At 39.1% G+C, this 115,343-nt stretch carries 107 protein-coding genes and 1 pseudogene (1 of these 108 only partly in view); 66 read left to right on the forward strand and 42 right to left on the reverse strand.

Features of this window, described 5'->3' with window-relative positions; genetic code table 11:
- The 3 genes from LEP1GSC202_RS09435 to LEP1GSC202_RS09445 form a co-directional block, all read right to left on the reverse strand.
- A protein-coding gene (locus LEP1GSC202_RS09435) for an esterase/lipase family protein (RefSeq protein ID WP_015677512.1) crosses the window boundary here: on the reverse strand, positions 1–636 show its beginning. It extends 642 nt beyond the left edge of the window; only the first 636 of its 1,278 coding nucleotides appear in the window; its start codon is at positions 634–636; its stop codon lies off the left edge, out of view.
- 243 nt (positions 637–879) lie between these two features.
- Complete coding sequence (locus LEP1GSC202_RS09440; protein ID WP_015677461.1) at positions 880–2,184, reverse strand: DUF1554 domain-containing protein; 1,305 nt, start codon at positions 2,182–2,184, stop codon at positions 880–882.
- A gap of 70 nt (positions 2,185–2,254) precedes the next feature.
- Entirely contained in the window at positions 2,255–3,859 is a 1,605-nt protein-coding gene (locus LEP1GSC202_RS09445; protein ID WP_015677222.1) for an NADP-dependent glyceraldehyde-3-phosphate dehydrogenase, read from the reverse strand.
- Positions 3,860–3,943: 84 nt separating this feature from the next.
- Between LEP1GSC202_RS09445 and LEP1GSC202_RS09450 the strand changes: the two genes are divergently transcribed.
- The 3 genes from LEP1GSC202_RS09450 (at position 3,944) to LEP1GSC202_RS09460 (ending at position 6,408) form a co-directional block, all read left to right on the forward strand.
- On the forward strand, positions 3,944–4,126 hold the full coding sequence (locus LEP1GSC202_RS09450) for a hypothetical protein (protein WP_015677483.1): 183 nt from the start codon (positions 3,944–3,946) through the stop codon (positions 4,124–4,126).
- Between the two features lie 71 nt (positions 4,127–4,197).
- The gene (locus tag LEP1GSC202_RS09455; RefSeq protein WP_015676924.1) at positions 4,198–5,376 is read left to right on the forward strand and encodes a MaoC family dehydratase; all 1,179 of its coding nucleotides are present in this window, start codon (positions 4,198–4,200) and stop codon (positions 5,374–5,376) included.
- A gap of 9 nt (positions 5,377–5,385) precedes the next feature.
- Complete coding sequence (locus LEP1GSC202_RS09460) at positions 5,386–6,408, forward strand: MBL fold metallo-hydrolase (RefSeq protein WP_015677617.1); 1,023 nt, start codon at positions 5,386–5,388, stop codon at positions 6,406–6,408.
- A 176-nt stretch (positions 6,409–6,584) separates the two neighbouring features.
- On the opposite strand, the gene LEP1GSC202_RS09465 is transcribed toward LEP1GSC202_RS09460, so the two are convergent.
- Positions 6,585–8,366, reverse strand: a complete 1,782-nt coding sequence (locus LEP1GSC202_RS09465) for a DUF2079 domain-containing protein (RefSeq protein WP_015676875.1) — start codon at positions 8,364–8,366, stop codon at positions 6,585–6,587.
- Positions 8,367–9,158, reverse strand: coding sequence for an aldolase/citrate lyase (locus tag LEP1GSC202_RS09470; protein WP_015677116.1), 792 nt, complete (start codon positions 9,156–9,158; stop codon positions 8,367–8,369).
- A 111-nt stretch (positions 9,159–9,269) separates the two neighbouring features.
- On the opposite strand from LEP1GSC202_RS09470, the gene lepB reads away from it, so the two are divergent.
- From lepB to ilvB, 3 genes are all read left to right on the forward strand, one after another.
- Complete coding sequence (lepB, locus tag LEP1GSC202_RS09475) at positions 9,270–10,307, forward strand: signal peptidase I (RefSeq protein ID WP_015676632.1); 1,038 nt, start codon at positions 9,270–9,272, stop codon at positions 10,305–10,307.
- Entirely contained in the window at positions 10,304–10,531 is a 228-nt protein-coding gene (locus LEP1GSC202_RS09480; RefSeq protein ID WP_015677183.1) for an AtpZ/AtpI family protein, read from the forward strand. Before lepB ends, LEP1GSC202_RS09480 begins: the two co-directional genes overlap by 4 nt.
- A 258-nt stretch (positions 10,532–10,789) precedes the next feature.
- The gene (ilvB, locus tag LEP1GSC202_RS09485; RefSeq protein ID WP_015677421.1) at positions 10,790–12,508 is read left to right on the forward strand and encodes a biosynthetic-type acetolactate synthase large subunit; all 1,719 of its coding nucleotides are present in this window, start codon (positions 10,790–10,792) and stop codon (positions 12,506–12,508) included.
- Between the two features lie 49 nt (positions 12,509–12,557).
- Here the strand turns inward: ilvB and LEP1GSC202_RS09490 are convergent, their stop codons facing one another.
- Positions 12,558–12,905, reverse strand: coding sequence for a P-II family nitrogen regulator (locus tag LEP1GSC202_RS09490; RefSeq protein WP_002975072.1), 348 nt, complete (start codon positions 12,903–12,905; stop codon positions 12,558–12,560).
- 5 nt (positions 12,906–12,910) lie between these two features.
- On the reverse strand, positions 12,911–14,200 hold the full coding sequence (locus tag LEP1GSC202_RS09495; protein ID WP_015677277.1) for an ammonium transporter: 1,290 nt from the start codon (positions 14,198–14,200) through the stop codon (positions 12,911–12,913).
- A 330-nt stretch (positions 14,201–14,530) separates the two neighbouring features.
- Between LEP1GSC202_RS09495 and LEP1GSC202_RS09505 the strand changes: the two genes are divergently transcribed.
- The 16 genes from LEP1GSC202_RS09505 to LEP1GSC202_RS09580 all read left to right on the forward strand — a co-directional run bounded on the left by LEP1GSC202_RS09505 (position 14,531) and on the right by LEP1GSC202_RS09580 (position 30,129).
- The gene (locus LEP1GSC202_RS09505) at positions 14,531–15,016 is read left to right on the forward strand and encodes a glutathione peroxidase (protein ID WP_015677126.1); all 486 of its coding nucleotides are present in this window, start codon (positions 14,531–14,533) and stop codon (positions 15,014–15,016) included.
- A gap of 49 nt (positions 15,017–15,065) precedes the next feature.
- The gene (locus LEP1GSC202_RS09510) at positions 15,066–15,443 is read left to right on the forward strand and encodes a MarR family winged helix-turn-helix transcriptional regulator (RefSeq protein ID WP_425256020.1); all 378 of its coding nucleotides are present in this window, start codon (positions 15,066–15,068) and stop codon (positions 15,441–15,443) included.
- 229 nt (positions 15,444–15,672) lie between these two features.
- A complete protein-coding gene (locus LEP1GSC202_RS09515; RefSeq protein ID WP_015676907.1) occupies positions 15,673–16,053 on the forward strand; it encodes a hypothetical protein in 381 nt (126 codons plus the stop codon).
- Positions 16,022–17,101, forward strand: a complete 1,080-nt coding sequence (gene atpB / locus LEP1GSC202_RS09520) for a F0F1 ATP synthase subunit A (protein WP_425256021.1) — start codon at positions 16,022–16,024, stop codon at positions 17,099–17,101. The genes LEP1GSC202_RS09515 and atpB overlap by 32 nt, the downstream gene beginning before the upstream one ends.
- A 48-nt stretch (positions 17,102–17,149) precedes the next feature.
- On the forward strand, positions 17,150–17,434 hold the full coding sequence (atpE, locus tag LEP1GSC202_RS09525) for an ATP synthase F0 subunit C (RefSeq protein ID WP_002975055.1): 285 nt from the start codon (positions 17,150–17,152) through the stop codon (positions 17,432–17,434).
- A 2-nt stretch (positions 17,435–17,436) separates the two neighbouring features.
- Positions 17,437–17,961 carry a F0F1 ATP synthase subunit B gene (locus LEP1GSC202_RS09530; RefSeq protein ID WP_015677608.1) on the forward strand — a complete coding sequence of 175 codons (525 nt, stop codon included), beginning with the start codon at positions 17,437–17,439 and terminating at the stop codon, positions 17,959–17,961.
- Positions 17,958–18,521, forward strand: a complete 564-nt coding sequence (gene atpH / locus LEP1GSC202_RS09535; RefSeq protein WP_015676896.1) for an ATP synthase F1 subunit delta — start codon at positions 17,958–17,960, stop codon at positions 18,519–18,521. The genes LEP1GSC202_RS09530 and atpH overlap by 4 nt, the downstream gene beginning before the upstream one ends.
- On the forward strand, positions 18,518–20,032 hold the full coding sequence (gene atpA / locus LEP1GSC202_RS09540; RefSeq protein WP_015677260.1) for a F0F1 ATP synthase subunit alpha: 1,515 nt from the start codon (positions 18,518–18,520) through the stop codon (positions 20,030–20,032). The genes atpH and atpA overlap by 4 nt, the downstream gene beginning before the upstream one ends.
- A gap of 11 nt (positions 20,033–20,043) precedes the next feature.
- Entirely contained in the window at positions 20,044–20,913 is an 870-nt protein-coding gene (gene atpG, locus LEP1GSC202_RS09545; protein ID WP_039928501.1) for an ATP synthase F1 subunit gamma, read from the forward strand.
- Between the two features lie 21 nt (positions 20,914–20,934).
- Positions 20,935–22,341: a F0F1 ATP synthase subunit beta gene (gene atpD / locus LEP1GSC202_RS09550; protein ID WP_015676851.1), complete on the forward strand. Its 1,407-nt coding sequence runs from the start codon at positions 20,935–20,937 to the stop codon at positions 22,339–22,341.
- Between the two features lie 5 nt (positions 22,342–22,346).
- Entirely contained in the window at positions 22,347–22,727 is a 381-nt protein-coding gene (gene atpC / locus LEP1GSC202_RS09555; protein WP_015677061.1) for an ATP synthase F1 subunit epsilon, read from the forward strand.
- 47 nt (positions 22,728–22,774) lie between these two features.
- On the forward strand, positions 22,775–23,071 hold the full coding sequence (locus LEP1GSC202_RS09560) for a polysaccharide biosynthesis/export family protein (protein ID WP_039928502.1): 297 nt from the start codon (positions 22,775–22,777) through the stop codon (positions 23,069–23,071).
- A gap of 9 nt (positions 23,072–23,080) precedes the next feature.
- Positions 23,081–25,393, forward strand: coding sequence for a hypothetical protein (locus LEP1GSC202_RS09565; RefSeq protein WP_039928503.1), 2,313 nt, complete (start codon positions 23,081–23,083; stop codon positions 25,391–25,393).
- Between the two features lies 1 nt (position 25,394).
- Positions 25,395–27,662 (forward strand): GAF domain protein, encoded by a 2,268-nt coding sequence (locus LEP1GSC202_RS09570; protein ID WP_015676511.1) that lies wholly within the window; start codon positions 25,395–25,397, stop codon positions 27,660–27,662.
- 8 nt (positions 27,663–27,670) lie between these two features.
- A complete protein-coding gene (locus LEP1GSC202_RS09575) occupies positions 27,671–29,068 on the forward strand; it encodes an MBOAT family O-acyltransferase (RefSeq protein ID WP_015676769.1) in 1,398 nt (465 codons plus the stop codon).
- 17 nt (positions 29,069–29,085) lie between these two features.
- Positions 29,086–30,129, forward strand: a complete 1,044-nt coding sequence (locus LEP1GSC202_RS09580; RefSeq protein ID WP_015676418.1) for a hypothetical protein — start codon at positions 29,086–29,088, stop codon at positions 30,127–30,129.
- Here the strand turns inward: LEP1GSC202_RS09580 and LEP1GSC202_RS09585 are convergent.
- From LEP1GSC202_RS09585 to LEP1GSC202_RS09595, 3 genes are read right to left on the reverse strand one after another with little or no spacing between them, the layout of a single operon-like run.
- Positions 30,091–30,276: a DUF5808 domain-containing protein gene (locus LEP1GSC202_RS09585; RefSeq protein WP_015677365.1), complete on the reverse strand. Its 186-nt coding sequence runs from the start codon at positions 30,274–30,276 to the stop codon at positions 30,091–30,093. The genes LEP1GSC202_RS09580 and LEP1GSC202_RS09585 overlap by 39 nt on opposite strands.
- Before the next feature lie 25 nt (positions 30,277–30,301).
- Positions 30,302–31,387 (reverse strand): glutamine-hydrolyzing carbamoyl-phosphate synthase small subunit, encoded by a 1,086-nt coding sequence (gene carA, locus LEP1GSC202_RS09590; RefSeq protein ID WP_015677135.1) that lies wholly within the window; start codon positions 31,385–31,387, stop codon positions 30,302–30,304.
- Between the two features lie 46 nt (positions 31,388–31,433).
- Positions 31,434–31,907, reverse strand: a complete 474-nt coding sequence (locus LEP1GSC202_RS09595) for a hypothetical protein (protein WP_244147681.1) — start codon at positions 31,905–31,907, stop codon at positions 31,434–31,436.
- Between the two features lie 271 nt (positions 31,908–32,178).
- Between LEP1GSC202_RS09595 and LEP1GSC202_RS09600 the strand changes: the two genes are divergently transcribed.
- Complete coding sequence (locus LEP1GSC202_RS09600; RefSeq protein ID WP_039928504.1) at positions 32,179–33,111, forward strand: porin OmpL1; 933 nt, start codon at positions 32,179–32,181, stop codon at positions 33,109–33,111.
- Positions 33,112–33,262: 151 nt separating this feature from the next.
- Here LEP1GSC202_RS09600 and LEP1GSC202_RS09605 read toward each other — a convergent pair whose 3' ends face one another.
- Genes LEP1GSC202_RS09605 through LEP1GSC202_RS09620 form a run of 4 tightly spaced genes read right to left on the reverse strand, consistent with a single transcriptional unit; the run spans position 33,263 to position 36,296 of the window.
- Positions 33,263–33,568, reverse strand: a complete 306-nt coding sequence (locus LEP1GSC202_RS09605; protein ID WP_244147682.1) for a 4a-hydroxytetrahydrobiopterin dehydratase — start codon at positions 33,566–33,568, stop codon at positions 33,263–33,265.
- Complete coding sequence (locus LEP1GSC202_RS09610) at positions 33,565–34,449, reverse strand: DMT family transporter (protein WP_015677429.1); 885 nt, start codon at positions 34,447–34,449, stop codon at positions 33,565–33,567. The genes LEP1GSC202_RS09605 and LEP1GSC202_RS09610 overlap by 4 nt, the downstream gene beginning before the upstream one ends.
- Positions 34,439–35,161, reverse strand: a complete 723-nt coding sequence (ung, locus tag LEP1GSC202_RS09615) for a uracil-DNA glycosylase (RefSeq protein WP_244147683.1) — start codon at positions 35,159–35,161, stop codon at positions 34,439–34,441. Before ung ends, LEP1GSC202_RS09610 begins: the two co-directional genes overlap by 11 nt.
- Entirely contained in the window at positions 35,085–36,296 is a 1,212-nt protein-coding gene (locus LEP1GSC202_RS09620) for a hypothetical protein (RefSeq protein WP_015676603.1), read from the reverse strand. Before LEP1GSC202_RS09620 ends, ung begins: the two co-directional genes overlap by 77 nt.
- Before the next feature lie 43 nt (positions 36,297–36,339).
- On the opposite strand from LEP1GSC202_RS09620, the gene LEP1GSC202_RS09625 reads away from it, so the two are divergent.
- Entirely contained in the window at positions 36,340–37,254 is a 915-nt protein-coding gene (locus LEP1GSC202_RS09625) for a DMT family transporter (RefSeq protein WP_015677021.1), read from the forward strand.
- Positions 37,255–37,312: 58 nt separating this feature from the next.
- Here LEP1GSC202_RS09625 and LEP1GSC202_RS09630 read toward each other — a convergent pair whose 3' ends face one another.
- Positions 37,313–38,371, reverse strand: coding sequence for an AI-2E family transporter (locus LEP1GSC202_RS09630; protein WP_015676969.1), 1,059 nt, complete (start codon positions 38,369–38,371; stop codon positions 37,313–37,315).
- On the reverse strand, positions 38,368–38,889 hold the full coding sequence (locus LEP1GSC202_RS09635; protein WP_015676953.1) for a cyclic nucleotide-binding domain-containing protein: 522 nt from the start codon (positions 38,887–38,889) through the stop codon (positions 38,368–38,370). The genes LEP1GSC202_RS09630 and LEP1GSC202_RS09635 overlap by 4 nt, the downstream gene beginning before the upstream one ends.
- A gap of 1 nt (position 38,890) precedes the next feature.
- Between LEP1GSC202_RS09635 and LEP1GSC202_RS20390 the strand changes: the two genes are divergently transcribed.
- Genes LEP1GSC202_RS20390 through serB form a run of 8 tightly spaced genes read left to right on the forward strand, consistent with a single transcriptional unit; the run spans position 38,891 to position 45,548 of the window.
- Positions 38,891–39,127, forward strand: coding sequence for a dethiobiotin synthase (locus LEP1GSC202_RS20390; protein ID WP_279615300.1), 237 nt, complete (start codon positions 38,891–38,893; stop codon positions 39,125–39,127).
- The gene (gene bioD / locus LEP1GSC202_RS09640; protein ID WP_279615301.1) at positions 39,120–39,641 is read left to right on the forward strand and encodes a dethiobiotin synthase; all 522 of its coding nucleotides are present in this window, start codon (positions 39,120–39,122) and stop codon (positions 39,639–39,641) included. The genes LEP1GSC202_RS20390 and bioD overlap by 8 nt, the downstream gene beginning before the upstream one ends.
- On the forward strand, positions 39,631–40,959 hold the full coding sequence (bioA, locus tag LEP1GSC202_RS09645; protein WP_015677131.1) for an adenosylmethionine--8-amino-7-oxononanoate transaminase: 1,329 nt from the start codon (positions 39,631–39,633) through the stop codon (positions 40,957–40,959). The genes bioD and bioA overlap by 11 nt, the downstream gene beginning before the upstream one ends.
- Positions 40,960–41,016: 57 nt before the next feature.
- Positions 41,017–42,072 (forward strand): biotin synthase BioB, encoded by a 1,056-nt coding sequence (gene bioB / locus LEP1GSC202_RS09650; RefSeq protein ID WP_015676366.1) that lies wholly within the window; start codon positions 41,017–41,019, stop codon positions 42,070–42,072.
- A 59-nt stretch (positions 42,073–42,131) separates the two neighbouring features.
- On the forward strand, positions 42,132–43,679 hold the full coding sequence (locus tag LEP1GSC202_RS09655; RefSeq protein ID WP_015677236.1) for an MFS transporter: 1,548 nt from the start codon (positions 42,132–42,134) through the stop codon (positions 43,677–43,679).
- Positions 43,680–43,703: 24 nt separating this feature from the next.
- Entirely contained in the window at positions 43,704–43,883 is a 180-nt protein-coding gene (locus tag LEP1GSC202_RS09660; RefSeq protein WP_002975048.1) for a hypothetical protein, read from the forward strand.
- Positions 43,884–43,902: 19 nt separating this feature from the next.
- Positions 43,903–44,628, forward strand: a complete 726-nt coding sequence (locus LEP1GSC202_RS09665; RefSeq protein WP_039928735.1) for a GDSL-type esterase/lipase family protein — start codon at positions 43,903–43,905, stop codon at positions 44,626–44,628.
- A gap of 2 nt (positions 44,629–44,630) precedes the next feature.
- Positions 44,631–45,548, forward strand: coding sequence for a phosphoserine phosphatase SerB (serB, locus tag LEP1GSC202_RS09670; protein WP_015676857.1), 918 nt, complete (start codon positions 44,631–44,633; stop codon positions 45,546–45,548).
- Here serB and mutS read toward each other — a convergent pair.
- The 5 genes from mutS to LEP1GSC202_RS09695 all read right to left on the reverse strand — a co-directional run bounded on the left by mutS (position 45,519) and on the right by LEP1GSC202_RS09695 (position 51,496).
- Positions 45,519–48,041, reverse strand: coding sequence for a DNA mismatch repair protein MutS (mutS, locus tag LEP1GSC202_RS09675; RefSeq protein WP_015676428.1), 2,523 nt, complete (start codon positions 48,039–48,041; stop codon positions 45,519–45,521). The two genes, serB and mutS, sit on opposite strands and share 30 nt — an antisense overlap.
- Complete coding sequence (locus LEP1GSC202_RS09680; protein WP_015677115.1) at positions 48,025–48,657, reverse strand: phosphoribosylanthranilate isomerase; 633 nt, start codon at positions 48,655–48,657, stop codon at positions 48,025–48,027. Before LEP1GSC202_RS09680 ends, mutS begins: the two co-directional genes overlap by 17 nt.
- Positions 48,658–48,673: 16 nt before the next feature.
- Entirely contained in the window at positions 48,674–49,294 is a 621-nt protein-coding gene (locus LEP1GSC202_RS09685; protein ID WP_015677495.1) for a TetR/AcrR family transcriptional regulator, read from the reverse strand.
- A 62-nt stretch (positions 49,295–49,356) separates the two neighbouring features.
- The gene (locus LEP1GSC202_RS09690; RefSeq protein WP_015676934.1) at positions 49,357–50,571 is read right to left on the reverse strand and encodes a folylpolyglutamate synthase/dihydrofolate synthase family protein; all 1,215 of its coding nucleotides are present in this window, start codon (positions 50,569–50,571) and stop codon (positions 49,357–49,359) included.
- Positions 50,572–50,605: 34 nt separating this feature from the next.
- Positions 50,606–51,496, reverse strand: coding sequence for a shikimate dehydrogenase family protein (locus LEP1GSC202_RS09695; protein ID WP_039928507.1), 891 nt, complete (start codon positions 51,494–51,496; stop codon positions 50,606–50,608).
- A gap of 75 nt (positions 51,497–51,571) precedes the next feature.
- Here LEP1GSC202_RS09695 and LEP1GSC202_RS09700 point away from each other — a divergent pair, with 75 nt between their 5' ends.
- On the forward strand, positions 51,572–51,916 hold the full coding sequence (locus LEP1GSC202_RS09700) for a hypothetical protein (RefSeq protein ID WP_039928508.1): 345 nt from the start codon (positions 51,572–51,574) through the stop codon (positions 51,914–51,916).
- Here the strand turns inward: LEP1GSC202_RS09700 and LEP1GSC202_RS09705 are convergent.
- Positions 51,824–52,666, reverse strand: a complete 843-nt coding sequence (locus LEP1GSC202_RS09705; protein ID WP_015677266.1) for a glycosyltransferase family 2 protein — start codon at positions 52,664–52,666, stop codon at positions 51,824–51,826. The genes LEP1GSC202_RS09700 and LEP1GSC202_RS09705 overlap by 93 nt on opposite strands.
- 7 nt (positions 52,667–52,673) lie before the next feature.
- Positions 52,674–53,371, reverse strand: a pseudogene (locus LEP1GSC202_RS09710) (histidine kinase).
- A gap of 36 nt (positions 53,372–53,407) precedes the next feature.
- On the opposite strand from LEP1GSC202_RS09710, the gene LEP1GSC202_RS09715 reads away from it, so the two are divergent.
- From LEP1GSC202_RS09715 to LEP1GSC202_RS09745, 7 genes are read left to right on the forward strand one after another with little or no spacing between them, the layout of a single operon-like run.
- Positions 53,408–54,781 (forward strand): hypothetical protein, encoded by a 1,374-nt coding sequence (locus LEP1GSC202_RS09715; RefSeq protein WP_015676348.1) that lies wholly within the window; start codon positions 53,408–53,410, stop codon positions 54,779–54,781.
- Positions 54,778–55,932, forward strand: coding sequence for a S1 RNA-binding domain-containing protein (locus LEP1GSC202_RS09720; RefSeq protein WP_015677430.1), 1,155 nt, complete (start codon positions 54,778–54,780; stop codon positions 55,930–55,932). Before LEP1GSC202_RS09715 ends, LEP1GSC202_RS09720 begins: the two co-directional genes overlap by 4 nt.
- A 7-nt stretch (positions 55,933–55,939) precedes the next feature.
- Entirely contained in the window at positions 55,940–56,407 is a 468-nt protein-coding gene (locus tag LEP1GSC202_RS09725; RefSeq protein ID WP_039928509.1) for a tRNA (cytidine(34)-2'-O)-methyltransferase, read from the forward strand.
- Positions 56,408–56,455: 48 nt separating this feature from the next.
- Positions 56,456–57,124 (forward strand): ATP-binding protein, encoded by a 669-nt coding sequence (locus LEP1GSC202_RS09730; protein WP_015677315.1) that lies wholly within the window; start codon positions 56,456–56,458, stop codon positions 57,122–57,124.
- A 6-nt stretch (positions 57,125–57,130) separates the two neighbouring features.
- A complete protein-coding gene (gene uvrB / locus LEP1GSC202_RS09735) occupies positions 57,131–59,125 on the forward strand; it encodes an excinuclease ABC subunit UvrB (protein ID WP_039928510.1) in 1,995 nt (664 codons plus the stop codon).
- Positions 59,126–59,138: 13 nt separating this feature from the next.
- Complete coding sequence (gene lon / locus LEP1GSC202_RS09740) at positions 59,139–61,511, forward strand: endopeptidase La (protein ID WP_015677080.1); 2,373 nt, start codon at positions 59,139–59,141, stop codon at positions 61,509–61,511.
- On the forward strand, positions 61,508–63,991 hold the full coding sequence (locus LEP1GSC202_RS09745) for a transglycosylase domain-containing protein (protein ID WP_015677038.1): 2,484 nt from the start codon (positions 61,508–61,510) through the stop codon (positions 63,989–63,991). Before lon ends, LEP1GSC202_RS09745 begins: the two co-directional genes overlap by 4 nt.
- Here the strand turns inward: LEP1GSC202_RS09745 and LEP1GSC202_RS09750 are convergent.
- On the reverse strand, positions 63,948–65,459 hold the full coding sequence (locus LEP1GSC202_RS09750) for an ABC transporter substrate-binding protein (protein ID WP_015676552.1): 1,512 nt from the start codon (positions 65,457–65,459) through the stop codon (positions 63,948–63,950). The genes LEP1GSC202_RS09745 and LEP1GSC202_RS09750 overlap by 44 nt on opposite strands.
- Before the next feature lie 2 nt (positions 65,460–65,461).
- On the opposite strand from LEP1GSC202_RS09750, the gene LEP1GSC202_RS09755 reads away from it, so the two are divergent.
- A complete protein-coding gene (locus LEP1GSC202_RS09755; RefSeq protein ID WP_015676431.1) occupies positions 65,462–67,345 on the forward strand; it encodes an ABC transporter ATP-binding protein in 1,884 nt (627 codons plus the stop codon).
- Positions 67,346–67,411: 66 nt separating this feature from the next.
- Here the strand turns inward: LEP1GSC202_RS09755 and LEP1GSC202_RS09760 are convergent, their stop codons facing one another.
- The gene (locus tag LEP1GSC202_RS09760) at positions 67,412–67,822 is read right to left on the reverse strand and encodes a zinc ribbon domain-containing protein (RefSeq protein WP_015676862.1); all 411 of its coding nucleotides are present in this window, start codon (positions 67,820–67,822) and stop codon (positions 67,412–67,414) included.
- A gap of 71 nt (positions 67,823–67,893) precedes the next feature.
- On the opposite strand from LEP1GSC202_RS09760, the gene LEP1GSC202_RS09765 reads away from it, so the two are divergent.
- Together LEP1GSC202_RS09765 and LEP1GSC202_RS09770 are read left to right on the forward strand one after the other, a co-directional pair.
- Positions 67,894–69,396, forward strand: a complete 1,503-nt coding sequence (locus LEP1GSC202_RS09765; protein ID WP_015677572.1) for a succinate CoA transferase — start codon at positions 67,894–67,896, stop codon at positions 69,394–69,396.
- A complete protein-coding gene (locus tag LEP1GSC202_RS09770; RefSeq protein WP_039928512.1) occupies positions 69,393–70,652 on the forward strand; it encodes an NAD(P)-binding protein in 1,260 nt (419 codons plus the stop codon). The genes LEP1GSC202_RS09765 and LEP1GSC202_RS09770 overlap by 4 nt, the downstream gene beginning before the upstream one ends.
- 2 nt (positions 70,653–70,654) lie before the next feature.
- On the opposite strand, the gene LEP1GSC202_RS09775 is transcribed toward LEP1GSC202_RS09770, so the two are convergent.
- On the reverse strand, positions 70,655–71,416 hold the full coding sequence (locus LEP1GSC202_RS09775) for an SAM-dependent methyltransferase (RefSeq protein WP_015676456.1): 762 nt from the start codon (positions 71,414–71,416) through the stop codon (positions 70,655–70,657).
- Between the two features lie 44 nt (positions 71,417–71,460).
- Here LEP1GSC202_RS09775 and LEP1GSC202_RS09780 point away from each other — a divergent pair, with 44 nt between their 5' ends.
- From LEP1GSC202_RS09780 to LEP1GSC202_RS09795, 4 genes are all read left to right on the forward strand, one after another.
- Positions 71,461–71,727 carry a metal-sensitive transcriptional regulator gene (locus LEP1GSC202_RS09780; RefSeq protein WP_015677066.1) on the forward strand — a complete coding sequence of 89 codons (267 nt, stop codon included), beginning with the start codon at positions 71,461–71,463 and terminating at the stop codon, positions 71,725–71,727.
- A gap of 99 nt (positions 71,728–71,826) precedes the next feature.
- Complete coding sequence (locus LEP1GSC202_RS09785; protein WP_039928514.1) at positions 71,827–72,051, forward strand: YgaP-like transmembrane domain; 225 nt, start codon at positions 71,827–71,829, stop codon at positions 72,049–72,051.
- A 4-nt stretch (positions 72,052–72,055) separates the two neighbouring features.
- Complete coding sequence (locus LEP1GSC202_RS09790) at positions 72,056–73,468, forward strand: TolC family protein (protein ID WP_015677541.1); 1,413 nt, start codon at positions 72,056–72,058, stop codon at positions 73,466–73,468.
- Positions 73,446–76,622: an efflux RND transporter permease subunit gene (locus tag LEP1GSC202_RS09795; protein WP_015676797.1), complete on the forward strand. Its 3,177-nt coding sequence runs from the start codon at positions 73,446–73,448 to the stop codon at positions 76,620–76,622. The genes LEP1GSC202_RS09790 and LEP1GSC202_RS09795 overlap by 23 nt, the downstream gene beginning before the upstream one ends.
- Before the next feature lie 118 nt (positions 76,623–76,740).
- Here LEP1GSC202_RS09795 and LEP1GSC202_RS09800 read toward each other — a convergent pair whose 3' ends face one another.
- From LEP1GSC202_RS09800 to LEP1GSC202_RS09815, 4 genes are all read right to left on the reverse strand, one after another.
- Positions 76,741–77,523 (reverse strand): hypothetical protein, encoded by a 783-nt coding sequence (locus tag LEP1GSC202_RS09800; protein ID WP_039928737.1) that lies wholly within the window; start codon positions 77,521–77,523, stop codon positions 76,741–76,743.
- Positions 77,524–77,683: 160 nt separating this feature from the next.
- On the reverse strand, positions 77,684–78,490 hold the full coding sequence (locus LEP1GSC202_RS09805) for a hypothetical protein (RefSeq protein ID WP_015676638.1): 807 nt from the start codon (positions 78,488–78,490) through the stop codon (positions 77,684–77,686).
- A gap of 40 nt (positions 78,491–78,530) precedes the next feature.
- Positions 78,531–79,337, reverse strand: coding sequence for a hypothetical protein (locus LEP1GSC202_RS09810; RefSeq protein WP_015677239.1), 807 nt, complete (start codon positions 79,335–79,337; stop codon positions 78,531–78,533).
- 144 nt (positions 79,338–79,481) lie between these two features.
- Positions 79,482–81,863, reverse strand: a complete 2,382-nt coding sequence (locus LEP1GSC202_RS09815; protein WP_039928739.1) for a HAMP domain-containing sensor histidine kinase — start codon at positions 81,861–81,863, stop codon at positions 79,482–79,484.
- A 158-nt stretch (positions 81,864–82,021) separates the two neighbouring features.
- Between LEP1GSC202_RS09815 and LEP1GSC202_RS09820 the strand changes: the two genes are divergently transcribed.
- The 4 genes from LEP1GSC202_RS09820 to LEP1GSC202_RS09835 all read left to right on the forward strand — a co-directional run bounded on the left by LEP1GSC202_RS09820 (position 82,022) and on the right by LEP1GSC202_RS09835 (position 87,722).
- Positions 82,022–82,687 carry a lytic transglycosylase domain-containing protein gene (locus tag LEP1GSC202_RS09820; RefSeq protein ID WP_015677182.1) on the forward strand — a complete coding sequence of 222 codons (666 nt, stop codon included), beginning with the start codon at positions 82,022–82,024 and terminating at the stop codon, positions 82,685–82,687.
- A 70-nt stretch (positions 82,688–82,757) separates the two neighbouring features.
- Positions 82,758–83,960 (forward strand): hypothetical protein, encoded by a 1,203-nt coding sequence (locus tag LEP1GSC202_RS09825; protein ID WP_015676782.1) that lies wholly within the window; start codon positions 82,758–82,760, stop codon positions 83,958–83,960.
- Between the two features lie 3 nt (positions 83,961–83,963).
- Entirely contained in the window at positions 83,964–86,480 is a 2,517-nt protein-coding gene (locus tag LEP1GSC202_RS09830; protein ID WP_015677366.1) for a penicillin acylase family protein, read from the forward strand.
- Positions 86,481–86,558: 78 nt separating this feature from the next.
- The gene (locus LEP1GSC202_RS09835) at positions 86,559–87,722 is read left to right on the forward strand and encodes a tetratricopeptide repeat protein (protein WP_039928516.1); all 1,164 of its coding nucleotides are present in this window, start codon (positions 86,559–86,561) and stop codon (positions 87,720–87,722) included.
- Here the strand turns inward: LEP1GSC202_RS09835 and LEP1GSC202_RS09840 are convergent.
- Complete coding sequence (locus tag LEP1GSC202_RS09840) at positions 87,714–89,003, reverse strand: DUF1577 domain-containing protein (protein WP_039928517.1); 1,290 nt, start codon at positions 89,001–89,003, stop codon at positions 87,714–87,716. The two genes, LEP1GSC202_RS09835 and LEP1GSC202_RS09840, sit on opposite strands and share 9 nt — an antisense overlap.
- A 92-nt stretch (positions 89,004–89,095) precedes the next feature.
- Between LEP1GSC202_RS09840 and LEP1GSC202_RS09845 the strand changes: the two genes are divergently transcribed.
- The 9 genes from LEP1GSC202_RS09845 to LEP1GSC202_RS09885 all read left to right on the forward strand — a co-directional run bounded on the left by LEP1GSC202_RS09845 (position 89,096) and on the right by LEP1GSC202_RS09885 (position 96,280).
- On the forward strand, positions 89,096–89,623 hold the full coding sequence (locus LEP1GSC202_RS09845) for a hypothetical protein (RefSeq protein ID WP_015677488.1): 528 nt from the start codon (positions 89,096–89,098) through the stop codon (positions 89,621–89,623).
- Positions 89,607–90,425 carry an enoyl-CoA hydratase/isomerase family protein gene (locus LEP1GSC202_RS09850; protein ID WP_015677219.1) on the forward strand — a complete coding sequence of 273 codons (819 nt, stop codon included), beginning with the start codon at positions 89,607–89,609 and terminating at the stop codon, positions 90,423–90,425. Before LEP1GSC202_RS09845 ends, LEP1GSC202_RS09850 begins: the two co-directional genes overlap by 17 nt.
- Positions 90,426–90,490: 65 nt before the next feature.
- Positions 90,491–91,189 carry a Crp/Fnr family transcriptional regulator gene (locus LEP1GSC202_RS09855; RefSeq protein ID WP_015676458.1) on the forward strand — a complete coding sequence of 233 codons (699 nt, stop codon included), beginning with the start codon at positions 90,491–90,493 and terminating at the stop codon, positions 91,187–91,189.
- Positions 91,190–91,369: 180 nt separating this feature from the next.
- Complete coding sequence (locus LEP1GSC202_RS09860) at positions 91,370–92,323, forward strand: rhomboid family intramembrane serine protease (protein WP_015676464.1); 954 nt, start codon at positions 91,370–91,372, stop codon at positions 92,321–92,323.
- Between the two features lie 49 nt (positions 92,324–92,372).
- Positions 92,373–92,840 carry an LIC11177 family protein gene (locus tag LEP1GSC202_RS09865; RefSeq protein ID WP_015677532.1) on the forward strand — a complete coding sequence of 156 codons (468 nt, stop codon included), beginning with the start codon at positions 92,373–92,375 and terminating at the stop codon, positions 92,838–92,840.
- Between the two features lie 256 nt (positions 92,841–93,096).
- Positions 93,097–93,678 carry an imidazoleglycerol-phosphate dehydratase HisB gene (gene hisB / locus LEP1GSC202_RS09870; protein WP_051125309.1) on the forward strand — a complete coding sequence of 194 codons (582 nt, stop codon included), beginning with the start codon at positions 93,097–93,099 and terminating at the stop codon, positions 93,676–93,678.
- On the forward strand, positions 93,675–94,301 hold the full coding sequence (gene hisH, locus LEP1GSC202_RS09875; protein ID WP_015676637.1) for an imidazole glycerol phosphate synthase subunit HisH: 627 nt from the start codon (positions 93,675–93,677) through the stop codon (positions 94,299–94,301). Before hisB ends, hisH begins: the two co-directional genes overlap by 4 nt.
- The gene (gene hisA / locus LEP1GSC202_RS09880) at positions 94,301–95,044 is read left to right on the forward strand and encodes a 1-(5-phosphoribosyl)-5-[(5-phosphoribosylamino)methylideneamino]imidazole-4-carboxamide isomerase (RefSeq protein ID WP_015677214.1); all 744 of its coding nucleotides are present in this window, start codon (positions 94,301–94,303) and stop codon (positions 95,042–95,044) included. Before hisH ends, hisA begins: the two co-directional genes overlap by 1 nt.
- A 3-nt stretch (positions 95,045–95,047) precedes the next feature.
- Positions 95,048–96,280, forward strand: coding sequence for a vitamin K epoxide reductase/DsbA family protein (locus LEP1GSC202_RS09885; protein WP_015676526.1), 1,233 nt, complete (start codon positions 95,048–95,050; stop codon positions 96,278–96,280).
- A 13-nt stretch (positions 96,281–96,293) separates the two neighbouring features.
- On the opposite strand, the gene LEP1GSC202_RS09890 is transcribed toward LEP1GSC202_RS09885, so the two are convergent.
- The 4 genes from LEP1GSC202_RS09890 to LEP1GSC202_RS09905 are packed head-to-tail and all read right to left on the reverse strand — an operon-like array spanning position 96,294 to position 100,926.
- Positions 96,294–97,286 (reverse strand): N-acetylneuraminate synthase family protein, encoded by a 993-nt coding sequence (locus LEP1GSC202_RS09890; RefSeq protein ID WP_015677275.1) that lies wholly within the window; start codon positions 97,284–97,286, stop codon positions 96,294–96,296.
- A 30-nt stretch (positions 97,287–97,316) separates the two neighbouring features.
- Complete coding sequence (feoB, locus tag LEP1GSC202_RS09895; protein WP_015677137.1) at positions 97,317–99,389, reverse strand: ferrous iron transport protein B; 2,073 nt, start codon at positions 99,387–99,389, stop codon at positions 97,317–97,319.
- Between the two features lie 2 nt (positions 99,390–99,391).
- Complete coding sequence (locus LEP1GSC202_RS09900) at positions 99,392–99,625, reverse strand: FeoA family protein (RefSeq protein WP_015676531.1); 234 nt, start codon at positions 99,623–99,625, stop codon at positions 99,392–99,394.
- Positions 99,622–100,926, reverse strand: a complete 1,305-nt coding sequence (locus LEP1GSC202_RS09905) for an ABC1 kinase family protein (protein ID WP_039928520.1) — start codon at positions 100,924–100,926, stop codon at positions 99,622–99,624. Before LEP1GSC202_RS09905 ends, LEP1GSC202_RS09900 begins: the two co-directional genes overlap by 4 nt.
- Before the next feature lie 115 nt (positions 100,927–101,041).
- On the opposite strand from LEP1GSC202_RS09905, the gene LEP1GSC202_RS09910 reads away from it, so the two are divergent.
- Positions 101,042–103,042, forward strand: coding sequence for a helicase (locus LEP1GSC202_RS09910; RefSeq protein ID WP_015676482.1), 2,001 nt, complete (start codon positions 101,042–101,044; stop codon positions 103,040–103,042).
- Positions 103,043–103,165: 123 nt separating this feature from the next.
- Here the strand turns inward: LEP1GSC202_RS09910 and LEP1GSC202_RS09915 are convergent, their stop codons facing one another.
- The 4 genes from LEP1GSC202_RS09915 to LEP1GSC202_RS09930 all read right to left on the reverse strand — a co-directional run bounded on the left by LEP1GSC202_RS09915 (position 103,166) and on the right by LEP1GSC202_RS09930 (position 107,150).
- On the reverse strand, positions 103,166–103,462 hold the full coding sequence (locus tag LEP1GSC202_RS09915) for a hypothetical protein (RefSeq protein WP_015676730.1): 297 nt from the start codon (positions 103,460–103,462) through the stop codon (positions 103,166–103,168).
- 25 nt (positions 103,463–103,487) lie between these two features.
- Positions 103,488–105,107: an apolipoprotein N-acyltransferase gene (gene lnt / locus LEP1GSC202_RS09920; RefSeq protein ID WP_015677201.1), complete on the reverse strand. Its 1,620-nt coding sequence runs from the start codon at positions 105,105–105,107 to the stop codon at positions 103,488–103,490.
- Complete coding sequence (locus LEP1GSC202_RS09925) at positions 105,076–106,125, reverse strand: lipase chaperone family protein (RefSeq protein ID WP_039928741.1); 1,050 nt, start codon at positions 106,123–106,125, stop codon at positions 105,076–105,078. The genes lnt and LEP1GSC202_RS09925 overlap by 32 nt, the downstream gene beginning before the upstream one ends.
- Before the next feature lie 95 nt (positions 106,126–106,220).
- Positions 106,221–107,150, reverse strand: coding sequence for an esterase/lipase family protein (locus tag LEP1GSC202_RS09930; protein ID WP_015677046.1), 930 nt, complete (start codon positions 107,148–107,150; stop codon positions 106,221–106,223).
- 264 nt (positions 107,151–107,414) lie between these two features.
- On the opposite strand from LEP1GSC202_RS09930, the gene LEP1GSC202_RS09935 reads away from it, so the two are divergent.
- Together LEP1GSC202_RS09935 and LEP1GSC202_RS09940 are read left to right on the forward strand one after the other, a co-directional pair.
- Complete coding sequence (locus tag LEP1GSC202_RS09935) at positions 107,415–108,116, forward strand: TetR/AcrR family transcriptional regulator (RefSeq protein WP_015676350.1); 702 nt, start codon at positions 107,415–107,417, stop codon at positions 108,114–108,116.
- Positions 108,117–108,182: 66 nt separating this feature from the next.
- Positions 108,183–109,832 (forward strand): TPM domain-containing protein, encoded by a 1,650-nt coding sequence (locus LEP1GSC202_RS09940; protein WP_015676976.1) that lies wholly within the window; start codon positions 108,183–108,185, stop codon positions 109,830–109,832.
- A gap of 73 nt (positions 109,833–109,905) precedes the next feature.
- Here LEP1GSC202_RS09940 and LEP1GSC202_RS20030 read toward each other — a convergent pair whose 3' ends face one another.
- Both LEP1GSC202_RS20030 and LEP1GSC202_RS09950 read right to left on the reverse strand, forming a co-directional pair.
- On the reverse strand, positions 109,906–110,379 hold the full coding sequence (locus LEP1GSC202_RS20030; protein ID WP_015676892.1) for a GNAT family N-acetyltransferase: 474 nt from the start codon (positions 110,377–110,379) through the stop codon (positions 109,906–109,908).
- The gene (locus tag LEP1GSC202_RS09950; RefSeq protein ID WP_039928522.1) at positions 110,380–111,780 is read right to left on the reverse strand and encodes a glycine--tRNA ligase; all 1,401 of its coding nucleotides are present in this window, start codon (positions 111,778–111,780) and stop codon (positions 110,380–110,382) included.
- Positions 111,781–111,843: 63 nt separating this feature from the next.
- Between LEP1GSC202_RS09950 and LEP1GSC202_RS09955 the strand changes: the two genes are divergently transcribed.
- Genes LEP1GSC202_RS09955 through LEP1GSC202_RS09965 form a run of 3 tightly spaced genes read left to right on the forward strand, consistent with a single transcriptional unit; the run spans position 111,844 to position 114,838 of the window.
- Positions 111,844–113,652, forward strand: a complete 1,809-nt coding sequence (locus LEP1GSC202_RS09955) for an energy transducer TonB family protein (protein ID WP_015677051.1) — start codon at positions 111,844–111,846, stop codon at positions 113,650–113,652.
- Positions 113,649–114,413 (forward strand): PrsW family glutamic-type intramembrane protease, encoded by a 765-nt coding sequence (locus LEP1GSC202_RS09960; protein ID WP_015676497.1) that lies wholly within the window; start codon positions 113,649–113,651, stop codon positions 114,411–114,413. Before LEP1GSC202_RS09955 ends, LEP1GSC202_RS09960 begins: the two co-directional genes overlap by 4 nt.
- Before the next feature lie 2 nt (positions 114,414–114,415).
- On the forward strand, positions 114,416–114,838 hold the full coding sequence (locus LEP1GSC202_RS09965) for a hypothetical protein (RefSeq protein ID WP_015676441.1): 423 nt from the start codon (positions 114,416–114,418) through the stop codon (positions 114,836–114,838).
- Between the two features lie 3 nt (positions 114,839–114,841).
- Here the strand turns inward: LEP1GSC202_RS09965 and LEP1GSC202_RS09970 are convergent, their stop codons facing one another.
- Positions 114,842–115,306: a GyrI-like domain-containing protein gene (locus tag LEP1GSC202_RS09970; protein ID WP_015677193.1), complete on the reverse strand. Its 465-nt coding sequence runs from the start codon at positions 115,304–115,306 to the stop codon at positions 114,842–114,844.
- Positions 115,307–115,343: the final 37 nt, after the last annotated feature.

Below are 115,343 nucleotides of genomic sequence, written 5' to 3' on the forward strand. Positions count from 1 at the left end.
ATGAATGGGAAGACCGTGGTTGTATCTTAGGTAAAAGGAAAAGTATCCACAGGTCTCTAGTTCGGTAGCAAGGCCAGGGGAAGTGATTTGTCGATTTTTATATTCTACCGTTTGTTCTTGCCATACGGATTCGTCTGTAAATAGACCTGGTAAAAATAGGACAGATTTGGTTTTGCCAGAGTGATGGAATTCGGTAATGGTTTCTTTGGCTGTGATGTCTTTCCCAAAGGTGCGAAAACTCATGTCAATTTTTGTGAGTTTGAATTTTTGATTATGAGAACTTCCTAATATACTGGAAACCATACGGTTATCAAACACCATATCATCACTTTTTTTAGCAGTGAGTTCAACTTTGAAGAGGGCTTTGTCAAAGGCTTGGTTTGTAAGTTCGATGGTTTTTTGTAATTCTTCATTGGAACGTAACCCCGTGTCCCTGACTTGGACACCAAGTTTTTGAAGTGAATCCCTCCATTCTGGTTTATAAAAAAACGCGTTGGACAATAGATCCAATCCATCTCCCGTTTTTGTCAGACTGCCATGGACTAAAAATTGAACTCCTTTTAAGAGGGAATCCGTTGTTTTTTGGGTGAGGGAAACAGTTTTCCCAGCAAGGGAATTGATAAGGATTTGGATCACGGTGGATTAGTTTACTGAGTTTTGGAGAGAAAGCGAGAAGAAAATGAAGTGTAGGATCGGCTTTTTAGAAATTACAAAAAACGTTAGGTATGGGTTGAGAATTTGAAATGGATTGGATGTTTGCTTTTCCTTTTTTTAGAAGGAATCGATCGCGTTCGGTGATGGGTTGTTTGCAATTTTTTGCTAAGAGAGTCGGTTCTGTACAAATCAAATTGTAGGATAGCCAAGCTCGTTTCCTTTTGGTTACTGTTCGACGCAAACTAGGTGGTTAAGGGTATCACAAGAAACACCATTTGCACCATTTCGAAAGGCAATATAATTTGTTGCATTTGAATTTCCCACTCTCCCACCTTGGCTAGCTGTAGCAGTAACTGCTCCACTTGTCCAATTCGTACATGTATTCGTTGGCTGCGCGTTTGCAGTTTGCCAATTTGAGTTAGGAAATGCTAATCCAGTCCAAAATGTTTTGAGTGGGCCAGAATCAAACGCATGTGCCATTGTATAAGGGCTTGAAAATGTATTGGAACTTGCAGGTAATATTCCTGCTGAATTTGGAGAAAATAAAAATGCAGAATCATTGGCCCTAATATAATTCCTGCCTTCACGGAATACCCAATCAGAATTCTCTGTTATATTAGTGCAGTTTGGGGTTCCATTACATGCTCGTCTAAGGCCAGTGCCATCTGTCAACATAGCTTTAAATGTACCAGTTGCTGGTTTATTAGCATCCGCGTTACATTTTGCGTCTGCGCCTGCAGGACCATTTGCCGCCGCACCTTGCAAGTTTCCATTGTAAGTGGAAGCCGTAACAAAAACTTTGTAAACTGTAGTTTGGATTTGAATTGAAATGGTTTCCGTATCATTGTTCGTACCATCAGTTGCAGTAACAGTATAATTTGCACTCGGTTGTGAATCAGTAGGAGTGCCAGAGATTACACATGTAGTCGGATGTAGACTTAGTCCACTTGGTAAAGCTGGATTCACAGAGCAGGAGTTATATGGAAATGTACCGTAAGGTGTCAATGATGAAATGGCTTCATCTTCTCTGAACAAAAAAGAACTGCCTGTATAAAACATAACTCGATGCCTGATCGAAATTGAGCCAGATACACTATTAAAGTTTGTATCAAGACTAGAAGATGAAATATTTAAGTTTGAAGTAGTCGGTGTTGTTGCAAGAGAAGCCAGTGTTATGAGTTGAGGAGAATTATAGTTCCCTGGTGTAAACGTTAAATGAGCAGTGAGTGGTGTAGTCCCATTTCCATCCACTGTTAGTTTACTCGTATCAAAGGCTAAATTGATGGTAACATTTGATGTTGGCACAACTCCAAGTGAGATTCCGAATGTTTGTGAGGTTCCATAAGTTAAAACCACACTTGCACTGGTCACATTAATTTTAGAAGATGGACCAATCGTAAATACATTGTTCGTAGTCGTTGTGGTTAACCCATTGATCAGCGTAAATAAAAACGCATCATTGGATTTCACAGGATTACAGGAAAGCAGACTCATTGTGAACACAATAGAAAAGAATCGATTCCAACGCATCTTGCCCTCCCTGATCCTTATAACAAATTAGGGAAACCCCTTTCTCAAAGATCGGAGAAAACGAAAGGACTTACAAGTGAAATTCTTCGGAAAGGTACCGAGAACTCTTTGCCTTCAGTACTTGTCCGAGAAGATTACGTCCCTTTTCAGTGTCTTTCAAGCTGACTACTGTCCGTAAAGAAAACACACGAAGGGCATCGGATACCGATAGAGTTCCATCCGCAGAATCTTTTCGCCCCGAAAAGGGAAACACATCAGGCCCACGTTGGCACTGTGCATTCCAATTCACACGAGCCACTTGGTTCACAAGGGTATCAATCAGTTTACCAACGACATTCGGATCTTCACCAAAGACGCTGGCTTGTTGTCCCATGTTGGACTGGATGATGTATTCCAAAGGTTCTTCGATCTTAGAGTAGGGAACAATGGGAACCAGTGGTCCAAACTGTTCTTCGTGATACAAACGTGAGTTTGGTGAGACAGGAGAGAGGATGGCAGGAGTCATAAAGGATTCTGAAATTTCACCTCCACCTTGGTTTAAAACCTTTGCACCATTTTGTAAAGCATCGTCCAAAAGTTCTTTGAGCCATTTGGTTTTCCCTTCTTCAGGCAGAGGTGTGAATTGAACACCGGGTTCCCAAGGCATCCCCGCTTTCCATTTGGAAAATTCTTCTAAATACAATTTTGAGAATTCGTCCAAAATGTCTTTATGAACAAAAAGAATTTTAAGAGCGGTGCACCGCTGGCCATTATAAGACAAGGATCCAGAGACAATTTCTGGAACCATTGTTTTTAGGTCGGTGTCAGGAAGTACAATGGCTGGGTTTTTTGCATTCAATCCCAAAACAGACCTTAGGCGGTTGAGTTTGGGATGTTTTTTGGTGATGAGATTGGCTGTTTGGCTGGAACCAATAAAAGCAAACACATCAATTTTTCCTGATTCCATGATGGGAGAGATGACTTTCGCTCCATCACCATACACGGTATTGATCACACCTGGAGGGAAAGCTTCTTTAAAACATTCAAGAAGAGGTTCTAAGAGTAAAACTCCATATTTCGCAGGTTTGAATACAACTGTATTTCCCATAAGAATGGCTGGGATGAGAGTGCAAAATGTTTCGTTTAACGGATAGTTAAATGGACCCATACATAAAACAACTCCATAAGGAGAACGTTTGATTTGTGCAATGAGTCCACTTTCGGAAATGTACTTTGCAGAATTGGATTCGAGTTCGAGAAGGGATTCAACTGTATCTTCTAAGTAATCAATCGTACGATCGAATTCTTTTGTGGCATCTTTTTCAGTTTTCCCAATTTCCCACATTAAAAGTAAAATGATTTGGTTTCTTTTTTCCTTCATAAGATTTATGAAGTGGTTCACGGCCGATATCCTTTCCGCCGGTGTTGAGGAAGGCCAAACACCTGTTCCGTGGTTGTATGCCGTAACCGCTGCCTCTAAGGCTTTCAGGCTTTGTATTTCATCAAAACTAGGGTAGGAACCTAGAACCACCTGTTCCAATTTTCCATTCCGATTGAGAAAGATGGGGGATTTGACCGTTTGTGTTTCTCCTTTCCATTCCAAAATTTCGCCACCAAGTAGGTATTTTTTTTGGTGGATCGGAGTGATACTGTACTCTGGGGGAATGGAATCTTCAGTCGGAAAAACAAAGCTCATGATCCATGAATCGGACCTGCACAAGACTAAAAAAGCAACATTTTACGGAATCGATCGACCGATAGATAAATTATGGAGCCATGGATGGCAGAGAATCAGGAAGAATGGGAAGCTTTGACCTTACGACTCTTTCGTAGAGTGGAGGAACTGGAATCTCTTATGCTTGAGGTGCGAAGTGACTTGGTCAGATACCGCGCTGTCCGGGAAGAATGGTACCATTGGCATAGCGCTTGGAAGGAGGAATACGCCAAACGAGCCACCGGATGAGCTGGAAAAATCGTTTTCCGTAGGACCTCTCTTGGAAAATTAGTCCTATCCCATTCGAAAAAGGAATTCCCATGGTTCAAAAAGCAATGTCCCCCTTTGGTGAGTTAGCTCCCAATACTCCTGCCTCTCTCTCTGATATCAAAAAGAACATATACGGACGATACCTCGAAGAATTCAATGTTGGTGACATTTACGTTCACCCACGCCAATTCACAGTCGATAGAAGTTTTGCCCAAGAATTTGCCACAGTCTTTATGGATGCCAACCCTTTGTATCTTTCTAGTGAATATGCAAAAGCACATGGTTTTTCAGACCTACTGGTTCACCCACTCATGGTTTTCAACTTAGCACTTTCCATTGGTGTTCAGAATAACAGTGAAAAGGCGTTAGCAAACCTTGGTTATTACAACGCTCAATTTTTGATGCCAGTCTATCCTGGAGACACATTGTCTTCTCGAACCAAAATTTTGGCAGTTGATGATAAGGGACCTGAGAAACCAGGAATCGTAAGTGTAAGAACACTTTGTCTCAACCAGAAGAACGAAGTGGTTTTGCAATACGAACGTAAAATCATGATTTACCAATCCAATGGAAAACCTAAAGGGAATCCAAAACCTGGTGATGCATCTGCATTTTTCCCTGAATCAAAATCGCCCGAACTCAAACTTCCGAATTTAAAATTCCCAACTGAAATGAAAGATGTCACTTGGGGTCACACCTATTTTGAAAACTTCAAACCAGGTCAAATTTATGTTCACCAAAATGGACGAACTATCACAGATGAACACTACCAATGGACCTACCGAGTAGGGAACACACACCCTCTCCATTATGACAAATTGTATTCTGCAGGAATCTCTGGCCCAATGGGAGGAGAACCAGTAGTGTATGGTGGACTCGTATTTGGTTGGTTAGCTGGGATGGCATCTCGTGATATTTCGGAAAATGCAATTTGGGAATTAGGTTTCACGGAAGGTTACCACACACAACCTGCATTCTCTGGTGATACGGTAACTTGTATTTCTCGTATCCTCACAACGGAAGACAAAGGAACCGAATACGGAATCCCTGCAGGTGAAGTACAAATCCAGTTCATTGGACTCAAAAACATCAAAGCCAATGATGCATTGGACAAATTTGGTGCAGATCTTTTCCTTAAAGAGAACGACAAAAAGAAATTAGGAAAAGAAAAAATCCCTGAGAAAATCTTCGAAATTGAAAGAAGATTGATCATCAAAAAACAACCATAAGGTGAAACTTTGAAAGTTACCATCCCCAAAAGAATTCCTCCGATGGAAGACATCGGGGATGGTGTCTTTAAAATCGTTTTACCACAACCTTTCTACGCTCCAAATAACATCTATTTGTATGAAGGAAATGATGGTCTAACGCTCATCGATTCAGGTTATATTGAATCGATCCCAATGTTACAGGCATCGCTTAAAACAAAGGGATTTTCTTTGAATGACATTCGACATATCATTTACACACACAACCATCTCGACCATATTTCTTCAGCACTCGTTCTTAAATCTTATGCTAAAAATGTAACCTATTATGGTTACCGAGCCATGGCGGATGGCGTGGGTAATTACCTAGAGTCTATGTTGCTTTTTGAAGAAGCAACTGAGGACTTGTTTCACAAAGCCTTTGGCGATAAAGAAGAACTGGATCGTATCCTAACAGAATCTCGTAAAGGTTGGCGCCAATTTTTTAGTAAATTTGGGGAAACCAAAAAAGGAGATCCAGTTTTACGCATCGATGTAGCCATTGATCACAACGACAGCTTGGAGTTAGGTGGTAGACTGTTTCGATTTTTGTATACACCTGGTCATAATTTATACCACATTACACCTGTTGACCCTGCAACTGGGGTTTACTTTTCGGGAGATCTCATCATTGCCAATCTTACAGCCATTTATTCAGAGATGGATGGGAATTTGGGAGATTATTATTTTACCCTTTCTAAATTATTGGAAGAACCCATTAAACGGATGTTACCCGCCCATGGGAGTGAGATCGAAGACCCAAAAAAAACAATCACTCTCGTGAAAAAAACTCTGAGTATCTTGGAGAAAGGAGTGCTTCGAAGGCTTCGGGAAGGGGAATCCGACTTAAAAGTATTAATGGAAGCGGCGATTGGGAAAAAAGTCCATAATGGAGGACACCTTCCGACGGCTCTTGGACTTGTGTATAGTATCATCCAAAAACTTGTGTTAGAAGGCCAAATCCGCATTGAAAAAAGAGAAAACGGATATGAAGTCTTTCATATCGTAGAGTAAACGAAACATTTTGTCATCATTCGAATCTCTAATCCTACATCGTATTTCCGGTCATTCTTTTTCAGCATTCGGTTGATGGTTGAGATCAATATACTCTATTCTTCATATTGAATACTGAACTTACCCTAAAAAAATTAAAATTCTATTCCATCGAATCCAAATGATTTCAGTTCAAGTCAATTGGTTTCAATTCGTTTCCAAACCTCAACTTGTTTTCCTTGCCAAATTTTTTGTAGTGGCAAAAATTTTGATCCCTCAAACGTATCAAAAATTCTTTTTTTGGGCCAAAGTTTCTCATCCGTGAACTGAGGAGCAATGACTACATAACATACGTTTGTTTCTCTGCAAATTTCTTTTTGGTTTGGTAGATGTTCGAGTGGATACAGTTTTGTTTTCTCTGTGATAAAAAAGGCAAGGTTGTATTGTGAGAAAACGATTGGTTCATTGCTCGGAACTTTTGATTGGATTGGATGGGAATCGGAATTCAGGATTGTATTGGCCATGATTAAATCTTCTACGACTTCGGATTGTACCCTTTGGTCATACCATGTTTCTTTGGATTCTGTTTTGAGTGGAAAGTTTTGATCCATTGCATTTTTCCAAAACAAACAAGAGAGTATGAGAAACACTATGGGAAGTGAGATTTGTTTTTCTGACTTTAACCATAAAATCCCAGAATACAATAAAAAGGGCACAAGCGAATAACTGTAATACGAATACACTTCATGGTGCCAAGGCCTTGAAGAAAAAAAATGTGTGAGGTAAATAAAAGCAATTCCCAAACATTCTGGGACTAATTGTAAAATTCCAATGCCTCCACTCACAATGATTTCTAAATAGATTTGGATTGATTTGGAAACACTCGTTACTTGTTTAAAAGATGAGTGGTAATCTTGCGTTAGGATTTTCGACCAAATAAAATGGGAGTCGGATTGCGTTACATGTGGATACAGGAAAAATACATATACCAAATAAAGGAAAGTGATTCCGAAGATTAAGATTTGAAGGGCAAAAGAAAGGTGTTTTTGCAAGGAAAATAGGTCTTTCCACGATTTGATTTTTTTTCGAACAATGCCGTGATAACATTCGTAGAAAAGTTGTGGTAATAAAAATAGCACGAGGTAAATTCCAATGTCTTCCTTTTGTGAAAGAAAGAAAAGGAGGCTTAGACCGAAGGAACCAAATGTGAGATATTGAATTCTCAAATGTGATTTTGTTTTGTTCGCTACGACAGATCCGAATGATTTGATTTTATTCCATTGGAAAAAAAAGAAAAACCCACTCACCACCACTAGGATTTCAAAATGGTAACTGGAACCAATCCGATACAAGTACAATTGGTTGGTAAGGACTACCCATAACACCAAAAACTTGTATGAAATATTTGAATTGTTTTTTTGCTTGGATCGGTACGCCCAATACAACCACAAAATTGTTGCTAGCTGGTAATAAAAAAAGACTCCCACGGCAAGCCCGTACCTATTGGGAACAAGACCAACAAAAGGAGAAAGGAAAAACATCCCAGGCGCAAAGTGGTGGTGAAGATAACTTCCATTAACGGATTCGCTATAATAATGGCTTTCAAAACCTTTCCCTTCCCAAACAGAAAGTAAAATATCAGAAATTCCAATATAATCGGCATCATGGAATAAAAAGGAACTGGCGAAAAAATTTGTAAGTTGGTAAGCGTGGACTGTACTTGCCAATACAAAACAAAAACCACTGATTCCAACTAAGTATGGAAGGATCCTCTTTTGGTTTTGAATCGAAATTGGACTTAGATACTGAGTTAGATTTTCATCAGACCTATTGCTTTTATACTTTTGTTTCCAAAAGCTATAAATGCAAAGGAACAGGTATAAAAGAGATACCCCCTTTTGCAAGGGGGCATGAAAGTTTTTAGGAGAAACAAAAAGAAAGGAAGTAACTAAACTAGAAAGAAAAAATAAATAAATCACTTATCGTATGAAATACAATACCTTTCTTTCACCGATTCGTTCTCTGTTGATTTCCACTCGGTTACGGTAATAGTATCCTTTTTCTGGAAATGTTTTAGAGAAAAATTCGAATAAGTCCATTTCGAATACTAACATACATTCTGCGATATCAGCTGCCCCAATTTTCATAGCAAGATTTGTATCAACCATGATATGCCGAGAATTGATATAATCTGGTTGGATTTCATTTGCAATGAGTTCAAAATTTGTTTTGGTAATCGTTCCACCGACGGATGTTTTTTTCCCTCTGCTTTTCGCTTCGGAAATGATTTTTTTGGCAACTCTTGTTACTTCTTTATCATCCGGCTTTTTATCCATGGAAGCACTTAAATCTGACCTAGCGGCCGTTACTTGTTGTAACTCTTGGAATGACGGAGAATCAAAAATATCCATTAAATTTCGATACCCAGTAATGGTTTCCATATTGATGGACTTATTATAGGAATCAAAATCTGATGGTGTGAGAAGGTTTTTCATCGTTTGGATGAAGTTTTTTAAAGCATACTCTGATTCTACCATAGGGGCAGAAATCCCTGATACACCAATCCTTTGGCAAATGCGTATATCATTTCTCGCTTCAGGCCCACCTATTTTAACGTAGAGTGGTAAAATCCCTGAGGTGATGGTTTTTAGGAGAGCGATTTCTTCTTCGCCCATGTCTTCTGTTTCAGTTCCCGTTTTCACACAGACAAAGGAATAGTTCTCCTTCATCTCAAGTAGGGTTTTTCGTAATCCACGGATTGATGTTTCCATAAGCAGAAGATCTCCATGTATGGTATCGTCGATTCCCGAAAATAGTACAAGTCTTTTGCGCTTTTTTTCCCCCTTTCTTGACAGAAATTTCGAATTCCTTAGTTTCGAACTATGGGATTATTTTCCTCAATTTTCAAATCCACTCCAAAACCAGAATCCAAAGAACCAGAAAAAGAAGGTGCGACTGCCTCAGGTATCTCTTTCGGAATCATCGTCGTTATCGTATTTGCTTTCAAATCGTCCATATTAGATGCAAATAATATTCCTTCGGGTTCTATGATCCCAACCTTAAAAATTGGGGATTTTCTATTTGTGAATAAAATGCGTTATTCCTTCCGGATGCCATTCACAGAAAAAGAGCTCTTTCGGATTGATGACCCAAAACGTGGTGATATTGTTACGTTTATCCCTCCAACTTCCGCTCTTGGCCAAGAAGAGTCCAGGTCTGGAATTTTTGCCAAACGTTTTGTAAAGCGAGTCGTGGGTCTACCAGGAGATACAATTCGGATTACCAGAAAATTCATCGATACAAAAGACCGAGGTAGGGTACACTTTGCACTCGTAGAATACAAAGAAAAAGGAAGTGCCGATTTCAAATCGTATGAACCAAAAGAAGTCCCAATCGGAAAAGAGTTATCTGATTTAGATAATTTAGAAGCAACACAAAGGGCTTTGTTCAAAGAAGTAAAACCTGGATTTGAACATTTTATTTTGGAAGGATTTGAAGATGACCGTAGAGCTCATATCTTTGAATACTGTGATTTTTTACATGGTTGTGAAATCCCAGAAGGCCAATATATGGTGATGGGAGACAACCGCGATGACTCTCATGACTCCAGAGCTTGGGGATTTGTAAAACGGGAAGACATTCTCGGAAAAGCCTTAATCATATATTTTTCTATCGATTGGAAGGACTCCACTTGTGAATACAAAGATGGCCAAGAATTAGCTGAGAAGGGTCCAGAAGTGGCAGAACGATATGATGGAGAAGCTCTCGAAAGAAGGTGTCATTACTCAGAAGTTTTTTCTTCACATAATTCTCGTTACTATAGCGAAGAATCTCGATTTGGTTGGATTGAACGAACGTTGCGTTACCGCCTTTGGAGGTTGAGTGTTCGATTTGATCGTATTGGTCGTATTTTACAGTGACAAACGAACCCGAAAATCCTCCTCCGAAAAAGGGAGATAAATCACCGATGGCAATGGCGGGTGCTGGGTTTGAATTTGTCTCATCCATCACTCTTTTTGTTCTTGGTGGTTATTATTTGGATGGGTATTTAAAATCGGAACCACTCTGGTTGCTCGTAGGATTTTTTTTGGGTTTTATTTTTGCATTTTATTCTCTTATCAAACGAGCCAAAGAGAACGAATGAAGATAACTTTCCAAATAAATTCTTGACAAATCACTTACTTACAAAATAAAAGAATCTGACCATGCAGAAACAGAAGGCATCAATTTCGTTTGAAAACCAATCCAACCTTGTAGTTGGAATGCCTTCTTATACCCTCATGCTTGTCGTCCTCGTCGTCGTCTCCCCATACATACGTAGCTTTCTGTCATAATCCTCACTTCGTTTCCTCGGTCGACAGAAAGCATCAGTCGACGGGGAAACCACTAGAGGAGACAGGTTATGTCGAAAGAAATCACTGTAGTTCAATGTATCATTCAATTTTTAGAAACAAAAGGAATTCAAAGTATCGCGGGAGTTCCAGGGGGAACCATATTGCCGTTATACGAATGTTTGGCGGCATCAAAAATCAAACATGTCCTTGCAAGGCACGAACAAGGAGCTGGTTTCATTGCCCAAGGCATGGCTCGGAGTAGCGGAAATGTAGGTGTTGTTTTTGTTTCCTCTGGACCTGGAGTTGCCAATCTGATAACTGCGATTGCTGATGCAAAGAGAGATTCTGTACCAATACTTATTTTTTCAGGCCAAGTTCCAACTTCATTAAAAGGTACAGATGCCTTCCAGGAATTGGATACAGAATCGATGGTAACAACACTTGTAAAAAAAGTATATTCCATTGAAGATCCAAATCTTATCCCAATGGTATTAAATGAAGCTTACACTCTTGCTTGCGAAGGGAAAAAGGGGCCAGTTTGGATTGATTTGCCAAAGGACATCCAAACAAAGTTAATATCCTTTCCAACGTTTTCAAATGTTGAAAAAGAATTCCAAGGTTCTCAAATTTTAACGAGTCTTTTGAATCCCAATGGAAATCAAATCGGTGCCCAACCATTCAAAAAATTTTACGATGAATTTGCGAATCTATTGGAAAAGTCCAAATTTCCTTTGTTATACGTTGGCGGTGGGGCACGCAAAGAATACAAACAGTTACGCGAGTTTGTGAAACTTCATAAAATTCCAGCCGTGACAACACTTATGGGATTGGGAATATTTGAAAAAAATGATCCTATGAATTTGGGAATGATGGGAATGCATGGAACGATTGCAGCCAATGAAGCACTTGGTAAGTGTGATTTACTCATTGCGATTGGAGTTCGTTTTGATGATCGTGCGATAGGAAATAAAGATACGTTTTGTCCCAACGCAAAAATCATACACATTGATATTTCAGCAAATGAAATTGGGAAAATCAAACAACCTGATTTGAGTTTACAAAGAGATATTGCAGATGTGCTTCCATTTTTACTCGAAGACCGATATATCGATGTTATAGACAAAGGTGGATTCAATAATGAGGAATCTTTGTCCCAAATAGAAAAATGGAAACGAATCCCTGAGATCCATCCTGCTAAAGAATTAATCCTATCCTTGGCTTCAACGATTCCAAACCAAAATCACTTTATCCTTACAGATGTAGGGCAACACCAAATGTGGGTGGCTCAGTATTATCCATTTGCAAAACCATCGCAGTGGATCACATCAGGTGGGCAAGGTACGATGGGTTTTGGATTGCCAGCTTCCATTGGTGTATCATTGGCAAATCCAAAAACACCAGTGTATTGTTTTACTGGTGATGGTTCTTTTATGATGAACTTACAAGAGTTAGCCACTCTAAGAGAACAAAATTTAAATGTGAAAATCATTTTAATGAATAATAGGCATTTGGGTTTGGTCAAACAACAACAAGATTTGTTTTATGGGAATGTGTATTCCGGTTCAGAGTTTCATTTCCATCCCAATTTTTCAGTGTTATGTGAGGCATTTGGAATACCATATTTATTATGGGAGAAAGATCAAAATAATGAAATGTTAGAACATTTTTTCTTTTTAGAAGGTCCTTCTTTTGTAGAAGTGAACGTACCTTCTGATTGGGGAGTGTATCCATTTGTTCCCGGTGGGAAATCAAACCAAGAATATATTTTGGATTTGGTGAGGACTTAAAAAAGACCTCCCATAGATTCCATCAATCTATGGGAGGTTATTTATTGGACTAAATGGCTTTGTTTCCGCGTTCTCCACTTCGGATTCGGATCACTTCTTCCAAAGGCATAACGAAGATTTTTCCATCTCCGATTTTTCCTTCTGGCCCTGTTTTTGCTGCTTTCAATATGGCATCTACTGTAGGTTTCACAAACTCATCATTGACTGCTATCTCCAATCTTACTTTTCTGAGTAAGTTGACTTGGTATTCGTGACCACGAAAAACTTCCGTTTTCCCTTTTTGTTGGCCATAACCTTGAACATCACTCACTGTTAGGCGATAGATTTCGTTTTTTGTTAATTCGTTTTTTACTTCTTCTAGTTTGTGTGGTTGTATGATTGCAATTACTAATTTCATATTGTTTACCTAATATCATATCCTTTTTCACCGTGTATCTCTTGGTCAAGTCCAGTGATTTCTTTGTCTTCTTCAATTCTAAATCCAATCGTTTTTTCAATGACGAATGCGAGTATATAAGACACAACAAATGAATAAAAACCTGTTGCAACTACGCTTATGATTTGAGCCATCATTTGGCTTTCAAACGTCATTCCTTCTGCTAATTCCAATGCAAAAATTCCAGTCAAAATCGCGCCAAATGCACCACCGGCACCATGGATCCCAAAAGCATCTAAGGTATCATCATAATTCAATTTTCCTTTGAGAAGGATCGCCAAATAACAGATAGGTGAAACGAGTAAACCCATAATAAGAGCACCTTTGACACCCACAAATCCAGAAGCCGGTGTTATGACCACAAGACCTGCTACAATTCCAGAAGCAGCACCAAGTGCAGTTGCCTTTTTTGTATGATACCATTCTATGAGTAACCAACTCGCACCGGCAGCTGCTGGGGCAATGAGTGTAACTAAAAAAGCCCTTGCTGCAAGTCCATTGGCAGCTAATCCTGAGCCCGCATTAAAACCGAACCAGCCAAACCATAATAATCCAGAACCGAGTAACGTATAAGTCATGTTATTTGGATGGGTGAGTAACCCAGGATCACCTTTTCGTTTCCCTATGACAATCGCTGCTGACAATCCTGCAATACCTGAGATAAGATGTACAACTGTTCCTCCGGCAAAGTCTAAGGCATTCATTTTGAGTAACCAACCTGAATCGGCCCATACCCAATGTGCGACCGGGTCGTATACTAATGTTGACCAAAGTAAAATGAAGACAATGTATGCAGAAAGTTTGATACGCTCAGCAATGGCACCCGAAATCAAAGCTGGTGTTATGAGAGCAAACATACCTTGGAATAAAAAATGGACATAGGTTGGAATGGATCCTTTTGTTGAGTGAACATCGATTCCATCTAAAAAAGCTAAATCAAAATTTCCGATGTAAGGGTTGTCTCCTGAAAAGGCAAAACTGTATCCAAAAATCGTCCATTGTAAAGTCATCACGATGATAGCGACAAAACTATGCATCATTGTCGATAATACGTTTTTGGATCGAACAATCCCTCCATAAAAAAGAGAAAGGCCAGGTATCATAAAAAAAACCAAAGCCGATGAAACTAACATCCAGGTTGTATCGGACTTATCGATTAAATTTGTTGTCGCTGCTTCTCCCTCTGCCATTAGGAACGTCGGCAAAAACAAGAAAAAACAGAGTAATACAGGTCTCAAGACCATGTGTAAATTCATAAATGACTCCAAAGGTTTTAGATTCTATTTCCGAAATAAAATTCGTATTATTTAGAATGGGAGGAGTCTGAAAGCGAGTAAAAATCGTAAAAAGGTGAACTTTTTTTTAGAAAATTTTCCGAACTGAGATTGGGATTTGTCATTGGAAGCAAAACATGCGAAACGGTTCCCATTGGGTGGCGGGTTGTAGATCCCCTCCCAAGCCAGGGCGGGGATTGAATTCCTAAAAATCATCTTAAATGTTACCTTTTTTAATGTTCTCGTAGTAAAATGATTGCACAAAATAAGATTGTGCACAATCTAATTGTAAACGAAGGTTTGGAGTAGGAAATGGCAGAAGATTTTTACAAAATTAAAGTGAAACGTGGTTCGGAAGAGATTCCGATGGAACAATTCAAAGATAAGGTTTTATTGATTGTTAACACCGCCAGCCAATGTGGGTTCACTCCACAATACAAAGGATTACAGGAAACGTATGATCGTTGGAAGGGTAAGGGTTTGGAAATTTTGGCTTTCCCTTGCAATCAATTTGGTGAACAAGAGCCAGGTTCTGATGCTGACATAAAATTGTTTTGTGAAAAAACTTTTTCTACAACATTCCCGATTTTTTCAAAGCTTGAAGTGAATGGTCCGAATACAGATCCGCTTTATGCTCACTTGAAAAAAAGTGCACCAGGTATCTTTGGATCGCTAGATATCAAATGGAACTTCACAAAATTTCTAATTGATAAAAATGGAAACGTTGTGAAACGTTATGCCCCCATCACAAAACCAGAAGCAATCGAAAAGGATATAGAGAAACTTGTCCAAGGTTAAATCTTCGAAAGAAGAGGTTCTTTTGTTAAAGAACCAAATTTGTTTTTCGATGTATTCTTCTATGCATCGATTGATGAAACTCTATCGTCCGCTTCTCGCGGACATAGGTTTAACCTATCCACAGTACTTGGTAATGCTTGTTATGTGGGAGGAAGGGCAGGCTACGGTCAGTAGGCTTGGGGATCGTCTTCAGTTGGATTCGGGAACATTGACTCCGCTCTTAAAGAGATTGGAACAAATGGAGTTTCTTTCTAGAATACGAAGTAGCGTTGATGAAAGAATTGTGAACATCGTGCTTTCTAAAAAAGGCAAATCACTTCGTGAAAAAGCGAAATCCATTCCTGAGAAAATTTTTTGCCTTTCTGGAATTGAGGAAACACAAGCAACCCAATTGAAGTTAATTTTGGATCAATTGGGCAGCCATTAGATGTATTTTTTCGTTTTTGCGATAATGTGAACTTTTCTCTTTTTTAATTTTTGATTTTTGTAAATTGATTCCCTTTTCAACAAACATGTGATATATGGTAGCCATTGGGCGGCGGGTGGTTATCCCCACCCAGTTCGATTAGGGCGGGGATCTATACCATTCTATCCCCCCAAAAACCCACTCCCATTCCTTCTTGCCCGCAAATCCCGGGCAATCCACATTGGAACCTATGGATCTTAACTCAATCAATCTCAAACGATTCCATTTGCATTACTTCAGTTATTTATTCGTTTTATTGGTGTTGAGTTTCCCACTAACAATGGGTTTGGTGGAGGAAGGCTACCGAATTCTCTTTTATATTGGTGGAGCCATATCGTTTGCGATCCAAATGGCGATCTTACAACTCCGATTCCTGCCTCGTAAAATCCCTGCTTTAGCTGAGACTGGGTTCCCCTTTTTCACAGTATTCCTCTCCTTTTTTCTAAATTTAGGCATTTTGACTGCGTTTCAGGTATTAGAGTACCCTTTTGAGGCAACTTCTGGATTTTTAATTGCCTATTTCGTCCACCTTCTTTTCCTTGTATTTGCGAGCTATTTCAGTGGAAAATAAGTCTAAATATCGGTTTTTTTTATCATTTTTATTAGTTTTTTCCCTTAGTTTTACGAATGTTTTTGCAAACGATTCGGAAGGGCACAGCTCTGATGAGGGCTTTGATTTCAGCGAAGTGATGGCACACCACTTAGGTGATGCTCCGATCTTCCCTCTCAACTTTGGTGGCACCATTGTCACGGAAGGCCAACCTGGTTTTGATGCGGAAAACCATGATGTGTTTGTGAACCACGATGGAGTGAAGTACCACTACGTAGGTGGTCTTGACCTTCACATCACCAAACGAGTGACCATGATGTGGATTGCTTGTTTCTTTATGTTCCTTGTTTTCATCCCAGCTGCGAATCTCATTTCTAAGAATCCAAAAAAAGTTCATAACAAATTCACATCGGGTGTGGAAGCATTTGTGAGTTACCTAAAAGAAAACGTTGTGGATTCCTCACTTGACCACCACGGACATTCGTATTACCATTACATCTTCTCTTTGTTTTTCTTTATCCTTTTCTGTAACTTGTTTGGTCTCATCCCATCCGTGGGAGAACTCACTGTTGCTGCATCCGACGGACTTGTGGCACTGGGAGTATTTGACCACACACCACATTCTCTTCATACTTTCGGAGAAATTTGGTCAGGGATCACTCCTACTGGTGACATCAGTGTTACCCTTTCCCTCGCATCCATTACTTTACTCACAATTTACGGAACTGCATTTACCTACCAAGGGATATCCTTCGTAGCACATGCAGTTCCTAAAGGAGTTCCACTCCTTTTATGGCCACTGATGTGGGCATTGGAATTTATCGTAACTCATATTGCTCGCTCTTTTGCGTTAACGATGAGGTTACTTGCCAACATGACAGCAGGACACGTTATGATCCTTGCGTTACTTGGTTTTATCTTTATGAGCGAAAGTTGGCTCATTGCACCTGTATCTGTACTCAGTTCAGTGCTCATTTACTTTTTAGAACTTCTTGTAGCCTTTTTACAAGCGTTCATTTTCTCTTTGCTCACAACCGTGTTCATCGGAACTGTGATGCATAGACATTAACATTGGTTTTATTTATATTATAAAACACACAGGAGTGAAACGAAAACAATGGAATTCGGTTTAGGATACATCGCAGTAGGACTCGCAGCAGGACTTGCATTACTTGGTGCAGGAATCGGTATTGGTAGAATTGGTGGATCAGTGGCAGAAAGCATTAGCCGCCAACCAGAAGCAGCGGGAAAGATCCAACTCGTTCTTTACGTAGCAGCAGGTATGATTGAAGGTGCGGCACTTTTCGCAGTGGTAATCGCTCTTCTTATCGCGCTCAAACTCAATGGCTCAATTGACAAAACAATTGGTGCTGGTGCCACTAAAGTAGAACAAGGACAATAGTCTTGGTACTCCTCGCGGCTTCCGGCTTCAATTTGCTGAAAGTCAATCCGGGTCTGGTCATCTGGACCCTGGTCACTTTCTCAGTTGTTGTCTTCGTTCTTAAAAAATTTGCATGGGACAAGATCCTTCATGCTCTCGAAGAACGTGCTTCCGGCATCCAAGGTGATATCAACAAAGCGGAATCTCTTCGTGTTGAAGCAGAAAAGTCTTTAAAAGAATACAAAGACCAACTCTTCAAAGCAACAGAAGAAGCACACAGAATTGTCGATGAAGCTAAGAAAGATGCAGTTGCTCTCCGCACTAAATTGACGGAAGAAGCACACAATGAAGTAAAAGGTATCAAAGACAATGCTGTTCGAGAAATCGAACTTGCAAAAGGCAGAGCTTTGTCCGAGTTACAAAACCAAATTGTGGAAATGTCCGTTCTCATCGCGAGTGAGATCTTGGAGAAACAATTGAAGAAGGAAGACTATGCTTCCTTTGTTGAAAAAGAGATCGCAAAACTCGATAAACTTAAAATCAAATGAGTCTGAACCAAATTTCAAAGGTTTACGCAACGGCACTTTTAGAGTTAGCTCAAGAAACTAACTCACTTGAGTCAACGGAAGAGGAATTATCAGCGTTAGTTGATGTTTTCTTTTCCGATGACACAATTCGCCATTATTTTCTTTCTCCGTTAGTTGATCCTTCCGAGAAAGAACAAACTGCCGCAAAGTCAGTTCAAGGAAAGGCATCAGAAATTGTTGCCAACTTCATTACACTTGTGGTTCGTAAAAATCGTTTCCTTTACCTAAAGGACATTTTGGAAGATTACCGATCTGGCGTTGACCGACTTAAAAATCGTAGTTCCCTTCGCATCGTTTCCAAAGATTCATTAGGAAAAGAAGCAGTGGATCGAATCACGAAGTCCATCGCATCTAAGTTCGGACGTGAAATACGTGTGACCGAACAAATGGATCCAAACCTCATCGGTGGATTCAAAATCTATATAGACGACTTTTTAATCGATGCCTCAATCCGCGCAAAACTTGCCGGAACAAGAGAGGCTCTCCTCCAAAAGAAAATCCCAGTCGGAGCATTTGAATGAAAATTAAAACAGACGAAGTAACGTCGGTACTAAAACAAGAAATTAAAAACTTCAAGAAAGACCTTCAAGTTGAAGAGGTCGGAACAGTTCTCGAAGTCGGGGACGGGATTGCGAGAGTTTACGGACTCACAAACGTAATGTCAGGAGAGCTCGTTGAATTCCAAAACGGAGTTCGAGGCCAAGCCTTCAACTTAGAAGAAAATTCAGTTGGGGTTGTTATCTTTGGTGATTATATCAAAATCGAAGAAGGATTCACCGTAAAACGTGTTGGAAAAATCTTCGAAGTTCCAGTGGGACCAGAACTCCTTGGTCGCGTGCTCAACCCTCTTGGGGAAGTGATCGACGGAAAAGGACCCCTAAACGCAAAAAAAACAAGACCAGTTGAGTCTCCAGCTCCTGGGATTGCGATGAGAAAATCAGTTCATGAACCAATGCAAACAGGTATCAAAGCGATTGATGCGATGATCCCAATTGGACGTGGACAAAGAGAGCTCATCATTGGTGACCGTGGAACTGGAAAAACTTCCATCGCCATCGACACCATCATCAACCAAAAAGGAAAAGGTGTGATCTGCGTTTACGTAGCGATTGGACAAAAAGCATCTACTGTTGCTTCCACCATCGAAATGTTACGCGAAAAAGGTGCTCTTGAATATACGATCATCGTATCAGCGAACGCTTCAGAACCTGCTCCAATGTTATACATTGCACCTTACTCTGGTGCGACAATGGCTGAATACTTTATGTATGAAGAAGGAAAAGCAACTCTTGTTGTGTATGATGACCTTTCGAAACAAGCCGTTGCTTACCGACAAATGTCACTCCTGCTTCGTCGCCCACCAGGTCGTGAAGCATACCCTGGAGACGTATTCTACCTTCACTCTCGCCTTTTGGAAAGAGCAGCGAAACTTGATGATAAATTTGGTGGTGGGTCAATGACTGCACTTCCGATCATTGAGACACAAGAAGGGGAAGTATCTGCATACATTCCTACAAACGTAATTTCTATCACTGATGGTCAGATTTACCTTCAATCCAACCTTTTTGCATCGGGCCTTCGTCCTGCGGTGGATGTCGGGATTTCTGTATCACGGGTTGGATCTGCTGCACAAATCAAAGCGATGAAAAAAGTAGCGGGAACACTGAAGTCAGACCTCGCTCAGTTCCGTGACTTGGAAGCGTTTGCACAGTTGGGAACAGAACTTGATCCAGTGACACAAGCTCAGCTTGATCGTGGATACCGAGTCCTTGAAATTCTCAAACAACCAAACAACTCTCCAACTCCAGTGGAAGAACAAGTGATTTCGATCTTCGCTGTAACAAAAGGATTTATGGATACAATTCCTACTGCAAAAGTAAGAGAATTTGAAGCTTTCCTTTTGAAAACTATGAGAGAGCAACACCCAGAAGTTTTGGAAGAAATCAGAACTGCAAAAGAAGTAAAACAAGAAGCAGCTCTGCAAAAAACAATCAAATCGATTGTAGAACATTTTTTAGCAAAGAATAACTAAGGGGAAAGATCTTGGCGACACCGCGTGAGATAAAAAAGAGGATTAACTCGGTTAAAAACACGAGAAAAATCACTCGAACCATGGAGATGGTCTCCACGGCAAAGGCAAAAAAAGCCACTAACAAAGTGAATGCGGCGAAACCATACGCTGATTTAACTCGTGAGTTGGTTTCTTCTTTGTCTAGCCTTGCTGGGATCATCCACAGCCCTTACTTAAGGAAGCCGGACAAAATCCGTAAAGTTGCTATCCTTGCTATCGCCGCAAACCGTGGGTTATGCGGTGGTTTTAACTCCAACCTTCTTCGTATGGTCAAAAACCGTATCGAGGAGTTGAAGTCAAAAGGTGTGGAAGTAGAAGTCCATGCTGCAGGGAAAAAGGCGATCTCTTTCTTTAAATTTGCAAAAGTTGAATTGGTAACATCATACACCAACATCGATGACAAAGCAGGAAGTAAAGAGGCAAATGATCTTGCTTCTTATTTTATGGAACGTTTTGCAAATGAGTCGGTGGATTCTGTTGAAATCATTTCCACTCATTATTATTCAGCAGCCAATCAAAAACCTGAGATCACCTCTGTCCTTCCACTACAAATGGAAGATACAGTTTCCAAAGGTTCTTCGGGTCCAGAAGTATTGTACGAACCAGATCCAAAAACCATTTTGGAAAACTTGTTACCAATGGTGATCAAAACTACGTTTGTGAAAATCATTTTGGAATCGGTAGCTTCCGAACACATTGCACGAAGAGTGGCGATGAAAGCTGCAACTGATGCAGCTGGTGAGATGATCAAACTTCTGACTCGCGGTTACAACCGAGTTCGTCAGGCAAAAATTACGCAGGAAATTTCAGAAATCGTAGGGGGAGCGGAAGCCATCTCCTAACAAAGGTCTTTCGGAGTATATATGAATAAAGGTAAAATTAAACAAATCATCGGTTCGGTATTGGACATCAGTTTTGATTCCGGCAATATGCCTGAGATCTACAATGCGGTAGAGATTCAATCGAAAGTAAACGGCAAAGATGTCACTATCACAGCAGAAGTACAACAACACATTGGAGACAACACGGTTCGTGCGATTTCCCTTCAATCCACTGACGGTTTAAAACGAGGATTGGAAGTTGTTGATACAGGTGCTCCGATTTCTGTTCCAGTAGGAACCAAAACATTGGGTCGTATCTTCAACGTGCTTGGAGAAGTCATCGATGAAATGGGTGACCTTCCAAAAGACGTTCAAACTCGTCCGATCCACAGAAATGCTCCTTCTTACGAAGAAATTAAACCAAAAACAGAGATCTTTGAAACTGGGATCAAGGTCATCGACCTTCTTGCTCCTTACATCAAAGGGGGTAAAACTGGTCTATTCGGTGGTGCTGGGGTAGGGAAAACCGTTCTCATCCAAGAGCTTATCAACAACATCGCAAAGCAACACGGTGGTTACTCCGTGTTTGCTGGTGTTGGTGAAAGGACTCGTGAAGGAAACGACCTTTGGCACGAGATGAAAGATTCTGGAGTGATTGACAAAACAGTACTTTGTTTTGGTCAGATGAACGAACCACCAGGTGCACGTCTCCGTGTGGCTCTTTCTGCATTAACAATGGCAGAAAACTTCCGTGATGAATCTGGATCTGATATCCTTCTTTTCGTAGATAACATCTTCCGTTTTTCACAAGCAGGTTCCGAAGTATCGGCCCTTTTAGGTCGTATGCCATCTGCGGTAGGTTACCAACCAACTCTTTCCACTGAGATGGGGGGACTACAAGAACGAATCACTTCCACAACTCGAGGTTCCATTACTTCTGTGCAAGCGATCTACGTTCCTGCCGACGACTTAACAGACCCGGCTCCGGCAACTGCCTTCACTCACTTAGATGCAACAACAGTTCTTTCTCGTGCGATTTCTGAGAAAGGGATTTACCCTGCCGTGGATCCTCTTGATTCCACTTCACGGATCATGAACCCACAAATCGTGGGAGACGAACACTACAACACGGCTCGTGAAGTACAAAGGATCTTACAGCGTTACAAAGACCTCCAAGATATCATTGCGATCCTTGGTATGGACGAACTTTCTGAGGATGACAAAATCCTTGTGGCTCGCGCTCGTCGTTTGGAAAAATTCCTTTCACAACCGTTCCACGTGGCAGAACAGTTCACGGGTCGACCTGGTAAGTATGTGAAATTGGAAGACACGATCCGTTCCTTCAAAGGGATCATCGAAGGAAAGTATGATTCTCTTCCAGAACAAGCATTCTACATGGTCGGATCGATTGACGAAGTGATCGAAGCGGCAAAACAACTCAAAGGTTAATTCGGATGAGTAAAGAACTGACTTTAACAGTCATCTCTCCTGACAAAATCCTATACCAAGGAAAGGCAGAATCAGTGATTCTGCCTGGTTCTGTCGGTTATTTTGGAATTTTACCAGGCCATGCAACCCTTGTATCCCAACTTGATTTTGGGCTCATCAAATTGCATACATCTGGGAAAGAATTCCGAATCGCCATTGATGGTGGATTCTGTGAAGTGAGAAATGACCAAATCCGAGTCCTCACCGAAGGTGGGGATTCCGAAGATGATTTATCCCATGACCACGCCATCGAACTCTTACAGGAAGCGGAAGCGCTCCCTACGTCGAAAGAGAAAGAAAATCTCCTAAAGAAAGCAAAAGTTCGCATTTTACTGCACGAACGTTAATTTTTTTCCCCCCTTCTTGCCGAAAATATACCAGAGGGGGATTTCCTTTGAATCCAATCTGGCTCCGACGAATTGTATTGTTTGTGATACTATTTTTCGGGATGTATTACTTAAAGGAAAACCCTGATTTGCGAAAAAGAATCTATTCGGAAGCACCGATTCGTGTTAAAATTGAAGGGCCCGTTGTGAACCCTGGAGTTTATACATTAGATGCAGGTTCCAATGGAAACGATTTAATTGAGATCGCTGGTGGAAGATTACCAGGAGCGCAAATCAATACGGAGGACAGTATCTTGGAACAGCCGTTAGAGGATGGCCAGATACTAAAATTGGGAAAACGGTAATCGAGGCGAATGGCGGATCAAGAACAGAATAAAAACGAAGATCTAGAAAACATCGAACCTATACTCGATGAAGACTCGTTTTCGTTGGATTTGGATGATTTTGATATTGGTGATGATGATTTGGATGTCTCACCTGGGATTGAAGCTCCAAACTTAGATGATATTTCCGCTTTCGATGAGGAAGAAGATTCCATTTCTGATATGGTTGCGTCTTCCGACGACTATGATGACATTTTAGATATTGATTTAGATTCCGATTTAAATTTACTCGGAGAAGAAGATCCCATTTTACATGATGAGGACATTCATGCTGACTTTTCAGACTATGAAGAAGATCCCGACAAAGAAATTTCACAACCAACTAAAAGTTCCCAAACACCGAAACAATCAATCACTGATGATGATGAAGATCTCGAATTAGAATTTGATGATGACTTAATTGATCTCGATAAAGAAATAGAATCCATTCTCAATGGCGAAGATGGAATTCTAACATCCAAAAAACAACCAACGATTCAAGATGAGGAAGAAGACGGTCCAATTTCTCTTTCTCTTGAAGAATTGGAAAACATCACAGGATCACTTCCTGAAGAAGAACATTCAGGTTTACCGGAAAGAGAATTGTCTTTTGATGGCGATCAAAGCGAAGAACACGCGTTAATCGATGAACATTCTGACTTAGATTTAGATTTGGATGATTCCGAAATTGATACCACACTCGCGTTTGATGAAGAGGGAAAACCTCAATTTGATCTTACGGATTATGATAACGAAGAAACTTTTGTTCCTCAAGACGACTTAGGTCCTGGTGGAGAAGAAGAAACCAGTTTCCAATCCATTGTAGATCCTGAAGAAGAGGAACTTTTTGGGCATAATAAAGAAGATGAAAATCTGACTCTTTCTGATGAAGAATTAGGAAGTATCCTTGGAGCGGGTGGCGAAGCAAGCCTTGAAGAAACCCTTGCATCCGAAGAAGAATTTTTTACAACTGATGATCACGCTGATCTCCCTAGTTTTTCTGATGAAGACGGTGGATTTGATTTACTTGGTGGAGATTTATCTACCGAAGAAGAACCTTCCACTTCAGAAGAAGAGGAAGAAGGTCCACTCACACTATCACTTGAAGAATTAGAAAACATCTCTGGTGGCGCCATTCCTGAAGATATGGAAGAGCCAACTTCCGATCTTCTCTCCGAAGAAATTGAAGATGAATCCATTACACTGAGCGCAGATGAACTAGGAAGTATCATTGCAAACGATCCAATCGAAGAAGAGTCCGAAGAGGAACACCACGAATTGGATACTGACCTCGGAGATGATTTTGGATTTGATTTTGGAGAACCTGAATCTGAAGATTCGGAAACAACAGTTGAAGGATTGGAAGGTGAGATGGAAGGATTTGAATCCTCTTCAGAGGAAGAAGATGAAGGTCCGATTGCCCTGTCTCTCGAAGAATTGGATTCCATTGCGGCCGATGCCGAAGAAGTATCAGAAGAGGAATTGGTTGATAGTTTAGACCGAGCTCCCCTTCCGTATGAAGAAGACCTAACACCTAAATCGGACCTATTAGCGGAAGAGGAAGAAGACGAATCCATTGCGTTATCAATGGAAGAGTTAGAGAATATTGCAGGCCTTGAGGAAGAAGAAGGTGAATCTGCTACGGGTGGCGTTGGCCAATTGGAAGCAGAAATTGAAGAGGAAGATGTCACATTATCTCCTGAAAGTTTAGATGCAATCCTTGGAGACGAACTACCTGGTGAAGGATTAGAAGACATTGCCAATTTACCAAAAGAAGAAGAATTCACTCTTTCCGAGCAGATTGAAGAAGAACCAATTTCTGATTTCAAATTCGATACCAATGAAGAGGATTCAAGTTCCGAGTTCAATTTAGAACCGATGGAAGACATCGATTTAGTGGAACATGAAAATGATTCCGATTTCGGTGATATTACTTCAGATGCAACCGTAGACGATAGTTTTGATTTAACACATGACCTAACACAAGGAATTCGAACTCCAACACTTGCTTCAGATGATTCAGAAGAATTTGAAGTAGACCTTGATGAATATGCGATGGAGGGAAAACTTTCTCCACTAGAAGAACTTCGGAAATCGGATGTGTCAGCTCCTGAAACCAACAAGGAATCGGCAGATGCATTTGCCGAAGCAGGTGGAGACCAATTATCAGTTGGAGATCGCAAAAAAGTTCTTGGATACTTAGACAATTTACTTGGTAACTTACCGGATGAGGTCATTCGAGAATTCTCGAAATCTCAGTACTTCGAGTTATACAAAAAAATGATGAAAGAATTGGAGTTGTAAGGTGGGACTACTCGATAAGGCCGAAGAAATCAAAAAAACTTCGGAAGGAAAAGTATCCCAAGCTCCATCTGCAAAAAAAGAAACCCCATCCTTATTAAAAAAAGCAGAGCACTTTCGAGAAGTGGAACCTCCCATTCCTGCTACTCCTTCTACAAAGAAAGAATCTTTGTCTATCCCCGATTCCGACTCCGAATGGTTAGACGATGCGATCTCGGATTCTTTAGCCACTGAAATTGGTGACTTACCAAGTCCAGATGGAGAGGAAGAATTTGATTTAAGTGATATTCCAGAACTGACTGATTCAGACTTCGGTGATTTGTCAGAAGAACATGAAAGGTGGGATGAAGGTCCAGCTTCCAATTTAGAAGATGATTTGGATTCATTACACGAAGAATCAAATCCTTACGAACCAGTATCTTCCGACCTAGTATCTGATTTAACACCAGATCAGGAATCTGAAAACGAATCTATGTTTCCAGAGCCGGATGCAATTGAATCGGAGATAGAAGAAAATACAATTGTTGAGGATGAAAACCCAGAAGTAAAACCTGAACCAGTCCAAAACAAAGACAAAGAACCTGAGTTAGGTGATGATTTAATTGAACGTGATTATCACGATGATTTGGTTGAACCAGATGTTCCTTTGCCAGAAGTGAATTTGTTTGATGAATGGGAAAATGATGCTAAGAAAGAGGCCGCAAAACAACCTTTACGTCCTGTAAAAGAAGATCCGGCTCCAATCGGCGAAGAAGTGTTATTCGATGATGAATCGGATTTCGGTACAGCTCCAATGGCATACCATCTCGCTTCCAAAAAAAGAATCGAAAATTACCAAGCCATATTTGAAATCACGAAAGAAATTGCTTCTTCCAAAGAATTTTCTGATTTTTTTGATAATTTAGTCTATAGTTTGATCGGGCAGGTTGGTTGCCATTCTGTTGTGATCCTAACATCTACAAATTTAAAAAATTCTAAATGGGAAGCCGTTGCTGCTCAGGGAATCCAATCGAAAGACTCATGGTATTTATCACCTGGTGATGAAATTTACGCGCGCATTTCTGATTCAGAAACTGTTATTTATGCAGGTGAATTCAAATCATCGCGATTACCAAACAGAGAACTGGTTTTATTAAATGAGATGGGTTCTGAAATCCTTGTTCCCATTCGACATGGGGAAAGATGTTTTGGCATTCTTTCTCTTGGGAAACTTATCAATGGTGAAGAATATATTACTGATGATTTAGAATTTGCAAAAATCGTTGGAGATATCGCTGGTTCTGTTTTCGAAAGGGTATCTGAATTTGAAGCGATGGGCGATGATTTAGTCCATGCAAAAGAAGTGATCGAAATCAATGAATCCGTTTTGCAGTTTGCAAGAGATTTTGCAAAAGTGAGAAAAATGGATGAAGCATATGATCTACTCATTGATCATATAAAAGCCAAATTAGGTGTAAAACAATTTTCCTTTTTAGTTTTAGACTCGGAAACTAGATCCGACTATATCGTATTTGGTTCCAATTTTATTTTACCAGAAAGAACCAAAGACTTTCGACTTAGCAAAGATTCAGATATTGTCGGTATGGTTTCAAATGTATCAGGTGTTTATAAATTAGAAAATTTTAGAGAAGATTCTGAACTCAAATCTATATTCACCAATGATGAACTAGGAATCATGAATGAATTTACAATTCTTCCCATCATCAATCTCAATTGGTTAGTGGGTATGGTAATCATTCATTCTACAGGAACTGCTTGGACAGATACCATACGAGATGTAGCCGTATCCATGTTAGAAACCTCGGCACCTGTGTTTGCAAATTTATTGATTTTACAAGAGAAGGAAGCCCTATTCCGAAATCCATTTAATCCTTTAGAATCAAGAATCATTACCGAGATGGAAAAGGCATCCTCACTCAAAGCATCTTTCACAGTTTCCTTGTTTAAAATCCAAAATGTTTCCAGAATGATTCACTTAGTAGGAACTGGAACTTTTGCAAGATATGCAGATACATTGCGTAAAACAATGATGGATCACATTAGTGAATTGGACTTCTTTACTCGTGTGGGACAGGGCAAATTTGTTTTAGTGTTACATGGAAAAGATAAAGAAGAAACAGATGTTGTGATTAAAAAGATAAAGTCATCGTTTGCAAAAAAAGAAGACGCGATCATTGGTAATTTCCGAGCAAGTTACCGTGTATTAACTTTGTCTTATCCACATGATACAAAGGACAAAAATCAATTTTTGGAAATGGTTGAAGAAGCCTAAAACTCTTCGTGTTATTCAATTCTCTCTCCTTTTTACTTAGTTTTTTTGTTTTTTATCTCTTTTACTATTATTCCTCTTTTCGTATTCGGAAACTTTTACTTTTATTTTTTGGGATCTATTTTTATTCTCGTTGGGGAATCGGGGCAACGTTTTTATTATTTGGTTCTATCATCTTTAACTATACCATCGCGATTTGGATGGACAAATGTTCGTTTGGCAAAAGAAAACAAATATTTGTTTTGGGAATCATCACAAATGTTTTGTATTTAGGTGTCTTTAAATATTTTTTATTCCTTTGGGGGATGTTTTCTGATGTAAGTGTAGAACTTGGAGGCCAACCATTTACTTGGAAACTTAACTTACTTTTACCCATAGGGATTTCGTTCTACACATTTCATAACATCAGTTATTTGATTGAAGTGTATGATGAAAAAATAAAGGTATGCAAAAATTTTCTTACCTTTACTTTGTATGATTTGTTTTTTCCACTTTTGTTACTCGGTCCCATTGAGAGACCAGGGAACTTAATCCCTCAATTTGAATCAAATCGGACAATCACTAAGGAACAAATTTGGAATGGTTTTTTTCTTTTTTGTTTTGGGGTTTTTATCAAATCAAGTATAGCAGATCCTTTGTCTCGTTATGTGGAAATGAATGTAAACTCGTTTCAAACAATAGAACCAGGGATTTTATGGATCATTGCTCCAACAATTGCCTTCCAAGTGTATGCAGATTTTTTTGGTTACTCTCTCTGTGCCATGGGACTTGCCGAGTCAATGGGGTTTGAACTCATGAACAATTTCAAAAGACCATTTTTTTCATCTAATCCTTCTGAGTTTTGGTCGAAATGGCATATATCACTTTCAACCTGGTTGCGTGATTACGTCTATATAAAGTTAGGTGGGAACCGACACGGATTTATTCGTGAAAATATCAATTTAATGTTGGTTTGGTTTCTGACTGGGATTTGGCACGGGGCGGGTTACGGATTTATCATTTGGGGTGTTTACTTAGGAATTTGTCTCGTTGGTTATCGTTTCTTGAAGTATGTGGGATTTACTAAATTCCAACATTTGATTTTTTCAAGTTTAGGAATTTTTTTTACATTTATAACGTTTTCCCTTGGGTTGTTACTCTTTCGCATCACCTCTCCCACTGATGTTTACCTCATTGTAGAAAATTTAATGTCTTTTCCTAAGTTTGAACAAATTCCATATGGATTACTCCTTATTATTGCACCACTTTTGATTTTTGACCTTTGGCAGGAATGGAAAGATACAAATCGACCTAGTTTTTTCCATAACCAAAATCCTTTGCAAGTTACCTTCATTTTTGTATTAGGATATATTTGGTTCTCTCTTGTATCACCGTTTGCGAAGGAAGATTTTTTCTATTTCCAATTTTAAGGAAAACAATATACAAAATGAAACTTCGTTATCTTCTTTTATCTCTTCTTTTACTCTCAGTTTTTATGCATTGTACATGGAAGTATTTTGTTCCGCTTTGTGATACCACTTCGATGTATTGGTATCATGCAAATGAAAGAAAATGGAATTCATCTGGCAAAATATTGGTATTAGGTGATAGCCAAATTGTAAGTGGGATTTTACCAGAAACCATTGCCGAGTTGGAACATGTGTCTGTAGAAGAGGTCATTTATCTTCCAAAACCAAGCCAACAACCAGAAGGAATTTATTCCGATACCTTATATTTAATCCCAAAACTACCAAAGTTAAAAAAAATTTATGTGAATCTTTCTCCTCTCAATACAAGCAAAAACTCAATCACAGATGCCCACAAACAATTATACTATTCATTTTCTAAATTACAATCATCTGATTTAATAGACCCACTGCTTCGAAAGGTTTATTTCCCTAATCTAACAGATCTACTATGGAAGATCATCATACAAATTTTTCCTTATTTTGGTCTTAGTTCTAATTTGAATCGAATGTTTTATGACCAAACAGTGCAAACTGACTTAGCCAATCGTCGTTTAGAGTTTGTTCGCATTCAAAAAAGCATGGAAGAAGAGAGTGGAGCTTGGATTTGGAAATCAATAGACAAAGATCCATCGATCACAAAGGAAGAAACGTTCCAAAATTTAGATACGACGATCCTTGCAGGCAAACGCGATGGTTCCATCCAATTATGGAACAAAGTCATACAAACCTGGAAGGAAAAACAAATTGATGTAGTTGTGTTTAGAATTCCATTTTCACCACAAATGGAAATGGATTTGGATCAAAAACAAGGGAATGGGGTTGCCGATTCGCTATTAGAATCAATGCAATCAGAAGCAAACGGAAGTAAGGTGAAAGTTTATAATTTTAAATCAATTTTTTTAAATCAATATGAGTATTTTGCTGATTTAACACATCTCAACCAAAAGGGAAGAGACGTGTTTGCAAAGGTAATCAAGAAAGAGTTACTTAATCACTCCGACCCTACGGCCAAGGGCATGTAAGTTGATTCCCCAACCTAAACCTAAAAATTGTTTTGGTGTAAGTATTTCTTCCGTGGTTGGATCCCAAATATCTTTAACGAACGCTTCTGCTGAAATTTCAGTCCCGTAAGGGATCCCCCAAAAATTTTTATCTTCTTTGTATGACATATTGCCCCCTCAATTTTACCAAATCTTACGATTTTGAGGTTTCTACCATAGTATAAAATTCTTGGAAATGGTATGCCGAATCATGTGGTCCAGGACATGCTTCTGGGTGGTATTGCACTGCCATCACTGGTAAATTTTTGGTTTTCAGTCCAGCCACTGTATTGTCAAAAAGATTGATTCTTGTGATAGGCATATCCGTTGATGACTCACCTAACACGTGGAAGCCATGATTTTGGGAAGTGATTTCGATTTTTCCTGTTTCTTCATTACGAACAGGGTGGTTTCCACCACGGTGACCAAATTTGAGTTTGGATGTTTTTTTCCCCAAGGCAAGGCCAATGATTTGGTGGCCGAGACAAATCCCGAAGAGTGGTTTTTTTGCGTCCATAATGATTTTTGCCGATTGGATCGCATAATCAAGTGGAGCTGGATCCCCAGGACCATTTGATAAAAAGAAGGCATCAAATCCATCTTTCAAAAGATCTTCTGCTTTTGTTTTGGCTGGGAAAACATGGACATTAAAACCTGCGGAATCAAGTAGGCGTAAGATATTTCGTTTGATTCCAAAATCATAAACAGCCAGTTTAAACTTACTTGGAGAATGCGCGCCAAACACATATGGTTTTTCACAAGTCACAACTTGGGCCAAGTCTTGGCCTTCCATAGAAGGTGCATTTTTCACAGTTTCCAAAAAGGAATCTTCGTACGTTTCATTGACAAAGATTCCACAATTCATGGCACCTGAGGTTCGGAGAATGCGCGTTAGCTTGCGTGTGTCAATCCCTTCAATGGCAGGCACACCAAAACGAATCAAGAATTCACTTAGAGTTTCTTTGGATTGGAAGTTGGAGGGACGTTTGACGTATTCTTTGACAATGAGTCCAGAAGCTTGGATTCGATCGGATTCCATATCGTCTGGATTGATTCCATAATTCCCAATCATTGGGTAGGTAAGTGTGACAAGTTGACCTTTGTAGGAAGGGTCAGTGAGGATTTCCTGATACCCTGCCATAGAAGTATTAAATACTACTTCCCCGATCGAATTCTTATTTGCACCGAAGGATCGGCCCTTCATGACCGTTCCGTTTGCTAAAACCAAAAAAGCCTGCATCAAATCCATTCCAAAGAACTAGGCCAGGCTTGCGAACAAAAATTCATCAATCTTTTACATAATAACGTTTGATTCGGTCGTAACGGTATTCTCCATCAATGTTGACTGTTCCCAGCTCTGCGAGTGTGTCTGCCATCGATTTCGCTTCTACTGGGTCGATTGTCAGGTAAAATCGTCTCCCTCGCACAAGATACACGATTTGACCTGTTGTTGGATCTGCTTCTACAACTTGGCCTTGTACGGTTTTGGTTTGCGATGTTTTTACGGGTGAACTTACTTTGAACCTTTGGAAGACATGAGGTTTTCCTACGCAGAGCCATTCATCCGAAGTGGGGGTCAGTTGTGTTGCTTTTCCTTCCACATACAGATTTGATTTGGGTTTATTTCCAAAACTAAGACGCATGGTTTCGGAATCACAATGGATGGTTTTCTCGCGCAGATTGGTTGGATCCAAAAAACGAAAGTATGGGTCTTCACCTTCCACTTCCCAAGAGACAAGTTCACCGGAAATGCGAATCATCTTTCTTTCTTTCGCTTCGAGAGTGATCGAAAAAAGAACAAAAAGCCAAAGAAATCTGCAAATAAGGAAAAGTTGTTTAGACAGGGTTAGACTCATTCGAAATTCCACAATTAACACAATTTTCGTGAAGATTTAACAATTTTATTTGACAAAACCTATGAGAAGCACTAGTTTCATTGCAATTGTCGGTATAGACGGTTGTCGATAGGCATTCGTTTATCCGCAGGAACGAAAAAAATTCAGGAAACACTCACTAAGGAGTAATCATCAAATGCTGAAATCTCTACGCTTTGGAATGATGGGGTTCTTACTTATGTGCTTAGCTGGTAGCTTAAGCGCACAATCAGGTCCTCGTTCTTATTTTATGGTCGGTTTGGGTATGCAATTCGACCTCGCACAACTCGGTGGAACCATTACAAAAGATGGTCTCGATTCAAGAAACGCTACGGCTTCAAGAGACTCCGCCGGAAACATCACTGGATACCCTGTTCAAAAAGCAATTTATCCTGAAAACACACTTGTTAGTTTGAAGCGAACTACTGGTGGAGTTGTTGGTGCGAAAACAAGCGGAGCTATGGTTGGTGGTAACGTCAACGTAGGTTACGAAAAAGAAGGGATTTTTGGACTCAATAGCTTATTCTGGAGAATCAATGTTAACTACACGACTAAAATCGCTGGTGGTGAAACTTCTTCTACTGTAATGGGTTACAAATGGTTAGACCAAGAGTGGCATTACACTGCTTGGACAGTTCCTACTTACTTAGGGATCAAATTATACAATGCTGCAAATGATACTGCTGTTTACATCGGAGCAGGGGTAAACTACTTCCAAGGTTCTTGGGGAGTTTCTGGAACCATCAACGCGCCTGCACTGCAAGCGTTCACAGCTGGTTTAGGCCCTGGAGGTACAACTCTTGCTGGTTCCGGTGGTGCATTAATTTCTGATGCTCCAAACCCAGGAATCTACAAAGAGAACGTACGTTTCGGCGCAAGTGGATTCGGACTCAACTGGTTGGTTGGTGCACAAACAAAAGTAACTGACAAAGGACACCTTTTCTTCGAATTGGAAACCATCCTTTCTGCAGGAATGGGTGTTGGTGGAGTTAGCTCCGTTGGTGGTGCTTCTGCTCTTGCTCCTTGGGTTGCATACCCAGTGGTAATCGGTGGACAAACTTACCGCGTAGGTTACAAAATCGAAATCTAATCACAACACAACGTAGATTAGGAAGAAGCCGGAATTGGTCATCCAACTCCGGCTTTTTTTATGCCAAAAGGAAATCAATGAAAGGGAACTTTAACAGAAATCCAAGAAGGTGAAAATTGAAATCCAAATTGAATTTTGTAATGAACAAATTTTAATTTGGTTTCATAACCTGTTTGATGAATGCCTCATCTCTTTTTGTAAGGCCATTTTGGTCATGAGTGTATAGTTTTAATCGGACAAGATTGTATACATTCCAGATTTCTGCATGGTGATCCAAGGATTCCGATACTAACGCTAACTTTGTGATAAAAGAAAATGCAGTTTGGAAGGAAGAAAATTTTTTTTCAAAGTGAAAGGATTGAAGTCCATCATTCGATTCCAATTTCCATTCGGGGTATCTTTCCAAAATGGATTGGATTTCTGATTCTGTTAGTTTTTGCATTCGTTCCTTCATCATTTTACCTTCCGTTTGTGGAATACAATTAAATACAATCCAAGGAGGATGATCGCTCCACCTAATATCTTTTGCATATCAAAGGGTTCGTTCAAAAATAAAATCCCAACAAACAGTAAAAAAATTGGTTCAAAGAGAAGGGTTGCATTGAGTTTACTGATGGGTAAATAGTTGTGAGCCTCAAAATAAAATGCCCTTCCTAAAAAATAACCGAGTAAAGAAAAAAATCCAAGAGTGACTATGATATGCCAATGAGGTACTAAAAAAGATCCAATCCATAAGGAATATAATAAGAAAAATACACATAACAAAAACAAACGAAGGTATGCATATTCAAGTCCCAAAATTTCAGGGATATATTTTTTAATCATATAACTTTGGATGGCGAATAAAAATGCACTGAGTAAAATACAAAATGCTGATAATAGATGGATTTGACCTTGTAATGTGGAAATCAAATAAATCCCTACAATCGAAAGAAAGAATCCTAATATTTCACGGTCTTTGAATCGTTCTCCTAAAAAAATAACTCCTAGGATCACATTGTAAAGTACAGTAGTTTTGATGAGAATGGCTGCCGGACCTAAATCCGTTTGTTTTAGTGCATAATAATACAAAACAATTCCCATAGCATTGGAAAATGTTCCCAGAAGTAATATGAAACCATCTCGTCTAACAGTTGTAGTGAGTTTTTCCCTTCGGAGTTTGGAACCAAGTAAAAATGGGGTCACAACTAAAAAGGCAAATCCTACTCCATAAAAGGCCGCCATTTCTGGTGAAAGGTTGGTCCTTCGAAATACCTCTTTGAATCCAATTACCTCAAAGGCGAAAAATACACCTGTGAGGAAAACAAAGAAATAACCTTTTTTTTCATTACCAGTCAATGGGTTCTTTCTCAAGCTTTCGTAAATATTCATTGGTTTTGGAAAAATGTGAATTCCCAAAGAAACCTCGATAGGCAGAAAGGGGAGATGGATGAGCTGATTTTAACACCAAGTGTTTGTTTGCTGGAATTAAGATTTCTTTTTTACCTGCAAATGCCCCCCATAAAAGGAAAACTAAATTGGACCTTTGTTCAGCTAATATTTTGATCACAGCATCTGTGAAAATTTCCCATCCTTTGTTTTGGTGAGAACCTGCTTTGTCTTTTTCAACTGTCAGTGTTGCATTGAGTAAAAACACACCTTGTTTGGCTAAATAACTCAGGTCACCAGACTTCGGAAAAGGTTTATTTACATCATCTTCTATTTCTTTAAAGATGTTTTGCAGTGAAGGCGGAAACGGAACACCATCTAACACTGAAAAACAAAGTCCATGTGCTTGTCCAGGTCCATGGTAGGGGTCCTGCCCAAGTATGACTACCTTAACCTTCTCAAAAGGGCATAAATCAAAGGCATTAAATATTTGTTTAGCCGGGGGGTAAATAATTTTTGATTTGTATTCGTTTCTCACCCATTCCCGTAAGGCTGTGAAATAAGGTTTTTCAAATTCTTCTTTTAAAACCTCTTTCCAACCTGGTTCAATTTGTACGTCTTTCAGATTTCCCCTCCGAATGAAAGAATAACACGCGTAAATCGATACCTCCATGCGTAACATGAATGGTTTTTTTAGAAAAGTTGCGAAGTTCTTTCATACATTCACTCCATTTCTCTTCCGTAGGACAAAGGATCATCCCTATGATTGAAACATTATTTTTGAATTGTTTGGCCAAGGTTTCAATTCGATTTCCGATTTTAGAATACAAAACTTCGTCTGGACCAGTTCGTTCATTTTTACGATATCCATAAGGAGGATTTAATGGTAAAAAATAATGGGTTTTATTAGGCTCTGCCTCTGGAAATACAGGTAAGGTTCTTAAAAAATCAGAGATCGTATGGTCAATGGTCTCGACATGAACTAAGTTTCGCCAATGGGAAAATTCCTTTGTCCAATACGGTTCTAAAGCAGGATCCGTATCTTGTAAGACAACGGGAGTGAAAGATAATTGATTCTCCATTTGAGTTTGATTCTTTTTTAGAAAATGATCAAACGATTTTGAAGGGTATAAATTTAATTTTTTCCAAACGAATTCCCGTGGTAAGGTTAAAAAGGGAATTTTTTCTTCACTTAATTTCCATTCGGTGGCAAATGTCATTGTCCCTGCAAAAGGAATGTACACGGTTTTTACTTTGTGTTTGGGAACTGAGAAAATCTCAAAACATTCTTCTATTAAAATATGAGCTAAGTCTTCTGGAATGGGGGCACTTGTTGGGAAATTTGCTTTGATACCACGTTTGTATCCAGGTTCCCCTAATACCGAGATAGAAACGGTGATTTCATTTTCAAAAAAACTGATGTGTAGGTTATCTTTGACCTCATAAAATTTTGTATCGGGTGATAGAAACAGAGGTTTTGCAATGGATACTGCTTCCGTTAAAATTCTTTCCCATTCCGATTCGCGTTTATCTGACGATGGATTCCAGTCAGTAGTCCTTGCGATCACTAAACGTAAATCTCTGATAAAATAGCCATGAAACAAAAGATAGGTGATTTGGTGGGCATTTGCATTTTCGATTTTGATTTTTTCGGAAAATACACGTACATTCGTTTCAGGTTGGTTGGGGAGTGGGACAGTATTTAAAATTTCTTTGACTCTATCACCAACCCAAGTGGAGGTTCCCGGTGGAAAATACAATTCCCAAGTCAACGTTGTCCCATGTTGTGGTTTTCGGATTCTAAATTTCCAATTCATCTTTTCCTTGCTTTACCGATTTCTTTGGAAAGATTGTCCTAACATGACTAGGATCTTCACTCCAGAACTTTTTTTGGTGATTGCCGCCATTCTTTGGGGTGGAACCTTTGTGGTCATCAAACTTGCACTCGATTCCGTGCCTCCCTTTCTCTTTTTGGCCGTGAGGTTTTGGTTAGCAGGAATCATCACGTTATTCATCTACAGAAAAACCCTATTTTCCAAGACAAATCGAAGGTGGGATTACATTTTACCTGCTTTTTTTGTGGCTTGTTCGGCCCTTCTTGGATATGCTTTTCAGACCATTGGACTTGTATACACATCGGCTACACAGTCAGGCTTTATGACAGGAGCCTATGTAATCTTTGTTCCTTTATTAGAAATTGCCATCGAACGAAAACTGCCTTCATTACGCACTTGGACTGCGGTTGTGATTGTTGTGATCGGACTGTTTTGTATTTCTCAAAATGGAAAGTCCTATGAAGAATTTCAAAATGAATTTGGATTTAGTTTTGGTGATGGGATCACACTGATAGGAGCCTTCTTCTTTGCAGTTTACATCATTTTGATTGATATCTATAGCAAAAAAATACCAACACAAATCCTTGTCTCATTCGAAATCTTACTCATTGCCATCGTCTCTACATTTTTGTTTCCAGTGGAATCGGTTTTTCTTTCCCAACCGATTTCGATCCAATTTGATTCTAAGTTTTGGATTGGGATTTTTTATACCTCGGTTTTTGCTACTATCTTTACAACACAAATCCAAACTAGATACCAAAAGGCAGTATCTCCCGCTAGGGCTGGATTACTTTATAGTTTAGAACCCGTTTTTTCTTTTTTTCTAGCATATCTTGTATTAGGTGAAAGATTAGGGCTTGTTGGGGCCGTAGGATCTTTATTAACTTTATTTGGGATCCTATTTTCTGAAATGGGAAAATGGAACAAACGAGAAGAGTGATCCAGAGGAAGACTTTTCCTCTTCTACATTGTACCTTTTCAATTTTACGTCCTCTACACTAAATGATTTGGTGTTCCTTCAAAGCATGGTAAAGGATACCAATCGTCACTTTTAAAATAGATAACACTGGTATGGCGAGTAACATCCCAAAAATTCCAAAAAAATTCCCACCCACTGCAATCCCAATTAAAATCGCAAGTGGGTGTAAGGATACTGCGTTTGCGATTACGACTGGTTGGACTATGGCGTTATCAACTAATTGTGCAACAACTACGACTGATGCAATGGATCCAATGGACGGAGACATTTCAGGGAATAAAATAGCAAATAGGATGGGTGGAATGGCTCCAATCAATGGTCCTAAATAGGGAATGGAATTGGCGACTCCTAAAAAGATTCCAAAAAGGAAAAAAAACTTCACTCCAACAAAATAAAAACCAATGGATGCAACGATTGCCATAATCCCACATTGTACCACCAAACTTTTGAGGTAACTTGTGATTTGTTGGTTCATCCTGTAAAACACCATTAAAAACATTTCGAAAAAACGATTGGGTATAAAACTAATCATCGTTTTATAAATTAAATTGGCATCGAGTAACAAAAAGAAGCTGATGATCGGAATGATGATCATCCAACTGATAAAGGTTGGAATCATCACAACTATACCACGTAAAAATTCTTCTAAATTGGTAGTGGCAAGTTTAGCAATTTCTTCTGGGTTGATAATCTTTTTCCAAAGTTCGGGATTTTTGGAGACAACAGGAAGTTTTGTAAAATCCAAAAGTTGAAAATTGGGATCATCCATTTTTGAGGACCATTCTGATACGATGGGTTGTGCTTTTTCAAAAAGGTTCGGAAGGTAAAACGCTAAAAACCAATACGCACCTGCGATTAAAAATGTAAAGATGACGATGATGGTAATCGCGCGGTGGATGCCTCTAGATTCAAAATAATCGACGATCCCATGGAAAATATAAAAATGAATGCCAGAGATCAGAAGTGGAATTGCTAAAAATTTAACACCCACAATTCCAATGAGGATCGTTAAAGCGATCAATCCAAAAAAAGCAGATCGTAAAACCAAGGAAGAAACACTATTTTCTTTAAAGATCATTTGGATTTATTCTTTTTACTTTTAAAGTATGCGGCTTCAAGTGTATCATTTGTTTTGCGAAGCCTGTCGGCAATGATGGATGCAAAACTTAAGAGTAAATCATTTCCCACTCTTGGTTTCGTTTCCAATAAAGTTTTCAATTCTGGTTGGAAAAATCCTAGTAAAATAGAATCAACTAACGCTACAGCTGTTGCTGACCTTGGGAAATCTTGGAATAAAGCAAGTTCACCAAAAAAGGCACCTTTCTCTAGTTCGGCGAGTTTTAGGGTGACACCTTCTCGTTCCGAATATATTTCTACCTTCCCTTGTAAGATCAAATACACTCCCGTTCCGGCTTGTCCTTGGTAAAAAATTGTTTCACCCGCATAGTACTTACGTTTGTGGATGAGTCGTGCGACCTCACGAAGGGTCCTTCGTGACATACCGTGGAAGATTGCAGTTTCACGCAAAAAATGTGAAATCTCCGTAATCGGATTGTCATCGCGTTTGAGAATGGATTTCCAAAGGGGAAGTTGCATAGTGCCTCTCTATTATAAATCGGATAGACGAGGTCTGGAATTGATAAAACTTGCTCTTATGGGACAAGCTTTTTACGTAACTGGCACGGGCACGGACGTTGGTAAAACCTTCTTTTCCAGTCTCTTTATGGCAAAATATGCCGAAAAACATGGATTTCGGTATTGGAAACCCATCCAAACAGGGACGGTAAGTGCAGATGATACAAGTTTTGTAAAAAAAAACAACTCGTTTGCCTGATACTTACTTTTTGAACCCAAGTTTTGTTTTCAAAACACCTGCAAGTCCTCATTACGCTGCGAAGTTGGAAGGACAATCCATCGATCCAAAATCATTGCTTACAGCCATTTCCAAAGAAAGGAAAAACAATACACTCATAGAAGGTGCGGGGGGAGTCTTTGTTCCCATTACGGAAGATTACCTAACCATCCGAGGCATCCAAGAATCAAATTTGGGAGTGGTTGTGGTTGGTTCCACTGAACTCGGAACGATCAATCATACTTTATTAACATTAGAAGCATTGACATCCCGTTTTATTCCAGTGTTCGGATTTTATCTGGTGGGACCTGAAAACCCATTACAAGAAGACAACGCTACCATTATACAAAAATTAGGTGGTGTTAGTTTTTTGGGTTCTACAAATTTTCCAGAACAAAAGTTAAGTTCGGAAGAATTTAAAACATTTGCATTGGACCAGTTTGACAAAAATCGGAATGTCATTGATGTCGTTATAAATGTAGACGATGAATCTTAATCCAGTCCATATTCATACTTGGGTGCCTCTTACCATCCAAGACGAATCCGAACCACTCTTAAATATTGTATCTGCTGAAAAAGAATTTCTTACAGATGATGAAGGGAATGTTTGGATCGATGCCATTTCGAGTTGGTGGACAATGATTTTTGGACATCGTCATCCTAAACTTCTTTCTGCCTTACAAACTCAAATCCAGAGTTTAGACCATGTACTTCTTGCTGGCAATATCCATGAACCCGCAGAAAAATTATCAAAATCGATTTTAGAACTTACTAATTTTGATTTTACAAAAGTATTTTATTCAGATAACGGATCAAATGCGATTGAGATCTCATTAAAACTTGCGATCCAATTTTATGAAAATCATCCTGATTTCAAATCTCGTTCTGAATTTTTAGTATTTTCTAATTCCTATCATGGGGATAGCATTGGTGCGATGAATGTTTCTGGGAAAAATTACTTCAATCGAATATTTTCAGAACTTCGATTTCCCACAAAAGAATTCCCCGCTCCTAATTGTATGAATTGTCCTTGGGGGAAAAAACCAATTGATTGCAAAACTGAATGTTTGTCTGATTTGGAACTCGCCATCAAACAAAAAGAATATGCTGGGATTGTGATTGAACCTTTGGTTTTTGGTGCCAATGGGATGTTGTTTTATGATCAAAAGGTTTTGGTAAAACTACGTGAACTCGCAACCTATACAAATACATTACTTATTTTTGATGAAGTGTTTACAGGGATGGGAAAACTAGGGGAAGTGTTTGCTTACCAAAAAGCAGGAGTGAAACCAGACCTCTTAGTGTTTGCAAAAGGTCTGACAGGTGGTGTATTGCCCCTTGCTGCCACATTGGTTTCTAAATCGATTTATGAAACATTTGTCTCCAAAGATCCATACAAAGCTTTTTTCCATGCCCATACGATGACTGGGAATCCAATTTCATGTAGCGTCGGTTATGCGGCAATCAGTCTCTTACAAGAAACAGGCCTATCAATGGTGAAATTGTTAGAATCTAAGTTAAAACTACATGCCGAATCCTTTCAAAAAAAGATGGGAAACTCAGTGGAAAATGTACGAGTGATGGGTGCCATATTTGCCTTTGAATGGAAAGAACCTGTTGCTTCAGATGAATACTTAAATCCCATTGGAAAACAAATCAAAAACTCCCTTCGTAAATTTCATATCTTACTTAGGCCTCTCGGACGTACGATTTACATCACACCCCCCTACACGATTTCCGATGATTCCTTGGCAAAAATATTTTATGCTCTCGAGACAAGTCTCAGTGAATTTTTAAAATCAGAAAAAGACTAAAGAATCTCTTCCATTTTCTTCGTTTACAGAGTCACCCGTTGAAAAGAATTTGTTTTCATGATCGCAAGTGTCCAAGAAAAAACCACCTCTTCCTCACCCTCAGTCATTTCAGAGGAAGATGCCCTTCAGATTTTAAGGGGTGAAATTCCACTTTTGCCAATCGTAGCAAAAGCATCTGAAGAACGATTCCGTCATTTTGGGAACCGAGTCCGCATTCATATTCTTGATAACATTAAAAATGGCTATTGCCCTGAGGACTGTGGATACTGCGCACAAAGAAAAGGTGGGGAATCGGGGATCCAAGAGTATTCTTTAAAATCTCCAGAAGAAATCTGGGAAGATGCTAAAAAGGCGAAAGAAAACGGAGCTTACCGTTTTTGTATGGTAACCTCTGGCCGAGGGCCAACAGACAAAGCTGTCGATAAATTAGCCGAGACCATCTCCAAAATCAATGGAGAACTAGGAATGAAGGTTTGTCTTTCTGCTGGGATCTTGGATGCGAAAAAAGCAAAGGCATTAAAAGATGCTGGCCTTGATCGATACAACCACAACCTCAATACTTCTGAATCAAAATACAACGAAATTTGTTCCACACATACTTTCCAAGACCGACTAACGACACTTAAGGCGGCAAAAGAAGCAGAGATTGGACTATGTTCTGGGATCATTGTAGGAATGGGGGAAGAGTTAAAAGACATTGTTCAAGTGGCCTTTGAACTGAAGCGATTAGGAGTGATTTCCATTCCAGTGAATTTTTTCATTCCCATCAAAGGGCATGCGATCCAGAAATCCCCACTCACTCCTGAATTTTGCCTCCGTGTATTGTCTGTCTTTCGTTTGGTGAATCCCGATTCTGAAATCCGTGTGGGAGCAGGTCGTGAAGGACATCTGGGTTCCTTACAATCCATGGCATTGTATGTCGCTAACTCCTTATTTGCAGAAGGCTATTTAAATGTCAAAGGGAGCGAAATGGAACAGACCATGAATCTCATTCGTGATTGCAATATGGTGCCTGAGTTTACTGAAGGAATTCCTGAGGGTTGGGAAGACTACGAATCAAAGTTTTTATACGACGAGAAAAACTTTCCAGAACTCTATAAACATAAAAAGTAGTTTGCCTTTTTCACTTTTGGCGGTATCATGCTCCTACTTTACCGCCTCTAGTGAAACACATGCAAAAACCTTCTTTACCATTTGGAAAACAAATTAGTTATGCAGTAGGCCAACTTGGTTGGTCTACACTCATCAATATCATTGGCCTCCACCAAGTTTATTTTTACCTTCCCCCAGCACCCAAACCAGGTCAGGACTGTTTCCCCGATTTGATTGAAAAAATGGCGTTCTGGGGCCTTTCCACCATTGGTGTGGTGGCTGCGGTCGGACGTTTGTGGGATGCATTTACAGATCCGCTCATTGCGAATTCTTCGGATCGATTTTCTTCACGCTTTGGTAGAAGGATTCCTTTTTTATTTTTAGGTGGGATTCCATCTGCCGTCTTTTGTTGGTTAATCTTTGTGCCACCACATAACTTCATTTCTTCGACCAATTTGGTTTGGATGACGAGTTTTATGTTGCTCTTCTATTTATTTTTAACAGTGTATGTCACACCCTTTTTTGCACTCATCCCAGAGTTAGGCCATACTCCAGAAGAACGACTCAATCTTTCTACATACATTTCAGTTACGTATGCACTTGGAATCATTGTGGCCTCCACGGAACCAATGATTGCTAGTGCGTTGCAATCAAGTTTTGTCTTCGATGTCGACCCATCACTACAGACACTTGCAGCGCGCCAATATGCTCTCGGAATCCTTTGTATCTTTGCTGCGATTTGTATGTACTTCCCTGTGTTTACCATCCATGAAAAAACATATTGTGAGTCGGAAGCTTCCAGTGTTCCATTTAAAGAAGCCATCATTCTTACCTTCAAAAACAAAAACTTTTTGTATTTTGCACTTTCTGATTTGTGTTACTTCTTAGCACTCACCATCTTAACAACAGGGATCTCTTACTACGTAACGGTTCTTTTGGAATTAGAAAGAGACTTTGTGACACAACTCCTTACAGTGATGTTACTGGTTTCCTTTGCCTTTTATCCCGTTGTGAATTTTGTGGCACGAAAAATTGGCAAAAAGAGAACGGTTCTCATTGGATTTTATACCTTTCTTGCATTGTTTTTATCCATTTATTTCATCGGGAAAAACAGTTTACCAATCTCCCCGTATATCCAAGGTTACATGATTGTTGCGGTAGCAGCCATTCCAATTGCAATTCTTGGAATATTACCAAATGCGATATTAGCAGATATTGCTGAACTTGATTCATTAAAAACTGGGTCAAAACGGGAAGGACTTTTTTATGCGGGACGCACCTTTATGCAAAAACTAGGACAAACACTTGCAGTTTTGATCTTTAGTTCCGTGATTTTGCTTGGTCTTGACCGAGATTCTAAAAAACAAGTTTCACCCAATGTGACAGGGATCATTGCACCATCTGTGTCTGATTCTAAGTCAGAACCGAAAAAAAATAGTGAGACTGAGGCAAAAATAAGTAAGGAATCAACTATTTGTAAAGTCGAAGAAGTAGAAGCTGGTGGGGAACTTGGAGTTCGATTGACAGGTCCTCTGGCTTCTGCATTCTGTTTACTTGCAATTTTTCTCTTTGGAAAATACAAAGAGGATGAAACGTTAGAAGAGATTGCAAAGATACGTGGTAAATAAATCCTGGTTTTTGGAGCTATTCAGATGAGATATCGCATTGAGACAACCAAGTTAAAGAACGGGTATATCGAAGCCAAACTCATCGAGACAACCACAAATAACCCGATTGAATTTCGGATTTGTGATACGGAAGAATATGCGCAGGCCCAAATCAAAGATTGGCAAAAGCGCTTCCGAATGAATGAACCGCAAGAACAGGATTAAATTCTTCCTCCGATGGGGCGTGCTTTTCGCCCTGGTTTTGAGTGTTACCAATTGTAATTCCACCTCAAAACGAGATTACTTTGACACAAACTTCAAATGTTTTGCCGAGCCAGGATGGCGTGACCAATCCAACTTCAAAAAGTACATTGAAAAGGGTTGGCTACCCACACGCCTGTTATACGGTGAAGATAATAACAGAATCAAACGATCAGAAATAGTTTTCGCAGGTGATAGTTTGGTTCATTTGTTTTTGCCGGACCTTATGGCAAAAGAATTCCCAGGAAAATCGGTCACCAACCGAGGCATTGGTGGTGATATGACAGAGACATTATTAACTCGTATTGACGAAGACGTTTTAGTTTTGAATCCGAAAACTGTGGTCATCGAAATTGGAGGGAATGATTTCATCCAAGGTAAATGTTTGAGTCTTGTGCAGAATAATTTACTTTCCATCATTAAAAAGATCCATTCCAAGAACCAACAAATTCGTATCTTTTTGATCGCAGTACCACCCACTCGAGTGAAAGAACTCAATCAGATTGTTCCTGTTTACAATTTGTTTTTGAACCATGTGGCTCGTTCCACTCCAAATGTAGAATACATCGAAGTTTGGGATGTGATGCGAAAACTTGATTTCCCCACACTCAGTGAGGAGTTCATTCGACCCAACGGTGATAGTTTGCATTTTAATGAAAAGGGATATGAACTTTGGGGTAAAAAACTAAGACCTTATTTGCAAAAATAAAAATGAATTCAATTCTACTTATCTCTCGTTCTCCGATTCCTGATTCTATCATTCCAAAAACATTTCCCACTATCATCCAAAATGTGAGTGATCCCTCCTCTTTTGGGAATCATCCAAGTTCTGTTTCTGAATCCAAAATTTTTGTTTCAAAGCAATTGGGATTACACTGTGTGAGAATCGAACGAAATGAAAATATGAGTCGTGATCAAATTTTGGAAATTCGAAATGAATTGGCAAAAGACAAAATCGATTTTTTAGTTTTCAATTCCTTGTTACCAAAATCAGATAAGTCACTTTTTGTTTTTGATATGGATTCCACTGTCATCAAAGAAGAAGTGATAGATGAATTGGCTAGGAAACATGGAGTCTTTGAAGAAGTTGCAAGTGTTACCAAAAAAGCAATGGAAGGTGGGATGGGATTTGATGAAGCCCTGCGCCTTCGTGTGGAACATTTAAAAGGACTTTCGATCCAAAGTTTTAAGGAAGTATATGATCTTTTGCAACTCAATGATGGGATGGAAAATGTATTTCAATTTGTTCCAGCAAACGGTTGTAAGATTGGGATCTTAAGTGGTGGATTTAGCCCTGTATTGGAATTATTTTCTAAGAAGTACCCAATTGATTTTTTCAGGGCCAATGGTTTGGAAGAAAAACATGGTTTTTTTACAGGAGAAATCCTTGGTGAGATCATCAACCGAGAAAAAAAAGAATTATATTTAAAAAAATATGCAAATGAACTTTCCATTCCATTAAATCGGGTAGTTGCCGTTGGAGATGGAGCCAATGATGCTCTGATGTTAAATGTGGCAGGTTTTGGCATTGGAATCCATGCGAAACAAGGTTTAAAAGACAAAATTACCAACTGGATTGAGTTTACTGATTTATCAGCTTTAGTTTTCCTCTTTGAGAATTCTTTTTAATTCATCTAATATAGAAAGCGCTTCAAGTGGTGGAATTTTATTTGGATCAAGACCTAAAATCCTATTTATCACCTTTTCTTCGTTTGCTGAGATTCCCTTAGTTTCTTTTTCCAGTAAATTTCCAAATAAACTTGGTTCATCATTTTTGATTTTGATTTCTCTTTTTTTGGATTCTAGGCCAGATAAAATTTCTTTTGCTCTTTCTGAGACCGATACTGGAATTCCTGCCAGTTTTGCTACATAGATTCCGAAGGATTGTTTAGATTTTCCTCGTTTTACTTTTTTTAAGAAAAGAATTTCACCATCTTTTTCAAACGTATCTAAGTAAAGATTGAAGATGCCTGCTCCTTTTTCAAGTTCTGTTAACTCATGGTAATGGGTGGCAAAAATGGTTTTAGGTTTTGGAAAGTTTTGACTTAAGAATTCTAAAATTGCCCAAGCGATGGACAAACCATCGTAAGTGGATGTTCCTCGTCCCACTTCATCAAAAATAAGCAAACTGTTTTCTGTAAATTGATTTAAGATAGTGGCAGTTTCTTTCATCTCTACAAAAAAAGTTGATTCACCTTTGGTTAAGTTGTCTCCAGATCCAATTCGCGTGAAAATTCGGTCCACAATGGCAAGAGAGGCTTTTTTTGCCGGGACATAGGAACCCATTTGGAAAAGAATTTGGTTAATGGCAATTTGTCTCATAAAAGTAGACTTACCTGCCATATTGGGACCCGTTAACACTGCAATGGCATTTTCTTTTGGATTGAGTTCGAGGTTATTGGGGACAAAACGTTCGCCAATCGGTAAAAAAGTTTCTACCACTGGATGGCGAGAATCGATGTATTCAATGATCCCATCTGTTCGGATTTCTGGTCTTGTCCATTGGTATTCCTCTTTGATTTCGGTAAGAGAAAGATGGTAATCAAGAGATGCCACTTCGTTGGATAATGTTAAAAAAGCTTCGTAAAGTGAAATACAAGAAGTTACCAAATGATCAAATACTTGTTTTTCGATTCTTTCGATGATTTCATCCGCCTGTAGGATGGCTCTTTCCAATTCTTCTAATTTTGGTGATGTAAATCTTTCCCCTGTCACAAGGGTTTGTTTTTTTAAAAAATGAGATGGAACATCTTTGGCTTGGGCTTTAGACACTTCGATAAAGTATCCAAGGATTTTATTGTAACGGATTTTGAGACTCGAACAACCGGATTCTTTTTTTTCCTTTTCTTCGAGTTCTAAAATCCAATCTTTTCCTTTTTCCCGCGCAAGGATCGCGTCATCGTATTCTTTGTTAAAACCAGATCTTAAAAAAGGTGAGTTTCCTAAAAATACTGGAAGTTCCCCATCAAACAAAGTAGTTTGGAATTCTAAAACGAGTGATTCTAATTCCTTTGGAAGTTTGGAAAAGTCATAACCAATCCCATCTAAAACCAGTTTCATTTGCCTAACGGCCGTTAAGCTTTTTTCGATCCCTCTAAAATCGCGAGGTAATGCTTTGCCCACACGGAACCGGGTAATGACTCGTTCTAAATCAATGAGATCCCCGAGTGATTCTTTGATTTTGAGTCTTTCTTTTTTGTTTTGGGTTAAAATTTCAATTTTGTCCCAATGATCTTTGATTTTGTTTTCATCACGAGTGGGAAAAAGAATCCTTTGTTTGAGGTAACGTTTTCCCGTGGCGGTCGTACAACGATTCAAAACTCCAAAAAGTGTATGGTTTTTGTCATTGGGATTTTCGACTAACTCCAAATGGGAAACGGTTTGTTCATCTAATATTAAATATTCAGCTTCATCGATCCTTCTAGGGGATTTAAAAACAAAATTTTGATTCCGGTAATTATATTGTAAATAAGCATCTAATACATGTACAACGGAATCAATTCCTGCTCCCTTTTTTTTCGGTAAAAATTCCTTTGGGATTTGTGATAGGATGATTTTTGATTCTTTTGAGAGAGGAGGAATCTCTTCTGTATAAATCATTTCCTTCGGGGAAAATCGTTTGATGGTATCAAGAATTCTTTCTTTTTCAGTTTCCGAGAAAAAAAAGTAAACAAGTTCCGATGTTGATACATCAGCAAACGCTAAGTATATGGAAGATTTTTCTTTGTAGTATAGGGATAAATAATTGTTTTGGTATCCACCAAGTAAATTATCTTCCACGACTGTACCTGGTGTGATGATTCGCACCACTTCCCTTGACATGATCTTGGCTTTTGGGTCATCGGGTTTTGTTTGTTCGCAAACCACTACTTTTTTCCCAGCAGATATAAGCCTAGATATATAACTTTCTGTCGCATGGTAGGGGATTCCTGCCATTGGGATTTGGTTTTGTCTTTTGGTGAGCGTGATGTCTAAAATTTGTGCCGCAATTTTAGCATCCTCCATAAACATTTCGTAAAAATCACCCATTCGAAAGAAAACTATCCCATCCGGGTGGAGTTCTTTTACTTCCAAATACTGGCGCATCACTGGAGTATTCAAAGCTTCATAGGTTTCGGACATTGTGTACCAATTCTTTGATTTTATTTGGATCTTTTTTACCGTCTGTTTCCACACCACTTGCGACATCAATTCCAGTTGGATTTAAACTCTTTAAGGCGAACTGGACATTTTCTGGTGTGATCCCACCTGCAAGTAAGTACGGTCGTTTTACGTTTGTTATATATTCCCAAGGGAAGGTATGCCCACTCCCACCACCAAGACCCTTCTGAAAACTATCTAAAATCACGAGGGGTGACATGGGTTCTAATCCTTCATCCGAAACAACGGGAGATTGTATTCGTATTGCAGGTAATAATTGTTTATGGTTTGTGAGAGAGTCCCAAAGTTCCATAGGTACAAATTGGTCTCCTCGGATGAGTTGGATCAAATCGGGTGAAAATTCTTTTGTGATCTGAAGGATTTCTTCTGTTGTGTTTTCAAAGAATAAAAATACCACTTTAGGGAACTTGGGCTTTTGGCGGAAGGAAAGGAGTTCCTTTGCAATCGTTTGATCGATTTTACGAGGGGAACGAGGAGAAAAATTAAGACCAACAAAATCCACACCGAGTTCGTGGCACAACTCCAGTGTGGGAAGGTCTTTGATTCCACAAATTTTGATTTGGTATTTGGTTCCCATCGAGAACCAGATTGGTTTAACTCAAATCGGAGGCAATCGATCCTTTGTATCCAAAGTGTAAAAATTTAAGGAAACTGTCTTGGTACACAAGCATGTCTTGTTTGGAAATCCCTTGTCTTACCATTTGTACAAAGATATTCAAGAAAAATGACAAGATATTCCGAACCACAAACTCATCCACTTCTCCTTTGTAACTAGGGTTTTTTTGTTTGAAGTTGTTGTATTGTTCGAAGTTGATTTTTGTGAGCCTTGTGAGAACCGTATCTGGAAATTCTTCCAGATGAGAGCCTTGTGCCTTCGTAAGGAGTAGGATAAAATCATCTCGGTTCGCATCCACGTAATCTAAGGCGATGTGAAACCTTTCTTTCCACGCCTCATAACTGTCGTTAAATCGTTTTTCAAAATAATCTGGATGGGAAACGTAAGCGAACGCCTTTTCCAATCCAGACAACACAGGTTGTAAGATTTCTGTGAGTAAGTGTTCTTTGTTTTCAAAGTAGTTGTAGATATTACTCGTCGAAACCTTTGCTTTTTTGGCAATGGTGCGCATACTTGCTTTTTCAAAACCAAGTTGGATGAACTCTTCCCGAGCGGCCTGTAGAATTTCTTTTCTAGTATGTTCTTTTGGAGTTTGCATAGTCCTGAACGATGTTTCCTAAAAGAACAATCTCGTTCAGGATTCATTTGTAAAGTCCAATTTTACATCTTTATTGTATTTTGTATTAAATTTGCCACAATTCCATAAAGTCGAAAACTCCCTAACACCAAAATGGGAGTTCTGCCTTGGAATAAAGGAACAAGTTCCAAATCTGTGCTGGCCCTTTGGACTCGAGGGGATAGCGGTCCTTGAGGCTCTGGGAACCTTCCAAATCCATTCCCTTCCCAAAGGAAGAGGGTTTCCAATTGTGTTTCCGATTCGAGGAACGAGTTTAGGATGCCAGAAAGGTCCTTATCCGGAAGGCTCCCGAGGAGGACATGGAATTTGGGATGGGATTTGGCAAATTCGAGAGTGGTTGTTCGGATGGCATCTGGGTTATGGGAAGGATCAAAAACCACGAGGGGTTGGTTTGCCAAAACTTCCATCCTGCCTTTAGGTTTTGGTAGGTCTTGGAAGTGTACCAATTCTAGATTTGTTTTTTGGTTTGGAAATACAACCTTAAGGATCGTTTTCGCATAAAGGAAATTAAATTCCAGATAACTTTCTTTAGGCGAAGAAGAGACCATATGCAGTGGCAAGATGTCTTTTTGGGGAAAATTTTGGAATGCTTCTGGTAAAGAGGTAACTTCCTCTTCCAAAGCAAAAAGGGCTTTGGTCTGTTCCCCTATAATGCCTAATTTTTCCTTACAGATCACTTCTTTTGTTTTTCCCAAAATTTCAGAATGGTCGAGCCCTATTTTTGTAAGTACAACAAAGTCAGCATCTACAAGTTTTGTGGCATCCAATCTCCCTCCAAGCCCTGCTTCCCAGATTTCGACATCTACATTTTGGTTTTGAAAGAAATGATACGTGAAAACAGTTAAATATTCAAAGTAGGATAAGGAATCATATTGAGAAAGGTTTGGTAAAAACTCGTTTTGGAAACAGTTTTCTACCTCATTTGGATGGGGTAGGTTTGGAATCCCGTCCTTCACAATTTGGAACCGTTCGAGTGGAGAGAGTAGATGTGGGGAAGTGTAAAGTCCAACTGTTTTTCCAAGTTTTGATATTAGACAAGCTAAGTAGTGTGAGGTGGAGCCTTTTCCGTTTGTGCCTACCACACTGATCCGAATGGGGGCATGTTGTTTTTGATTGAAAGTTTCTTTACTCGAATCAAAAACTTTTTTGAGAGAGTCCAAAGTATAGTTTTGGAACACATTGAAATTTCTAGTTTTTTCAATGTTTTGCCTTTCGTTTAAAAAATCTAAAAATTTCATGGTAATCTTTGGCGGGAATGGATTTATTCCAGATTTATTTTCTCTTTTTTAATTCACGTAATAAAATGGATTCTACGTTTCGGATCCATTTTGGTTTGGCTTTTGAATTGGTAAAGAGTTCAAACTGTTTGATCCCTTGGTAGAGTAACATATGATAACCTGGAATGATTTCTGCTTTTTGTTTTTTGGCCATCTGAACAAGTTCTGTTTCCAAAGGGTTATATACTATATCGAATAACGTGTGTTTTTTGGTAAAAAAACGAGAATCCAATAGGGGGTCTCCTCCCACACCTTTCATACCAATTGGTGTTGTGTGGATGATGAGATCATAATCCTCTCTATTTTGTAACACTTGTTCATTTGTAGTTCTTTCTAACCATGATGGATTTCCTAACGATTGTTCGATTTCGCTGATCGCATTCTGGTTTCTTGCTAAAAGGTGTACCTTTCGTTTGATGGATTTATTTTTTCCTTTGGATTCCAATTCCTTTGCAATGGAAAATAAAATCCCTTTGGCACTGCCCCCACTTCCTAGGACAAGTATATTCTTTGTTAAACTTGGATCTACTAGATCGGCATTCTTTTGTATGATGGAAGTAAGAGCTCCCGTTCCATCTGTATTGACGGCTTCGATTCCATTGCGTAAGATAAGGGTGTTGGATGCTAACATCGCTTTTGAAGCCTCGCAAGCCCTGTTTGCTTGGCTATAGGCCCATTCTTTAAAAGGAATGGTGACAGAGACACCCTTCACACCTAAATCAAGAAGGGGAGCCATTCCGATTTCTTTCCATCGTTCATTCTCAAACACTAAATAGACAGCATCGTACCCAGAGAGTTGGAACAATGTATTGTGGATCCAAGGGGATAGGGTATGGCCTAAGGGAAATCCCAATATGCCAAAGATCTCTGTGTGTTTTGAATACAAGGAAAACCTCTTTTTTTTATCTTATGGACGAATCAATGGCTTACCGAAAATAGGTAATAGATAGGTACAAGACCAATGATTTCATTACCGCTCGCCGCACCATCGGAACCATGGACAATTCTCGTTGATATTTTATTCTTTTTTCTCGCATCTGCAGCCTGTGCCTATTATTTTTATTATTACAAACGAAAAGACTTACTCGGTAAATTTTGGGGATCCACCTTTGTGGCAGGCATTGGTGCTTTGATTGTGTTTGCAACCTTGCAGACCTACATTAGAGACATCATCATGTGGCTCATGTCTCCCAAAATTGGATCTACACAATTATCAAACGTGAATCTGGTTGCTATTTTTCTTGGTGGATTTTTTGCCCTCTACGTGATGAACCGAATCAACCATAACAAAGAACGAAGGGATTGAGTTCGACTTCTCATAAAGTTTGAGATACTTTAGAAAATTATAATAAAAACCCAGGAGTGCAAGGACAAAGCCTTGTTTCCCATCTAAGATCCCCAATCGGATCCAATACATATAAAATCCTTTAAAACATCCCTTTACAAAAGCCCAAAGAACGGAACTTTGTTTCCCTTTTCTAAATTCTTCTTCCGCAAATAAACTAGAGTAACGATCGATGAATTTTAAATGGTCTGATATATTTTTATAAGAATAATGAAACAATGGATTTTTTAATTTGTATGGTTTGCCATTGAGTCTGACTCTTTCGTGCACCAAACCACCGCTAAACTCTCCTTCTGATTTTTGGAACAATCGAATTTGATAATTGGGATAATACCCACCAAATCGAATCCATTTGCCTAAATAAAACGTGAGTCTAGGAACCAAAAAACCTTTCGGTTCTAAATTGTGATTCGTAAAGAGGGAGAGGATTTCTTCTTTTAATTTGGGAGATACCACTTCATCAGCATCGATGGCAAGGACCCAGTTATTTTTTGTTTTAGAGATCGCAAAGTTTTTTTGGTCTGCATAATTTTGAAACGTCCGATGGAATACTTTCGCACCAAACGATTTTGCAATGGCAACTGTATCATCGGTGGATCCTGAATCTATAATGATGATATCATCGATAAAGGAAATTGCATTTAAGGTGCGACTGAGATTGTCTGCTTCGTTTAAAGTGATGATGGCACAAGAGAGGGGGATCGATGACATTTAAAAATTAATTGGATTCGCGGCTTGAGACAAAATTTTCACTTAATGGTATTTCCAATCTCGCAATGGTAGAATCCTCGCCAATGATGATTCTAAAAAAATTGGGATCAATCCCTTCCCCTTTTAACATGATGAGGATGAGGGCAAGTCCAAGACCTGCTCCTTCCGATGTATCCGCGTTATCGATGTAAAACTGGGCAATGTCATCATACATCATTCCCTTTTCCAATCGTTCTCTGATAGACTTTTCTTCTTCTTTGGCAATGGGGGTGTTGTTGATCACTTCGATCAGGATGCCATCGTCATTGTATTTAAAATTGATTAAGCAGTAGTATCCCTTTTTTTGGCTTTGATTCCGAACTCATTTGACATCTCTTCTGAAAACATCTCGCGATACTCACGAACCCCTTTTGCATATTCGGAAGGGTTTAACATGCTGTAGCCACGTTCTTCAAAAAAAACTCGTTTTTGGTTGGCCTTACAAGCATTGATTGCCAGTTCTTTGATGATGGTGTAGAGGGTTGGGACAAGAGTTGGGTAGGTAAGTCGGTCCAAAATGAGGCCTACGGCCTCTTTGATGTGTTCTTCTACGGATTTGGAGACCCGATGGGTCTTTAGCGAGAGAATTTTCCCGTTTTCGATATGTAATTTGATGTGATCAGAAATCTCGCTTGTTTCCTTTCCCATACCCGAAATCTTTTCCATTCTAGTCCTTACTGTCAAGGTACTAAGACCGCTAGCATGAAAAACCGCAGGCTTCTATCCCTCACCTTATTCCTATCGGCCATTACCCCCACCATTCTTTTGTCCCAATCTTTGAAAATGAAATCTGTTCGGATCTGGGACAGTGAAAAAGCCAATTTTTCTGGATTTGTAGATTTGGAAGTGAGTCAGGGGAAAATACTGTCCATCAAACCTGCCGGAGAAAAACCGAATCCAGAATTCCTTTTGCCAGGATTTTGTGATGCTTCTGTGACCTTGAGTGCCAATGGCCAAGGTGGGAAAACAAATTTGTCTGAACTTTCGAAGGTTTTCCTTGGGTTCCTTTCCGCAGGGTTTAGCCACATTGAGTCCGTGGGTGATCCCAATCTCACTTCCCTCCAAGCGTTGATGGTAAAGTCAAAATGGAATGCACCCATTTTGTCCCAGTCCCAAAAACCGCACCTGTATTCGGAACTCGAAGTGGGAGAGGGTACAAATTACCAATCAGGCCTAAAGGCAAATTTTGATCCCAAACGGAATGGGCATACCCCCATTTTTTTGAAAGAAAAGGACAACCGAGGATTCTCCCAAACAGAACTTTTTGCCAAACGAAAGGAATTGGAATCAAATGGGAAATTGGCGATCGCTTATACCTTTGCCGACAAAACCAGTTGGGAAGATGCATTGGACACAGGTTTTTCCGTTCTCTTCCACCCCATGCCTCCGGGGACAAACCTCTACCGGACACAAAAACGAGATTTTTTTTGGGCTCCATTGTTTGGAATCTTATACCTCCAAGAGTTAAAACGAAATCCGTCGATGGGAAAAGAAGAAGAAATCCTTTGGGGAACCTTAAGTCCGTATTTCGGGAAGGTTTGGAAGGGGAATCTCAGTTGGGAACTGGAGACGTCGGAACAGGATGAGTTCACTCCTTTTTCCGTTTATGCCTCTCAGTTCCGTTCGGAAAGGGAAACACATTCCAATTTGTTATTTGCGAGTGGGACAGGCCATTGGGGTCTATTCCCTGGCCAAGCAGCCGTAGTTGAGGTGAGGCTTTGGGAAAACCTTCTACAAGAATCTGGTAACATTGGCGAGAAACCAAAATTAGAATCCAAAGGGTTTTGGGATTCCATTTTTGGGAAACGTTCCGAAATGATTTTACCAACCCAAAAGGATGTCGATAGCCTTCCTCGGGTGCGCCGCCACATCATCCAAACTCTTTCTGAAAAAACTTGCCAATACCTTGGTGCCGATCATGGAGGAAGGCTCCGGGTGGGAGGGCCTGCCCATTTTTCCATCCTTACGGAAAATCCTCTGAAACGTGCATCGGGAATATTTCCAATTGAATCCATGGTATTGGGAGGAAAATTGGTATATACCTCTAAACCCACCAAGGAAGGAACCGCAAAATGAAAGGCCCATCCTCAGAATTTGACCGTTTATTAGAAGAAAGTTTTAAAAAAAGGCAATCCATCGAACCTGGATCACGCCACGAAGCCAAAGTAACAGCTGTTAAAAACGATTATGTATTCATTCGTACTTTAGACAATAAAGTTGTTGGGAATATTTCGAGCGAAGAGTGGAGAGAAGAAGTTTTGCCAAAAGTTGGTGATCCACTTGTTGTTTATTTTTTAAAAGAAAATTCAGGTGATTTTTATTTTACCACTTGTTTGTCTCAAGACAACCTAACAGAAGAAAACTTAGAACTAGCAAATCAATTCGAAATTCCCGTCCTTGGGCAATTATTACAAGAAGGAAATGGCGGTTGGGATGTGAAACTTGGTAGTCATACTGCCTTTGTTCCTTTTAGCCAATTGGACAGTTCACTCAAAGGAAAAAATATTTCCGGAAAAAGAATTAAATTTATCATTTCCGAACTTGGAAAAAAACAAAACAAAATCCTTCTTTCCCAAAAGAAAATTGCTGATAAAGAAAGAGAAACGAAGAAACAACTGTTACGCGATGAATTGAAGGTTGGAATGTTTGTTTCTTGTGTTGTAAAAAGCATTCATAAATTCGGTCTCATTGTAGACATGGATGGGCTCGATGCATTGGTCCCTCAATCGGAAGCAACCTACAAAAAAAATCCTGACCTCACCACCGAGTTTCGAGTGGGAGAAACTCTCCGTGCTAAAATTTTAACGTTAGATTGGTCCACAAATAAAATTTCACTCAGCGTTAAAGATTTTTTATCAGACCCATGGTCAGGGAAACTTCCTTTTAAAGAATCAGATATCATTTCCGGTACAGTGGAATCGATCAAACCCTTCGGACTTTTTGTACGGTTGGGAGAAGATTTTTCTGGGCTTGTTCCCAATAAAGAATCAGGGATCCCACAAAGGACTCCGCTGAATACTGTTTTCCAACCGGGCCAAAAACTGGAAGTGTTTGTTTTGGAAATCAATCCAGAAAAAAGACAAATTGCCTTATCGATAACGAAGGCAGCGGAAGCAAAAGATCGAATGGAATACCAAGAGTATCTCTCAAAAGATGATTCGAGTGCCTCGGTTTCCAGTTTTGGACTGGCATTAAAGCAATCTTTGGAAAAACAAAAAAAGAAGTAAACTTCCTTTGGAAATTGCCTTATATCGCCCCGAAATTCCACCTAACACTGGTAATATCGCGCGCCTTTGTGTGAATGCCGGGGTACCACTTTCCATTGTTGGAGAACCTTCCTTTGATCTTTCGGAAAAGGCAGTAAGGCGGGCAGGTCTTGATTATTGGAAGGATTTAGAGTTTTATAGGTTTGCCACATGGGAAGGCTTTCAAAAGGCAAAGGAAACGGAAGGGAAACGAATTTTCCTGGTTTCCAAATTTGGGAAAAAAACCTATTGGGACGTGTCGTTCCATTCGCAAGATGTGTTTTTATTTGGTAGAGAGACCTCAGGACTTCCAGATGAAATTCACAAAGGACACCCTTCTGACCAAATCATTTCCATACCTATGGCAGAAGCGAGTCGATCCATCAATTTATCCAATGCCGTTGCCATCATCCTTTATGAAGCACTGCGCCAAGAAAAATCTCGGACTAATCCCTAAAGGATAAAACAATTTACAACTCTTCCGTTCCCATTGGAATGGGAATATATGCCGTTCCCTCTCTCAAGAACCGAGTTAGAGAAAGAAATCAAAACTTTGTTCTCCAATGGACTTTCGGGGAATGTGAACGATTTTTACTCTTGGGTGATTATGGAAACCCAGAGAAAATTCAAAGATGTGCCAAATACAACTTTGGATATGGTCATTACCGTTATGGATGAGTTCGTAAAAGATGGACTCATCACAACAAACCCCATCGACCCACGTGAGTATTACATTACAGAGGAATCACCCATTGTTCGTAAAATGGGAACCTCAGAAACATTTGTGATCCTTGGTGCCCTTCACTTCAATCCGATGCAATATGTTCGCGCAAGGCTTGCCTATTTTCTCAAACGAAATGGAATCGATGAAGAGTTACGAATGGACCTTTGCATTGCCACAGTCGAAGCCGTGGAAAATGCAGCGAAGTATGGGGATGGTGGTGGAGTGGAAGTCACCTTCCAAATCGATAAACAAAAAGTTTTTACGATTGAAATGATCAATACAGTAAAAGATTTTAATTTAGAAGACGATATCCAAAGGGGTAAGTTTTCGTCAACAGCCACTCTCATGCGTGGCATGATGGTCATGCAAAAACTTTTTGATTCAGTGGATTTAGAAATCACTGATAACAGAAAACAAGCTATTCTAAAAGCAACTCGTAAATTAACATAGGTTCCTATGGCAAATTTCAAAATGGTTTCTCCCTTCAAAGCTGCCGGAGACCAAGTGAAAGCAATCGAAAATATTGCGAAGTCATTCGGTGAAGGTAAAAACAAAATCACACTCGTGGGTGTGACTGGGTCTGGAAAAACGTTTACGATGGCAGAGGTCATCACTCGAGTTAAAAAACCAACTTTAATTTTATCTCATAACAAAACATTAGCTGCTCAATTATTCCGTGAATTTAAAGAATTTTTTCCAGAGAATGCTGTAGAGTATTTTGTTTCGTATTACGACTATTACCAACCAGAAGCCTATGTCCCTTCTTCTGACACCTTCATTGAAAAAGATATGTCGATGAATGAAGAAATCGATAAACTTCGGTTACGTGCCACTTCTAGTTTATTAGAACGAGATGATGTGATCATTGTAAGTTCTGTATCATGCATTTATGGTTTGGGTTCACCAGAAGATTATATGAACTCCGTCGTTATGTTACGTGTTGGTGATAAGATTGACCGTGACCAAATCATTCGAAAGTTTTTGCACATCCAGTATGCAAGAAACGATATTGATTTTAGTCGGGGTAATTTCCGTGTGCGTGGGGATACCATTGAAATCATGCCTTCGTACCAAGAAGAAGGGATTCGGATTGAACTCTTTGGGGATGAGATAGACGGTCTTTCCAAAATAGATCCACTCACTGGCAAAGTGAAAACAAAACTTGATCGTGTAGTAGTGTATCCTGCCAAACACTTCATCACTTCAGGCCCCAAAATTAAAGATGCCATGGAAAAGATTAAAGAAGAAATGGCTGCCCAAAAAGAGTATTTTCTGAAACAAGGCAAACATTTGGAAGCAGAACGAATCGAATCAAGAACCAATTATGATATGGAGATGTTACTGGAACTTGGGTATTGTAGTGGGATTGAAAATTACTCCAGGCATTTGACAGGAAGGTTGGAAGGGGAAAGACCAGCGTGTTTACTTGATTATTTTCCTGGGAAAGATTTTTTACTGATCATAGATGAATCACATGTAACTCTTCCTCAAATCGGTGGGATGTATGCAGGGGATAGGGCCAGAAAACAGACGTTAGTTGATTTTGGTTTTCGGTTACCAAGTGCTTTGGATAACAGACCTTTAAATTTTACTGAATTTGAAGCGATGACACCAAGGACTTTGTATGTGTCAGCCACACCTGATGAGAATGAAATCAGTAAAAGTGAAGCGGTGTTTGAACAAATCATTCGGCCCACTGGACTTCTTGATCCCGTTGTGGAAGTTCGGCCAACCACAAACCAAATCGAAGACTTACTCAATGAAATCCGACTTCGCATTGAACAAAAAGAAAGAATCCTCATCACAACTCTGACAAAAAAAATGTCAGAGGATTTAACGGATTATTACAAAGAGGTGGGTTTAAAAATCGCATACCTACATTCAGAAATTGATACCATCGAAAGAACAGAAATCATTCGAGACTTACGAAGGGGTGTGTATGATTGCATTGTTGGTATCAATTTGTTACGGGAAGGTTTAGACATTCCGGAAGTGTCTCTTGTTGCCATCCTTGATGCAGACAAAGAAGGATTTCTTCGAAACTATAAATCTCTCATCCAAACCATTGGTCGTGCTGCAAGGAATGTCAATGGCAAAGCAATTTTGTACGCGGATCGAATGACCGATTCCATCAAAAAAGCCATCAGTGAAACCGAACGCCGTCGTTTGATCCAAGAATCTCATAACCAAAAGATGGGAATCACTCCTCAGACAATCCAAAAGGAAATTCATGATATCCTTCCAAGAGAGATGGCGGAAGAGGACAGTAAAGAAGAAGCATTAAAAGATTTAGAAAAAGAATTTACCTTGAAGAAATACAAAACCAAAGACAAGTTACGTGAGGCTTTGAAACGTGAAATGTTACGTTATGCCAATGATTTGGATTTTGAAAAAGCGGCCATGTTTCGTGATAAAATGTTAGCACTTGGCCCAGATAAAATTGAAACATAAGGAAGGATACGGATTGGAAACAAATGAATTTTGGGAAAACCCAAACAAATTGGCAAGACTAGAAGACACTTTACCCAAACAGATCTTTTTACTTCCGATCAAAGTACGCCCCGTTTTCCCTGGAATCATCACACCTCTCATCGTTCCTCCTGGTAGATTCATCCAGTCCATAGAAGAATCTTCTAAGGGAGCTGGGTTTCTCGGACTCATTTTGCTGAAAGAAGATGAATCAGAACTTCCCTCGGAAGATAATATTTTTCAGATCGGAGTTGTTGCAAGGATTCTCAAAAAAATCAACCTTCCAGATGGTGGGATGAATATCCTAGTTAACACAATCCAAAGATTTAAAATTAATTCAATTCATACCAAAGAACCAGTGTTAATTGCTAATGTATCTTACCCTGAAGAAGAATTGGGGACGAGTAAAAATAACATTAAAGCATTGATGCGAACTTTACTCATATTAACGAAGGAATTGGCGCAAAACAATCCTTTGTTCACTGAGGATATGAAGTTAACCATGATGAATGTGAATGAACCAGCAAAAATGGCGGATTTTGTTTGTTCCATTTTGAATTTGGAGAAAGAAGAATACCAGTCGGTCATTGAAGCCATTCAAATCAATGATCGATTAGAAAAGGTATTATTGTTCCTTAAAAAGGAAATTGAATTAGTAGTTTTACAGAAAAAAATCCAAGAACAAATCAATGACAAAATTGATAACCAACAAAGGCAATTTTTTTTAAGAGAACAACTTAAGGCCATCCAGCAAGAGTTAGGTGTTGGTGAAGATAAAACAGAGCAAAAATACGACAAACTACTTACTCGTTTAAAATCAATTCCTGTTGCCGATGAAATCATTGTGGAAGTGGAAAGAGAAATTGAAAAATTCAAAAACTCAGATCCAATTTCCAGTGATTACAATGTGATCCGAAACTATTTGGATTTGGTGGATAGTCTGCCTTGGGAAAAACCAAAAGCAAAAGACATTAATTTACTTCATGCAAAAAAAGTTTTAAACCGTGATCATCATAAATTGGAAGATGTCAAAGAACGGATCTTAGAATTTTTGGCTGTACACAAACTCAATCCCAAAAGTAAAGGATCCATCCTTTGCCTCGTAGGCCCTCCGGGTGTGGGAAAAACATCCATAGCAAAATCCATTGCGGAAGCACTCGGTAGAAAATTTTATCGCTTTAGTGTTGGTGGGGTGAGAGACGAAGCAGAGATCAAAGGCCATCGTCGGACCTACATTGGGGCAATGCCAGGAAAACTCATCAACGCATTGAAAATCACAAAAGAAAGAGATACTGTAATCTTACTCGATGAGATCGATAAAATGTCACAAGGATACCAAGGTGATCCACAAGCGGCATTACTTGAAGTACTGGATCCTGAACAAAATTTTAATTTTAGAGATCATTATTTGGACTTACCTTTTGATTTGTCTGATGTACTTTTCATAGCCACAGCCAACACCTTTGAACCCATCCCAAGAGTGTTACTTGATCGGATGGAAGTGATCCAACTTTCAGGTTATATCACAGAAGAAAAAGTTCAGATCTTTCAAAAGTATCTTTGGAGTAAAATTTTTGTTAAAAATGGATTAAACCCTGATTTGTTTACGATGAAAAAAGAGACAGTGACTCATCTCATCAATTCCTATTCCAGAGAATCAGGGTTACGTGGTCTCGAAAAAACATTTGATAAATTGGTTCGTAAACTTGCTCTAAAACAAGTGTTAAAGGAAAAGTTTTCAAAAGAAATCAGAGAAAAGGATTTGGTGGAATATTTAGGGCCTCCTCCGTTTGTGGATGACCGAATGACAATACCAAAGGTACCTGGAACTGCTTTAGGTTTAGCATGGACCAATGCTGGTGGTTCGACCTTACTGATCGAGGCTGTTTTAATCCCTGGCAAAGGTGGTCTCACTCTTACAGGTCAGATGGGAAAAATGATGGAAGAGTCAGCAAACATTGCTTTGTCGTTTGTGAAAAATTATTTGAACAACGATGGATTATTTGAGAAAAAAGCCATTCACTTACATGTACCTGATGGTGCCACTCCAAAGGATGGTCCAAGTGCTGGTATCACAATGGCAACAGCCATTTTATCACTTGTGACAAACCGAGTATTGAATCCTGGATTTGGAATGACAGGTGAACTAACGTTAACTGGTGAAGTTTTGGCAATAGGTGGGTTACGAGAAAAAATTGTTGCGGCAAAACGAGTTGGAATCAAAAAAATCATTTTCCCAAAAGATAATGAAAAAGCTTTCCAAGAAATCCCTGATTATGTAAAAAAAGGTGTTACCTTTTATCCTGTTACAAGGTTTGAAGAAGTAGAGAAATTGGTTTTTCCTAAAATAAAGAGTAAGAAAAAATGAACTACAAAAATAATTCCTTTTATTTGATTTTAGAAGTTTTGTACGGACATCTAACGGACCTAATGCGGTTTTTATGGCAAAAGAAAAATCAAGTTTTGGTAATTGGATTTATTTTAGGTGTATTTCTTACTTTTTTCTTTTTAGGTGGAGCCTACGTAGTCTGGTCTGGTGAAGAAACTAGGGTTCACAAATCTTTAGAGAAATACAGATCAGAAGTTTCAAATTTTTATGATACTTTCCAACCCAAATCAGTCAAAATCCTTGACCGAAGTGGAAAGGTGATGGGTGAGTTTTACCGACGCAATTTCCGTCCTATTCGTACGGATAATTTAAATAAACACAACGTGATTGTTTGGGCTGTTCTCTCATCTGAAGATAGAGAGTTTTTTTCACATTCTGGTATTAATTATACGGCAATTATGCGTGCTGTCGTAACAAACTTGGTACAGTTTCGATTATCACAAGGTGGTTCTACTATCTCACAACAGTTAGCAAAGCTTACTCTCAACCTTGGTAAAAGGAATTTGTTCAATAAACTTACTGAGTTGTATTGCACTTTTTATATCGAAAGCCATTATTCAAAAGAAGAAATTTTGGCCATGTACCTGAACCAAATATTTTTAGGAGAAGGGAATACTGGAGTAGAAGAAGCTGCTCGTTATTATTTTCGTAAACCAGCTTCCGAACTAAGTCCTGAAGAAGCAGCCCTCCTTGTTGGAATCATTCCAGCACCAAGTGTTTACAATCCAGTTCGGAACCTGAATATTGCGCTCTCTCGCCAAAAACGTGTGTTATACGATATGGCAAGAAATCCTGAATTACATCCATCTCAAAAAGATATCCCCGTTAAATTTTCAGATTCCATTGAAGTGAATTTAAAACGATTTCGCACCATCTATAAAGTGAAAGAAACGAAAGATGATGAAGGAAATCCAAAATACTCCAGCGAAATTGGAAAGTATGGTGCAGATAAAGATTTTAGAGTTAACTTAGCGCCAGATTTTAATGCAGAGATTAGAAGGTTTATCTTAGAAAAATTTTCAAACGAAGATTTGGAAGAACGAGGTTTACTTGTTTATACCACTCTTGATTTGGAAAAACAAAGATTTGCGGAAGAAGCCTTACGTATTGGAGTGGATTCTGTTCGGGCTGATCTCTCCAAACAAGAGTTAGAATACCAAGGGAAAGGGAAAGCCGACTTAGCAGAAGTAACAAGAAGTATTTTACCACAACTCAGTGGATCTATGATATCACTTGATCCTGAAACGGGGGATGTGGAAGCGCTTGTGGGTGGTTATAAAATATCCAATGTTTTCCGATTCAATCGTGCAGAAGAAGCAAGAAGGCAACCTGGATCTACCATAAAAGCCTTAGTGTATGCACTTGCATTTGAAAAACGGATTGTGAATCCATCTTCCAAAATCAAAGACGAAAAATTAGACTTCTCTGGTTATTCACCTAAAAACTGGTACAAAGGGTATAAAGGCGAAATCACTGTCCGCCAAGCCTTGGCTCAATCAGTAAATACAGTATCTGTGAAACTACTTCATGAAGTCGGAATTTCGTATTTCATACAAAAACTCAGCGCCATTTTATCCATTCCAGAAGAAGAAGCAGAACAAAGATTCCAAAGGAACTTATCACTGGCCCTTGGTTCAGGGGAGTTGAGTCCAATGGAATTGTCTGTGATTTATGCGACACTGATGAATGGGGGCAGGCGAGTCACTCCCAGAAAAATCATTAAAATCACAGATATGGATGGAAACGAATTTTATAATACTGTTCCCAATGAGGCCGCCGAACAAATATTAGATCCTGTTGCCTGCGCCATGGCTGTCAATACCTTACAATCAGTTTTGACGGAAGAAGGTACGATGACCTTAAAACGAAAAGAAGGAGACCCTTTTTTATATGCAGGAAAAACAGGAACCGTCCAATCACCAAAACTCAAATCATCGAAATGGAAAGGGATCAAAGGTGTTAGAGATGTTTGGTTTGCCGGACTCACACCACGAAATGTAACAGTTGTTTGGGTCGGTCATGATGAGGGAGCACCTTTCCCTGGATCTGGATCAGGTGTTTCCGGTGGAATTTGGTATAAATACATCCAAAACGTGAAGTCCAAATTAGGAATGGGAAATCAATTGATTTCGAGTTTTGTAGGTGATTTTGTCAAAGTAGATGTATGTGCAGATGATGGTACTATGATCGAAGTAAACCCAGAATATGTATGTAAGGTCCCACTTTATGCCCAGTATTATTATATCGGAGATCTGCCACCGAAACGAATTGGTTTCAATAAATCTGATCCACAACCTAATATAAGTAATGTGCCGAATGATGCACTTGACGAAGATTCTGAAATTTCCACTTATGAATCAGATGGAACGAAAATACAACCAACGGCTGTAGATTCCGTTGAATTGGAACCACCTCTTATAGATAATCGGCGAGTGCGCTATAACGAAGAAACTCCTTAGAAACCAAATAGTTTTCTTGGATGGACCAAAGGAAAATCCAAGGTTTCTCCATTGTTACGGTTTCAGTCACTTGTTTGGCATCATTTAAATTACGATTGGGTTTACCAAGTATTTGGCCAATCATTTTGTTTTGATAAAAGGACCGATTCCCTCCATTACCAATTTTGTCTGGATGGAAAAGTGGATCTAAAAAATTCCAAATGGAGTCATAATCGGAATACCACGTAAGAAGTGTTAGGTCTCCTTTCCCTTCACCATTTTCTTTGTAAAGTGGGGCTTTTTCCATTGGTTTCAATTTTATTTTTAAACCAATTTCTTCTAATGCTTGTTTGATGGCCCTACCTTTGCTTTGGTTTTCATCGTCCCCGCGCATACGAAATTCAAGTTCTGTCGTTAAAATCGTAGGATAACACTTGGAATGTTTTAATTCGGTAATTGCCTTTTCTTTATCGTAGCTAATGTCAATTTTCTTAAGGTTTAAGTTTAACTTTTCTATGTAAGGCAATGGGATCGGTCCATAAGTTAAATCTGCATGATTTTCTAATAGTTTTTGAATGATTTGTTCTCTAGGGATACTGTAGTTTAACGCATTGCGAAAGTGTACATCGAAACATGGATTTGTTTGATTGATTGTTACATATTGAACAGACCTTCCTTTTTTTGTCAGAGTGAACTCTGATGTTGCTTCTGGAATGGAAAGTAAAAAATCTGATAATTTAAAAGCGTCAAGCTCCGATTTGCGGTACAAAAATAAAGAAGTTGTGGATTGCGGTAAGATGCGAAAGCGAATGGAAGTAGGCAAATCATTCGTTATTTCTTTTTGATATTGCAGATCAATGAATTCATTTTTTTTCCATTGATTGAGTTTGTATTTCCCATAGGTTTTTAAATTATGATTCTCCCATTCTTCTTTCCCAATGATCGATGCGAATGGTAAACTCAACTTTTCTTTCCATTCTGTTTCTGTAGTTCCTTTTTGGAAATGGAACTCTAAAGTTGCTTTTGATCCAGTTCCAACGAAAGCTGTCGTTGAAGATGTAGGAGTTTCCAAAGGAACGGTATTCGTAGAAGGAGTAGTATTCAGTGAAGAAGGAATGATCTTCACAGACTTTAAGAATTGGTAGTCTGCTTTTCTTGGATAGGATTCAGAGATCAGCCTTGCTAAACTAAAATGGATATCGACGATGGGAGGACTTGTCTCATTGAATTCGATACGCCAAATTTCTAGAGAAGGATTGGCGATATGTTTTGATTTAGAAATCCATGGGGAAACAAACGATTCCTTTTCGGCCTGGTAAATTCCCTGGTGCAGGAAACGTGCTAAATTTTGGCTGGTAAGGTCCGTGCTAAACAAAGGATCCAAATGGGCAGGGTCTGAAGGCAGAGCAATTTGAATGGCAAACTCCTCCGTTTCTCTCCTACAAAAAGTGAGGGACAAGAGAAAGAAAACGAGGGATAAGGTTCTCATACGTGAAGATTTACCGAAAACTTTGGCCATATTTGGCAAAATACAAATACAGACTGAGCCTTGGAGTTTTTCTGTCTATATTTGTTTCTATTTTTAACGGGGCTTCGCTTACTTCCCTGATCCCAATTTTTGATTCTTTAGGCACTGGGGAAAATTACAAATTCCAAATCGCCCTCACAAAAAAAGACCAAAACCTTTTAAGTGAACACCAAAGTCCGAATCAGTTGAGTGGACTAACGTACTGGGAATGGCAGTTTGCGAATCTCAAAGAAAAGACCAATGCAGAACTCGCTGAAAAAAAACCAGACGATTTGGTATATTTATTTTGTCTGATCATCTTACCGATTTATTTTCTAAAACTCCTTTGCCTTGCGGGAACAGTTTATTTTGTCAATTCAGCAGGGTTACTTGCCGTAAAAGACTTACGCCAAGCTTTGTATAAAAAATTGCAAGTACTGCCCTTAAATGAATTTTACCGTGAGAAAACCGGTGTCCTAATGAGTCGGGTCATCAATGACGTAGATATTGTTGGAAAAGTGGTTTCGAATGATTTAAAAGATGCCATCAATGACTTTTTTTATATAATAACACATTTAATCATCTTACTTGTGTTAAGTTGGAAATTATTCTTTTTACTTTTTATTGTGATCCCACTGATTGTAGGTCCCGTAAGTACATTTGCAGACCGAATTCGGAGGACTACGAAAAACCAACAAGAGCAATTGTCGGAATTAAATGGTGACTTACAAGAAGTGATCTCTGGCATCCGTGTGATTCGTGCTTTTTCAATGGAAGACAAAGAAGCCGAACGTTTTTTTAAAGTGAATCAAAACCTATCAGATAAAACATTTAAAACTCACTTTTACCACCAAATTGGACCCGCATTAACAGAGTTATCTGGTTCCGTTGTGACTATGGTATTTTTAGGGATTGGTGCCTATTTACTAGAAGATGCTAGTTTTTCAAAAGGTATGTTCATTGCCTTTTTTCTTACATTGATTTTTCTCATGCGTCCACTCAAACAAATGAGTATTTTGGTAAATTTGATCCAAGCTTCTGTCATTGCGAGTGACCGAGTCTTTGAAATCCTCGGCCGTGATGTTGACATCCAAGAACCAGCGAGTCCAAATCCATTGGGAAGTTTAACGAAAGGGATTGAATATAAAAATGTAACTTATCTTTACCCTAATACTGATTTATATGCACTTAAAAATATCAATTTAACCTTACCAAAAGGTGGAACCATCGCGATTGTTGGGTCTTCCGGTGCCGGCAAATCAACGTTAGTGGATTTATTGCCTAGACTCATTGATCCTACTGACGGAGGGATCTATTGGGATGGTGTGAATGCTAAGGACTTGAGTTTAGATAACCTGCGTAAACGAATTGGCGTAGTTTCTCAAAACATTTTTTTATTTAATGGATCCATTCGTGAGAATATCGCATTCGGAAAACCGAATGCCACTGAAGAAGATATTAGAAGAGCAGCCGAAGATGCCTTTGCTTCCGAATTCATTGAATCTTTTGAAGAAGGATATGATACGATCGTGGGTGAGAGGGGAGTGATGTTATCAGGTGGTCAAAGGCAAAGGATCTCCATTGCCCGCACTTTACTTGCCAATCCGGAAGTGCTCATTTTAGATGAAGCAACATCTGCCTTGGATACAGAATCGGAAAGATTGATCCAACAAGCCTTTGTTCGATTGTATGAAAACAAAACTGTCATCATCATTGCACACCGTCTATCAACAGTTAAAATTGCAGATACCATCTATTATTTGGAAAATGGAGAAATTGTGGAGAGTGGAAGTCATACTGAACTTTTACAAAATGCAAATTCCAAATACAAACGATTGTATGATATGCAATTTTCTAATTCAAATTGAGTGGAGCCATTCCATTCCAGAAAACAGATGAGATTCATACCAACGAAGTCAAATCTCTAAACTTATTTATGCCAAGCGGCTTGTTCCACAATTTGGACAAAATTTTGCATTGGGAACCGGAACAAAAGAGCCACAATTGGCACAAGTCCAGTTCTCATTGATTTTTGGCTCTTGTACTGTAACCGTATGTTTTCTTTTTTCTGATAAATCCGATTCTACTCGTTCAAGTTCTTCAATGTAGGGAATGGATTGTGATTGGAATTCTTCTTCCGTTAATTTGCCAGAATCAAAGTCAGAACGGATGTCTCTTAAGGAATCTAATAGATTTCTTTTTTTCTCTAAAGCTGATTTGAGATGGGCATCCAATTCCTTTCCAAAAGGAGATTCATCCACTTGGAATCGGTAGTAAAACAATACAAAAGGTGCAATCAGAATGATTCCAAATAATACCGAATAGAAATATAAGAGAAAATCCATACGTTCAGAATTTGGACTTTTTATTTTTAGGCAATCTCTTTATCTTTGGTCTAAGAAGAGATTTTAGATTTATGACTGTAACCAATCCACTGATTGAAGAAAAATTAAAAACTGCCGAAGAAATTGCCCAATTATTACCAAATCACGTTACATTGGGGTGTTCTGGATTCACTCCTGCAGGGTATCCAAAACTCATACCAGTAGCTTTTGCCAAAAGGATTGAAGAAGAAAAAAAATCTGGAACCACTTTTTCTATCAATTTGTACGCAGGTGCATCCACCGGAGAAGAGTTAGATGGTGTTCTGGCAAAAACAGGCGCTTTAAAACTTAGAATTCCATACCAATCCAATTCACATTTACGGAATCTCATCAACCAAGGGGAAACGGATTTCATTGATATGCATCTTTCCCATGTGGTGAAGTACATCGAACATGGGATTTTACCAAAAATTGATGTGGCAATTGTGGAAGCAATTGATGTCACGACAGATGGGAAAATTTATTTATCTACATCTTCAGGCATGAGTGCCACATATCTAAAGAATGCAAAGTCCGTTTATATTGAGTTAACCGATACACACCCATTAGAACTAAAAAGTTATCATGATATCTATTTACCAGACCACCATTCAAAAGGTGGTCCCATCCCTATCATCCACCCCAATGATCGAATTGGTCAGCCCTATGTCCAAGTGCCCCCTGAAAAAATCAAAGGGATCGTACGTTCTAGTAAACCTGATGCTGCCACTGTCTTCAAAACACCGGATGCCGATTGCCAAAATATTGCTGCTCATGTATTGGAATTCATCCAACACGAAATTACAATGGGAAGGATTCCAAAAGAATACTTACCTTTCCAAAATGGTGTCGGTAATATCGCAAATGCAGTTCTATCAAGTATGGCGAAAGATCCAAATTTCCATGCAATTCAAATGTACACGGAAGTGGTGCAAGATTCTGTTTTTGATTTGATTGATGCAGGGAAATTAGAAATTGCTTCCACTTCTGCACTCACCTTTTCTGAGTTAGGTTTGAAACGTTTCCATGGAAATATTTCAAATTGGAAATCTAAATTTATCATTAGGCCTCAAGAAATTTCAAACCATCCTGAAGTGATTCGGCGAATGGGTCTTATCGCTATGAACACGGCAATCGAAATCGATATTTATGGAAACGTAAATTCAACACATGTCATGGGAACATCGATGATGAATGGAATTGGTGGATCTGGTGACTTCACTCGGAATTCTCACCTTAGCATTTTTATGACACCTTCACTTGCCAAAGAAGGAAACATTTCAGCCATTGTTCCAATGGTTTCCCATACAGACCATAACGAACATTCTACGATGATTTTTGTCACCGAAAATGGATTGGCTGATTTACGAGGATGCCCACCAAAAAAACGTGCAGAACTCATCATCGAAAAATGTGCTCATCCTATTTACAAAGATAAACTTCGTGCTTATTATGAAACGGCGCTCAAGGTTTCTAAAGGGAAACACACTCCCCATGATTTGGAAAATGCTTTGTCTTGGCATGTACAATTTTTGAAAACAGGAAGTATGAAGTGATAGCTGTTATTGGATCTGGGATTACAGGTTTAACTGCTTCTTGGGCATTGAATCAATTTCGCGAAGTCACACTATATGAAAAACATCCTGAAATTGGAATGGCAGCATTTGGCGCAAAACAAATGATTGGCGGTACGGAAGTTGAATTTGATATCCCATTTCGAACCATCAAAAAAGATTATTATCCCACTTTATTTCAAGTTTACGATCGGGTTGGGATAGAAACGAAGGTAGTTGATTATTCTTTCCGTGTGGATTCAAATAATGAATCAGTGTTTGGTTTTTTTTCCAAAAATATATTAGGGTTTCATATTGGAATTCCAACTTCAGAAGTTTTTTTATCCAGCAAGGGGCGAACAATTTTCTCCGACTTACTTAAGTTTTATGCGAATGCAAAAGCAGATTGGAAAAACGAAAATCCAAACATCACGATTTTGGATTTTTTAAAACGGTATAATTATTCCAAGGAGTTTATTTACGAGTTTTTGTTACCAACTTTTGCACTGGTCAATACATGTAAAACAGAGACGGTTGCTCTTTATCCTGCGGAAACCATCATTGGGTATCACTCAAGAGGTTATTCATACACCCCTCAAGAAACCGCAAAATTTGGCACGCGGGACATTGTGAATCGAATGACAAAGGGACTGCAACACCTCCACTTAAATGCAAAGATCCAACAAATTGTCAAAAAAGGGACAAAGACCATCATCCAATTTGAATCAGAAGAAAAAGAATTCGAACATGTGATCCTTTCAACCCAAGCGAACCAAGCCTACCATTTATTAGGCAATGGATTTGAATTAGAAAAAGAAATTCTTTCTGAGTTTCGTTATGAATCAAGTGATGTAGTTTTGCATACTGACTCTAGTTATTTTAAAAATCCAAATGTATCACTTGTGTTTAACATTCGCGAAGGGTATGATAAACCTGAAGTAACTTTAGATTTAGGCCGGATCATCCCAGAGTTACAAGGCAAAAAAGTATTCCAAACATGGAACCCCCACAAACTCCCACAAGAGAGTGATATTTTGAAACTTGCCAAATTTGAAAGGCCTGTAATGGATGATAGGACTCGGGTGGCAATCGAAAGAATTTCAACTCTCCATGCGAATCCGCATTGTAAGTTATGGTTATGTGGTTCCTATTCGTTGTATGGAATTCCTTTATTAGAAGCAGGTGCTAAATCTGCATTACAAGTGATTGCAAACATTTTAAACAAGTCGGTAAGTGATATCATCAGTCACCAAAACTAATTTCAGTTTGGTTTCAAAGCAACTAAGTAGTGGTAAGTGAGTCCAAGGGATTTCATGGTCGTTTTAAGTAGGGTGCCGAAAAGTCGCAAAGACAAATTCATCGATTTCGAGTTTTGGATGAAACCGTGGATGACAGGTTCCGTCCAATCTAAGTTTTTTTCAATTGTAAAACCTGTTCTTTCGAGTGTTTGAATACAGACCTCATTCGTTTTGATTTCGTTAGGTGGAATTAAAAATAAATGTAACAAGGAAAGAAAATTATATGCGTTTTCTTTTTCTAAATTGAATGCATTCAACACAAGTTTTCCACCTGGTTTTAAGACACGAAATGACTCTTGGTAAAACTCGATCGTGTTTTTGAAATGATACGCTGCATCCACTGAAAAAACATAATCATAAAAATTTGAAGGTAAGGATGTGATTGTTTCCCAACTTCCCTCAAGAAATGGTTCTATTACCATCTCCCTTTGACGAAACAATCCTTTGGCGAAGTTTGATTGTTCTCCTCTCAAATTGATGGCAGATAGTTTTTGGGGATTAAAATGATCCTTCCAGTAGACAAGGCTACCCCCAAGCCCAGAGCCAACTTCTAAAATCGAGGAATTATCTTTTAACTCACAGTGTTTGGCAAATTCAGATAAAAATTGGATGCCAGCTACTTTGTATTCGGTGGCACCTGTCCAATACCCAAAATTGGAAACAAAGTAAGGAGGGTTTTGCGAAAGTTCTGAAACAGGGGATGTAGAAAATGGGAAGGGTGTCATTTTTTTTACTTGAAAGAATTATATACCCTAGCGGGTATGTAGGAATGGCAGTTTCTGAAAACCAAACCAAACTCATCCACCGCATCAATCGCATCCAAGGTCAGTTGGAAGCGATCAAAAATACCATCGTAACAGAGGAACAAGACTGCGAAAAAGCAATCCTCCTCCTGAAAGCCGCCCACCAGGCCATGAAAAAGTTCGGTGAGGCTTACATCCATGAATATATGGATACCTGTTTCAAAGAAAAGAAGTCCACTCAAAACATCGAAGCAGACGTAAAAAAAGCAATTTCCGCCGCATTCTCTCTCTAAATTCGTTTTTCCTCTCTTAAAACCTCAATAAAAATCCTTGCCATATATACCCCATAGGGTATATATGGCTTTAGGCTATATACTATAGGGGGTATGGTAATGTTCTTGGCATCTACAAAAACATGGTATTTGGAGAGATTGGTATTTCTCATTGCTGGTGTGTTCAGTTTGGTAGGGGTAACACTTGGAACCTATGTTTCTTCTTGGTGGTATCTTTTGAATTTACTCGTTGGTTTGAACTTGGTGGTGTTTTCTACCATTGGTTTTTGTCCCATGGCAATTCTTTTGAACAAACTTGGTGCAACACCAAAGGTAAGGGACTAATCCAATGAAACGTTTCATCAGCTTTTTATTCCTCGTTACACCAATTTATCTTTCTGCTGAAGGAGTTGGTTTTAATGAACTTTGGAAACGAATTGAAGAAAACTCATCAGCTAGAAAATCCAAATATTTGGAATGGAAAGCTGGTGAAATAGCAAAGGACAGATCCGACAAACATTGGTTACCTCGAGTGTATGCAGATCTAAGAACCTTTCAAACAAACGATCCAACACTCAACTTTATGGGAAAACTTAGCCAAAGGAGTGCAACAGATGCCGACTTTTCCACCGCGTCCACTCGTACTAGACCTGGCAATTTTTTAGATTCGAATAACCAACCGTATACGACGCTCAATGCTGATACGATGAATCTGTTTGCAAAGGATACTCTCAATTATCCTGGGAGCCACCAGTATTCACGGGGTACTCTTGGGATGGACTTACCATTGTATGAAGGTGGTTCTGGAAAAACCTTTGCTGCGATGAATGAAAAAAGAAGTACAGGGTTGAAATTTGAATGGTTGGCCATTCGTGACCGAGAGTTTGCGCAAGCCGGTTTTTATTACCGTGCGATTCAAACTTTATATGATTATCAAAAGAGACTGGAACAAATCAAAAAAATTGAAAGTCGATTCCAATCGAATTATTCTTTAGGTAATAAAGGAAACCCAGTTGGATATGCGGGATACCTTGCATTAAAATCAATCAAAAATCAGATCTCAGTTCTTGAAAAACAATCAGAACTACAAATAGGCGATTATAAAGAAACACTATTTGTATTGTCTGATGTTCCATCGACAGAACTCGAGATTGTAGAATCGGATCTGAATGTATTTTTAGATACCTATTTCAAAAGGCCCACTGGTTATGAAAGATCCAATCAGATGAATGCACAGATCAAGTATGCGGAAGGGGAAAAATTAAAAGCAGAAATGGAGATGGCAAAATTTTTACCGAAGGTAGGAGCCTATTCAGAAGCATACGGGTACCAAGGGAGTCGAAATATTTCCAATGCATACCAAGCAGGTGTGTATTTGCAAATGAATCTTTATAATCCTAAAGATATTGGTGCTGTTGATGAAGCAAAATTAAATGCAGAGGCAGCACTGAAAAAAATTGAAGAAAAAACAAAAGAAGAAGAAGCCCATGTAAAGTCTCTTATCCAAAAAGAAATCACATTGAAAGAAAGTTTGGAAATCATTAGAGAAACTTTGAAATACCAAGAAGAGCAAGTATCAAACATGCAAAGGTTATTCCAAAGTGGGGCTATCAACGCACTTCAATTTGCAGAAACACTCAATAAATCATTAGAGTTATCACGTGTCTTAATGGAATCAGAGATTGCTTTATTACAAGTGAGAACAGAAGTTTCGATATTTTCAAAAAAGGAAGACAGAAATGAAACCATTGGAAGAAATTAGAGCCGGTTTTGCAGGAAAACTTGCAGAAACATTTTTACATTCACAGCTAACACCCGTCATTGCGATTGCGAGTTTGGTACTCGGTTTATTTGCTGTTTATCTCACTCCCAAAGAAGAGGAACCTCAGATTTCGGTTCCTATGATTGATATCCAAATCCCAAGCCCTGGTTTTTCACCTGAAGAAACAGAACGTAAAGTAACGGAAACTGTGGAAAGAGCCGTTTGGGGACTCGAAGGTGTGGAATACATTTATAGCACAAGTAAATGGCATGGAAGTTATATTACGGTTCGATTCAAAGTGGGTGAACCAATAGAGCCTTCTCTTGTGAAAATCCATCACAAACTCATGGAAGCAAAAAACATCCTTCCAAGGAATACTTTAACACCAATCGTAAAATCATTTTCAATTGATGATGTTCCTTTCCTTGCTCTCAGTTTTAGTTCAGAAACATTGAATGATTATGAGCTTCGCCAAAAAGTAGCACCTCTTGCTAGAGAATTATCCTCAACACCCGATTTAGCAAGTGTGCAAATGTTAGGTGGACTTAAAAAAACGATTCGCGTTAAAGTAGATCCAAACTTATTAAGCAGATATGGTGTGACTTCCATCGAAGTTGCGGAAAGTTTAAAACAAAATGATGCCTTAATCCCTGCTGGAAAAAATTGGTCTTCGGAATCTGTCTTTGATATGGAAGTGGGTGGGGTATTAAAAAATATAGCAGATGTGAGACGACTCCCAGTTGCCCAACGTGGGGGACGGGTGGTTCGCATCCAAGATTTGGCAATAGTGGAAGAGGGACCCGAAGAAAGGACAAGATCTTCTATACTTTATGACAAATCGATTGGAGAAACAAAACGAAATGCAGTAACAATTGTTTTTGCCAAACGAAAAGGTACAAATGTAGTGAACCTCTCGAAGGACCTTATCGAAAGGGCAGAACTTTTCCAAAAAGATTTACCAAAAGAAATCAGCCTTAGTATCATTCGTGATTACGGTAGCACTGCAGAAGACAAATCCCATGAACTCATTGAACATTTGCTCATTGCAACCATCTCTGTGACCATCCTCATTGCCCTTTGGATGGGATGGCGATCCGCCCTCGTTGTTGCCATTGCGATCCCTGTCACACTTGCTCTTACATTAGCGATTTATTACTTCCTTGGATACACACTGAATCGTGTGACTCTATTTGCTTTGATTTTTTCCATAGGGATCCTTGTCGATGATGCCATTGTCGTGGTTGAAAACATTGAAAGGCATTTGGAAGAAAATCCCAAACTTGGGATCATTCGGGCAACTCTTATCGCAGTTTCTGAAGTGGGAAATCCAACGATCCTTGCCACCTTTACTGTGATTGCCGCGATTCTTCCCATGGCTTTTGTTCGTGGACTTATGGGTCCTTATATGAAACCCATCCCTGTAGGGGCAAGCCTTGCCATGATTTTATCTCTTATCGTTGCTTTTGTGATCACTCCTTGGGCATCCGTAAGATTATTAAAAGAACCAAACCACCATTCTGAAACCGAAGTAGGACATCAAGTATCCAAACTTGACCAACTCTATATCAAATTCACCAACTGGCTGTTAGGTACAAAAAAGAATGCGAGTGTCTTTGGAGCGATCACCATTGGACTCCTTGTTGTATCCATGGCGTTTGTTGCATTCAAATGGGTAAAAGTAAAAATGTTACCCTTTGATAACAAAGAAGAGTTCCAAGTCCTCGTCGACTACGAACCAAAAACAACATTGGCAGAGAGTATGGCACAGTCAGAAGGTCTCGCAAAAACCCTCTTACAAAATTCCAATGTGGAAAAAATCCAAATCTTTGGAGGAGAAGCTGCTCCCTTTTCGTTTTCAGGAATGGTGAAACACTCTTTCCTTCGTAATTTAGATTCGATGAATGACTTACAAATCATTTTAAAAAACAAAAACGATCGTAAGGAATCAAGCCATGAAATCATTGAGTCCCTAAGAAGTGAAATCAAATCCTTTGGGGAAACTCATCATGCGGTCACAAAGGTTTTAGAAATCCCTCCTGGTCCTCCCGTCATGGCAACGATGGTGGCAGAAGTGTATGGCCCATCTGCTTCTGAACGAAAGAAAGTAACCGAAGAAATTTACCAAATTTTCAAAGAAGAACCAAGTGTAGTTGATTTGGATACTTCCCTTCGTAATGGAAGGCCAAAGATGGTTTACCCCATTGATTTTGAAAAGTCAGGACTTTTTGGAATCAAAACCTCTGCCCTTGCTTACACGGGTAATATCTTATTTTCAGAGTCACCTCTTGTGAGTTTGGCGACGGCAAAAGAACCGGAAGAAGTTTCCATAAATCTTTCTGTGAAACAAAATGTTCGTAGTTCCAAGTCTCCGTTCCAAAACCAAAACATCATGTCAATGGAATCGGGAGTCGTGTCTTCCGAACGAGTCTTAGGGAGTCCATACATCGAAGAAGATCGGGCACTTTTTCGTAAAAACCTAAAACCAGTCAATTATGTGATGAGTGAACTTTCAGGCGAAGAAGAAGCACCCGTCTATGGTATGTTAAAACTGGCTCCAAAAATCAAATATGAAACACAAACAGCCGATGTGCCCTGGAACACAACGAAACCTGTGATCAAATGGGACGGAGAATGGTTTATCACCTATGAAGTGTTCCGCGATTTAGGGGGAGCCTTTGCGGTGGTGATCCTTCTCATCTATGTATTGGTGCTTGGATGGTTTAAAAGTCACACGGTTCCCCTTATCATTATGGCACCAATCCCTATCTCGCTCATTGGGATTTTACCCGGCCACTGGGTCATGGGTGCTTATTTCACAGCTACTTCGATGATTGGATTCATTGCTGGTGCGGGGATCATTGTTCGTAACTCCATCATCCTCGTTGATTTCATCGAAGGCGAAATCAAAAAGGGAGTCGAATTGAAGGAAGCAGTGGTACATGCAGGTGTGGTCAGGTTTCGGCCTATGTTACTCACAGCATCTGCAGTAGTGGTTGGTTCCTTTGTGATGTTATTTGATCCCATCTTCCAGGGACTTGCCATCTCACTTATGTTTGGTGAGATTGCAGCGACAGTGCTAAGTCGATTTGCAGTGCCAGTACTTTACTACTGGTTCATTGGTAAATCAAGGACAGGTGTGATCAAACACGGATAAAAAAAGTATTTCATACAAAGAAAACGTTTCATTCAACAAAAAAAGCTGAAGGTTCCCCTTCAGCTTCTCAAATGAAAACCCATCATACTTGTTTAGGTGGGTTTTTTTAAACCTACGATTATCTTGTTCCTTCGTTTTTGATTTCACTATGGTTCTTATACAAACCAGTTGCTGTAAGAGAAGGTGCTCTCACGTGACCAGTGTATTGTGTATAAGTAGTGCTACCGCTAACGATGGAAGATTGGCATTTGTCGAGTCCACCTGCACGGTTGTATCCGCAAGCAGAATGGTAAGCCACTGCATAATCATCTTCACCTGGAAGGATAGCAGATGGTCCAAACGCACCCTTGTAACCAGGTACATGGTGGATCTGAATCCCCGCCGTGTTATTATGGTTAAACGCACCACGAGCTGTGGATACGATGAGTGACTTGTCCATTGCATTCCCACCAAATCCGAATGTAGCGCCATTCTGAGCGGATGCAAGTTCCGATCCACCAGAAGCAGCTGCGAGAGCAGTCACTTTTGTTAGATTGAAACCCTTTGCAGATGCAGTGGATCCCAAATTCGCCAACCAAAACTCAATGGCATAACAACCTGCAGAGTGGCATACGACTTTGCAAGAGTTTGCACCTTTGCAATAGTTAGTAAGACCTGTGGAGATGTTCGTTTGGGCCCTTGCGGTTCCGTACGTTCTTGGATCTGTGGTTCCATCGTAACCGATGAAAATTTTAGATCCAGAAACAGTATTCGCAGAGGTTCCCCAATACGAATTCACGTCACTTGTGCCCACGCCATTGTGGTTTTTATCTGATTTTCCGTGGATGAACACGGTGTAGGTTTGTGCACTGAGTGATCCTGCGAGGAGGAACGCTAGTACAGTTGTGATGGTGCTTCGCATATTTTTTCCCTTTCCTGATTTTCTTTCTTTATGCACAAATTCCACAAATAAGTCAATTGTGTCAAATTGAATTATAGTGAGGCAAAAAAAAAGACCAGCCAATTCGGCTGGTCTCGTACTCACATCTACTGAGATTGTAGTTGGGAGTTTAGATCCGATTCTATCGGTATCCTTCTTTTTTGATTTCGCTGTGGTCGAGGTAAAGACCAGTTGCTGTTAAGGAAGGAGCTCTGTAATGCCCACTGTATTGAGTGTAAGTTACATTGGAGTTAAATGGCCAAATTCCTTCACTTTGTGTAAGAGAGGATTGGCATTTGTTAAGGCCACCTGCTTTGTTGTAACCACAAGAAGAGTGGTAAGCAACTGCATAATCATCTTCCCCAGGAAGGATTGCCGAAGCACCAATCAATCCTTTGTAACCAGGTACGTGGTTTACAGCAACACCACCGGTGTTGTTATGATTGAAGGCACCACGAGCAGTGGATACGATAAGGGACTTGTCCATTGCGTTTCCAGCGAAACCAAATGTAATGCCGTTAAGTGCAGAAGCAAGTTCCGATCCACCAGAAGCAGCTGCAAGAGCCGTTACTTTTGTTAGGTTAAAACCTTTTGCAGATGCAGTAGAACCTAAGTTAGACAACCAATACTCGATCGCATAACAACCAGCAGAGTGGCAAACGATTTTACAAGAGTTTGCGCCCTTGCAGTAGTTTGTGAGTCCTGTGGAAATATTTGATTGGGCCCTTGCCGTTCCGTACGTTCTTGGATCAGAAGTTCCATCGTAACCGATGAAAATTTTAGACCCAGAAACAGTACTAGTGGATGAACCCCAGTATCCGTTTACGTCTGTTGTTCCCACACCATTGTGGTTTTTGTCCGACTTACCGTGAATGAACACGGTATAGGTTTGTGCACTAAGCGATCCCGCTACCAGGAACGCAAGTATTGTTGTGATTGAGCTACGCATCTCTATTTTCCTTTTCCTTTCTTTCAATGATTCCTAAAATTTATCTCCAACCTTCTGTTTTGATCTGACCATGGTCTAGATACAATCCAGTGGAAGAAACAGAGGGAGCACGGTAGTGTCCACTGTACTGTGTGTAGGTTCTGTTAGAACCAAATGGCCAGAGGCCTTCGTATTGTGTAAGAGACGATTGGCATTTGTTTAAGCCACCTGCACGGTTGTAAGCGCAAGAGGAGTGATATGCCACTGCGTAATCATCTTCCCCAGGAAGGATTGCTGAGGCACCAAACATCCCTTTGTATCCAGGCACATGGTTTACGGCAACGCCACCTGTGTTGTTATGATTGAATGCACCACGAGCTGTTGTGACAATGAGGGACTTATCCATGGCGTTTCCACCAAAACCAAACGTAATTCCGTTTAAAGCATTTGCAAGTTCTGATCCACCAGAAGCCGCTGCAAGTGCTGTGACTTTTGAAATGTTGAATCCTTTTGCGGAAGCAGTAGAACCTAAGTTAGACAACCAATACTCGATTGCATAACAACCGGCTGAGTGGCAAACGATCTTACAGGTTTTCCCCGCTTTGCAATAGTTTGTGAGCCCAGTGGAAATATTAGTTTGGGCACGGGACGATCCGTACGTTCTTGGGTCAGTGGTTCCATCATAACCGATAAAAATACGGTTCCCACTCACAGAGTTCACTGAGGAACCCCAATAGCTATTTACATCTGTGGTTCCAATTCCGTTATGATTCTTTCCTGATTTTCCGTGGATGAAGATGGTGTATGACTGCGCGCTGAGTGTGCCGGCCAGAAGTAAAGTGGTGATTGTTGTGAGAAGTGTTCGCATTGTCATTTCCTAATCCAATTGGTGTTTCCTTTGTTGTATAAGTTTGGCAAAAGTTTGACAAGAAATTTTTTGCCTAATTTCGACAGGAAATTAACATATTTTTGCCATTGTCGCTGATTTCATGACAAAGTTACGAGAAAAATCCTAGGAATTTGCTAGGGGTAGGGTGATGGTGAAGAGGGTTTTGCCAGGTTGGCTTTCGACAGAGAGTGTGCCATTGTGGTTTTCGATGATTTTTTGAACGATGGAAAGACCGAGCCCTGTTCCCATTCCCAATTCTTTGGTTGTGAAAAAAGGTTCAAAAATCCTCGGTAAGATCTCGGGTGGGATTCCCTTTCCATTATCTTCGATCTGGATGATGGCATTTGTCTGGGATTGTCGTAATGAGATTTGGATCCGGCCATTTTCGCTGGGACAGGCTTGGAAGGAATTGTAAATCAAATTGGTCCAAACTTGGATGAGTTCGTCCGCATGACCAAACACCAAAGGGTCTCCTTCATGCACCCAATCAATTTCCACATGGGGTTTCCAACTTTTGGAGTACATACTGAGAACCGATTCCATTCCTTCTTTGATGGAAAGGATTTTTTGGTTTTCTTTGGGTCCCGAATAGGAGCGGTGTTTCAAAGCGAATACGATTTTGGAAGCACGTTCGACAGCTGTTTCAATGATACCCAGATGGAACCGTACAACATGTTCGTTTAACCGAGTCTGAAACATCTCTCTTCCTTCGTGAGTATCAAATAGATGTAAATACTCATCTGGAATCGTTTCAATGTGAAAGTCGAAACAAGTATCAGCCAATGAAACTGGATCCGGGATTTGTTTTGCCCGAAAGAATTGTGTCAACTCTCGTTTCCGTTTGAATCGGGAAGTGACTTCAGAACGTTTTTGGTTTTTGAATTCGGCAATCAATTGGTCGGCTTGGATTTCTAAATTGGAAAGTGATTCTTTTTCTTCCGAAAATTGGCTGTCTCTGATGAATTGAATGCTCCCTTTGATGGCGGCGAGTGGGTTATTGATTTCGTGAGCAACACTTGCTGCAATTTTTCCAAGAGTGGACATTCGTTCTGCATGTAAAAGTTGTTCCTGAGTGTCTCTGAGTTCTAAGATGGTATTGTTGAGTGAAACGGTTCGTTCTTCGATTTTTTGTTCCAGTTGGAACCTTGCTTCTCTTACAATAGATATCATATCGTTAAAACTCTTGGAAAGTTCACCGATTTCATCTTTACTTGTCACTTCTACAGAAACAAATAAATCCCCTGATTGCATCCTACGAATTCCGGAAAGTAACCTTGTGAGAGGATAGACAATACTCGTTTTGTGTAAAACTGGATATAACATAAAGATAGTAAAAATAGAAAATAAAAGTGTGATGATTAGCCATACAACCGTTTGGTGAACTTTGTGTCTGTATTCAAGGTAAGGAATTGCGATTAAAAAATGATGGTTTTTTGCATAAAAATCGGAAGTCCAATAGATGCCTGAAGGTAAATTCGAAAATGTTTCTACTTTAAATTCCTCATACGAAGGAATTCTATTTTTTAGTTTTTGAATATCGTTGATTGGAAAACTGATTTTGTTGATTCTAAAATTGTTTTCCTGCATATCGATGACTAAATCGGTTAGATATACAAATGGATAGACATTGCCTAACTCTAATTGGGTTTTGATATTATGTTTTTCTCGGCTCATCTCATTTTGGATATCAATCCTAAAACGATTGAATAAAAAATTCGCCACAATGGACAAAATCAAATACAAAATCGTTAGGTTAAATGTCATGATTTTGAATCCAACCGAAGAAGGTACTGTCTCTTGGTTTAAAGAAACGAGTACAAGGATTGTCATAATGATAATGGTTAAGTTTGTTAAAATAAAAAGATATGTAGGTTTACTAACATAATTTAAATCCACAAGGATATCAGCAAATGCTAATGTAAGAATCCCAAAAATAGCGACGATAAATCCTGCTGTTGCTTTTTTTTGGATCCCTTCTAATCTCTTATACTTCATAAATAATGAAATCAAAGTGTTGATTAAAATGATACAAAGTGCGATGGCGATCGATAAAATGGAAAGGCGGATCCAAAGATTTGGAGAGGATTGTTCCGGCACATAAAATTCCATTTTAGGATCAAATAGAATCCTTCTTTGGAAAAATCCGATGGCATTGATGACTCCTGCAAAGATTGCAATACCAGATTGGATTTGAAAACTTCGTAACCTCCATTTGGGAAACAAATCTTTTTGAAAACAAAATGCCAAATTTGAGGTACTAACTCCTAACAGTAAGATGGCGGGATTTTTTAAAAAAACAAAAACATAAGCAGTGAGTGGGCTTAAAAAAGAGTTACAAACGGACCACGCGATGGACCAAAAAAATAAACTGAGAAGGGGGATCAGGAGGCCACGAAAACTAGGGGTCAGTTCCTCTTTCCTAGAGCGAAAGTAAATATAGGCAATCCCACTCACCAAACTGAGCCCAAAATAAAAGAAACTGTATAGGTTGAGCGAAGGGACCAAGCCCATCCAGATATACCGAAAAATGCAGTTTCGGCAAGCATTTCCCTTTGGGTTCTCAAATTCCGTTGTGCGGCGCACAAATTTTCCCTTGCCACGGGAGCGGCATCCCGGAAACTGGCCTTATTGTGCGATGCACAATAAGGAGACAACCAGTCACCATGCGAAAATCAAATCCTTACCCAAAAATTTTCACTGGAATCTTAGTGATTTTCCTCTTTTTCTTTGAATCTTATGGCAAATTGGATTCGATAGGGAACAACACCGGGAACCAAAGCGATAAACGGAAATTGGAATTTCTCATCGCAAAAAATCGACCAAACCTCTCTGAAAAAGAGAGAAACCAATTGGTAAAGGCCACTTTGAGGGCATCGCAAATCTTACAATTCCCAAAAAGGAACCATATTTCCTATGTGCCCCGAGTGGATCGTTTGGGTTTTCTTGTGGGTCTCATCCAAACAGAATCACAATTCCACACTCGTGCAAAATCCCATAAAGGTGCACTTGGGCTTATGCAAGTGATGCCTGAAACGGCAAAGTGGCTTGCGAAAAAAGAAGGGATTTCCTTTTCCCAAACGAACGAACTGTATGAACCAGAAACCAATCTTTTACTTGGTGTTCTTTATTTAAATTACCTTATGGAACGAACTGATTCACTCGAAGCGACTCTGTTAGCTTATAATGCAGGACTTGGAGGATATAAACGATTTGGTGGAGTACCCGCTTATTCACGAACAGTATACAAATACTATAATGAATGGAAAGACATGCCAATCCCACACGAGATTCCAATTTCTGAAACGTTGGCAAGTCTCATTTCCATTTAAATTTTACTTTACATCGTTTCAAAACCGAAAAGGCTCTTAACCGTTTTACAAAAGAAAAGGAAGGGAGCGTATGGATTTATTTCGTAGATACGGATTGTATCTAATTATTGTTATACTGGTGGTTGTAGGTTTATTTTTTTATTTTTCAGGTGATGGTTTTGGAACTGATTCCGATTCCAAAGAAAAAAAAAGACAAGAAAGAATGGCCAGTAGTTCTGATCCAACGCAAGGTTATGAATCAGGTGGGGAAAATGGTGGTGGCAGTGATGGGATTCCTGATGATGGGGCAACACCGGAATTCATATTAGAAAAATATATGGAATGGGCAGAATACCCACCATATTCAAGACCAATGTCCATTCTGAATCACGACTTGGCATTTCCTTTCATCATTGAAACATCGCCTGATTATACAATCGATGCAAAAACGAACGAACCAACAGGATACGTATGTTTGTTCCAACCAAAAACTTGGGCTGTCATTGGTAACAAAGACATGATGTATGTTACCTTAGAATGCCGTGACAAATCTAGAAATCGAGTCAAAGTATCGATCGACTCTCACCAAGTGTTCAAAGAATGGGAAGGACAACGTTACGGTGTCGTCAGTGCTTCTGTGAATGATAATGGAACTGATGGTGACCAAACAAGAGGGGACAATATACACACGTTCTCTTGGAAACCACAAAAAGCTGATTGGGGGCAAATGTCACTTGTCACAGACATTACCTATGGTCCTGAGAACTTAAAAACAACGTTAACCTCTAGTTTTTTTTCCAGTCCATCAATCCCTGCAGAGTTTAATGGTGTGTTTACTGATTCCTTACAAGACGGTTCTCTTATCGTTAAAGCAGTGGTGAATGTTTATAAAAAAGGTAAATACCATTTGGAAGCAAACCTAAAAGATGAAAAAAATGGAGAGTACATCGCCTACGCGGTGTATGATGGTGATTTGGTATCTGGTTCAAATGAAGTTGAATTTACTTTTTTTGGTAAAATCTTACGTGATAAAGACTTAGATGGTCCTTACATTGCAACATCATTTCGTGGTCACCGAGTGAATTTACCAATTGATCCTGAGTGGTTCAACCAAGGTGCAGAAGGGCTTCGTAAAATCCAAGCCGCGAAAACAACGGAACCCGACAGAGAGTTAGTGTTACCTTACAAAGAGGAATACAAAACTAAGTTTTACAAAGTAGAATCCTTTTCGAATGCAGCTTGGGATTCCAGTGACAAACAAAATCGGATTCGTCAAATCAAAGCATTACAATAAACTATGTTACACAAGTTCAAAACATTTATAAAGAAGAGACCGTTTATCAGTCTCTTCTTACTTTTCGTATTCACACTTCCAGTCACTTTACATATTGTATTTTGGGGTCTTGTTTCCTTAAAAGCACCAAAATACCATGGGGAAATTCGATCTGAATCTTTAACAACCAAAGCGACTGTTGTACGGGATGGGATTGGGATTCCACATATTGTGGGAGAAGATGCAAAGTCCGCCTATTTCGCCTTAGGTTTTACGATGGCACAAGACCGTATTTTCCAAATGGAATTACAAAGGCGGATTGGGAAAGGAGAACTCTCTGAAATTTTTGGTGAAAAACTCATCCCAACGGATCGATTTTTAAAATCTCTTTTGTTAAAAAAGACAGCAGAAGAATATGCAAACCAAAAGAACCCTTTGTTTCCTGAGGCTTGGCAACAATTGGATTGGTTTTTGGAAGGGGTGAATCATTTTCTTGCCACAGAACCTTTGCCCATCGAATACACAATCCTTGGAATCAAACCTAGGCCTTTTGATCGTGTAGATGCCATTTCCTTTTTGTTTTACATGGGGTTTTCCTTTGCAGAAGGAATTAAATCAGACAGCTTGTATTCGATTATGGAATCAGAGTTAGTTGGTAGATCTGCAGGTGAACTTTTCCCTCGATATGATTTTGAAGCCAATGCTTCTATTTTAGAAACCCAACCCGGTATCAAAAGTTTGGCAGCCAATTTACCTGAAATCAAAAAGAATGGAGGATTCCATTCCTTGGTAAAACCAAAGGAATCTTCTTACCAAATCCAACTTTCAAGCAAAACTGATGTAACCAATCTCAATCACTTACTTGGGTTTGTGAATGCTTTGGAACTCCCAATCGAACCATTGGAAGGAAGTAATTCATGGCTTGTGGCACCGAACCGTTCTGCCAGTGGTGGAGCCGTACTTGCCAATGACCCACACATTGCTTTGTCGAATCCAGGGACTTGGTATGAAGCTTACATTGAGTACCCAGGTTATGAGAACTATGGGTATTTTTTATCCATCATTCCGTTCCCTTTGATTGCACATAACCGTGATAAGGCATGGGGTCTCACAATGTTGGAACAGGATGATGTGAATTTGTATTGGGAAACCATTGAAGGTGGAAAATACAAATCGGGTTCTACTTGGAAAGAGTTAACCTATTACAAAGATAAAATCAAAATGAAAGATGGATCCAAAATTCCTTTGGAAGTTGCGATTACGAATCATGGTCCCATCATTACAGAACACATCAATTCTTACAAAGGAAGGCCAGTCAGTTTGTATTGGTCCCACCACCATTTGGAAAATCCATTGTTAGATGTTTTGTACCAAATGGGAAAAGCAAAGTCATTCCAAGAATTAGATTCTGCTTCTTCCTTAATTGGTGCACCTGGACTTAATTTTAGTTATGCGGACAAACAAGGAAATATTGCCTATTATGCCGTTGGCCGTTTCCCTATTTTAAAATCAGGTAACTCAAGGAAAATTTTAGAAGGTTCTACCGGAGAAAATGATGTGATTGGATATGTTCCAACAAAGGACAATCCTAAGATCATCAATCCTAAAAATGGAATCATCGTCACTGCCAATAATTTAGTAACAACCAAATCTTTACCAGGTCTGGGAAGACCCGATGGCAATTGGCAACCACCAGATCGTTTTCAAAGGTTAGTGGGGATTTTAGAAACCCAAGAAAAATGGAGTTTGGAAGAACTTGCAGCTATCCAAAATGATACGGTTGCTTCTTTTGCTCCTGAATATTTGGAGATCCTATTTTCTACGGTCAAAGATTCAAAGTCGTTAGGTGGTAAAAAAGTATTAGAAATTTTAAAAAATTGGAATTTTGAACATTTTCCCGAGTCACAAGGTGCTGCCGTTTATGATGTATTTTTTTACATCACGATGAAAGAACTTCTCATTGATGAAATGGGACAAAACCATTTTGAACTCTATGGAGAAATGGCTGAATACTGGAATGCCTACCGAAGGTTTGTTCGAAATCCCAACTCCCCTTATTGGGATGACTTAAGGACTGTCGGTGTAAAGGAAACAAGAGATGATATTTTAAATCGCTCCGTTGAAGAGACAGCGAAGTATCTACAAACTCATGTATCAGCTTCACCTAGTTTATGGAAGTGGAAGTATCTCTACAAAATCAAACACCCACATCCACTAGGAGTTTTGCCACTCATTGGAAATATTTTTAATATTGGTCCTATGCCAAGTGCGGGTGGTGCCGAAGTGGTCAATAACCTAAAGTACAAATTGATGAAAGAAGATTGGACAGCGATGGCTGGGCCTTCCAAACGAAGGGTGATCGATTATGGTCGGTTTGAAGAATCGGTGACACAACTTCCCATTGGCAATAGTGGGAATTTGGGAAGTCCCTTTTATGGCAACTTAGTAGAGGATTACAATCATGGGGTACACCGGAAAATTCTATATTCCAAAGAGCAGGTGGGCTCCGGAAAATTTCGATTGGATTTCCTTCCTAAGTAAACGATTTTCCCTACGGTTCCCGTAGGGATTTCATTTTTCTTCTCTCTCTCTTTTCAAAACGGTCGATCCTTAGTATAGATGGTTCGACTGCTTTTTCTCCCATTTTTACTAGTAACCTTTCTTTCGGCTCAGTCGCCATCAGACAGATTGGCATTTGCGTTCCGGAGCCAAACTTCTTTAGATCCATTGCGTATGATTGTGGTGGGTGAAGTGGTGGGAATTGAAAAAGCAAGTTTTTATGAGGTGGATAAACTTTCACAAGAACTTGAGGTGGATACGAGACCCGATACGGTTACCATCAAAGTAGCCGATCCAAAAGGGATTCGAGTAGGACAAACCTTATACCTACTCGAAAAAAACCAAGACCACAAAACGTTCCGCGATGGAAACATTGTGGGAATGATCACTGTGAAATCAGTTTACCTGACTACTTTTTTTGGATGGCAAGTTCGCGGTGAAGGGTACTTACGTTTGATTGAAGACCGCCCCGTGACTGCAGCAAGACTTCTCGATACAACCAAATATGATGAAGCATTCCTCGCAAAAAAACAAGGAGACCATTATTTTGCGAAAGGCCAAATGGACGAGGCACTTCGTAAATACAAACATGCGGTTTCCCTTGACCAAAGTTCACCTGACTTACATTATGCGCTTGGAAAAGCTCATTGGAAGGATGGGGAAGGTTATGTATCCACTGCATTTGAGTATTCGATGGCATGGAAAAATAGAGAAAGATTTTCTAATCCCCAAGAACGATTGTTATTCCTTGTAGACTATTTACGATTTTTGACTTTTTACTTTAAGGTAGAAGGAAAGGAAAATAAAAAACAATTGGAGCTCATGCCACAGGTTGCGAAAGAAGCTCGTACGTTATACCCTAAAATCTATGAAGTCTGGCTTTATAGTTTTGAAGTTACTTTTATAAATCTATTACATACAAACTTAGCTGGCAATTCCGTAGACCTAAGAAAATCCAGAGATGAACTTTCCATTCGTGCCGAGGAATTTTTAAACAAAGCATATAACCTTCGCAAATCAGATTATTACCTCCATAAACTTGCTTGTGAATTTTATAATTTACGATGGAAAGAAACAAGAGGAAGCCAAGAAGAAACCAAATACCGCTCCAAACTAGTGGAACATGGGAAACTGCTTCGATTGTATTACACAGGTGAAACCACTCTCTCAGAAGATTTACTCAATGCAATCCGGTTAGCTGAAAAACAATCTGGATTACTCTGAAAGGATTTTCATACTCTTTTCAAATAGATAGGATTCTAAAAATAACATATCATCAGGAGCTGAACTGAAATAATTCACGCCTAAGTGGTAATGGTCACCTTTGTCTAGAAACCGTATGATTTCGCCCCGTATGATCATGGTCCTTTCTTTACTTAAAGGGATAAACATTTTAATGATATTGTGTCTTTTTAAATAATGGAAAAGGCGTTTGTCATAAATTTCAAAAAGAAGACCATCCAGTGAGATATCCACAACCTTTGTTGTGGACTGCATGGTTTCATAACTTCCATATTGGATTGCAATTTTTGTGAATACATAACTAATGATCTCAGCTAATTCAAATATATACACTGCTTGGTTTTGAGAAATGGTGAATCGTTCCATAGCAGTGGAATACACTTTAATGTAACCAACAACATCTTCATACAAACGAATGGGTGTGATGATGTATGAAACTAAAAAATTTCTGGACTCATGTTTTCGCATGGATTCAAAAAACTCTAATGCAAATTCCTCACCCAAGTCCTTTGACATTTCTTTATAATCGGAATGGTAGTTAAATAAAACATCATCATTCGTTTCATTGATGTAGGAGGTGATTCGATTGCAATCGGCTATATAAATCGTTTTTGCAGTGCGAAGGATTGTTTTTTTAATAAAATCATCAAACTCATTTAAAGGCTTTTCTTCTTTGAAAAAATGAATTTCATAATCTTTCGAAATTCGCTCAATGGCCTCGGTCAACATAATATTAATGAGTTTACTGTCGGGCCTGTCCTTTCGTACTTCTTTCATTAGGTGAGGGAAGCGACTTTCCGCATATAAGTTTTTCCCTACTTCTCTTGAGCCTCCTGACAAACTCCGAAAGAGAATGATAAAGTTCATAAACAAATCATCAACAGGAATCCTTCGATTGGTTCTCAGTTGGTACGATTGTAACTCGGTGGGAGTTTTGATGACAATTTGGTCTTTTTGGATGTCGAGGATGACAACTTCAAATTGATAGTTGATGTTCATCACTTCAAAACGAACGCGAGCCCGTCTTGAACCTTTTTCCACAAGGTCTGGGATCATCAAAGTGACAGAATGGGCCTCAATTTCCTCAACGGCAGCCACCAAATTGTCTTCTTCATAAATGAATTCGAATTCGCGGTTATCCGCCTTGAGGTAATAGAAGAGGTGTTTTACGATATTGACATCGGAGCCAATGATGGTCTCATCAAATAACGATTCTAGAATCGTGATGAGTTCTTGCATCGAATCTGTTCTGCCGATCGCCATACTAAAATTATCGATTTTTAGAAGGTGAAAACTGATTTTCTGGTGCAGAAAATATGCTGGGAAACGACAGAATCCGCCGAAATGGGAAGTATATGGAACTGACTCTCCCAAAACATGTAAATTCGGAACTTTTGCCAATGATCCGCCAAGGCTTACTGAGCCCAGAAAAACTTGCCATCTTGTCCGAACTCCATTCCATCGTGGAACGATTTGCAGGATCTCTGTATACTGACGAAGAGACCCAAACCAAAATTTTGGAAAAAACGGGATCGGTTCCAGATCTCATCACATGGGGTGATTATTTCCAAACAGAAGTAGCTTCCCGTTATTACTTAGAAACAGAGGATTCACTTCGTAGGATTGTGGATACCATTCGTTTTGATTTGATTTCTGCACATTTGATTTTTAGTGGCAAACCTGACCATTACAAAGATAAAATCAGAGGTGATGTTTTGTTTAGCAAAGGCATTGATTCCGCATCCCCCGACCAAAACTTAGAAAGCCAACACTTAGAGATTTTACTCAATTACTTTGAAAATATGGAGATTGGGAAAAAACCTTTATCTTTACAAGATAAAGCCTGGTACGAATCCTTTCAGATAGATGAAATCGCGATTTGAAACCAAAGAGTATGAATTCCTAGAAATAGAATCCCGTGAAACAGAAGATGGAACCATCCTTTCCATCTTCTTAAACAATCCCACTTCTCGAAATTCCATGACTTGGAAAATGGGAGAAGAGTTTTCCGATCTCATCCATTCCATCCGCAAACATAAAAAACTACCTAGAGCTGTGATCGTTTCGGGACGAAATGATGTATTTTGTGCCGGTGGTGATTTAAATTTATTACGATCCTTCTCTGAAAAATCATTCTCGCAAAACAGACGTGATATGAGAAAGTTCTATGGTTTCTTTTTATCTGTTAGAAAATTGCCAGTTCCAGTGATTGCCGCTGTAAATGGACATGCGATTGGTGCAGGACTTTCCTTAACCTTTGGTTGTGACCTTCGCATCTTTGCAAACGAAGGGAAGTATTCTTTTAATTTTGTTCGTTTGGGAATCCATCCTGGTATGGGTTCAAGTTACCTTGCACCAGAACTTCTTGGTAAAAGTTTAGGTGGAAGGCTCCTCCTAACAGGGGAAACATTTGATGGAAACACGGCCAAAGAATGGGGACTTGCTCTCGATTCAGTTCCAAAATCATCAGTTTATGAACGAGCCATGGAACTTGCCATCTCGTTGTCCAAAGCAGCACCACTTGCGTTACAAGAACTCAAAACAAATCTGTACCATTGGAAACAATTGGATCAAGCCTTAAAAAAAGAAGCCGAGTCCCAAGCACGAAATTTTATCTCGGATGACTTTAAAGAGACGATCCAAAGTATCATAGAAAAGCGGGATCCAAAATTTAAAGGGAAATGAAATTTTAGAAAGTTTCTAAAATTTTGTCTCGACAAGAGCCGGGTAAGAGGTTACAAAAAAGTTTGATGTCTGAAGTCCCTCTCAATCCAGATTGTTTTCTTTGTGATTACAAAAATCATAATGTGCTCCACTGTGCGGCACATGAGACAATCGAACGAATCAATGCAGGGAAAGATTTTACCATTTTTCCTCGGGGCAAACAACTTGTCACCGCTGGGGTGAAAGCCGAAGGATTTTTTTTCATTAAGTCAGGGCTTGTGCGAAGTTTTGTGCAACTTGCCAGTGGCAAAGAACAAACACTCCGACTCAGTGGACCAGGGGAATGGGTAGGATTTCGCGATTGTATTTCTGATTCAATCTCTCATCATAATGTTGTCGCAGTGGAAGACACACATGCCTGTTACATCACAGGAGCTCTCATCGATGCACTTGTGAAAGATGATAGCAATTTCCAAAAAGAAGTATTCCGTCAAATGGCCAAAGAGTGGCGAGAGATGGAAGAACATGTTGTCTCTCTCGGAACCAAACAAGTCCACGAAAAATTAGCAGAGATCCTGATCGTTTTGGACAATGCCCAAGGCCGTAAGAACCATGTAGAACTGAAAGTCACAAGGGATGTCCTCGCTACCTTCATAGGCACAAAAACAGAGACCTTGGTGCGTGCCCTTTCTGACCTCAAGGCTAGGGAATTTATCTCTGTGGACAAAAACAGAATCGACATTTTGAACAGAGAAGCCCTTTATTCTCTCTCAAAAATTGCCTAAATTTTTTCTCCGAACTATTAAGCAGGAAGCATAGAATTCCGATGGTAGAAGTGATTGATAATCAAGGTAGGGTCTGTTGCCTGATTTTACCTTAAATCACTCCCGGGGGGCTTCCGAAAGGATTCCCCCTTTTTTTATTTCCCTTGTTTCTTTCCCACCATTGTAAATTTTGGAAGTACCATGAGTCGAAATCGAAGCCAGGGCCCTAGTTTATTCGGGAATCCGATCCTTCATCCTTTGAATGTCATTTTAATCATCAATTGTTTGGTGTTTTTTTTACAATACTTTGCCAACCAACAACTCATCTATCGTTTTGGACTCACACCTGATTTTGTTTTGAGTGGAGCTGTTTGGCAGGTATTCACGTACGGATTCCTTCATGCGGTAGAAGCCTTACCTCTACATTTACTTTTTAATATGTATGCAATGTATATGTTAGGAAATAATCTCATCCCGATCATTGGAAAAACTAAGTTCACCATTTTATATTTTTTATCTCAGATAGGTGCTGGAATTTTTGTGGTATTGTCTGCCTATTTAAACATCATGTTAGGTGGGCAAATACCGGTTTTAGAATCCATGGCATCACAAACGATCGGAGCCTCTGGAGCCGTTTTCGGATTACTCGCGTTATTCGGTCTTTTTTATCCTAATGCCGAAATCTTATTATTCATTATCCCTGTAAAAGCAAAAAATGCAGTTTGGGTATCCATTGCTATCGGTTATTTGATTTCCCAATTTGGGAATGGTGCAATTTCCAATACTTGCCATTTGGGTGGAGCCTTAACGGCGCTCTTACTTGTGAAACTTTTTCCCAAACATTTTTTACCAAGTACAATTCCATATCTACCTGGTTTAGAATGGGAGGCACCAAAACAAAATGAACAAACTCCAAATTCAAAACCAAAACAAACTCCAGTAGAAGACTTGTTTTTGGACCAAAAAAAAATCAACGAATCTGTTTTAAAACAAATTGATTCCAAACGAGATAGGGTTTCGGTAATAAATTATTTACAACCTTTGCAGGTCGAAAATGCCAATATTTGCCCTCCCTCTACGTATAATACCGAGGATCCCATTTGTTTACGCTGTGAATGGTTGGCAAATTGCGCACTCCGACGTGCTAAGGAATAAAATTTCGTCTTATTCCTTGACACTCATGTGAGATGGGGATAATGAAACTATGCCTGACGATAAAAAGTCCTCAGTGGATGAGGTCCTGAAACGGGAAAAACTGACAAAAGAATTCGAAAAAGAAAAACGAATTTCGGAACAAAAAGCAATCGAACAAGCGGCGGCCAAATTGTCTTCCCAAAGCCAATTGAGTTCAGAACCAACCAAAACTTCCAAATTCATCACGAGCATTGACATCGCCTTTTCTCAGGCAAAAACAGATTTACGTTATTATTTTTTGAATGATGCCAATTATGCTGACGAATTCAAACGAATGTTCGTTGAAAACGAGTCCATTTTCAAGCGGTATGGAATCACAAGCCAAAAGTATTTGGAATACATCCGAGAGTCCTTTGACCGGTACAAAAAAATCCACGATATGATGCCTCTCGACCCGATGAAACCAAAACACTTTAAATACGTCGAGGATTCGATTTCGGAACTCGTTCGGATGTTCAACCAAAGGTTTGGCAAATAATCGCGATTTTCTTTTCCAAAAAAAAGGATTTCCCTAAGAAAAATGAGAAGGAATCCCCTTTGGATTGTTAGTCCCTATAGAGGGGAACTTTTTGAAAGAGCACTGGAAACGAATTTTGGTATTTATGGTGATTGCTGTTGTTTATTGTTTTTGGGTCTTCATTGGGTATAATTTGGTTGGTATTTTGAGTTTCGCTTCCTAACTCTCCCACATTCTCTCTTGACACCTGGGTTTTCTGCCAAACATGCTTAGGAATATGGTGGAATCCAGAAAAACATCCGAAACGGACATCCGCTTGGACCTAAACCTCCGAGGCAGTGGTGTATATTCTTTTGATACAGAAATCCCGTTTTTTGAGCACATGCTCTCTCATATTTCTAAACATGGCCTGATCGACATGGACTTAAAACTCCGAGGTGACATTGGCATTGATTGCCACCACTCAGTGGAAGATACAGCAATCCTTCTTGGTCAAATGATCCATAACCAATTGGGAGACAAAAAGGGAATTTTTCGGTATGGAAATTTCACACTTCCTATGGATGAAGTTTTGACCACTGTGGCAGTGGATCTTGGTGGAAGGTTTTATTTTAAATACACAGGACCAACACTCGATGGTAAGTTTGGAATCTATGACGCCGAACTTACGTTAGAGTTTCTGCAAAAGCTTGCTCTGAATGCCAAAATGAATTTACATGTAGTTGTACATTACGGCGAAAACAGACACCACATCCATGAATCCATTTTTAAAGCACTTGGTAAGGCGCTTAGACAAGCAATCGCCATTGATACAAGTGCCAAGGATCAAATCCCTTCTACCAAGGGAATGCTCGAGTGATCGCTGTTTTAGATTTTGGAATGGGGAATATCCATTCCTTGTTAAAAGCAGTTTCACTTTATACGGAGGATTTTGTTTTCACAAGTGACCCAAACCAAGTAAAAAACGCGGACAAAATCATATTACCAGGGGATGGCCATTTTGACAAAGCGATGCAAAACTTAAATGAATTAGGGTTTACATCGCTTATCAAAGAACACGTCGCCGCAAAAAAATATTTATTTGGGATTTGCATCGGTTATCAAGTGTTATTTGAAGACTCTGATGAAACAAACAAACTTGGGTCTACTATCGCTGGCCTCAGTCTCATCCGCGGTAAAATCAGAAAGTTTGAAGGTAAACCCAATTTAAAAGTTCCCCATATGGGTTGGAACAAACTCTTTGATATCAAACAAAAAAATACCAAACTCCTTAAAGGAATCCCAAACGAATCCTTTATGTACTTTATCCATTCTTACAGACCTGTTGGAGTTGATAGACTCGACATCACAGCAAACTGCCATTATTATGGGGAATCCTTTCCTGCAGTTGTCGAAAAAGAAACTGTATTTGGAACACAGTTCCACCCTGAAAAATCAGACAAACTAGGACTTGGAATCCTGAAGAACTTCATCGAACTCTAATGTTAATATTACCGGCAATTGATTTACTCGACAACGAAGCAGTCCGCCTTTTGCAAGGTGACTATTCTAAAAAAACCGTTTACTCATCTTCGCCTGAAACGATGATTCAACTGTTTGAAGAACAAGGGGCCACTCTGATCCATATAGTGGACTTAAATGCAGCAAAAACTGGCCAATCTGAAAATCAAAAAACGATTAAAAAAATCAAAGAGAAATGTTCTGTAGAACTTGAGTTAGGTGGAGGAATTCGAACCATCGATCATATGAAGTTTTACGATGGTCTTGGAGTTTCCAGGCTCATTTTAGGAACAGTTGCGGTGGAAGAACCTAACATTGTTGAGAAGGCACTTTCTTTATTTGGCCAAAACCGAATTGTCATTGGTGTGGATGCAAAAAATGGATATGTCAGAACCAAGGGTTGGGAAACCAATTCGGGTATCTTGTATAAGGATTTTTTAAAGACGATGGTTGGGATGGGCATTCGCCATGTGATCTTTACCGATATTTCAAAAGATGGAATGATGGAAGGCCCGAATACCGAAGCATATTTGGAATTACTCGAAAGTTTTCCAGACTTACAACTTGTGGCCTCGGGTGGTGTTTCTTCTACAGAAGACTTGGTGAATTTATACGACAAAACGAATGGAAAATTATTTGGTGCCATCACAGGAAAAGCCATTTATGAAGGAAAATTGGATCTAAAAACAAGTATCGGGATTCTAAATCAAAAGAGGGAAAAATAGAAGATGAATCGTAAAAATTTGGCAATCAGTGGGTTAGTCGTAGGAATTTTGGGACTACTTTTTTCATTCCTATTGGCAGTGGAATACTTTGGTATTGGAACAGATAACGTTGCAGGAGCCGCATGTTCTGCCTTAGGTGGTGGTGATTCTTGTTTAAAAGTAGCAGAAAGTTCTTATTCTGCCATTCCTGGTATCCCATTTCTTGGAAATGTTCCCATTGCATTACTTGGATTTGGTTTTTATGGATTAGTAACCTATAGCTTTTTTACAATATTCAAAAGTACAAACTCAGACGAAGTTAAAAAACTCATCTCTCTACTTGTTCCTGTTTTGATTTTAGGATTCATATTTGATCTGATTTTATTTGGAATTTCAGTAGGTATCATTGGCACAATTTGCCAATTGTGTTTTATCACTTACATTGTAACGATCAGTTTACTTGTGATTCTTTATTTGTTATGGAAAACGGAAGGTAAACCTAAATTAGACATTCCATCTTCAATTAAAGAAGGTTATGCGACCTTTGGGCTTGTATTCTTTTTTAGTTTTTCAGTAGGTTTTGCTTCAAGTAAAATGTGGGTGAAAGGAGAATCATCAAATACTCTTGCTACATCAAGAGGAATGGATTCCAAAGAAATCCAATCCAAAATCAATGTTTATTTCCAAGAACCAACTCTTGGAATCAATACTGCGGGTTCTCCGTTTATCGGCAAAAAAGACGCACCTATTACAATTGTAAAGTATGCCGATTATAACTGTGGCCACTGCCTTCACACAAGCCACATCTTACACACTGTCCTTTCTGAGTATGATGGAATGGTAAAAGTTGTGTATAAAAACTTTCCATTAGATGGGTCTTGTAATCGACTTATGCAACAACCAAGACCAGGGGCTACTTCTTGTATTGCAGCCATGGCTGCAATTTGTGCCGACAAACAAGGAAAATTTGAACCAATGTATCGTGGTTTGTATGATAACTTAGAGAAAGGTGTGGCTCATTCTGGTGCAAGTGTTGTCAATTTAGGGAATCTCATTGGTCTCAATGTGAATTCCCTTAAGGCATGTATGGCATCAAAAGAAGCACAAAACCAATTGAATGCAGAAATTGATGAAGCAGAGAAGTTGAATATACAATCCACACCTTCTCTTTATATCAATGACCGCAAAATTGAAAGTGGAACACCAAACCCTGTGTTCTTAAAAACTTTACTCGAACAAATCATCCAAAAGATGTAATGCTTTTCAGCACCTATCTTTTGATAGGTGCCATACGAATTGGTCCTTCCGGTAAAAGGGAAGGATCGCTTAACTTGTCCAATTCCCAAGAATTCAAAACTGTATTGTCTTTTGTGTAAAGAGCTGGCCTTAGGCTCATCACTGAATTGCCTTGTTTGTATAGAGACCTTCTTCCGTAAAACCAACCACTTGTTTCTTCTTTATGAGTGTTTTTTCCGTATTCACCACGCATCAAATAACCATGTTTTGTATCTTCAGCTAGTTTTTTAAATGATACTGGGTCCATAGAAATGGTATGGTCTGGCCCATCTAAATTTCGATCTAACGTGAAATGTTTTTCGATGACAACGGCACCGAATCCGATGGCGAGAGTTGAAGCCAGAGTTCCATCAGAATGATCGCTGAATCCAACCACATAGTCAGTTGTATCCAAATAATAGGGAATGGACTTTAAATTCACTTTTTCTAATGGAGTTGGGTACATAGATACACAATGTAAAAGACAAACTTCTACGTTTTCAGTTTGGAATTTGGAAATGGCACGGACCACTTCTTCTGGTAATGCTGCCCCAGTGGATACAATGATGGGTTTTTTGGTTTGGATCACTTTGTTTAACAATGGTAAGTTGACAATGTCCCCCGAAGCAATTTTATAAACGGGAACATTGAGATTTGATAGTAAATCCACTGCGGAATCACAAAGAGGAGTAGAAAAAAAATCAAGTCCAAGGTCCATAGCTGTTTTTTGGAACTCTTTGTGCAAAGACTCACTTAGTTCATATTGTTTAAAGATATCAAATAAAAACTTAACCTCAGGGTTTTTGGAATCAATGAACTCTTCCGTTATGTAGGTTTGGAATTTTACAGCATGGGCACCCGATTCTTTTGCTTTTTCAATCGTACGTTTGCCAATTTCTAGGTCTGCGTTGTGGTTCAGTCCTATTTCTGCGACTAAATATGGTTCTGAATTACGTGTTAGTGTTTTGTTGCCAATATGAAAATCCAAAGTCTGCCTCTTGGTTTCATTGTCGGCAGATTAAACAAATCCTAAAATTTTTCCCAATTGGTATACCACAAAGGACGCCGTTATGGCAAGAGTTGTCATATACAGGAATTGGACTGTTGGCCATAATAAACTCCCTGTTTCCTTTTTTGTGACAGCGAGTGTAGACATACATTGGCTTGCAAAAGCAAAAAACAGCAGAAGAGAGAGCCCAGTAAGAGGTGTCCAAACAAAAGATCCATCGGGTTTTTTATCGGCCCGTAATGTCTCTCGTAATGATTCAGATTCCTCACCTTCCTGTTCTGAGCCGTATAATACAGCTAAGGTGGATACCATCACTTCTCTTGCGGCAAACGAGGTAAGAATTGAAATTCCAATTTTCCAATCAAATCCAAGTGGAGCAATCGCGGGTTCCATCCCTTTCCCTAACCTACCTATGTAGGATGTTTCTATGGGGCTTGTTTTCCAAACATTGTTTTTGTATTCCGCAGGGAAATGGCTGAGAAACCATAGTAAAACAGAAATATACAAAATGATTTGGCCAGCAGATGCCAAAAATGATTTTACCTTTCCATACACTGTATAAAACAAACTCTTTGCTGAAGGAATATTGTATCTTGGTAATTCCATTACAAAGTAAGAGGCATTTTCTTTGAAAACGGTTTTTCTGAAGATAAGTGCAAAGGTAAAACTCACTGCCATTCCTAAAAAAAACATCGAAAACAAAACAAATCCTTGGACATTAAAAATTCCAAATATAGGTGGGTAACTAAAAACCGTTCCGACAATTAATATGTAAACTGGGTATCTCGCCGAACACATAATTAATGGAGACACCATAATTGTTGTGAAGCGATCTGATTTGTTTTCTATGGTTCTTGTGCCGAGAATGGCTGGCACAGCACAGGCCGCCGAAGAAAGAAGTGGGATAAACGATTTTCCAGAGAGGCCAAATCTTCCCATCAATCGATCTGTTAAAAAACTAGCTCGTGCCAAATATCCAGATTCTTCTAAAATTCCAATGAATAAAAAGAGTAGGGCAATTTGTGGGATAAATACGATCACACTCCCTACACCACCTAATATCCCTTCAACGAGTAAAGACCGAAACGGACCATCCGGTAAATATGAGGCAATGTAGGATTGTAAGTTCGTGATCCCAACTTCAATTAAGTCCATCGGAACTTCGGCAAAGCTAAACAAACTTTGGAATAATATTCCCATCAAAATGAAAAAACATAAAAAACCCAATACAGGATGTAAAAAAAGTGAATCCAGTTTCTCTCCTAAATTACCCTGTTTGAAATTTGGGGTTTTGATTGTGTCTGAAATAATTTTTTTAATCAGGATGGACCTGTGGATCATTTCCTCTTGGTAACCAAATTGAAATTCTTTTGCCGATAATTCTTTTTTTAATAAAAGTTTTGTTGGTTCAGGAAATTGGTTTAAGTAACGATCGTCATGAAGATGAGTATCTCCATTCAGAAATTTTAAGGCTTGTGAAAGAAAAAACTCCGCTTCATTCGTTGTGATTTCTAGTTTTTGTTTGAGAGAGGTTAAAAACGATTCTTCTTTCGGTTCCCACTTCCAAAGTCTTTTTTGTTTTTGAAACGAGTTTTCTTTCGTTAGTAATGTTTTTAGTTCACCAATCCCGTCTCCTGATTTTGCATTCACCAGTACGATCTGTAATCCGAGGGATTGTTTCAGTTTTTCCAAATCAAATTGGATGTTCTTTTTTTCTAATACATCCTTCATTGTGAGGACAACGAGTGTTGGTACTCCCATATCAATGATTTGTAATAAAAATTGTAAACCACGTTCTAAATTGAGAGCATCCAAAACATAAATGACAGCTTCGTCTTCTTTCCTTTGCAGTAATACTTCGTATGCAATTTTTTTATCTTCTGCAATCCCACCAAGACCGTATGTACCTGGTAAGTCGGTAATTTTTAACTCAAAATTTGGTAAAGAAACAAACCCTTCCTTTTTTTCTACAGTGACTCCACTGAAGTTTCCTGTTTTTTGTGTTAGGCCTGTGAGTTGGTTGAATAATGTGGTTTTACCACAGTTTGGATTTCCGACAAGGTAAATGTTTTTTTGTTTCATTGTTAGGTGGTTTTTAGTAAAATTGCTTCTCCATCTTTCATTCGTAACCCGATGGTTGTGCCACCGAGTGTGCATATCAACTTTCCAAGTATCACCGATTTTGTTTTTAAAAGAATTTTTGCACCAGGGAAAAATCCTAACTCCAAAAGTTCCGTAAGCATTGGTTTTGGCAATTTGTCCATATTGATGGATTGGATAACGGCAGTTTCACCTTCGTTTAAGTCAAGTAAGGTCATGTTTTCCCTATTACAAAGTTTTGAGAGTCACGGAACAAATTGATCTCAGGAGCCATTGATTTTACATATCTATCGAAGTATAACATTTGTTTCATGAGTAAAGCAAATTCCCTGGGGATTTTTAATCCATTTTTTTCGGCAATTTCCTTCATATCGAACATGATTCGATTCACTTTGGATTCATCAAACATTTCATTTTCTGTTAGATGAACATAAACAGATTCTAATTCGTTAAATACAGAATCCAATTCTTTGGCAAGAAGAGTAGGATTCACTCCACTATCGGTTGAATCCATTTCAACAAGACCTTTGGCAACGAGTGTTGGTTCACCGATTCCAATCCCTTGTGTGAAAAGCATAAGTCCTCTCCAGATTTTTGGAGAAATCCTTCCTACAATTCCAAAGTCGATAAATCCTATGCTACCATCTTTTAAGATCATCAAATTTCCTGCATGTACGTCCGCATGAAAAAAACCTTGGTTGGACAAGGAAGAAAACCAAATTTCAAGTGCATCACTTAAGACTTTCCTTGGGTTGTCTGTAAATTGTTTGAGTCCTTTTTCATCTGTGATGGGAACTCCATAAAACCTTTCCATGGTTAGAACTTTTTTTGTAGAAAGTGTATGGTAAACACGAGGCACTCGGGCTCTTGTTTCCTTAGCCTTTAATAGATAGGACTCAAACTCCTCGATGTTTTTTGCTTCTTGGATGAAATCAATTTCTTGTAGAATGGAAGTTTGGAATTCTTGGAACATTGCAGTGAGTCCTGATTTTTTAAATTCAGGGGCAATGATCTCTAATACCTTTGTGAGAATTCCTAATATCTGCATATCGGTTTTTAAAGTTAGGTGGACATCTGGTCTTTGGACTTTTACCACAACATCCAATCCTTCTTTTGTAACGGCTGCATGGACTTGGGCAATGGATGCAGATGCCAGAGGTGTTTCTTCGAAGTTATGGAAAAGGGTTTCTAGTTTCCCACCAAGTTCCCGTTCCACTGAGGAACGAATTTCACGAAAATGGACAGGCCTAACGGAATCGAGACAGGCTTGCATCTCTTCCACATATTCAATTGGGAAAAGGGAAGGGGCACTGGCAATGAATTGTCCGAGTTTGATGTAGGTAGCTCCCAACTGGGAGAAGGCTTCTCGGAGTGAGATGGCTATCTCTCGATGGTTTGGCTCTCCTTTGGCAAGTTTTGCCAGGATTCCGACAAGTCTTGTTGAGAACACAAAACTGGAATGCGCCACCCTGAGGCTTGAGTGGAGGCCAAAAGAAACAATCTCGGAAAAAGAGTCCATAAACCCTAATTTGGGACTCAAATGGGGTTTGGAAACGAGAAAATGGACTCCGGACCTACAATTGAAATAGAGTTGCAGGAATAGGTCCCAACCAAAAACTTATCAAATCGCACCCATGAGCCAAGAAACTGTCCTGTACCAAGAGTTAGAGAAACTCGATCTCAACGAGATCAAAAAAATCGCAAATCTTTGGAACATCCAAAAGATCCCGGGAAAGGACAAAAAATCGACCATTTTGGGTCTCATGGAGATCTTCCAAAACGAATTTTACCTCAAAGGTGTTTTGGAAAAGTTCACACCACTCCAAGTCAATATTCTCACTTCCATTTTGAAAAACAAAGGTGTGATGACACTCGGAGAAATATCGAGAAAGGTCAATATCCCTCCCATCAATGTGGAGATGGAGTTAAATGTCCTTCGAAAGTATTATCTTTTATACCAAAGAAAAAACCGAGAACGCCTTACTAATAATTTAGATAAATACCATACCTATGATGAATACCAAAAACTCATCAAAGTAGAAACAAACCCAAAGGGTGAGAAGTTTAAGTATTCCATTGAAAAATCCCTCCACAAAGCAACACTTGCGGAACTTCCAGAAGAATGGAAAGAAGCAGTTGGTGTTAAAAAAGGGGAACACATTGATACCTTTTTAAAACATGCACTCAGTCTTGAGTTTTTACAAAAGTTAATCGATGATCTTTCTGACTTTGATAAAGATGTTTTACACCAAATTTACATCCATGGTGGTGTCATTGAAGCAGATACAATTCGCAATTATATCACAGTCAATCGAGGAAAGTTTGAACAAACCATCCCTCACCTAACAGCACTCCATTTGGTTCGCGATTTGTATTACGTGGAAGACAAATTCATTCGTGTAATTGTTATCCCAAAAGAAATTCTCGACCATTTACAGTTTTCACCGATTTTACCTCCGGTCAAAAAGGGAACCCGTGTTCGTCAGGAAAAAATTTCTGCGAACGGTCTCGATTTTTTCTTAAACGTAAAAAAACTGATTTCTTATATTTCAAGAAAGGGTTTGAACCTGGCGAAGTCCGGTAAAATCAAACAGGCAGATCATAAAAGAACGGAAACGGAACTTTTATCTCCTGATATTGAAATTTTCCCAGAAAAAAGCCAAGTTTATCAAATTGAACTCATTCTCCCCATCTTAAAGCTGTTAGGCTATGTTGATATCAAGGGTGAAAACGTCATTCTCATCCAAGAAACCGATGAGTTTTTGAAAAAAGATATTTTTGAAATCATGAAACTTGTGATTCACGAAGTGAATGAAGCAAGGACTCGTAGACTAAATCCACCAGAAGTTTTCACTGCAACAGAAGTTCCATTTTATGAAAAAGGAATTTTGGACAAAACAGTGAAACTCATTATGGCACATGGAAAAATCAATACCTCTGTGATTTTTTCTCACATCATCCGTGACCATTTGGTTTTTGCTCCTACCTTCCAAATCAAAACCTATGATGAAGATTTGGCAGACCTTAGAAAAGAAATCATATCAGCGATTTTTTACTTACAACTCTTTGGCCTCATTGAAGTGGAATACCCTCAAAGAAATTTGAGTTTATCAGAGCTTGGGCTCCATTATTTCAACCATGAACCTCTTGTAACTGTGACGGAAAAAGGTGGGATTACCATTAACCCAGACTTTTCCATCATTGCTTTCCCTGATAGAGTTTCTTTACACGGAATCCATTTACTCAAAGCATTTTGTGAACTCAAAGATTATGATAGAGTATATACTTTCTTACTCACAAAGGATAGTTTCCAATTGGGAATTTTACTTGGGTATGACAAAGAAACATTCATTCATTTCTTAAGAGAGTCATCTAAAGCAGAACTTGCTCAAAACTTACTCTTCTTACTCGATGATTGGGGAAATAATTTACCAATTGTAACCATCACTGAAGATTCTGTTCTACTTAGAACCAAAGATTCGCAAGTGATGGAACTGCTACTTGGCCAAATCAAAGGGAAAAAGTTTGTATTAGAAGAAGTGAGTCCAACAGGCATCATCATTGAAAAATCGAAGGTGATGGAAGTGATTGCCATCGCTGAGAAACTCAATATGATCATCCGTTTGAATCGTTAGTTCCAAATACAAATTCCCTGAAGTTTTTGATTGAATCTAAATCCATTCAAAAAAAAAGACCAACTTTTGTTGGTCTTTTTGATACTTTCCCCCTTCAAACGAGAGGGCTATGCGACGAAATGATTATTTTTTTTCGCCAACCGTGAGTTCTGGATCGGTGACTTTGATTTTGCTTTTAAAATCCCATTTGCGAAATGGAGATACAGCATCCAATCTTTCTTGTGTGACAAAGAACAATCTTTCTCCGTATTTCACAAGCCCACCCTTGTAGTATGCATATTTGGTTTTGTGGTCAACAGTTCCCACTTCGACAACCTTATTCCAATCTTCGCAAGTCTTAAGTGATGGTACCTTTCTAAGATACAACTCCTTGATTGAGTTTTCTTTGACTGCATCGCGAAGTATTTTTTCCCATTCCATATTCGAATAGCCTTTCTATCCTATGCTAAATTTCAATTTCATTTTTCTTTTTATACGAGTCTAGGGCTCTAGGACTCGTGAAAAATACAAAAAATAAGAGAAAAAGAGCCAATATCCTCCATGGGTAGGGTCCAACCGACAGATAAGCTGTTTTTCTCTCTTTGGAAACGGTCATCACATCTAGGTATCCGATTGCCTTTTGAAGGATAGGAAGTTCGCCCATCATCTCTCGGCCCCATGGATCGTATGCTGTCGTCATGCCTGAAACTGCAGACCGAATGTATGGCCTACCTGATTCGATCGCTCTTAATCTGCCAGCTCCCGCATGTTGTTTGGTTTCCGTCAAACTTTCAAACCAAGAATCATTTGTAAGATTGATGATAAGCTCTGACGGGGACTCATTTATCATTTTTCTCAAAAATTCTGGATACAGGACCTCGTAACAAATCAGGGGAGTGAAAACTACCGAATTTCCTTCTTTGGTTGGAAGAGAATGAGAAAGAAATTCTCGATTTGGGATATGTTGACTCGCTTCTGGGAACATGTTTCTTAAAATTGGGAATTCAGATTCAAAAGGAAGGTATTCTCCAAACGGTAAGAGTATGTGTTTGTATCGCCTGTCAGTTTGTAAGGTGGGCTTCAAAATACTAAATGAATTTCGGGAACCTTCGTCCCAAACAAGTTCATTAAAAACCAAAGGAGCATTTGCTTGTTTGACAAGTGTTCCCGTGATATCCACAAAACTTTTGCTAAAGGTTGATTTGGGATGATCGGAAGGATGTGTTCCTAGAAATGGAATGGATGATTCTGGTAATACCAAAGCATCGATTGGTTTGGGAGCATTCCGGATGGCTTCCTCCCCGAGATTATACACATCTTGGATGGCCTTCGTCATAAATCCAAAGTTTTCTCTGATTTCATTTTTAGCATATGGTGTATTTGGTTGCACCAACACTAAGTGAAGTGAAGTATTCGCAGGGATGGTCTCAGCCAAAAAATAAAGGTTACCACAAAAAATAAAAAAGATAGGTGCCAAATACAAAAACGATTGTTTCCAATCACTTGCTTTATTGCGAATCATAAGATAAAGCAAAGCCACGGAGAGGATAGAAACATATCCCAATACTTCTACACCAAACCTTGCGATTTGACGCCAAAGGATTTGATTCCGAAAGAGATCCCCCCAATAAACAGGAAATACCATAGGACAGAGCCAATCAGAAATCAAGAAGAGAGATGGGAAAACAAATAGATAAAAATTTGTCTCTTTTACCAAACGGTATTTGGTTACAAGATAAGTTCCAACGAAAATGATTCCTATTTTATAAAAGGAAAATAATCCATAGAGTATAAAGAGAATCGATGAAACTAGGATTCCATGTCCTGTGATGTTTTGGATTGCATTGCCCATCCAATAAAAACTCGTGCAGGTAACGAAGAATGAAAAAACAATTGTGTATAAAATTGGTTGGAGAATCTTTTTCTCCTGAAAAATATCTTTTGTGACGAGTAATAAAAAAAATAAACACAAAAACCCTGCGGTGGCATAACCAAAGGGTTCTAAAGAAAGTGCAAAAAAGATCGCAGCAAATAAAAGGTAAGTGAAAGGGGAATTAATTCCCGGAATTTTTAAGTGTTTTTTCATACTCCAATCTTCTTGTGTATTCTTCCGCAAGTTCTTTGCTACCTAATGTTTTGATGCGAAGTTCCATTAATTTTTTTTCTTTTTCAGAATCGGAAAGATTTGGATTGTTTTTGAGGTAGTTTGTTTCTTCTAATTCGAGTTTGGTGATTTTTTCTTCTTCTTCTTTGATTTCTCTTAAAACTTTTTCCATTCGTTCGTTTCCATCCTTACCAAAGTAACGGATACGCACTTCTCTTTCTTTTGTTTCGCGATCTGAACCAGATAGTTTTGACAGTTCATTTTGCCTAAGATCCATCTCAGTTTCAAATTTATCATACTGCGGTTCCCGACTGACCACTGCATTGTAATAAGGTCCAAAGGATTTTTTTCGATAGTCTTCATACAAACGGATTCTTTCGTCCGCTTTTAGATTTTTGGTTTCATCCAAAAAATTCTTTCTGTTAAAACTAAATTCTGCTGTTGCTTCTTCCAATCCAAAAATGAGCTCTGCATCATCTTTTGAAAAATACTTCCTACGAAGTTGTTTGATTTGTTCGTATCTTTCAGCATTTGTATAGGACTTGGAACTTGGGTCAAGTTGCACCATAGCTTCTTCATACTTCAAATAATTTGTGAGTAAGTTTAAAAGTTTTTTAGCGTCTTCTCCTGAATATTCGTTTTGAATGAAAGCTTTGATGTATTCGTGGCATTGTTCTCGTGTGCTCCCTTCTGGGCATTGGCGACGAAGGTTCCATAATTCAGAAATGAGATTCAGTTCGCCTGACTTGGCTTTAGCAATGATCTCATCAAAACGTAAAAATTGACCATCGGGTGAATAAATTGATTTTGCTGATTCTAAATAAAATGGATCCACAGAAAAACCATCACTTTGAGTTCGAAAAAAAGATTCGGCTTTATCATTTGGATTTTCCTCATTTGCGGAACCAAACTCATTGGACTTTGTGAATTGATACATCACAAATAAGAAAAATAAAGCGATGAGACCAATACTGAATGGTCGAAGGTATTTTGCATTCATGGAGATTGTAGTGTAGTAAAGGATGTAAAATTCTTTCTGGAAACAAAAAAACCCAAGCAATCGCTTGGGTTTTCTAAAAAAACTTCAGAAGTAGTTTATTGGTTCGCCTTCATATTCGATGCCATATTCATATAAAATCCTTCCACATCATACCAGAAACTTCCAGAACGAAGTGTGTTGGAAACTTGTAAGTGGTCTACACCAGTCGTTAAAATTCCATACGAAGGGCCACCTTTCCAAGTTCCCCATTTTTGGGAAGAAAGGGGAACCAGTCCATCATTGGTAGCACCTTGTCCCTGGAAAAGGCCACCAGCTGCACACGCAGGGTGTAAAATTCCCATAAGAGGGTGTTGGATCAAATCAGGAATGGTGATAAAAGATCCATAAGAGAAATACTTCACACCAGTTCGGTTCGGAGTGTACGAGTTAAAGGAAGCCAAACCTTCTTTCGTTAAGGAAGAGAGTGCTGCGAGTGCATTTTGTTGGTTTGTGCCACCATACACAATCTTTACCAATGTTTCCACAATGCTTGCTACAAATGGTTGGATCCAACCTGGTAGAACCGTTTTGATGATGTCAGCAATGGGAGATCCGTAATGTGGGGTGTTGAGTGTGGTGAGTGTTGCCACTCGGCTCGATAAACCTAAGTTTGATACCATATAACGGCTATCGAGTCCACCTTGTGAGTGGCCTAAAATATGGAATTTGCCAGAGTAATTGGTAGCAGCTGCATACGTTAAGATGGCCGCTTTGAGTTCTTGTGCACGCACTTCGTTCGAGTTGGCAGCAGTTTTTGCTGGTGCATAAACAGTCGCACCTTGGCTTCGGAGGTAGTCGTCTGTTCCACCCCAATAATTCACAATACTAATGATTCCGCCAGAATTTTCGCCCCAACCGAATAGACCATGGGAAAGGATGATCGGGTAGGTACCCGCAAGTGGTTTAGAAGAAGAACCAGAACTCGCAAGAACTGGGGTTGCCATCATGGCAGTCACAAAAAAGGCCAATAGACTTTTTCGAATCATAAATATTTCACCTCTGAATTTTCTAAGATAAAATTGTGGCAATTTGACTTATATGAGGCAAGAAAATTTTTTTATGACAAATAAAAAAATGGCAAAAATATGTCATAATTGAACATGTTCAAAAAGACTGGAATAGGTTTCGAAAACGAAATTTCAGTTTTTTGGATAAACCAAATGAATTGTGAAATTATTGAACGTGTTCAAAAAATATTTTTATTTTCAATGTTTAAAACCCATCTTATTTTTTAAAAAGGAATGAAATCAATGCCACATTCAGTCCGAAACCAAAATCATCTAAAGGATTTGAAACGAATTCCCAAACGGGAAGAGACCAAAAAAAAGATTTACCGAACAGCATTGGTACTGTTCCAAAAGGAAGGGTATGAAAAGACAACCATGCGTAAGATTGCTAAAGAATCAAAGGTATCTCTTGGTCTCACGTACTACCACTTCCAATCGAAAGAAGATTTAGTTTTGGAATATTATAAAGGTTCTCAAAAAGAATTGAAGAGACTATGTGAATTGTATTTCAAAACCACAAAGGATTTTAAAACTCGTTTTAAATATACCATCACTACCCAATTGGAACTTTTTTCCGGTCATAAAAAGTTTTTACAAGTGTTAGCAAGGCAAGCTGGCGACCCAAATGATCCATTGTCTCCGTTCAGTAAAGAAAGTGAAGTTCTAAGGGAAGAGGCAGTTGGTATCATCCGGCAAGCGATGGCCACTTCTAATTCCAAACTTCGAGAAGACTTAAGTAAAGTTTTGCCAGATCTATTGTGGATGCAACAGATGGGAATATTGTTTTATTGGCTTACGGATACTTCAAAATCATACCAAAATACAAAGTTGATGATCCATGATTCTGTGGACCTTACCTTTAAACTGATCAAACTTTCCAATTTTCCTTTATTTAAAAATGTTATGGGACCCATATTTAGGATGGTAAGGTTAGTAAAAACATAAAAAGACTTCCAAACAAAGGGAAAACTCTTCTTGCCAAAATAGGAAATTTTGGTATTGTTTTGCCCTATGCGTTTGGATCTGAAAAATTGTTTTCAATCTCTTTTTACCTTCCTTTTGATTTTGACTGTCTCTCTGACGGAAATTCATGCAAAGGAAACAAAACTTCTCGTCACACCCATTACTGATGAGGTTGGGATTTTAAGTGCCGATCAAATCACAAACTTACAATCCATTATTTCTGGAATCGAACAAAAAACCAGTGCACAGGTATTCCTTTACATCATCCAAAGTTTGGAAGGAGAATCGATAGAATCGTATTCTCTAAAGGTAGCGGAACTATCTAGGATAGGTCAGAAAGGAAAAGACAATGGAGTGCTTGTTTTATTGTCCGTAGGGGATCGCAAGGTAAGAATCGAAGTTGGATATGGTTTGGAAGAAACACTAACCGATGTTTTATGCAACCGTATCATCAAAAATATAATGATCCCCGAATTCAAAAAAGGAGATTTGCCTAGTGGGATCCTTCTTGGGTATTCCGCCATCGAATCGGTGATTCTTGGCGCAGCAGATTCCAATCCCAACTTACAGTCAGACTATCCAGATGGAATTGGTTATGCCATCTCCAATGAAAATACTGCAAAAAACATAGCGATTGCAACCGGAGTCATTGTGGCCGCACTCATTGGATTTTTTCTAATGACAGATGGCAAAACTTATAAACGAAAACTTTGGTTAGAAGTTTTGTATGGATCCGTCGTATTTTTTGGACTATTGTATTTCCTTCCTGATGCCGTATTTTATTATTTTTGTTTCGGTATTGTTGCTTTAAATTTATACCTTTTGTATGGGCTTTGGGAATGGTTCTCCTATCCACTTGCCATTCTATCCCTTCTCTTTTGGATCCCGTTTTTGCAATTTAGTTTTCATGCGGAATGGATTGTCCTTTTTTGGGTGATCGGGATCATTGGTGCCATCTTACTTATCATTAAACTCTCTTTAGATGATGTATTAAAAGAATCATACAAAGCCTTTGCAAAAAAATTAGGATTTAGTGCCAGTGGACTTTTTTTCCATACCATAGCTCTGCTTAGTCTATGGTTCTCTATTCATTCCTTTTTGAACGAGGAACGATTTTTTTACATCTTATACTACCAAGGATTGATCCTATTTACGATTTACGGATTTTCCATTTCGGTCTTCCAAAAACATGTAAAACGTTATGGCATTGCGTTTTTAGTTTGGCTCACTATTGTGGCACTTGTTTATTTTTATTTGCCAACCGATCAAGATTCCTCTATGCCGATGGATTACAGTAACCTTTTTAATTCTTTTCAATGGTTTTTCTGTTTGGTGTTAGGTTATGTTTTGGCAATTTCCATCCAAGTGAAATCTTGGAAAACCAGAGTGATTAAGTATGGATTCATCTCTCTTGTGTGGACATTTGGTTTTTCCATTGAAAGTATATTGGGTTATAAGGATACGTTTTCGTATTTAATTTTTTTCTTTTCTTATTTTACTTTGCTTTTACTCCATTTTTTTTACACGATTTGGGAAGAAAGTGAAGGTGGTTCTTACTCTTCCTATTCTTCGGGTTCTAGTTCTTCTTCCAGTTACCGAAGTTATTCCAGTTCGTATAGCGGAAGTTCGAGTTCGAGTTCCAGTAGTGGAGGAGGAGGAGGGAGTTTTGGTGGGGGTGGGAGTTCCGGAAGTTGGTAGATGTTTGGATTCGTAGAAAGTATTCTCTGTTTCTTGCCAAGGGATGTGACTTCCCTTGGGTTCAATTTTTTTTTTAAGTTCCAGGTACACGTTTTCGGTAGCGGATGTAAAATGGTTCAAAACTAGACTTGTTCCAAAACTGAATGGCTTCTTCGTTTTTAAGGATCGCTCGTAGTTCAATGGAAGGAATGTTTTTTTCCAAACACCATCGGTCAACATCCTTGAGAAGTTCTGACATATACCCTTTTTTCTTTTTGCCAAGTTTGGTGACTGCAAGGTCAATGAAGAGACTTCTTTCTTCTTCGAGATGGGGTTTTTCTTCGATCCTACCAATCACAAGGGAGACAAGTTCTTCTTCTTGGAAAAACCCTCTCATATACACTTTTCCTGTACCAATCAGTTTGAAATAGATATCAGTGAATTTCGTTGCTGCACGAGGTCGAATGCGGAATAAACCATCTAACTCGAGTTCGTTTACCTTTCGGAAAAACTGGTTCACGAGTTCGATGGTTTGATTTCTGTCTGATTCTAATAAATCGCGAATCAACTAAACCATTCTTTGGATGAGGTAGGATTTGAGTTCGGTTACTGGGATCCTTTCTTGTTTCATGGAATCTCTTTCGCGGATGGTGACAGTTCCGTCACTCATTGTGTCATAATCCACGGTGATACAAAATGGGGTTCCAATTTCGTCGTGACGGCGATATCGTTTTCCAATCGCACCACTCTCATCATAATCCACATACCAATGGTTTCTTAAATCGGAATAAATTTCTTTTGCTTTCGCATCGAGTCCGTCTTTTTTCATGAGTGGAAAAATTGCCACTTTCATGGGACTCACTCGTTTTCCAAATCGTAAGACCGTACGAATGTCGTCTTTTTCTAATTTCTCTTCCTCGTACGCATCACATAACACCGCAAGGAAAAGTCTATTTAGACCAAGTGCTGGTTCGACCACATAAGGAAGGTATTTTTTCTTTTGGTCTAAGTCATGGTATTTCAAATCTTCCGAAGAAAATGTTTCATGTTGTGTGAGGTCATAATCTGTCCTTGATGCCACACCCCAAAGTTCACCCCAACCAAACGGGTATTTGTATTCGATATCACTGGTAGAGTCACTGTAAAAAGAAAGTTCTTCCTTTTCATGTTCTCTCACACGTAAGTTTTCTTTTTTTAAACCCACTACATTCACAAGCCAGTCCATGCAGTAGTCCACCCAATACTTAAACCATTCTTTCTGAGTTCCTGGTTCGCAGAAAAATTCCATTTCCATCTGTTCGAACTCGCGGGTACGAAAGATAAATTGGCGTGCCATGATTTCGTTTCGAAAGGATTTTCCAATTTGAGCAATTCCGAAGGGAACTTTTTTTCGCGCGATTTGGGTTACATTTTTAAAATTGATGAAGATCCCTTGTGCCGTTTCAGGACGGAGGTAGATATCAGTGGCCCCTTCTTCTGAAGCTCCATGTGATGTTTTGAACATCAAATTGAACTGGCGAGCATCCGTAAAACTTCCAACGGTTCCGCAAGTTGGACAAGCATAGGCTTTCTCACGGATGGTGTTTGTTAACTCTTCTAAACTTTTTCCAGTGGCTGCCCCTTCGCCTTCTTTCTCTTCTAAAAACTTATCCACTCGTACCCGGGTTTTGCATTTTTTACAATCCATCAGTGGGTCGTTGAAGTTGGAGATATGGCCTGAAGCTTCCCAAACACGAGGGTGGAGGAGGATGGAAGAATCAAGTCCCAATACATCATCCCGACGGTGGACAAAGTATTCCCACCAAAGACGTTTTAAATTGTTCAAAACTTCAATTCCGTTCGGACCATAGTCAAATGTATTGGAGAGGCCTCCGTAAATTTCGGACCCTGGGAAAACAAAGCCTCTTCGTTTGGAGACTGCGACTATGGGTTTGAGCGACTGTTCTTCTTTCTCTTTCGGCTGTGCCATATCCGCCAAATTTTTTGTTTTCCATGAAAATTCAAAGTATTTTCCTTGAGATAAGACTAAAGAATGGATTCCGCAAACTCTCAATACCTCTCTCCCTGGGCAAAAAAATCCTTAACGTTTTTCCTTTGGCTCTCACCCCTTTTCAGTTTGGGTCCTTTTTTCGCTTTTGGTATCCTCTTCGCCTTTCCAAAAGAATTTCGCCTTCGCCTTCGGGCACTTGCCGTCATTGCCGTTTACATCTTAAATTGGATGCTTTTTTATCCCGTGGAACTTTTGCACAGGTCCAGTATGGAAATGGAAGCAATGATCAATGCTTTTTTAGCCCAAGATGGGATTTCCTTCCGATTGAAGTTTGGATTTGTGATCGTAACGTTTCTTTTGCTGTTAGCGAATTATATCCAAAGCTTTCAAAGGAATCGCAAACGTGAATCCGTAAGACTTGTTCGCATCCAAAACGAGTTCCCCAATACACAACTCCGGACTGAAATGCGGATCCGTGATGCCAAATTTGATACTGTGCTCCTTGTCCTAGTTCTCGCCCTGGTCATCCAATATGTTTTTTTATTCATCACAGAGTCTTTAAATCCACAAAAGAATTTATCACCTTTAGCCCCACTTTATGATGTACACCAATTTGTTTTTAATTACTCCATCTCTGTTTGTATTTTGCTTTTGAGTTTCAATCGGAATAAAATCCCTTCTCTGATTGCAAAACCATATCTACGTTATATGGAAGCAATTCGGATAAGAGAAAATTGGAAAAAGGCCGTTAAAACAGAAGGAAAATTTCCGTTACGATTAGAACTGATCATCAAAGAAAAAGCAAAGTTCCGAGATAAAATTTTACCAGGTTTTGGACACATTTATGTTTATGAATACTGGCGTGGTTTCCCGATTTTATTTTTAACACTTTTATTGTACTTATTTTCTGCAGTTTGGGTGTTTTCTTACATCAGTCCAATCTTTGGGATCCAATTCCTTGCTGGATTTGGTTTGAAACCAGGAATTCCTGATAAAAACTTTTTTATCTCTTCACAAAACATCGCTTATGCTGTATTTTCCGTAGCGGCGCTTGTTGGAATGTATTTTTATTCTTTGTCCATTTTGGAGAAGTCATTTAGTTTAGAAAACCTTGGCATCAAAAAAGACAAAGATGGTGAAGTGGAACCTTTTTTTACACCTGGTTTACGAAAAGGATTTCGAAACGTTTTACCATTATCGTTATTATTCCATTTGGTTTTACTCTGTTTGGTATTTCTCATTCCTATTAGTTTGCAACGTGGCAAAAAAAAGGAACAGTCAGCCCAGAAAAATGATCATTTCCGTCCAGAGAAAATGGAATTTTATTTTATCGATCCAAATGTCCCAGATGATACCCAAGGTCTGAATGGTGGTGTCATCACTGGAAACGAAACGGAGAACAAAGAGAAAGGTGAAAAAATCTCCAATGAAAAAGTAGCCGACAATGGACCTGTCAAAGGCACTATCAAAAAAATCCGAGGGAAAAAAGTACCACCAACTTACTCGAATTATATTTCAGCAAAAATGCGAATCCCAGAAAGTTATATGGATTATTGGGCAAAAGCACCTCATCCATATTCAAGCGTTGTTGCATACACCATCACACAAGATGGGGATGTGATTGATGTTGAACTTGTGGAAGCTTCTGATTATCCAGACCAAGATTTACGAACCTTACAACTTGTAGAAAGTTTAGGGCCTCTTATGCCACCTCCTGGCACAAAAAACGACATTAGAGTTACGGAATTATTTTGGAATGGGCCCATCGATCCTGAGTTTGTACCCACTCCCTTACAAAAAGAAATGATCAATCTATTTGACGGCCGTTATATGGAAGAGATACCAGAATGAAAGAAATGGGAACCTATGATTATTTGATCGGGGCCGCAACCGTATTTCCATGGGCAGTTGTGATTTGGAAAGCCTACAAACCAAAAAAGGGATGGCAAGAAGTTGTCGGTATCCTTCTAGCCTTAGTGTTTGGATGGCTATCAACCGATTTGATCTTAAGACTCCATCCTATCCTTTGGCCCGAAACCGATTTTTCACCTAAAAAGAAAGTAAGTTTACTCACTCAAACGGCTCATTTGGCATTTATCCAAGCAGGTATCACGGAAGAGACATTCAAAATATTTTTCATCATGATCCTTTCATTTGCCTTTGGATATGATCGAAAAGAAAAAACATTTTCGCCTAATGTTGTTTTATTTGGTGGTTTCGTGGCAATGGGATTTTCGTTTATTGAAAACACCCATTATATCTTCCGTGAACCAGATGAAAAAAAATTAAATCTTTTTATCGCAAGAACTATTCACTCATCAAACATCCATTTGTTAATCAATTTGTGTTTTTCACTATTTGTTTTGAAGAGTAATGAAAAACAAAACACAAACGCAAAAACAACCACCATCGTTTTTGGATTTGTTTTGGCAGTATTACAACATGGTGTGGTAGATTTTTTACTCATACCTGGAGCCACCATTGGTCTTTGGATTTCCACCGCCATGTTTGTTGGGATTTGGGTTTGGGTCGTTACGGATTGGAGGTTATATGTTGTGAAAAAAGAAAGTATCTCCAATCCAATTCTCATCCATCCCATTGGAAACGATTGACTATGAAAAAATGGATATCCATCGTTGTTTTTCTTTTCCTCGGTTCTATTTTTTCGATCCAAACATACCAATCCAATCAAGTTAAACCAACGAACAGTAAATGTTCTTATTTTCGCACTGGGATTTTTGAGAACCGATGTGAATCAGGGCATAATTCTCGTTTCAAACGATTCTCTACCTACCAAGTGCAAGAATACAATTCCCTTTTCATCAAAGAAAAAATTGTTTGGACTGGTCCTTGTTCCTATACCGTCACATTACTCGAAACGAATGATCCAGAAATTTCAGATTTTATTGGGGACTTTATCAAAGTGAAGATGGTGAATGTTGAGAAAAACAAATACAAAACCATGGAACAGGGAAGTTCTGGAAAAACTTCGTCTTGCGTAGAAACAAAAATTGGAGAAATTCCAACTAACAACTAATCGTTAATGAGTTGATAAAAAGACTCTGATCCCAGCTTCCGAATATTCTTCCCAATCGGTTTGGAAGGTTCTGATTTTTGGAATTTCTGGGTGGTTCCATATTTCTGCCCAAAATTTAGGGACCACTTCTTCTGGTGGGCCAGGTTGGATCGCAAAGTAACGCCCGTTTTGTGGCGAAATATGGAGGATCTCCATGCCTGGAAGTGGTTTCGTAGTTGGTTCTACCGCGTAACCTAATAAAAAATCGTAAGCCCCATTCTCATCGGATTCATAGGAAGAATACACAGCAAAAAGAGGATCAAATTTCCTTAGCGATTCCATTTTTTTTGGAATGTCTTCTTTATAAAATTTTGAATAAATTGCAGGTATTTTGACATCAGCATCGCCTGGTGCATTCGAAGTCCTCACACGAAGACCCATCACTGAAAAATTTTCTGTTTGCACAAGTGGTTCTGCCAATTCCGCCATACAGAAAGATTTTCATTTTTCCTAAAAAAAGCAATCT

It is taken from the genome of Leptospira yanagawae serovar Saopaulo str. Sao Paulo = ATCC 700523, from assembly GCF_000332475.2.
GTDB lineage: Bacteria > Spirochaetota > Leptospiria > Leptospirales > Leptospiraceae > Leptospira_A > Leptospira_A yanagawae.

Excerpts from the sequence above, each read along its gene's own strand:
- LEP1GSC202_RS09440 (WP_015677461.1), bottom strand. The coding sequence starts at position 2,184 with ATGCGTTGGAATCGATTCTTTTCTATTGTGTTCACAATGAGTCTGCTT.
- LEP1GSC202_RS09445 (WP_015677222.1), bottom strand. The coding sequence starts at position 3,859 with ATGAGCTTTGTTTTTCCGACTGAAGATTCCATTCCCCCAGAGTACAGT.
- LEP1GSC202_RS09450 (WP_015677483.1), top strand. The coding sequence starts at position 3,944 with ATGGCAGAGAATCAGGAAGAATGGGAAGCTTTGACCTTACGACTCTTT.
- LEP1GSC202_RS09455 (WP_015676924.1), top strand. The coding sequence starts at position 4,198 with ATGGTTCAAAAAGCAATGTCCCCCTTTGGTGAGTTAGCTCCCAATACT.
- LEP1GSC202_RS09470 (WP_015677116.1), bottom strand. The coding sequence starts at position 9,158 with ATGGAAACATCAATCCGTGGATTACGAAAAACCCTACTTGAGATGAAG.
- lepB (WP_015676632.1), top strand. The coding sequence starts at position 9,270 with ATGGGATTATTTTCCTCAATTTTCAAATCCACTCCAAAACCAGAATCC.
- ilvB (WP_015677421.1), top strand. The coding sequence starts at position 10,790 with ATGTCGAAAGAAATCACTGTAGTTCAATGTATCATTCAATTTTTAGAA.
- LEP1GSC202_RS09490 (WP_002975072.1), bottom strand. The coding sequence starts at position 12,905 with ATGAAATTAGTAATTGCAATCATACAACCACACAAACTAGAAGAAGTA.
- LEP1GSC202_RS09495 (WP_015677277.1), bottom strand. The coding sequence starts at position 14,200 with ATGAATTTACACATGGTCTTGAGACCTGTATTACTCTGTTTTTTCTTG.
- LEP1GSC202_RS09505 (WP_015677126.1), top strand. The coding sequence starts at position 14,531 with ATGGCAGAAGATTTTTACAAAATTAAAGTGAAACGTGGTTCGGAAGAG.
- LEP1GSC202_RS09510 (WP_425256020.1), top strand. The coding sequence starts at position 15,066 with ATGTATTCTTCTATGCATCGATTGATGAAACTCTATCGTCCGCTTCTC.
- LEP1GSC202_RS09515 (WP_015676907.1), top strand. The coding sequence starts at position 15,673 with ATGGATCTTAACTCAATCAATCTCAAACGATTCCATTTGCATTACTTC.
- atpE (WP_002975055.1), top strand. The coding sequence starts at position 17,150 with ATGGAATTCGGTTTAGGATACATCGCAGTAGGACTCGCAGCAGGACTT.
- atpH (WP_015676896.1), top strand. The coding sequence starts at position 17,958 with ATGAGTCTGAACCAAATTTCAAAGGTTTACGCAACGGCACTTTTAGAG.
- atpA (WP_015677260.1), top strand. The coding sequence starts at position 18,518 with ATGAAAATTAAAACAGACGAAGTAACGTCGGTACTAAAACAAGAAATT.
- atpD (WP_015676851.1), top strand. The coding sequence starts at position 20,935 with ATGAATAAAGGTAAAATTAAACAAATCATCGGTTCGGTATTGGACATC.
- atpC (WP_015677061.1), top strand. The coding sequence starts at position 22,347 with ATGAGTAAAGAACTGACTTTAACAGTCATCTCTCCTGACAAAATCCTA.
- LEP1GSC202_RS09565 (WP_039928503.1), top strand. The coding sequence starts at position 23,081 with ATGGCGGATCAAGAACAGAATAAAAACGAAGATCTAGAAAACATCGAA.
- LEP1GSC202_RS09580 (WP_015676418.1), top strand. The coding sequence starts at position 29,086 with ATGAAACTTCGTTATCTTCTTTTATCTCTTCTTTTACTCTCAGTTTTT.
- LEP1GSC202_RS09585 (WP_015677365.1), bottom strand. The coding sequence starts at position 30,276 with ATGTCATACAAAGAAGATAAAAATTTTTGGGGGATCCCTTACGGGACT.
- carA (WP_015677135.1), bottom strand. The coding sequence starts at position 31,387 with ATGCAGGCTTTTTTGGTTTTAGCAAACGGAACGGTCATGAAGGGCCGA.
- LEP1GSC202_RS09595 (WP_244147681.1), bottom strand. The coding sequence starts at position 31,907 with ATGATTCGCATTTCCGGTGAACTTGTCTCTTGGGAAGTGGAAGGTGAA.
- LEP1GSC202_RS09600 (WP_039928504.1), top strand. The coding sequence starts at position 32,179 with ATGCTGAAATCTCTACGCTTTGGAATGATGGGGTTCTTACTTATGTGC.
- LEP1GSC202_RS09605 (WP_244147682.1), bottom strand. The coding sequence starts at position 33,568 with ATGATGAAGGAACGAATGCAAAAACTAACAGAATCAGAAATCCAATCC.
- ung (WP_244147683.1), bottom strand. The coding sequence starts at position 35,161 with ATGTTACGCATGGAGGTATCGATTTACGCGTGTTATTCTTTCATTCGG.
- LEP1GSC202_RS09620 (WP_015676603.1), bottom strand. The coding sequence starts at position 36,296 with ATGAATTGGAAATTTAGAATCCGAAAACCACAACATGGGACAACGTTG.
- LEP1GSC202_RS09625 (WP_015677021.1), top strand. The coding sequence starts at position 36,340 with ATGACTAGGATCTTCACTCCAGAACTTTTTTTGGTGATTGCCGCCATT.
- LEP1GSC202_RS09630 (WP_015676969.1), bottom strand. The coding sequence starts at position 38,371 with ATGATCTTTAAAGAAAATAGTGTTTCTTCCTTGGTTTTACGATCTGCT.
- LEP1GSC202_RS09635 (WP_015676953.1), bottom strand. The coding sequence starts at position 38,889 with ATGCAACTTCCCCTTTGGAAATCCATTCTCAAACGCGATGACAATCCG.
- bioA (WP_015677131.1), top strand. The coding sequence starts at position 39,631 with ATGAATCTTAATCCAGTCCATATTCATACTTGGGTGCCTCTTACCATC.
- bioB (WP_015676366.1), top strand. The coding sequence starts at position 41,017 with ATGATCGCAAGTGTCCAAGAAAAAACCACCTCTTCCTCACCCTCAGTC.
- LEP1GSC202_RS09655 (WP_015677236.1), top strand. The coding sequence starts at position 42,132 with ATGCAAAAACCTTCTTTACCATTTGGAAAACAAATTAGTTATGCAGTA.
- LEP1GSC202_RS09660 (WP_002975048.1), top strand. The coding sequence starts at position 43,704 with ATGAGATATCGCATTGAGACAACCAAGTTAAAGAACGGGTATATCGAA.
- serB (WP_015676857.1), top strand. The coding sequence starts at position 44,631 with ATGAATTCAATTCTACTTATCTCTCGTTCTCCGATTCCTGATTCTATC.
- mutS (WP_015676428.1), bottom strand. The coding sequence starts at position 48,041 with ATGTCCGAAACCTATGAAGCTTTGAATACTCCAGTGATGCGCCAGTAT.
- LEP1GSC202_RS09680 (WP_015677115.1), bottom strand. The coding sequence starts at position 48,657 with ATGGGAACCAAATACCAAATCAAAATTTGTGGAATCAAAGACCTTCCC.
- LEP1GSC202_RS09685 (WP_015677495.1), bottom strand. The coding sequence starts at position 49,294 with ATGCAAACTCCAAAAGAACATACTAGAAAAGAAATTCTACAGGCCGCT.
- LEP1GSC202_RS09690 (WP_015676934.1), bottom strand. The coding sequence starts at position 50,571 with ATGAAATTTTTAGATTTTTTAAACGAAAGGCAAAACATTGAAAAAACT.
- LEP1GSC202_RS09700 (WP_039928508.1), top strand. The coding sequence starts at position 51,572 with ATGATTTCATTACCGCTCGCCGCACCATCGGAACCATGGACAATTCTC.
- LEP1GSC202_RS09705 (WP_015677266.1), bottom strand. The coding sequence starts at position 52,666 with ATGTCATCGATCCCCCTCTCTTGTGCCATCATCACTTTAAACGAAGCA.
- LEP1GSC202_RS09715 (WP_015676348.1), top strand. The coding sequence starts at position 53,408 with ATGAAAAACCGCAGGCTTCTATCCCTCACCTTATTCCTATCGGCCATT.
- LEP1GSC202_RS09720 (WP_015677430.1), top strand. The coding sequence starts at position 54,778 with ATGAAAGGCCCATCCTCAGAATTTGACCGTTTATTAGAAGAAAGTTTT.
- LEP1GSC202_RS09730 (WP_015677315.1), top strand. The coding sequence starts at position 56,456 with ATGCCGTTCCCTCTCTCAAGAACCGAGTTAGAGAAAGAAATCAAAACT.
- uvrB (WP_039928510.1), top strand. The coding sequence starts at position 57,131 with ATGGCAAATTTCAAAATGGTTTCTCCCTTCAAAGCTGCCGGAGACCAA.
- LEP1GSC202_RS09745 (WP_015677038.1), top strand. The coding sequence starts at position 61,508 with ATGAACTACAAAAATAATTCCTTTTATTTGATTTTAGAAGTTTTGTAC.
- LEP1GSC202_RS09750 (WP_015676552.1), bottom strand. The coding sequence starts at position 65,459 with ATGAGAACCTTATCCCTCGTTTTCTTTCTCTTGTCCCTCACTTTTTGT.
- LEP1GSC202_RS09760 (WP_015676862.1), bottom strand. The coding sequence starts at position 67,822 with ATGGATTTTCTCTTATATTTCTATTCGGTATTATTTGGAATCATTCTG.
- LEP1GSC202_RS09765 (WP_015677572.1), top strand. The coding sequence starts at position 67,894 with ATGACTGTAACCAATCCACTGATTGAAGAAAAATTAAAAACTGCCGAA.
- LEP1GSC202_RS09775 (WP_015676456.1), bottom strand. The coding sequence starts at position 71,416 with ATGACACCCTTCCCATTTTCTACATCCCCTGTTTCAGAACTTTCGCAA.
- LEP1GSC202_RS09780 (WP_015677066.1), top strand. The coding sequence starts at position 71,461 with ATGGCAGTTTCTGAAAACCAAACCAAACTCATCCACCGCATCAATCGC.
- LEP1GSC202_RS09785 (WP_039928514.1), top strand. The coding sequence starts at position 71,827 with ATGTTCTTGGCATCTACAAAAACATGGTATTTGGAGAGATTGGTATTT.
- LEP1GSC202_RS09790 (WP_015677541.1), top strand. The coding sequence starts at position 72,056 with ATGAAACGTTTCATCAGCTTTTTATTCCTCGTTACACCAATTTATCTT.
- LEP1GSC202_RS09795 (WP_015676797.1), top strand. The coding sequence starts at position 73,446 with ATGAAACCATTGGAAGAAATTAGAGCCGGTTTTGCAGGAAAACTTGCA.
- LEP1GSC202_RS09800 (WP_039928737.1), bottom strand. The coding sequence starts at position 77,523 with ATGCGAAGCACCATCACAACTGTACTAGCGTTCCTCCTCGCAGGATCA.
- LEP1GSC202_RS09805 (WP_015676638.1), bottom strand. The coding sequence starts at position 78,490 with ATGCGTAGCTCAATCACAACAATACTTGCGTTCCTGGTAGCGGGATCG.
- LEP1GSC202_RS09810 (WP_015677239.1), bottom strand. The coding sequence starts at position 79,337 with ATGCGAACACTTCTCACAACAATCACCACTTTACTTCTGGCCGGCACA.
- LEP1GSC202_RS09820 (WP_015677182.1), top strand. The coding sequence starts at position 82,022 with ATGCGAAAATCAAATCCTTACCCAAAAATTTTCACTGGAATCTTAGTG.
- LEP1GSC202_RS09825 (WP_015676782.1), top strand. The coding sequence starts at position 82,758 with ATGGATTTATTTCGTAGATACGGATTGTATCTAATTATTGTTATACTG.
- LEP1GSC202_RS09830 (WP_015677366.1), top strand. The coding sequence starts at position 83,964 with ATGTTACACAAGTTCAAAACATTTATAAAGAAGAGACCGTTTATCAGT.
- LEP1GSC202_RS09835 (WP_039928516.1), top strand. The coding sequence starts at position 86,559 with ATGGTTCGACTGCTTTTTCTCCCATTTTTACTAGTAACCTTTCTTTCG.
- LEP1GSC202_RS09840 (WP_039928517.1), bottom strand. The coding sequence starts at position 89,003 with ATGGCGATCGGCAGAACAGATTCGATGCAAGAACTCATCACGATTCTA.
- LEP1GSC202_RS09845 (WP_015677488.1), top strand. The coding sequence starts at position 89,096 with ATGGAACTGACTCTCCCAAAACATGTAAATTCGGAACTTTTGCCAATG.
- LEP1GSC202_RS09850 (WP_015677219.1), top strand. The coding sequence starts at position 89,607 with ATGAAATCGCGATTTGAAACCAAAGAGTATGAATTCCTAGAAATAGAA.
- LEP1GSC202_RS09855 (WP_015676458.1), top strand. The coding sequence starts at position 90,491 with ATGTCTGAAGTCCCTCTCAATCCAGATTGTTTTCTTTGTGATTACAAA.
- LEP1GSC202_RS09860 (WP_015676464.1), top strand. The coding sequence starts at position 91,370 with ATGAGTCGAAATCGAAGCCAGGGCCCTAGTTTATTCGGGAATCCGATC.
- LEP1GSC202_RS09865 (WP_015677532.1), top strand. The coding sequence starts at position 92,373 with ATGCCTGACGATAAAAAGTCCTCAGTGGATGAGGTCCTGAAACGGGAA.
- hisB (WP_051125309.1), top strand. The coding sequence starts at position 93,097 with ATGGTGGAATCCAGAAAAACATCCGAAACGGACATCCGCTTGGACCTA.
- hisA (WP_015677214.1), top strand. The coding sequence starts at position 94,301 with ATGTTAATATTACCGGCAATTGATTTACTCGACAACGAAGCAGTCCGC.
- LEP1GSC202_RS09885 (WP_015676526.1), top strand. The coding sequence starts at position 95,048 with ATGAATCGTAAAAATTTGGCAATCAGTGGGTTAGTCGTAGGAATTTTG.
- feoB (WP_015677137.1), bottom strand. The coding sequence starts at position 99,389 with ATGAAACAAAAAAACATTTACCTTGTCGGAAATCCAAACTGTGGTAAA.
- LEP1GSC202_RS09900 (WP_015676531.1), bottom strand. The coding sequence starts at position 99,625 with ATGACCTTACTTGACTTAAACGAAGGTGAAACTGCCGTTATCCAATCC.
- LEP1GSC202_RS09905 (WP_039928520.1), bottom strand. The coding sequence starts at position 100,926 with ATGGACTCTTTTTCCGAGATTGTTTCTTTTGGCCTCCACTCAAGCCTC.
- LEP1GSC202_RS09910 (WP_015676482.1), top strand. The coding sequence starts at position 101,042 with ATGAGCCAAGAAACTGTCCTGTACCAAGAGTTAGAGAAACTCGATCTC.
- LEP1GSC202_RS09915 (WP_015676730.1), bottom strand. The coding sequence starts at position 103,462 with ATGGAATGGGAAAAAATACTTCGCGATGCAGTCAAAGAAAACTCAATC.
- lnt (WP_015677201.1), bottom strand. The coding sequence starts at position 105,107 with ATGAAAAAACACTTAAAAATTCCGGGAATTAATTCCCCTTTCACTTAC.
- LEP1GSC202_RS09925 (WP_039928741.1), bottom strand. The coding sequence starts at position 106,125 with ATGAATGCAAAATACCTTCGACCATTCAGTATTGGTCTCATCGCTTTA.
- LEP1GSC202_RS09930 (WP_015677046.1), bottom strand. The coding sequence starts at position 107,150 with ATGATTCGAAAAAGTCTATTGGCCTTTTTTGTGACTGCCATGATGGCA.
- LEP1GSC202_RS09935 (WP_015676350.1), top strand. The coding sequence starts at position 107,415 with ATGCCACATTCAGTCCGAAACCAAAATCATCTAAAGGATTTGAAACGA.
- LEP1GSC202_RS09940 (WP_015676976.1), top strand. The coding sequence starts at position 108,183 with ATGCGTTTGGATCTGAAAAATTGTTTTCAATCTCTTTTTACCTTCCTT.
- LEP1GSC202_RS09950 (WP_039928522.1), bottom strand. The coding sequence starts at position 111,780 with ATGGCACAGCCGAAAGAGAAAGAAGAACAGTCGCTCAAACCCATAGTC.
- LEP1GSC202_RS09955 (WP_015677051.1), top strand. The coding sequence starts at position 111,844 with ATGGATTCCGCAAACTCTCAATACCTCTCTCCCTGGGCAAAAAAATCC.
- LEP1GSC202_RS09960 (WP_015676497.1), top strand. The coding sequence starts at position 113,649 with ATGAAAGAAATGGGAACCTATGATTATTTGATCGGGGCCGCAACCGTA.
- LEP1GSC202_RS09965 (WP_015676441.1), top strand. The coding sequence starts at position 114,416 with ATGAAAAAATGGATATCCATCGTTGTTTTTCTTTTCCTCGGTTCTATT.
- LEP1GSC202_RS09970 (WP_015677193.1), bottom strand. The coding sequence starts at position 115,306 with ATGGCGGAATTGGCAGAACCACTTGTGCAAACAGAAAATTTTTCAGTG.